A 112,681-nucleotide genomic window follows, 5' to 3' on the forward strand; every position below is an offset into this window, starting at 1 on the left:
GTGGGTTGGCCGCTTCCGACTGCTGACTGAACGCCGTACCCGGTTCAGCGGCTCGGGCTACATTACGGACCCCCCAGGGGAGAGTCAAGTTCGGCGACGGCGGGGGGTGTGGGCCCGATAAGGGCTCACCGTCGGGTCGTTGTCGGCCCAGAAGCGCCACGGGTGGACTCCCCCGTCGCCGGACACACCGGTGCGTGGACCGTTGCGTACCTGGTCGGAGGGCACCGGGGTGCCCGTGAGAAGGCTCAGGGGTGAACCCTCGGTGGCGCACGCGTCCGTACCGTCGAGGGCCCGGTCGATCCCCAGGGCCGTGGCCAGGCGGGCCGGGCCTTTGGCCAGTTCTCTGTCATTTCGGGCCGAAAGTCGACGTTTGCGAGCCAGTTCGGCGCCCTCGGTGATCTCGCCGGCGCGGAGCAGGACCGCGCTCGCCCTGTCCTCCGGGCCGCACACCAGGTTCATGCAGTGCCACATGCCGTAGGTGAAGTAGACGTAGACGTACCCGGGCGGACCGAACATCACGCCGTTGCGGGCCGTGCGGCCGCGATAGGCGTGGGAGCCGGGATCGTTCGGACCGTCGTACGCCTCGACCTCCGTGAGGCGGAGTTCGATCGGACCGTCCGGGGTGGTGCGTACGAGCACGCGCCCCAGAAGGTCGGGGGCGACCTCCAGTACGGGTCGGTCGAAGAACTCCCGGGTGAGGGGCGTACGGTCAGGGGCCGCGATCATGGCGTACGAGCGTAGTACAGAGGTGTGACTGCGTACGGGGTGGTCAGGGAGCGTGCGTCTTGCCAGGGTGAGTGCGCGGAACCGGACACGGCTGGATCGCGTTTGTATGGATCAAGGATCCGATCCGGACAGAACAACAACGGGGCGTTGCCCGAGGAGGAAAAGACATGGGGTTCAAGCGGCTGCTCGCGAGCCTGGGGGCCGGTGGGGCTTCGGTCGAGACGGTGCTGACCGAGGTCAACGTCGTACCCGGCGGCGTCGTCCAGGGTGAGGTGCGGATCCAGGGCGGGTCCGTGAACCAGGCGATCGAGGGTCTGTCGGTCGGTCTCCAGGCCCGGGTCGAGGTCGAGGGCCATGACGACCAGGAGTACAAGCAGGACGTCGAGTTCACGAAGCTGCGGCTCGGTGGTGCCTTCGAGCTGCAGGCGGGCGGAGTGCACGCGGTGCCGTTCGGGCTCGAGATCCCGTGGGAGACGCCGATCACGACCATCTCCGGGCAGCCGCTGCGCGGGATGAACGTCGGTGTGACCACGGAGCTGGAGATCGCGCGCGCGGTGGACTCCGGTGACCTGGACCCGATCAGCGTGCACCCGCTGCCGGCGCAGCAGGCGCTGCTGGACGCGTTCATCCAGCTGGGCTTCCGCTTCAAGAACGCGGACCTGGAGCGCGGCCACATCCGGGGTACGCGGCAGAAGCTGCCCTTCTACCAGGAGATCGAGTTCTTCCCGCCGCAGCAGTACCGCGGTCTCAACCAGGTCGAGCTCAGCTTCGTCGCGGACGACCGTGAGATGGACGTCGTACTGGAGATGGACAAGAAGCCGGGTCTCTTCAGTGAGGGCAGCGACACGTTCCGCTCCTTCAAGGTGGGGCTCAACGACTTCCAGGGGACCGACTGGACCGCCTATCTCAACCAGTGGCTGTCCGAGGTCGGTAGCAAGCGGAACTGGTTCTAGGCTCGGGGCGAGAGTTTCCAAGGATCAGGAACCGATCAGGAGGTGCCGAGGTGACCGAGCCCAAGAGGGCGCCGCTTCCCCATGACTTCCATCCCGTCGTGCCGTCGTTCACGGTCACGAGTGAGGACGTCGAGCCGGGCGCGACGCTGAAGGACGCTCAGGTCTACGCGGCCGGGAACATTTCGCCGCAGCTGCGCTGGGACGGCTTCCCGCCGGAGACCAAGAGTTTCGCCGTGACGTGCTTCGACCCGGACGCCCCTACGGGGAGCGGCTTCTGGCACTGGGTCGTGTTCGACATTCCGGCCTCGGTGGCGGAACTGCCGACGGGCGCCGGCACGGGGAAGTTCGAGGGTCTGCCCGAGGGCGCCGTGCAGGCGCGCAACGACTACGGGTCGAAGGACTTCGGCGGCGCCGCGCCGCCTGCCGGGGACCCGGCGCACCGGTACGTGTTCACGGTGTACGCGGTGGACCAGGAGAAGCTCGGTCCCGACTCGGACGCCTCCCCGGCTGTCGTGGGCTTCAATCTCCGGTTCCACACGCTGGCGAGGGCGCAGGTCATCGCCGAGTACGCGGCTCCCGCGGACAGCTGAGCGTTCACTGAACGTTTGCCCGCCCCTGGTCATGGAATTGATCAGGGGCGGGCAGTTTTTATTGCGTTGTCCATCTCGGCGTGCCCGGCCAGAGTTGATCCAAGCCCGCCAGGCGGTGGGCCGGTGCGCATGGGAGGTGGGCTTGATGCGGGACACGCTGGTGCTGAATGCGAGCTTTGAGCCGCTGTCGACGGTGACGTTGAATCGGGCCGTCGTTCTGGTGCTGCAGGACAAGGCCGTTGTCGAGCAGGCCCACCCCGAACTGCGTATGCGCGGAGCCGCGCTCGATATACCGGCGCCCCGGGTGATCAGGCTGTGCCGCTATGTACGGGTGCCGTTCCGAAGACAAGCGCCGTGGTCGAGGCGGGGTGTGCTGGTGCGTGACCGGCACAGGTGCGCGTACTGCGGTCGTCGGGCGACGACCGTGGACCATGTCGTGCCTCGGGCGCAGGGTGGTCAGGACTCCTGGCTGAACACGGTTGCCTCGTGCGCGGAGGACAACCACCGCAAGGCCGCGCGTACGCCGGATCAGGCGGGGATGCCGCTGTTGCGGCAGCCGTTCGAGCCGACGCCTGCCGATGCGATGTTGCTCGCGCTGGGGCGCGATGATCTTGAGGCTTTGCCTGAGTGGCTTGCGCAGCCGGCGGCGTAGGCGCTTCGCCCTGGCCGGGGTGTGCGGGTTCGTTGGTGGGTGCGGGTGGGTCGTGGCTCGGTGCGCAGTTCCCCGCGCCCCTTAAAAGATTGCGCAGTTCCCCGCGCCCCTAAAAGATGCGCCGTTCCCCGCGCCCCAGCAGGCCGTTCCTCGCGCCTCAAGGAAGACTGGCTGCTCCCGCGGCCCGGAACAAGAAAGGGGGCTCGCGTCCTGTGACGCGAGCCCCCTCTTGTGTGCTGGTCAGTCGGTGACCGACGGCTTTTCTCGGCGTTCTGTGGGCTGGTTGCCCTGGCCGCCGCCTCCGCCCATGCCGCCCATCGGGCCGAAGTTGCCCATGGCGCCGCTGAGGCCCTTGAGGGCGTCGCCGATCTCGCTGGGGACGATCCAGAGCTTGTTGGCGTCGCCTTCGGCGATCTTCGGGAGCATCTGGAGGTACTGGTAGGCGAGGAGCTTCTGGTCCGCGTCTCCGGCGTGGATGGACTCGAAGACCGTACGGATGGCCTGGGCCTCGCCCTCGGCGCGCAGTGCGGCGGCCCTTGCCTCACCTTCGGCGCGCAGGATCGCGGACTGCTTCTCACCCTCGGCGGTGAGGATCTGCGACTGGCGGATACCTTCGGCGGTCAGGATCGCGGCGCGCTTGTCACGGTCGGCGCGCATCTGCTTCTCCATCGAGTCCTGGATGGAGGTGGGCGGCTCGATGGCCTTGAGCTCGACGCGGTTGACGCGGATGCCCCACTTGCCGGTGGCCTCGTCGAGGACGCCGCGCAGGGCCGCGTTGATCTCCTCGCGGGAGGTCAGGGTCCGCTCCAGGTCCATGCCACCGATGATGTTGCGGAGCGTGGTGACGGTGAGCTGCTCGATCGCCTGGATGTAGCTGGCGACCTCGTACGTGGCGGCGCGGGCGTCGGTCACCTGGTAGTAGATGACGGTGTCGATGTTCACGACCAGGTTGTCCTGGGTGATCACCGGCTGGGGCGGGAACGGAACGACCTGTTCACGGAGGTCGATGCGGTTGCGGATGGAGTCGATGAACGGGACGACGATGTTGAGGCCGGCGTTGAGCGTGCGCGTGTAGCGGCCGAACCGCTCGACGATGGCCGCGCTGGCCTGTGGGATCACCTGGATGGTCTTGATCAATGCGATGAAGACCAACACCACCAGAATGATCAGGACGATGATGATCGGTTCCATCGTGGTCCCCGTACCCTTCTCCGCCTAGGTGCTTCCGGAAGATCTTGTGATTGTCGAAGATCTTGCTGGACGAGTGTGTCAGACCACAACTCGCCACGTGCGACGTTCCGTTCACTGGACGCCACGGAGTCACATGACGATGGCCGTGGCCCCTTCGATCTCCACGACGTCCACCTCTTGGCCTACTTCGTAGGCGCGTCCGGTGTCGAGGGCGCGCGCGGACCAGACCTCTCCGGCGAGCTTGATCCGGCCACCCGAACCGTCGACTCTCTCCAGGACGACGGCCTGTTTGCCCTTCAAGGCGTCGATTCCTGTGGCGAGTTGGGGCCGTTGGGAGCGATGTCGGGCGGCGACGGGGCGTACGACCGCGATGAGCGCCACCGAGACGGCGGCGAAGACCACTACCTGGAGGACCACACCGCCTCCGAGCCCCGCGGTCACGGCGCCCGCGACGGCGCCGACGGCGAGCATTCCGAACTCCGGCATCGCGGTCACGACGAGCGGGATTCCGAGCCCGACCGCGGCGATCAGCCACCACACCCATGCGTCGATGTCGTCCACGTGGTCATGGTAGGTCCGCGGGTCCTGTCCCCGACAGGGCGCCGATCAAGTTGGGGCAGGTGTTCCTGGGTGTCAGGACATCGGCAGGCCCTGCGCGGTCCAGCGCTCACCGATCTGTTCGACGACGAGCGGGAGGCCGAAGCACAACGACAGGTTGCGCGAGGTGAGTTCGAGCTCCAGGGGGCCGGCGGCGAGCACCTTGCCCTGACGGATCATCAGGACATGGGTGAAGCCCGGGGCGATCTCCTCGACGTGGTGCGTGACCATGAGCATGGAGGGGGCGATCGGGTCGCGGGCGAGGCGGCCGAGGCGGCGTACGAGGTCCTCGCGGCCACCGAGGTCGAGACCGGCGGCGGGCTCGTCGAGGAGGAGGAGCTCGGGGTCGGTCATCAGCGCGCGGGCGATGAGGGTGCGCTTGCGCTCGCCCTCGGAGAGCGTGCCGAACTTGCGGTCGACGAACTCGGTCATGCCGAGGCGGTCGAGGAAGGCGCGGGCGCGCTGCTCGTCGACGTCCTCGTAGTCCTCGTGCCAGCCGGCCGTCATGCCGTAGGCGGCGGTGAGGACCGTCTGCAGGACGGTCTGGCGCTTGGGGAGCTTCTCCGCCATGGCGATGCCGGCCATGCCGATGCGCGGGCGCAGCTCGAAGACGTCGACCTTGCCGAGGGTCTCGCCGAGGATGGTGGCGGTGCCCTGGCTGGGGTAGAGGTAGCTGGAGGCGAGGTTCAGAAGGGTCGTTTTTCCGGCGCCGTTGGGACCGAGGATGACCCAGCGCTCGCCTTCCTTGACCGACCAGGAGACCTGGTCCACCAGAGCCCGGCCCTCTCGGACCACGGATACGTCCTCAAGCTCCAGAACATCGCTCATGAGCGCGCTGTCTCCCATTGCAGTCTCGGCCGTCGCTGACGTCTGTGGACGCAGCCCCCAGGGAAAACCTACGCCACCGGTCGACCCGTCCAATCCATCGGCCGGTCCTTAGGGTGGGAGCCATGCATTCGGAACCACGCTCAGGACGGCTGGCGGCATGGGGAAATGCCCTGTTGGCCGGTTTTGCCTCTCCGGACGACGCGGTCGTCGCCATCGTCGGCGAGGACGCGGTGCACCGGGTCGAGGGGCTGCCCGGTGAGACCGCGCCCGTCGGACTCACCCTCGCCCTCGGGCGGCTGCGCACGCTCGGGGTGACCGGTCTGCGGGTCGCGCTGCCCGCGCCCGGGCATCCGCTCGGGTTGAGCGGACCGCCCGACTTCAATGCCCGCGCCCTCGATGCCGAGGAGGCGGTGGTCTGTCACGGGGCCGCGCTGGGGCTCGTACCGGAGGTGTACGAGGCCGGGCCCGAGGGTGATGTTCATGTGGAGGTCGTCTGGCACTGTCTGCCCGTGCGGGAGGCGCCGCCGGCCGATGTGCCGTCCCTCGGCGAGGCGGAGCGGGAGCTCGCGGAGGCGCTGCGCGATGCCACGGAGCTGTTGTCGCGGCTCGATGTCGCCGGGTCCGGTCCGGTCGCCGAGGCGGCGATCGACGCGTACCGGGCTCGGGCCGAGCGGGGGCGTGAGGTGCTCGCCCCCGGGTATCCGCCGCGTGCGGTACGGGTGTTGGAGCTGGCCCAGCGGGTCGGGCTGCTCATCTCCGTCGCCGTCGAGAACGGGCACGGTGGGGCTGTGAGCGCGTCCGAGATGGCCGCGCGCTCCGAGGCGCTGCGGCCGGTCGAGCGGACGGCTCGGCGGGCTCAGGTGGCGGCGTTCAACGCGTTTGTGGAGGAGCGGGAACGCGGGGCTCGCTGAGCTGCGCCCACTGACTCCGCGGGGAGTGTTGTTCGGCGGCTGCGGGTGAGTCGTGGCTGAGTGCGCAGTTCCCCGCGCCCCTAAAAGACCGGGCCCGCCTTTAGGAGTGCGGGGAACCTCGCGCTCGGCCACCGGCGAACCATGGGATCGGGTGGGCCGGAAAGCGGACCGGCCCCCCAGGCTTGCCTGGAAGGCCGGTGGTCAGTGGTGACCCGAGGTGCGAACGTCAGCCGTTGAAGCCGTCGTTGCCGAACGCCGGGTTCAGGATGCCGACAACGTTCACGGTGTTGCCGACCGCGTTCACCGGGACGTGGACCGGGACCTGGACGAGGTTGCCCGAGGCGACGCCCGGCGAGCCGATGGCCTTGCCGTCGGCGTGCGCATCGGTGGCGGAGGCGAAACCGGCACCGGCGGCAACCAGGCCACCGGCCACCATCGTGACGGCTGCGGCCTTCTTCAGGTTCTTCACTTCTTTGAGCCCTCTCCTTGTGAACCACTGCGGCAAAGCGCCGCAGCACGCACTGGAGAACGGCGGAGATCCCGGAAGGATGCGCCATCCGGGGGACATTCCCACGACGGTATGAATCTCAGTCCGGAACGGAACCCTCCGTGTTGCCGTCCGTAGTGCTGTCCGGAAGGCCGCCATTGGGCGGATCAGCAGGTCATCAGCCGGCCACACCATGGCGTACGGCCCACAGGGCGGCCTGTGTTCGGTCGGCGAGGTCGAGTTTCATCAGGATGTTCGAGACGTGCGTCTTGACGGTCTTCTCGGAGAGGACGAGGGCGCGGGCGATCTCGCGGTTGGAGCGGCCGTCGGCGATCAGGCCGAGCACCTCGCGCTCCCGCTCGGTGAGTGAACTGCCTCTCCCCTGTCCGTAGTTGGTCTCCTCCTGGGACAGCAGCGCGCCGGCCACCTCGGGCTGGAGCAGGATGTGTCCGGCGTGGACCGAGCGGATGGCTCCGGCGAGGGCGTCGGGATCCACGTCCTTGTAGACGTACCCGGCGGCGCCCGCGCGCAGGGCCGGGATCACCGTGCGCTGCTCGGTGAAGCTGGTGACGATGAGCACGCGCGCGGGGTTGTCGAGTCCGCGGAGCCTGCGCAGGGCCTCCACGCCGTCCATGCCCGGCATCTTGACGTCCATGAGGACGACGTCGGGCTTCAACTCCTCGGCGCGGGCGACTCCTTCGGCGCCGTCGGACGCCTCTCCCACGACCTCGATGTCGTCCTGTACTTCGAGGAAGGTGCGCAGGCCCCGGCGGACCACTTGGTGGTCGTCGACGAGCAGCACCTTGATTGCGTCAGCCACCAGGGACCTCCATTTCGATCGTGGTGCCCTTTCCGGGCGCCGATTCCACGGTGAGCGTGCCTGCGACGCCGTTGGTCCGGTCGCGCATGGACACCAGGCCGAGGTGGCGTCCCGCGCGGCGCGTCGCCCTGGGTTCGAATCCGCTGCCGTCGTCGGTGACGCGCAGGACTGCGCCAGGTCCGTGCCGCTCCAGGGTGACGTCGACGCGGGCGGCGCCGGAGTGCCGCAGCGCGTTGTGCAGCGCCTCCTGGGCGACGCGCAGCATGGCCTCCTCCTGGGCCGCGGGCAGTGCGCGGACACCGCAGCTGTCGAAGGTCACGCGTGCGGAGTGGGCGCGGTCGAGGACCTGTATCTGGGTGCGCAGCGTGGCGACCAGTCCGTCCTCGTCGAGTGCCGCGGGGCGCAACTCGACGACGGCAGCGCGCAGTTCGTCGGCGGCCTCGGCGGCGAGGGCGGCCACCTGCTGGAGTTCGCCCTTGGCGCGGGCCGGGTCGCGGTCGACCAGGGCGGCGGCGGCCTGGGCGGTGAGGCGCAGGGAGAACAGCTTCTGGCTGACGGCGTCATGCAGTTCGTGGGCGAGGCGGGAGCGCTCCTCGGCGATGGTGAGCTCGCGGCTGCGCTCGTACAGCCGGGCGTTCGTGAGGGCGATCGCGGCGTGCTGGGCGAGGATGGTGAGGAGTTCCTCGTCGTCCTTGGTGAAGCCGCAACCGCCTTCCGCCTCGGGGCTCTGGGAGTGTGGAGGGTTTCCCTCCGCAGGGCGCAGCTTGTTCGCCAGGAACAGGGCGCCCATGATCTCGTCGCCGTCCCGGATGGGCAGGCCCAGGAAGTCGGACATGTCGGGGTGGGCGGAGGGCCAGCCCTCGAAGCGGGGGTCCTCGCGCACGTCGGCGAGGCGCTCGGGGCGGGCCTCGTGCAGCATCGCGGCGAGGATGCCGTGCTGGCGCGGGAGCGGGCCGATGGCCTTCCACTGGGCGTCGCTGACGCCGTCGACGACGAACTGGGCGAAGCCTCCGTGGTCGTCCGGGACCCCCAGAGCCGCGTACTCCGCGTCGAGCAGTTCGCGGGCCGAGGCGACGATCGTCTTGAGGACGTCGCGCACCTCCAGGTGGCGGCTCATGGCCAGCAGCGCGGTGCTCACCGCGGACAGGCCCGACCGGGGTCCTTTGCTCATGACCTCACGGTACCGGCGGGGTGTGACAGCGCGTATCCGACCTGTGGCGCCCCTCTCTAGGCCGCTGGGCCTAGGGCGAAGGGCCCCTGCGCATTGCGGCCCGCGCACGAGGCGGCGGGGGCGGTCCGGTTCCTACGTTGGAGGCAGTCGCCGGGAGCGGCGGCCAAGGGACGAGGGGACGGACGTCATGCCGGTAGCGATCATCACGGGGGCTTCGAAGGGGCTGGGCCGCGCGCTCGCCGAGGCCCTGGCGGAGCGCGGCTGGGATCTGGTGCTCGACGCCAGAACGGCGGGAGTCCTCCAGGAGACGGCAGCCGCCCTCGCCAAGTACGGGACACGGGTCGAGGCGCTGCCCGGGGATGTCACGGACGGTGCTCACCGGGCCGGTCTGGTGGCGGCGGCGCGGGAGCTCGGTGGTGTCGATCTCCTGGTGAACAACGCGAGCGCACTGGGCGCCGAACCGCTCGTACGTCTCGACGCACTGGCCCTGGACGGGCTGCGGCGGGCCCTGGAGGTCAACGTGGTCGCGCCGCTCGGTCTGATCCAGGAGGCGCTGCCGCTGCTGCGGGAGTCCCCCGCGGGCGCGGTGATCGATGTCAGCTCGGACGCCGCGGCCGAGGCGTACGAGACCTGGGGCGGCTACGGGGCCTCGAAGGCGGCGCTGGACCATCTGTCGGCGGTGCTCGGGGAGGAGGAGCCCGGGCTGCGGGTCTGGGCGGTCGACCCGGGCGACATGGGCACCGATCTGTACGCGGCGGCCGTGCCGGACGACGAGGATCCACGGCCGGAGCCGGCCCGTGTCGTGCCCGCCTTTCTGCGGCTGATCGACCGGCGTCCGGCCAGCGGGCGTTTCGGGGCGCCGGCGCTGCTGGAGCAGCGATGACGACGGCCCTTCGGGTGCCGGAGGAGCTGTCGGCCCGGGTGCCCGCCGAGCAGCGGGGCAAGGGGCTCGACCGTGACGCGGTGCGGTTGCTCGTCTCGCGCGGTACGGAAGTGTCGCATCACGGGTTCTCGGAGCTGCCGTCTCTGCTGAGAGCCGGGGACCTGCTCATCGTGAACACGTCACCGACGCTGGCTGCCGCGGTGGACGGGAGGATCGGGCACGCGCGCGTGGTGGTGCATTTCTCCACGCGGGGCGACGACGGGCGCTGGGCCGTGGAGGTACGGGATCCCGACGGGAGGGGCACCACGCGCGCGCGTGCGGGTGGGCCCGCGGGGACAGAGGTGCGTCTCCCCGGGGGCGTACGGCTCGTCCTGGAGGAACCCCTCACGGGGCGGAGCCCGCGGCTGTGGTGGGGACGGGTGTCGGAACCGGGCGGACGGGTGTCAGAACCAGGCGGGCAGCTCTCGGAATCGGGCGGGCGGGTGTCGCAACCGGATGGCCCGGGGCCGGGGGCTGACGTCCCCAGCGCGGAGGCCGACGTCCTGGGGTTGCTGAGTCGGCATGGGAGGCCCATTCGGTACTCCTATACGGAGCGGGACCAGCCGCTGTCCGCGTACCAGACGGTGTTCGCGCTGCCGGCCGCCGACGGGGCGGGCAGCGCGGAGATGCCGAGCGCGGCTCGGCCCTTCACCGCGCGGCTGGTGGCGGCGCTGGTGAGCCGGGGTGTGCAGTTCGCGCCCGTCACGCTGCACACCGGGGTCGCTTCGGCCGAGGCGCACGAGCCGCCGTATCCGGAGCGCTTCGCGGTGCCGGAGACCTCGGCGCGGCTGATCAACGCGGCCAGGGCCGGAGACGGGAGGGTCGTCGCGGTGGGGACCACGGCCGTACGGGCGGTGGAGTCGGCGACCGGTGCCGACGGGGTGGTGCGGGCCGCCGAGGGCTGGACCGACCTCGTGGTGACCCCGGAGCGCGGGGTGCGGGTCGTCGACGGGCTGCTCACCGGGCTGCACGAGCCCGAGGCCTCGCATCTGCTGATGCTGGAGGCGGTCGCGGGGCGGGCCGCCATCGACCGTGGGTACGACGCGGCACTGCGGGGGCGCTACCTGTGGCACGAGTTCGGCGACGTGCACCTCATCCTCCCGGAGGAGGCCCCTCACACAGAGCATTGCTCAAGCAACTGCCGGTGAGAGCGGACCGAGGTCGGTGTGAGCCCGCACATAGGACGCACATCACGTACGAAGGGACTTAGGAGACAAAGGGACTCCTGGTGAGCGGGGCAGACGTGTCAGTCTGCCCCGATTTGCCCTTCCTGGCTCCACTACCCGGCTTCGTACGTCACACCTTTGCCACGGAAAATTGCGACCGCTAAGAATGGCCATCGGTCGCTCGGCGGCGCGGGTTCTTACCCACGGCGCTTGTCCCGGAAACACCTTGTCCCCATCGGGCCGAGAGCGACCTCCGCGCTATTCGAAGAGGTCCATCAGCCATGCCCAAGCAGCAGAACACTCCTGGTCATAGCCGCGCGCTGACCAAGACCCACAAGCTCTCCATCGCCGGTGTCGCCACGCTGGGCGCCGCCGCACTCGCCTTCTCGGTCGTGCCGGGGAACACCCAGCAGGCCAGCGCCGACTCGGTCGCCGCCGCTCCGGTCGCCTTCTCCGCCGAGCAGCTCAAGCCCGCCACGGCCGGTCTCAGCGGACAGCTGGCCGACGCCCAGGCCGCCGCCGCGAAGAAGAAGGCCGCCGACGCCGCGGCCGCCAAGAAGGCCGCGGAGGCCGCCGCGAAGAAGAAGGCCGAGGACGCCCGCAAGGCGAAGGAGGCCGCGAGCCGGTCCGCCAAGCGTGCCGCCGTCAAGCCCGCCGCGAAGACCTACGCGAACAACCTGGACGGCTGGATACGCCAGTCGCTGGACATCATGAAGAAGCACGGCATCCCGGGCACGTACGACGGCCTGCACCGCAACATCATCCGGGAGTCCGCGGGCGACCCGAACGCCATCAACAACTGGGACATCAACGCCATCAACGGTGTCCCGTCCATCGGCCTGCTGCAGGTCATCAAGCCGACCTTCGACGCGTACCACGTCGCCGGCACGGCCAAGAGCCAGTACAACCCGGTCGCCAACATCACCGCCGCCGCCAACTACGCGGCCGACAAGTACGGCTCGATCGACAACGTCAACAGCGCGTACTGAGGTTTGCGCGGACCTCTGACGAGTACGCCGAAAAGGGCGGCCCCCCGACGGGGAGCCGCCCTTCGCGTGTGTTCGTCGAACGGTCCGGCTACTTGCGCATGACCTCGGGCTCGTGGCGGCGCAGGAAGCGCGCCACGAGGAAGGCGCAGACGGCGGCGAGCGCGAACAGCGCGGCCATGTCCAGTGCCCAGGTCAGCGCCTCGTGGTCCCAGAGCGGGTCCGAGTCGGTCGTGTTGTGCGGGTTGATCTTGTTGAAGTCGAGCGTGGTGCCGGCGGCGCCGACCGCCCAGCGCGACGGCATCAGATACGAGAACTCGTTGACGCCCAGGGCCCCGGCCAGGGGGAACAGGCAGCCGGTGAAGACGACCTGGATGATCGCGAACATGACCAGCAGCGGCATGGTCTTCTCGGCGGTCTTCACCAGCGAGGAGATGACCAGGCCGAACATCATCGAGGTGAAGCCCAGCGCCATGATCGGCAGGGAGAGCTCCACCGCGACCGCGCCACCGAGGATCAGGCCCTCGTCGGGGATCGTCCGGCTCATGAAGCCGATCGCGCCGACCAGCGCACCCTGGAGCATGGTGATCACGCCCAGGACGATCACCTTGGACATCAGATACGCGGAGCGCGACAGACCGGTCGCGCGCTCCCGCTCGTAGATGACCCGTTCCTTGATCAGCTCACGGACCGAGTTGGCCGCACCCGCGAAGCAGGCGCCGACCGCGAGGATCAGCAGCACCGTGGCGGCCGTGCTGTTCGGGATGGGCAGGCCGTTCGGACCCAGCTGCTTGTTGACCAGCAGCGTCTTGTCGGGCTCGATGAGCAGGCTCACCGCGCCGAGCACCGCCGGCAGGATCACCGTCAGCGCCAGGAAGCCCTTGTCGGACGCGATCACCGACGTGTAGCGGCGGATCAGGGTCATCAGCTGTGAGCCCCAGCCCTGCGGCTTGGGCGGGCGCATCGCCTGGGCGGACGGCATGTCTACGGACTGCGGAGCCACCGCGTCGATGTCCGCGGCGTACATCTGGTAGTGCTGCGAGCCCTTCCAGCGGCCCGCCCAGTCGTAGTCGCGGTAGTTCTCGAAGGCGGAGAAGACATCGGCCCAGGTGTCGTAGCCGAAGAAGTTCAGAGCCTCCTCGGGCGGACCGAAATAGGCCACCGAGCCGCCGGGCGCCATGACCAGAAGCTTGTCGCAGATGGCCAGCTCGGCCACCGAGTGCGTGACGACGAGGACCGTACGGCCGTCGTCGGCGAGGCCGCGCAGCAGCTGCATGACATCGCGGTCCATGCCCGGGTCGAGGCCGGAGGTCGGCTCGTCCAGGAAGATCAGCGACGGCTTGGTCAGCAGCTCCAGGGCCACCGAGACGCGCTTGCGCTGGCCACCGGAGAGGGAGGTGACCTTCTTCTCCTTGTGGATGTCGAGCTTGAGCTCGCGCAGCACCTCGTCGATACGGGCGTCGCGCTCCTGCGTCGTGGTGTCCGCGGGGAAGCGCAGCTTGGCCGCGTACTTGAGGGCCTTCTTGACGGTCAGTTCCTTGTGCAGGATGTCGTCCTGCGGGACCAGACCGATGCGCTGACGCAGCTCGGCGAACTGCTTGTACAGGTTTCGGTTGTCGTAGAGGACGTCGCCCTCGTTGGCGGGGCGGTAGCCCGTGAGCGCCTTCAGGAGCGTCGACTTGCCGGATCCGGACGGGCCGATGACCGCGATGAGCGACTTCTCCGGGACGCCGAAGGAGACGTCCTTGAGGATCTGCTTGCCGCCGTCGACCGTCACCGTCAGATGGCGGGCCGAGAACGAGACCTCACCGGTGTCGACGAACTCTTCCAGCCGGTCGCCGACCAGCCGGAACGTCGAGTGGCCGACGCCGACGATGTCGTTCGGGCCGAGCAGCGCGGAGCCACCCTTGGCGATCGGCATACCGTTGACGTACGTGCCGTTGTGCGAGCCGAGGTCACGGATCTCGTAGCGGCCGTCCGGCGTCGCGTGGAACTCCGCGTGGTGACGCGAGACCTGCAGGTCGGAGACGACCAGCTCGTTCTCCAGGGCACGGCCGATGCGCATCACACGGCCGAGCGAGAACTGGTGGAACGTGGTGGGGCTGCGGTCGCCGTAGACCGGCGGCGCCCCCGCGCCCCCACCGGATCCCTGCTGCGGCGGAATGTGCGCGCCCTGCTGCGGCTGCCAGCCCTGCTCCGGCGCGTGCTGCTGCGCCTGCGGGGCCTGTTGGGCCCAGCCGGCCGCGGGCGCGCCCTGCGCGGCGTACGGCTGCTGCTGGGGCTGTGCCTGCGGTGCGGCGGCGGCCCCGTTGCCCCCCAGGCTCAGCCGCGGGCCGTCGGTCGCGTTGCCCAGGTGCACGGCCGAGCCGGGGCCGATCTCCATCTGATGGATCCGCTGCCCCTGCACGAATGTGCCGTTGGTGCTGCCGTGGTCCTCGATGACCCAACTGCGGCCGCTCCAGCTGATCGTGGCGTGACGCCAGGAGACCCTGGCGTCCTCGAGCACGATGTCCCCCTGCGGATCACGTCCGAGGGTGTATGGCCTGGACACATCGAGCGTCCAGGTCCGTCCATTCAATTCCAGTACGAGTTCCGGCACTCCATGCCCCACTGAGTTGTCCCCCGAAGTTCCCCCATCACAGGGAGTCTAGGGATGTCGAACATCGTGGGGAACTATTTCAGTAGGACCCCCTTGACCGAAAGTCGGGCCTTGTGAAGACCGCGTACGGGCGGCTTGTCCGTTTCCGTTGACTGGGTTGAAACCGGCCCGGAGAGTGGTAATCCCACGCGAGGGGGACACCGCGGTGGAACCATCGCGGCGCGGAGTCGGGGGGCTGACGATGAGCGACGGAACCGTGGGACACGGCAGGCGTGTGCCGTGGGGTGATGTGCTGCTGGCCTCGATCGCCGCCGTGAGCTGGGCCTTGATCGGCATGGCCGGCGTCGCGGCGCTGGGGCTGCATCTGCTCGGCGCGGACGCGTCCGGCTCGCTCGGGACGATGACCGCGGCGGTCGTGGCGCTCGGGGCGGGTGGTTCGGTGAAACCGTCCGGCGATGTGTCGGCCTTCGGTCTTGAGGGCGCGCAGGCCGACACCGCCCTCCAGATCACGCCACTGGGCGTGAGCCTGGTGGGCGCGCTGCTGCTGTCCTGGTTCTTCTTACGGTCCCTGCGCGGGGCCGGGGTCGTGATCGCGCCGGCCGAACTGTTCGCGCGCGCGGGCGCCGTGGCGGCACTCTTCGTGGCGATGCTCGGCGGTCTGGCCTGGGCGGGGCACGACGTCATCACCATCGACGGCGGCTCGCTGGGGCTGGATTCGCTGCCGGGCGGCGGGCTGCCGGACGAGGTGGACGTGCCCGGGCTCGGTGACATCGGCGGACTGCTGCCCGACCGGCTCGGGGATCTCGCGGACGCGAACGCCAAGGTGGGCTTCACCGTCGAGACCGTGCCGACGCTGCTGGGCGGCCTGGGCTGGGTGCTCGGCGTCCTGGCGATCGCGCTGCTGGCCTCGCGCCGGACACCGCTGCCGCGCGGCCTGACCGCGATGCACCGCCTGGTGCGTCCTGCCGCGTCCGCGCTGGTCACGGTGTTGCTGGTGGCGGTCCTCGCCGGGCTCGCGGCGGCTGCGTACGCGGCCATCGGCGACGACAATCCGAAGCGCATCGCGGGTGCCGCGCTGGTCGGGGCGCCCAACGGGGTGTGGCTGGGCATCCCGATCGGGCTCTTCGTGCCGTGGGACGGCAGCGCGTCGGGACCGCTCGTCCAGTTCCTGCCCGACCCCCTGGACAAGTTGCTGAGCGCTTCCGACGACCAGTCCGTCTCGCTGGGGCGGTTGGCCGAACTGGACAGCCGGGTCTGGCTGTTGGGGGTCGCGGCGGCGCTGATGATGCTCTACGCGGGCGTACTGACCGCGGTGCGCACTCCGTTCGTACGGGAGCGGGGTGTCCTCGGTTTCGCCGGGCGCTGCGCGCTGCGGCTGGGGATCGTGACCGCGCTCGCGATGCCCCTGCTCGCCTGGCTGACGGACGTGTCCGTGGACGCGTCGATGGCGGTGCTGGGCATCGACGCGTTCGACGCGGGGATAGAGCTGCACGGGCAGCTGGGCATGGCGCTGCTGCTCGGGGCGCTGTGGGGCGCGGGCGCGGGGACGGTGGGTGCGCTGCTCGCGTGCGCCACCGGGGCCGCCGGGCGGCGCGCGGCACCGCTGGCACTGGGTGACGTGGGCGCCGACGGCGTGGGCGCTCCCGGCGCCCCGGCCTCCGCTCCGCCGTTCGCGGAGGTCGGCGGGGAGAGCGGGCCCTACAACCCCGGTATGCCGTACCGGCCGGCGAACCCCGACACGAACCCGTATCTGCGGCTGCCCGACGAGCTGCGGGAGCCCGGGCCCGGACGGCGGCCAAGTGTCCCACCGCCGGGACCCCAGTCCCCCGGCAACCGGTCCTCGGGGCCGCCGCCTGCTGGGCCCCGGGCTCCGGGCGCGCAGCCCCCTGGCCGGAGGTCGCCCGGGGCCCAGCCCCGCGGCGGGCAACCTCCCGGGGGGCGGGATCCGGACGGACGCGATCCGGGCGGGCAGGATCGGGGCGGGTGGCCACCAGGTGCGCGGCCACCCGGTGCCCGGCCGCCGAACGACGTGTACGGCGCCCCCACGGTGGCCGGGCCGTTCACACCGCCGCCCGCTCCGGGGCAGCGGCGCCGGCCCCGGTCGTCGCAGGACGGGCCGCCGCCTCCCCCGCCCGACGAGCCGCCGCCTCCGTCCGGGAGGCCGCCCGGACGGCGCTGACCGGCGGTCCGGACGATGCCGACCGGCGGCTCGGGCGGCGCTGACCTGGGCCGTGGCGTGCGGGCGCCACGGCTCGTGAAGACCGCGGACACCTCGACGACACCCACTGTTCCCTGTCCGTCAGGCGGACCTCAGCGGCGTGCGGCACGGGGTGCCGGATACGGTGGAAGCACCATGAGCGCATCACAAACGTCTGATGTCCCCACTCTCCTCGTCAAAATCTTCGGCAAGGACCGGCCAGGAATCACGGCCGGGCTCTTCGACACCCTCGCCGCCTACTCGGTCGACGTGGTCGACATCGAGCAGGTCGTCACCCGTGGCCGGATAGTGCTGTGCGCGCTCGTGACGCACCCGCCGGCCGGCCTGGAGGGCGACCTGCGTGCCACGGTGCACAGCTGGGCGGACTCGATGAGGCTGCAGGCCGAGATCATCTCCGGCCTCGGCGACAACCGGCCCCGCGGGCACGGCAGGTCGCTGGTGACCGTGCTCGGACACCCGCTCACCGCCGAGTCCGCGGCCGCGATCGCCGCCCGGATCACCGGGACCGGCGGCAACATCGACCGTATCTTCCGGCTGGCCAAGTACCCCGTGACGGCCGTCGAGTTCGCCGTGTCCGGTACGGAGCCGGAGGCGCTGCGGACCGCCCTGGTGACCGAGGCGGCGGCCCTGGGCGTCGACATCGCGGTGGTCGCCGCGGGGCTGCACCGGCGGGCCCAGCGTCTGGTGGTCATGGACGTGGACTCCACGCTCATCCAGGACGAGGTCATCGAGCTCTTCGCCGCGCACGCCGGCTGCGAGGACGAGGTCGCCGAGGTGACGGCTGCCGCGATGCGCGGGGAGCTGGACTTCGAGCAGTCGCTGCACGCGCGCGTGGCCCTGCTCAAGGGGCTGGACGCCTCCGTGGTGGACAAGGTGCGCAGCGAGGTGCGGCTCACGCCGGGGGCGCGCACGCTGATCCGTACGCTGAAGCGGCTCGGCTTCCAAGTCGGTGTCGTCTCGGGCGGGTTCACGCAGGTCACGGACGACCTCAAGGAGCGTCTCGGGCTGGACTTCGCCCAGGCCAACACCCTGGAGATCGTCGACGGGAAGCTGACGGGCAAGGTCACCGGCGAGATCGTGGACCGGGCGGGCAAGGCGCGGCTGCTGCGCCGGTTCGCCGCGGAGGCGGGGGTGCCGCTCGGCCAGACGGTGGCGATCGGCGACGGCGCCAACGACCTGGACATGCTCAACGCGGCCGGTCTCGGGGTCGCCTTCAACGCCAAGCCGGTGGTGCGCCAGGCCGCGCACACCGCGGTGAACTTCCCCTTCCTGGACACGGTCCTGTATCTGCTGGGCGTGACACGCGAAGAGGTCGAGGCGGCGGACATGCACGTGGACTGACTTCTCGCACGTCCACGACAGGGACGGGGCCCGGCACCGCGAAGGTGCCGGGCCCCGTCCTCGTGAGAAGGGAACGACCGGGTCTACTCGGACGGCGCCCAGTAGTCGAGCAGCGTGGCCACGCCCGGCTCCAGGGCCTTCCAGGAACCGGTGAAGGAGAGCACGGCGAAGGCGGCGGCGGGGAAGCCCAGGCGGCTCATCCGCTCCTGCGCGTCGCCCTCGGACTGGCCGGCCAGGATGTCGGCGAGGCCCTGCACGCCGGGGTTGTGGCCGATCAGGAGCGCGTTCTGCACATCGTCGGGGGTTTCGTTCAGCACGGCGATCAGCTCGCCGGGAGAGACCTCGTAGAGCCGCTCCTCATAGACCGTTTTCGGCCGATGGGGGAGCTCGTGGACGGCGAGTTTCCATGTCTCGCGGGTCCGGGTCGCGGTGGAGCAGAGGGCCAGATCGAAGGGGATGCCGGTGTCGGCCAGCCTGCGTCCGGCGACGGCGGCGTCCTTGCGGCCCCGCTCAGCGAGCGGCCGCTCATGATCGGAGACCTCGGGCCAGTCGGCTTTCGCATGCCGGAAAAGGACAATCCTGCGGGGTTCTGCGACGCTCATGGTTCCCAGCTTCGCACGAAACACGCCATGGGGCGCAGGGAGTTGACTCGCAGCCTCGACGTGGTGTGCCGGGAGCTCAGGAGCCCTGGTGCAGCACCATCTGCTGGACCTGCTCGAAGAGCCGGCCGACCGCCGGGTCGCCGCTCGTCGCCTGGGCGTCGGCGGGGTTCAGTATCACCAGGAGCAGTGCGGCGAAGGCGAGCGCGGGGAGGACGAGGGCCCACCAGGGGAGCCGGGTCTCGACGCCACGCCTGGTCGCCGGGTGGGGCGGGATGTGCGTTGGGGCCGACATGCCGCCTCCGTGGGGCTTCGAGTGGTCCGTGGTCCGCGTCCTCGCGGTCACATCTCGAAGTTACGGAATCCGGAGCCCTCAACCCATCCGGAGATCCACCCACTTGACCCTGACACTCACCCCCTAGGGGATGGTGGGGCTACCCCCACCATCCCCTCGCGGAGGCGTCACGCAGGAGGGCCCAGGGCGGGCTTCCGGTGGGTCAGGGCGAGTGTCGGGTGGGTCAGGGCGAGGCGATCGACGCGATGACGCCGATGATCACGAAGATGAGGAGGAACGCGCCGAAGACGAGCAGCATCTTCTTCTGGCCGTTCTGGGGATTCGGGTCGAGCACGGGCATGGGCCCAGTCTCCCACCCCTCGGGCGCCCGCTCGCGGGTGGGGTCTGGTCCATGGGGGCCCAGTCACCGCGCGCGGGTGGCGTAGACGCGCCGGTGGGTCCGCGCGCGGGTGATGGCGCGGCGAGGTCACAGGCAGGGTCTCCGGGCCGCCGCACCGCTCGTCCCCGACGGTCACCGCCGGCGCGCGGCCTCGTCCTCCACCGTGCGGTCGCGGCCGGCCAGTATGCCCACCACGATCTGCGGGATCATCAGGCCCGCCATGAGCGCGATGGGCAGCCCCCAGCCTCCGCTGTGCTGGTAGAGCACGCCCACCAGGAGCGGGCCGGGGATCGAGATGAGGTACCCGGTGCTCTGCGCGAAGGCGGAGAGCTGCGCGACCCCCGCTCCCGTCCTGGCCCGCATGCCGACCATGGTGAGGGCCAGCGGGAACGCGCAGTTGGCGATGCCGAGCAGCAGGGCCCACGCCCAGGCGCCGCCCGCGGGGGCGAGGTAGAGGCCCGCGTAGCCGACGAGGCCGCAGACCCCGAGGGCGACCACGATCGGCCCCTGGTGGGGCAGGCGGGTGGCAAGGCGCGGGATGACGAAGGCCAGCGGCACGCCCATCACCATCGTGACGGCGAGCAGCAGTCCGGCCGTGCCCGCCGGGACACCCGCGTCCCGGAAGATCTGCGCCATCCAGCCCATCGTGATGTACGCGGCGGTGGCCTGGAGCCCGAAGAAGACGGCCAGTGCCCAGGCGGTACGGCTCCGGGTGATCCGCAGTGGGGAGGGTTCCTGACCAGCCCCGGAAGGCGACGGCACACCATGAGCCGAAGCCGGAGCCGAGACAGCGTCCCTTGAGAGGGCCGTGCCCCGGGCCCGTACGAGTGGGATCCACGGCAGTACGGCGACGGCCGCGAGCCCCGCCCAGACGGCGAGCCCCGCATGCCAACTGCCGCCCAGGGCCCGGGTCATGGGCACGGTGACGGCGGCAGCCGCGGCGGTGCCGAGTGCGAGGGCCATGGAGTAGAGGCCGGTCATGGAGCCGACCCGGTCCGGGAACCAGCGCTTGACGATCACCGGCATCAGGACGTTGCTGACCGCGATGCCCATGAGGGCGAGGGCGCTGGCGACCAGGAAGCCGGCCGTGTTCCCGGCGAAGGGCCGGATCGCCAGTCCCGCGGCGATCGCGACCATGCCGGCGCAGACCACCGCGGCGGGTCCGAAGCGGCGGGCGAGGCGCGGTGCCATGACACCGAAGACGGCGAAGCACAGCGGCGGTACGGAGGTGAGGAGCCCGGCGAAGCTGCCGCTCATGCCGAGTCCGTCGCGCACCTCTTCGAGGAGGGCGCCGAGGCTGGTGATGGCGGGGCGCAGGTTGAGGGCGGTGAGGACGATGCCGATGATCACCACACGCGTCATCCACGCGCGCGTGGCGGGCGGTTGGAGTTCCGCGTCCTGTGCGGAGCTGCGTATCGGTGGGGACATCGCCGTCCGGGTTTCCTCGCCAGTCATGCCAGCCATCATAGAATCATGGGATGATTGGTTGTCCAATCCCCTGGTGCACACCTGGGGCACAATCCCCTGACACGCATTCCGGTGCGTCCTCCCGGTGCACCCCCTGGCGCGAAGGACCGTCATGCCGCTGAGCCACCCCCGCCGATCGGCACTGTCCGAGCAGGTCATCGCCGAGCTGCGGAACCAGATCACCTCGGGCGAGTGGCCGGTGGGTTCCCGCATCCCCACCGAGCCCGAGCTGGTCGAGCAGCTGGGGGTCGCCCGGAACACGGTCCGCGAGGCCGTCCGCGCGCTCGCGCACAACGGCCTGCTGGACATCCGCCAGGGCTCGGGCACCTACGTCGTGGCGACCAGCGAGCTGGCGGGCGTGATGCACCGCCGCTTCGCGGACGCCGATCCGCGGCACATCGCCGAGCTGCGCTCCACGCTGGAGTCGAGCGCCGCGAAGCTGGCCGCCGAGCGCCGCACGGAGCGCGATCTGAAGCAGCTGGACGCCCTCCTCGTACGCCGGGAGGAGGCCTGGGAGTCGGGCGACGCGGAGGCCTTCGTGAGCGCCGACACGACCTTCCACCTGGCCGTGGTCGCCGCGTCCCACAACGACGTCATGACGGCGATGTACGCGGACCTGGGCGAGGTCGTGCGCGACTGGCTGCGCGAGGACGTGGGCGAGGAGCTGACGCCCGAGACGTACATGGACCACACGCGTCTCGTCGACGCCATCCGCGCGGGCGACGCGGAGACCGCCACCACGGAGGCCGCGGGCTATCCCTTCCTGTGCCGCCCGAGCCGACCCGCCGGCGTCACCTCCGCGTGAACGGGCCCGTCGTCAGCGCTGGTGGCTGACCCAGGCCGAGCGGACTTCCTTCCAGCAGCGGCCGGTCAGCCGTACGGTCTGCGCGGGTCCGGCCTCGACCGAGGCGCCGTCGGAGTCGATGTCCCACCACGGGTCGCACTCGATGTGCAGACGGACGTGATCGGGCTCCGGGTACGGGTTGTGGCAGTACGCCGTCACATACGAACCCTCGACGGCGGTCCGGCACGCCGCTCCGAAAGGCCTCTCCTCGACGGGCACGCGCGCGTGGGGGGCTGTATTCGTGGTGGGCGAGGCAGCGCCACCGGACACCACGAGCAGGAGGGTCAAGGCAGCGAGCAGCGGGGCGAAGCGCTGGGACAGGCGCACAAGGGGACCTCCTCGGCAGGGCTCGGGAGGACATCTCGGGAGGGGGAACTCCTACTCCAGAGTGCGCTGTTACCGGCCCGCACCGCCCGGCCGGTAGGGCCGAACGGGTGACGCCCCGCTCCCCGCACGCTGCGGGAAACGGGGCGTCGAAGCCGTACGAAGGCGGATACGCAAACGTTCGCGTAAACGCTTACGCGCCGATCGCGTGCAGACCGCCGTCGACGTGGATGATCTCGCCGGTGGTCTTCGGGAACCAGTCGCTGAGCAGGGCGACGATGCCGCGGCCGGCCGGGTCGGGGTCCTTGAGGTCCCACTCCAGGGGCGAACGGCTGTCCCAGACGGCGGCCAGGTCACTGAAGCCCGGGATGGACTTGGCGGCCATGGAGCCGATGGGGCCCGCGGAGATGAGGTTGCAGCGGATGTTCTGCTTGCCCAGGTCACGCGCCATGTAGCGGCTGGTGGCCTCCAGGGCGGCCTTGGCCGGGCCCATCCAGTCGTACTGCGGCCAGGCGTACTGCGCGTCGAAGGTGAGGCCGACGACCGAGCCGCCGTTCTGCATCAGCGGCAGACAGGCCATGGTCAGCGACTTCAGGGAGAACGCGGAGACGTGCATGGCCGTGGCGACCGACTCGAACGGCGTGTTGAGGAAGTTGCCGCCGAGGGCGTCCTGCGGGGCGAAACCGATGGAGTGCACGACGCCGTCCAGGCCGCCCAGCTCCTCGGCGACCAGGTCGGCCAGCCGCGCCAGGTGCTCGTCGTTGCTGACGTCGAGCTCGATGACCTTGGTGGGCTTGGGGAGCTTCTTGGCGATGCGCTCGGTCAGTGTGGGCCGCGGGAACGCGGTCAGGATGATCTCGGCGCCCTGCTCCTGGGCCAGCTTCGCGGCGTGGAAGGCGATGGAGGACTCCATCAGCACACCGGTGATCAGGACGCGCTTGCCCTCGAGAATTCCACTCATGGTGATCAGTGACCCATTCCCAGTCCGCCGTCTACGGGGATGACGGCTCCAGTGATGTACGAGGCGTCGTCCGAGGCGAGGAACCGCACCGTCGCGGCGATCTCCTCGGGCTTCGCGTACCTGCCGAGCGGCACCTGCTTCACGATGCCCTCGCGCTGTTCGTCGGTGAGCACCTTGGTCATGTCGGTGTCGACGAAGCCGGGCGCGACGACGTTGAAGGTGATGTTGCGCGAGCCCAGCTCACGCGCGAGCGAGCGCGCGAAGCCGACGAGGCCGGCCTTGGAGGCGGCGTAGTTCGCCTGGCCCGCCGAGCCGAGCAGCCCGACGACCGAGGAGAGCAGCACGACACGGCCCTTCTTGGCCCGCAGCATGGCGCGGTTGGCGCGCTTCACGACCCGGAAGGCGCCCGTCAGGTTGGTGTCGAGGACGGAGGTGAAGTCGTCCTCGGACATCCGCATCAGCAGCTGGTCCTTGGTGATGCCGGCGTTGGCCACGAGCACCTCGACCGGGCCGTGCTCGGCCTCGATCTCCTTGTAGGCCTGATCCACCTGCTCGCTGTCGGTGATGTCGCACTTGACGGCGAGGAAGCCCTCCGGGGGCTCGCCCGAGCGGTACGTGATCGCGACCTTGTCGCCCGCGTCGGCGAAAGCGCGGGCGATGGCGAGGCCGATGCCCCGGTTTCCTCCGGTGACGAGAACCGAGCGGCTCAACGGATCACCCTTTCGATAGCCGGTCTGGTACCTCGAAAACCTATCGGCACCGTCCCCCGTACGGAGAATCGGGCGCCGACAGTGACGTACCGGACTCGCTGTCGGATCCCTACAGAAAGTTGTGGCCCCCGGCGCGCCCGCGCGACATGATCGGACCGACAGGCGACGACAGCAGGGAGACCTCCGTGCCTCATTCCATCGACGAAGCCTTCACGGCACTGCCGCTGAGGGCTCTGGCCGACGCGGCGCTCGCGCGGGCCAGGGCGCTGGGCGCCGACCACGCCGACTTCCGGTTCGAGCGGGTGCGCAGCGCGGCCTGGCGGTTGCGGGACGCGAAGCCCGCCGGGTCCTCGGACACCACGGACCTGGGATACGCGGTGCGTGTGGTGCACGGCGGGACCTGGGGGTTCGCGTCGGGTGTGGACCTGACGATGGACTCCGCCGCGAAGGTGGCGTCGCAGGCCGTGGCGATGGCGAAGCTGTCGGCCCAGGTGATCAAGGCGGCGGGTTCGGACGAGCGCGTGGAGCTCGCGGACGAGCCGGTGCACGCCGAGAAGACCTGGATCTCCTCGTACGAGATCGACCCCTTCTCCGTACCGGACGAGGAGAAGTCCGGGCTGCTCGCCGAGTGGAGCGCGCGGCTGCTCGCGGCCAACGGCGTCAGCCATGTGGACGCCTCGCTGCTGACGGTGCACGAGAACAAGTTCTACGCGGACACGGCGGGGACGGTGACCACGCAGCAGCGGGTCCGGCTGCACCCCCAGTTGACCGCCGTCGCCGTCGACGAGTCGAGCGGCGAGTTCGACTCGATGCGCACGATCGCACCGCCCGTCGGGCGCGGCTGGGAGTACCTCACGGGCACCGGCTGGGACTGGGAGTCGGAGCTCGCGCAGATCCCCGAGCTGCTCGCCGAGAAAATGCGGGCGCCGAGCGTCGAGGCGGGCGTGTACGACCTGGTCGTCGACCCGTCCAACCTGTGGCTGACCATCCACGAGTCCATCGGCCACGCCACCGAACTGGACCGCGCGCTCGGCTACGAGGCTGCGTACGCCGGGACCTCCTTCGCCACCTTCGACCAGCTGGGCAAGCTGCGGTACGGCTCCGACCTGATGAACGTCACCGGGGACCGCACCGCCGAGCACGGGCTCGCGACCATCGGGTACGACGACGAGGGCGTGGCCGGGCAGTCCTGGGACCTGGTGAAGGACGGGACGTTGGTGGGCTACCAACTGGACCGGCGCATCGCGAAGCTGACCGGCTTCGAGCGGTCCAACGGGTGCGCGTACGCCGACTCCCCCGGCCATGTCCCCGTACAGCGCATGGCGAACGTGTCGCTGCAGCCCGATCCCGCCGGGATGTCCACCGAGGATCTGATCGGGAGCGTCGACCGCGGCATCTACGTCGTCGGCGACCGGTCGTGGTCGATCGACATGCAGCGCTACAACTTCCAGTTCACCGGCCAGCGGTTCTTCAGGATCGAGAACGGGCGGATCACCGGCCAGCTGCGGGACGTGGCCTACCAGGCGACGACCACGGACTTCTGGGGCTCGATGGCCTCGGTCGGCGGCCCGCAGACCTACGTCCTGGGCGGCGCCTTCAACTGCGGCAAGGCCCAGCCGGGCCAGGTCGCGGCGGTCTCGCACGGCTGCCCGTCGGCCCTCTTCAAGGGCGTCAACATCCTCAACACCACGCAGGAGGCCGGGCGATGAGTCCTCGTACGAACAAGCCGCACGAGATCGTCGAGCGCGCCCTCGAGCTGTCCCGGGCGGACGGGTGTGTCGTCATCGCCGACGAGCAGTCGACCGCCAACCTGCGCTGGGCGGGCAACGCGCTGACCACGAACGGCGTCACGCGCGGGCGCACGCTGACCGTCATCGCGACCGTGGACGGCAGCGAAGGCACCGCGTCCGGGGTCGTCTCGCGTGCGGCCGTGACCGCGGACGAGCTGGAGCCGCTGGTGCGGGCCGCCGAGGCGGCGGCGCGCGGCGCGGGTCCGGCGGAGGACGCGCAGCCGCTCGTCGAGGGCGTGCCCGCCTCCCCCGACTTCACGGACGCGCCCGCCGAGACCTCGTCGGCGGTCTTCGCCGACTTCGCCCCGGCCCTCGGCGAATCGTTCGCACGCGCGCGTGCGGGCGGACGCGAGCTGTACGGCTTCGCCAACCACGAGCTCGTCTCCAGCTATCTCGGTACGTCCACGGGTCTGCGCCTGCGTCACGACCAGCCCAACGGGACGCTGGAGTTGAACGCCAAGTCGCCGGACCGTACGCGCTCGGCGTGGGCCGGCCGGTCGACGCGGGACTTCAAGGACGTGGACCCGGCGGCGCTCGACGCGGAGCTCGCCACGCGGCTGGGCTGGGCCGAGCGGCGCGTCGAGCTGCCCGCGGGCCGGTACGAGACGCTGCTGCCGCCGACCGCGGTCGCGGACCTGCTGATCTACCAGATGTGGTCGGCGGCGGCCCGGGACGCGGCCGAGGGCCGGACGGTGTTCAGCAAGCCCGGCGGCGGGACGCGCGTCGGCGAGAAGCTCACCGGCCTGCCGCTGACCCTGCGCAGCGACCCGAACGAGCCGGGCCTGGAGTCCGCGCCCTTCGTGCTCACGCACTCCTCGGGCGACGACGCCTCCGTCTTCGACAACGGACTGCCGCTCCGGCCCACGGAGTGGGTCAGTGAGGGCGAGCTGAGGCATCTGACGAGCACCCGGCACAGCGCCGGCCTGACCGGTCTCCCGGTGGCCCCCGGCATCGGCAACATCATCCTGGACGGCGGCGAGGACAAGTCCCTGGAGGACATGGTCGCCGCGACCGAGCGGGGTCTGCTGCTGACCTGCCTCTGGTACATCCGCGAGGTCGACCCGGCGACGCTGCTGCTGACCGGGCTGACCCGGGACGGTGTCTACCTCGTCGAGAACGGCCAGGTCGTCGGCGAGGTGAACAACTTCCGGTTCAACGAGTCGCCGGTGGACCTGCTGGGGCGGGCGACCGAGGCCGGGCGCACGGAGAAGACGCTGCCGCGCGAGTGGAGCGACTGGTTCACCAGGGCCGCGATGCCCGCCCTGAGGGTGCCGGACTTCAATATGAGCTCTGTCAGTCAGGGCGTATAACCTCGATAGCCTCGCAGTCGGCTGCCATCCAGGCCGCCCGAAGACCATCCCCGGCTGCCTGAAGATCATCCAAGGAGACACGAGAACCGTGACGGACATCGTCGACGAGCTGAAGTGGCGCGGGCTGCTGGCCCTCTCCACTGACGAGGACGCATTGCGCAAGGCGTTCGCGGACGGTCCCGTCACGTTCTATTGCGGCTTCGACCCGACCGCGCCCAGCCTGCACCTCGGCAACCTCGTGCAGATCCTCACGATGCGCCGGATCCAGCAGGCGGGCAACCGCCCGCTGGGCCTGGTCGGGGGCGCCACGGGCCTGATCGGCGACCCGAAGCCGAACTCGGAGCGCACGCTGAACGCGCCGGACGTCGTGGCCCTGTGGGTCGAGCGGCTGCGCGCCCAGATCCAGCCGCTGCTGGACTTCGAGGGTCCGAACGCCGCGGTGATGGTCAACAACCTGGACTGGACCCAGGGCCTGTCGGCCATCGAGTTCCTGCGTGACGTGGGCAAGCACTTCCGGGTCAACAAGATGATCGCGAAGGAGGCCGTCTCCCGGCGGCTCAACTCCGACGCGGGCATCAGCTACACGGAGTTCAGCTACCAGATCCTCCAGGGCATGGACTTCCTGGAGCTCTACCGGAGGTACGGCTGCACGCTGCAGACCGGCGGCAGCGACCAGTGGGGCAACCTCACCTCGGGCACCGACCTGATCCACCGGGTCGACCCCGAGGCCGTGGTGCACGCGCTGGGCACACCGCTGATCACCAAGGCGGACGGCACGAAGTTCGGCAAGACGGAGTCCGGCACCATCTGGCTGGACCCGGAGATGACGACACCGTACGCGTTCTACCAGTTCTGGCTGAACGCGGACGACCGGGACGTCTCCAAGTTCCTGCGGATCTTCAGCTTCAAGTCCCACGAGGAGATCGAGGAGCTGGAGAAGCTCACCGAGGAGCGTCCGCAGGCCCGGGCCGCGCAGCGCGCCCTCGCCGAGGAGCTGACGACGCTGGTGCACGGCGGCGAGCAGACGGCCGCAGTGGTCGCCGCGTCGCGGGCGCTGTTCGGTCAGGGCGAGCTCGGTGACCTCGACGCGGCGACGCTGGGCGCGGCGCTCTCCGAGGTGCCGCACATCCAGGTCGCCGAACTCGGTCCGGTGGTGGACCTCTTCGCCGAGGTGGGCCTGGTGGCCAGCAAGTCCGCCGCGCGGCGGACGGTGAAGGAGGGGGGTGCCTACGTGAACAACGTGAAGGTGGCCTCCGAGGATGCCGTTCCCGGCAAGGAGGACCTGTTGCACGGGCGGTGGCTGGTGCTGCGGCGGGGCAAGAAGAACCTTGCCGCCGTTGAGCTCAGCTAGGAGCGGGGAAGCGGCGGGCTCGGTTCGTATGGTGCGGGTGGGTGGTTGTCGCGCCCACGCGGCGGAGCCGCAAAATGTCACAGCCCCGCGCCCCTGAAAGCCGAAAAGTGGGGCGGGGATCCCGGTGGATCCCCGCCCCACTCCCCGTACGTTCAGGCTCTCTGTTTGTTGCCCCGCATCGCCGTGTACATCATGTCGCCGAGGAAGACGATGACGATCGCGGCGCCGAGCTGGAGGGCGTGGCGGCCCCAGTCGATGCCGCGGGTCTCGTCGATGCCGAAGCCACGGGCGATCGCGTTGCCGACGATCGCGCCGATGATCCCGAAGATCGTGGTGAGCCAGAGCGGGCTGTGCTGCTTGCCCGGAATGATCGCCTTGGCCAGCAGGCCCAGCACGAATCCCACGATGATCGCCCACAACCAGCCCATGGCTGCCTCCTATACGGCTCTACGTGAGCATTACGCCCAGTCTCGGCCTGTCCGCCATACGGCGCATGTCGGGCACGGCCATACGCGGTACGACGCAGCCCTCCCCCGCCCAAACCGGACCCGCCCCGGTCTCGTAGGCGACGCAGCCGCGGCGTAACGTGGAGGCTGTACGGGCCAGGGGAGCGTCCGACACAGGCGGGTGGTGGAACGTGATGCGGAAGCAGAGCGAGGTCGAGGTCTTCCGGATCACCGGAGCCAGGCAGGGCCTCGCCGACGATGTACGCGGCAGGCAGCGCCGTTACATCATCTCGATGTCCGTCCGCACGCTCTCGGTGATCCTCGCGGCCACCCTCTGGAACGTCGAACGGCACGTCGCCGTCGTTGCCCTGGCGCTCGGCATCCTGCTCCCGTACGTCGCCGTGGTGATCGCCAACGCGGGCCGGGAGAACGCGCCCTCGCTGCCGTCCACGTTCGTGACCGCGCCGACCCGTCCGATGCTCGCGGCACCCCGTGCGGGCGACGCCGCGGAATCCGTCCCGGAAGACCTCGTGACCGATCCGGGCGCCCGCCTGCGGGACGAGCCGCACGAGCGGACCTGACCACGAACGATCGCCTGTGACCGGAATTCAGGACCGTACCAAGCTCAAGAAAAGCTCAGATCAATCATGTTGTTCCGGTGCCGGGCAGCGGGTTACCCGTGACATACTTCGTACGCGCTCCGCATCCCCCGTCGGAGCGACAGACCGACGCCGGGCAGCTCCCCCCGTGGCTGCTCGGCGTCGCCTTTTGTGGAGCCGGGTTCGTGGCCCCCTCGACAGCACCCCGAGCGGCCGGCCGACACCCCTGACGTAGGGTCGAGACGTGATTCTGAACGTCCCCGGTTCCGACCCGTCCTCGCCCTCCACCCCCATCTGTTCGGCGAAGGCCTGCCGAGCAGACGCGGTCTGGGTCCTCGCCTGGAACAACCCCAAACTGCACACGCCGGAGCGCCGCAAAACGTGGCTCGCGTGCGAGGAACACCGGGAGCACCTGTCCCAGTTCCTGGGCGTTCGGGGCTTCCTGAAGGACGTCGTACTCCTGGAGGACTGGGAGTCCCCAGAGCCCCCGGAGTCCCCCGAGTCCTCTTAGAGCAGAGTCCCTCTAGAGCCTTAAAGCAGAGTCCCCTGGAGGGCCGGCGCGATCAGCCGCCGATGGCCGACATCGGCCGGTCCGGCTGGACGAACGTCGGGTCGTCCAGGCCCGCCCCAGCCTTCTTGCCCCACATGGCGAGCCGCCAGATACGGGCTATCTCCTCGTCCGGCGCGTCCGAGCGCAGGGCAGCCCGCAGGTCGGTCTCCTCGCGCGCGAAGAGGCAGGTGCGGACCTGGCCGTCGGCCGTCAGCCTCGTACGGTCGCAGGCCGAGCAGAAGGGGCGCGTCACGGAGGCGATCACACCGACCCGGTGCGGACCCCCGTCCACGATCCACCGCTCGGCGGGTGCCGAGCCACGCTCGTCGGACCCCTCTTCGGTGAGCTCGAAGCGCGTACGCAGTGAGGCAAGGATGTCACCGGCGGTGACCATGCCGTCGCGCTTCCAGCCGTGCTGCGCGTCCAGGGGCATCTGCTCGATGAACCGCAGTTCGTAGTCGTGCTCCACGGCCCAGGCGAGCAGGTCGGGCGCCTCGTTCTCGTTCAGTCCCGGCATCAGTACGGAATTGACCTTGACCGGGGTCAGCTCCGCGGCGCGGGCGGCTTCGAGGCCCTCGATAACGTCCTTGTGGCGGTCACGGCGGGTGAGGGTCTTGAAGACGTCTGGGCGGAGGGTGTCCAGCGAGACGTTGACCCGGTCCAGGCCCGCCGCCTTCAGGGCGGTCGCGGTGCGCTTGAGGCCGATGCCGTTCGTCGTCAGGGACATCTGGGGGCGGGGCTCAAGGGCGGCCACCCGCTCCACTATGCCGACGAGGCCGGGGCGCAGCAGGGGCTCGCCGCCGGTGAAGCGGACCTCGGTGATGCCCAGCCGGGTGACGGCGATGTCGATGAGACGGACTATCTCGTCGTCCGAGAGCAGGTCCGGCTTTGCCAGCCACTGCAGGCCCTCCTCGGGCATGCAGTACGTGCACCGGAGGTTGCACCGGTCGGTCAGCGAGACACGCAGATCGGTGGCAACTCGGCCGTAGGTGTCGATGAGCACGTGGGCCCCCTCCCTCTAGCTCTTTCCGTACGGACCTCGGCAGAGACATCCGGTCGATCAGTCGATCCGATACCAGCGAGCCTACGTGACGGGACCGACAACGAGACGGGCCCTGATCCCACGAGACGCACCGCGGCCGCGTCGTAGGGATCTACGACGCGGCCACTGGGCGGGACGGTCAGTGCGCTCCGGTACCGGTGAGGGAGCGGACCTCCAGTTCGGCGTACTTGCCGGTGTCCGGCTCCTCCTTGGACAGGATCGTGCCGAGCCAGCCGAGCAGGAAGCCGGCCGGGATCGAGATGATGCCCGGGTTCTCCAGGGGGAACCAGTGGAAGTCGACGTCCGGGAACATCGAGGTGGCCTTGCCGGAGACGACCGGCGAGAACAGCACCAGGCCGACCGCCGTGGTGAGGCCTCCGTAGATCGACCACAGCGCGCCCTGGGTGGTGAACCGCTTCCAGAAGAGGCTGTAGAGGATCGTCGGCAGGTTGGCGGAGGCCGCGACCGCGAAGGCGAGGGCGACCAGACCGGCGACGTTGAGGTCGCGGGCCAGGGCGCCGAGGCCGATGGAGACGACACCGATGCCGATGGTGGCGTACCGGGCGGCGTTGATCTCCTCCTTCTCGGTGGCCTTGCCCTTCCTGATGACGTTCGCGTAGATGTCGTGCGCGAACGACGAGGACGAGGCCAGGGTCAGACCGGCGACCACCGCGAGGATCGTGGCGAAGGCCACCGCGGAGATCGTGGCGAGCAGGATCGCGCCCCAGGCCGAGTCGACGCCGCCCAGATGCAGGGCGAGCAGCGGCGCGGCCGTGTTGCCCGCGGGGTTGGACTCGACGATCTCTTCCTTCGAGATGAGGGCCGCCGCGCCGAAGCCGAGCGCGATGGTCATCAGGTAGAAGCCGCCGATGATGCCGATCGCCCAGTTCACGGACTTACGCGCGGCCTTGGCGTTGGGCACCGTGTAGAAGCGGATCAGGATGTGCGGCAGGCCCGCGGTGCCCAGCACCAGGGCGATGCCCAGCGAGATGAAGTCGATGCTGGACGTGGTGGTGAGGCCGTACTTCAGGCCCGGCTCCAGGAAGGCCGCGCCGCCGCCGCTGTTCTCGGCGGCCTTGCCGAGCAGGTCGGAGATGTTGAAGTCGAACTTGAGCAGTACCAGGAAGGTGATGAGCAGGGTGCCGCTGATGAGCAGCACGGCCTTGACCATCTGGACCCAGGTGGTGCCCTTCATGCCGCCGATGGTCACGTACACGATCATCAGGACGCCGACCAGGGCGACGATGCCGACCTTCCCGGCGTCGCTGGTGATGCCGAGCAGCAGCGAGACCAGAACGCCCGCGCCCGCCATCTGCGCCAGCAGGTAGAAGATCGAGACGACGATCGTGGAGGTGCCGGCCGCCGTACGCACCGGGCGCTGGCGCATGCGGTACGCGAGGACGTCGCCCATCGTGTACCGGCCGGAGTTGCGCAGTGGCTCGGCGACCAGGAGCAGGGCCACCAGCCAGGCGACCAGGAAGCCGATGGAGTACAGGAAGCCGTCGTACCCGAAGAGGGCGATGGCGCCGGCGATGCCGAGGAACGAGGCGGCGGACATGTAGTCGCCGGAGACCGCGAGGCCGTTCTGGAAGGCGCTGAACTGACGGCCGCCCGCGTAGAAGTCGGCGGCGTCCTTGGTCTGCCGGCCCGCCCAGACGGTGATGACGAGGGTGGCGACGACGAAGACCGCGAACAGGGAGATGATCAGCGGCCGGTGCTCGCTGGCCTCCCCCGCCGCGAGCTGCGCCTGCGCGAGCTGGACCTGAGTGATCGCGGGGCTCATGCGCCGCCCTCCATCCGGGACTTGATCGCTTCGGCCTTGGGGTCGAGCTGGCGGGAGGAGTGCCGCTCGTACCACCAGGCGATGAGGAACGTGGTGAGGAACTGGGCGAGGCCCAGGACGAAGGCGACGTTGATGTTGCCGAAGAGCTTGGTGCCCATGAAGTCGTCCGCGTAGATCGACAGCAGGACGTACAGCAGGTACCAGCTGATGAAGCCGATGGTCAGCGGGAAGGCGAAGGAGCGGTGGGCGCGGCGCAGTTCACCGAACTCGGCGCTCTCCTGTACCTCTACGAACTCCTCGGTGGTGGGGAGATGAGGTTCGGCCTTCGAGGGGGGCGGTGCGTCGGTGGCCACGGAGTCTCCTCGCGTTGCGGGTGCGGTTGCGACGTTGGACGGGGGTCTTTGGGGATCGGGGGACGGGCTGGGTACGGACATGGCTGATTTCTGACCTCACGGTGATGTGGATCACGTGGGCCGGGTGGCGATGCTAGGTGCCCCGGGCGTGATCCGACAGGGGGCTCGATCGTGCTCGTGCTCCCTGCTCAACGTCACGGAGCCGCGTGAGGAGCGGTTCAACTCCGGTCACTTATTTCGGAAGTGGTGGCCGACGTTTCGGAAGACATCCCCGTAAGTCATTGCTGGCCAGGGACGGCGAGAGATAGCTTCGGGCCTGCACCACCCCGTCATGTACCTGCCCGGGCACCACCTGTGTTCGGGCCGGTTCCGTTTCCGGATGATGTGGAGATCCCATGGCTCATCTGCGTTCCAGACGCCGTCTCGCCCTCGCCGTGCCCGTTGTTCTGTCGCTCACCGCCTCGCTCGGTTTCATTCCGGGCGTCGCCACGGCGGCCGCCCCGCAGTCGGCTCCCGCCGTCACGGCGGCGGACGGCCCGAACCTCGCCTACGTGGTCAACACGAAGACCGACCGCCGCACCATCGAGTCGGTGAAGAAGGCGATAGCCAAGGCCGGCGGCACGGTCGTCACCACCTACGCCAAGATCGGCGTCATAGTCGTCCACTCCGCCAATCCGGAGTTCGGCCCGCAGATACGCACCGCGCGCGGGGTGCAGTCCGCCGGTGCCACGCGCACGACGCCGCTGACCGCGGCGGGGACGACGGACGAGGGCGCCGCCGACTATCTGTCGGCCGCCGAGGCCGCCAAGGTGAAGGCCGCGGCCACCCCGGAGAGCGAGCCCCTCGAGGCCGACCAGTGGGACCTGCGCGCGATAGGCGCCGACAAGGCAGCCAAGATCAACCCGGGCAGCAAGAAGGTCACCGTCGCGGTGATCGACACGGGTGTCGACGACACCCACCCGGACCTGGCCCCGAACTTCTCCGCCAAGCAGTCCGCCAACTGCGTGGGCGGCGTGGCCGACACGAGTGAGGGCGCCTGGCGCCCGTACACCGCCGAGGACTACCACGGCACGCATGTCGCCGGTGAGATCGCCGCCGCCCGCAACGGCATCGGTGTGGCCGGTGTCGCGCCCGGCGTGAAGGTCTCCGGCATCAAGGTCAGCGACCCGGACAACGGACTCTTCTACCCGGAGAGCGTCGTCTGTGCCTTCGTGTTCGCCGCCGACCACGGCGTGGAGATCACGAACAACAGCTACTACGTGGACCCGTGGCTCTACAACTGCATGAACGACCCGGACCAGAAGGCGATCGTCGACGCGGTCAACCGGGCCCAGCAGTACGCCACGAAGAAGGGCACCCTGCACCTCGCGTCGGCCGGCAACTCCAACCACGACCTGGACTCGGACGCGATCGTCGACGACACGAGCCCCGACGACTCGACCCCGGTCAGCCGCACGATCGACCCGCACGAGTGCTTCGACGTACCGACCCAGCTCCCGGGCATCGTCACGGTGAGCGCGACGGGCGTGCAGAACCTCAAGTCGTACTACTCGACGTACGGCAAGGGCGTCATCGACATCGCCGCGCCCGGTGGTGACCGGCTGTACCAGATCCCGGACACCCCGTCGAAGAACGGCCGCATCCTCTCCACGATGCCGAACAACCAGTACGGGTTCCTCCAGGGCACGTCGATGGCCTCGCCGCACGCCGCGGGCGTCGCCGCGCTGCTGAAGTCCGAGCACCCGTGGGCGAGCCCCGCCCAGCTGCAGGCGCTGCTGAAGGCGCAGGCGGACAACCCGGGCTGCCCGGACTCGTACGACCAGGACGGCAACGGCACGCAGGACGCCAACTGTGAGGGCGGCAAGCGTGTCAACGGCTTCTACGGCTTCGGCATCGTGAACGCGCTGAAGGCGGTCAAGTAGCCCGCGTTTCCCGGGACTTCCCGCACGGCCCGCACGTATTCGCGAAACGAACTGGAGACAGCATGACAGCGCCTCAGACGCGCTCCCGCCGCGTCATAGCCATCCCGCTGGGAATGGCCCTGGCGACGGCTCTCGCCTTCCTGCCGAACGTCAACGCCTCGGCTGCCCCGGCGCCCGACACGGCCGGTGTCGCCGACGCGGCGGCGAAGATCTCAGCGGAGGCCACCCCGCTGAGCTACGTCGTCAACGTCCGCGCCGGGCACGGTCCTTCCTCCCAGGTGAAGAAGGCCATCGCCCGGGCCGGCGGCACGATCGTGACGTCGTACGACAAGATCGGCGTCATCGTCGTCCACTCGTCGAACGCCGACTTCGCCAAGACGATCCGCAAGGTGCGCGGGGTGGAATCGGCGGGCTCGACGCGCACGGCGCCGCTGCCCGCGCAGTCCACGACCGACGTCGGCACCCCCAAGGTGCTCACCTCGGAGCAGGTCGCGGACGTCGAGGCGGCGGCCGGGCAGGACCCGTTGGAGCCGCTGCAGTGGGATCTGCCCGCCATCAAGGCGGACAAGGCGCACGAGAAGACGCTCGGCAGCAAGAAGGTCACCGTCGCCGTGATCGACACCGGCGTCGACGACACGCACCCCGACATCGCGCCGAACTTCGACCGCGACGCGTCGGTCAACTGCGTGTCGGGCAAGCCGGACACGACCGACGGGGCCTGGCGGCCGAGCGCCGCCGAGAGCCCGCACGGCACGCATGTCGCGGGCGAGATCGCGGCCGCCAAGAACGGCGTCGGGGTCACGGGTGTCGCGCCGGGCGTGAAGGTCTCCGGCATCAAGGTCTCCACGACGGCCGGGTTCTTCTACACGGAGGCCGTCGTCTGCGGCTTCATGTGGGCGGCGACGCACGGCGTGGACGTCACGAACAACAGCTATTACACCGACCCGTGGTACTTCAACTGCAAGAACGACCCGGACCAGAAGGCGCTCGTCGAGGCCATCAGCCGGGCGACGAAGTACGCGGAGAAGAAGGGCACGGTCAACGTCGCGGCGGCGGGCAACGAGAACTACGACCTCTCCGCCGACGAGATCACCGACCCGGTCTCGCCGAACGACTCGACTCCTTCGGAGCGCGTCATCGACCCGTCGGAATGCCTCGACATCCCGACCCAGTTGCCGGGTGTCGTCACGGTCGCGGCGACCGGTGCCAAGGGCATCAAGTCGTCCTTCTCCAACCACGGCCTGGGCGTCATCGACATCGCCGCCCCCGGCGGCGACTCGACGCGCTTCCAGACCCCGGCCCCGCCGGCCACCAGCGGCCTGATCCTCGGCCCGCTGCCCGGCGGCACCTGGGGCTACATGGCCGGTACGTCGATGGCGTCCCCGCACGTCGCGGGCGTCGCCGCGCTCATCAAGTCGACGCACCCGCACGCCTCGGCGGCCAAGGTGAAGGCCCTGCTGTACGCGGAGGCCGACGCCACGCCGTGCACCAAGCCGTACGACATCGACGGCGACGGCAAGGTCGACGCGGTCTGCGAGGGGCCGAAGAACTACAACGGCTTCTACGGCTGGGGCACCGCCGACGCGCTGGACGCGGTGACGAAGTAGCACCTTCCTGAGGGAAGTAACGCCTCTCTGACCGGAGTTGAGCTTCCCTCAGGAGTCGAGCCGGGTGGCCCACGGGCCGCCCGGCTCTCGCGCGCCCGGGGGGGGGGAGGGGGGACCGCATCCCATGTTGATCGCGTACACCCTGCATAGTGCCTGTATGACGCATTCCGATGCACCGACCACGGAGTTCGCGTGGACCGCGCTCGGCGGGGATCCCGGGCTGCTCCCACGATTGTCGGCCGTCGTACGGTCCGGCGCGCTCGAAGCACGGCTGCCCGTACGGGAGTTGGCGCGGGCCTGTGTGGGGGCGTGCGCGCTGGCCGCCGCCGAACTGGGCGCGCGGCGGGCGGGGCTCGCCGAGGTGCCCGAGGTGCGGGTCGACGACGGGGCCGTCGCCACGGCGTTCGTGAGCGAGCGGCATCTCCTCGTCGACGGGCGGGCGCCGGTCACCTTCGCGCCCCTGTCGCGGTTCTGGCGGACGGCGGACGGGTGGGTGCGCACGCACGCGAACTACCCGCATCACCGGGCGCGGCTGCTGGGCGCCCTGGGTCTGCCCGACGACGCCTCGGTGGAGACCGTGGCCGGGTGCCTGGCGGAGCGGTCGGCCGTGGAGATTGAGGACGCGGTGTACGCGGCCGGGGGCCTCGCCGTCGCGCTGCGCACCCCGGAGGAATGGGCGCGGCACGAGCAGGGGGTGGCGGTCGCCGGGCAGCCGCTCGTCGAGCGCGGAACGCTGGGCTCCGCCGCCCCGAGGAGGCTCCCGCCGCTCGCCGGTGATCCGCTGTCGCCGGCCGCCGGCCTGCGCGTACTCGACCTCACCCGGGTCATCGCCGGGCCCGTCGCGACCCGGACCCTGGCACTGCTCGGCGCGGACGTCCTGCGCGTCGACCCGCCGGGGCTGCCCGAACTCGGGGACCAGCACGCGGACACCGGCTTCGGAAAGCGGTCCGCCACCCTGGACCTGACGGCCGGCCGCCACGACCGGCAGGTCTTCGAGGAGCTGCTCGCCTCGGCGGACGTGGTCGTGACGGGTTACCGCCCGGGCGCCCTGGACCGGTTCGGGCTCTCCGCGGAGGCGCTGGCCGAGCGGCGGCCCGGGATCGTGGTGGGGCAGTTGTCGGCGTGGGGTGCGTACGGACCGTGGGGCGGGCGGCGGGGCTTCGACAGCCTGGTGCAGGTGGCCACGGGCATCGCGGCCATCGAGGGGTCCGAGGAGAAGCCCGGCGCGCTGCCCGCACAGGCCCTCGACCACGGCACGGGGTATCTGCTGGCGGCCGGGGTGCTCCGCGCGGTCACGGAGGGGCTGGACGAGGGCGGGACACGGTTCGTACGGCCGACGTTGGCGCGGACGGCGGCCTGGCTGATGGCCGGGGCCGGGGCCGGGCGGGGTGGCGCAACGGAGGAGGCCTCGTACGGCGATCCGGCGCCCTGGCTCTCGGAGGCGGACAGTGCTCTGGGACGGCTGCGGTACGCCCTGCCGCCGGTCTCCTTCGCGGGCGGGCCGAAAGACTGGTCGCGGCCTCCCGGGCCCTGGGGTGCGGATTCACCGCGCTGGGTCTGAGTCGGAGGGCGGCCGGGCGGGGTGTCGCAACGCAGGAGGCCTCATACGGCGGCGATCCGGCGCCCTGGCTCGCGGAGGCGGACAGTGCTCTGGGACGGCTGCGGTACGCCCTGCCGCCGGTGTCCTTCGCGGGCGGGCCGGGCGACTGGTCGCGGCCTCCCGGGCCATGGGGTGCGGATTCGCCGCGCTGGGGCTGAGTCGGAGGGCGGCCGGGCGCGTATGGGTGGGCGGAATGTCGTGTGCGTGAGCGGAATACCGTTCCGCCAGTTGTTTGCCAGGACTTGCCCGGACCTGGACGACTGGTGAAGATCTTGAGGTGAGTTCGATAAGACCGACTGCCGACGCGGGTGGCGATGCGGGCGCGCCCCGGGTGAGCGCGGCCGTCGTGCGGCGTTCCGTCGCCGTCCTCGTCCTGGTGGCCCTGGCCGCGCTGATCCCCTTCCTCGGGCCGCCCACCGCACTGCGCGGCACGGGAGAGGCCACCCCTCCGGGCGTGGGCGGGATAGCGCTGCTTCGGACGGTCCTGTTCGCCGCGGTGTGCGTCTCGGCGGGTGAGCTGTTCGTCGCGTGGCTGGCCCGCAGGGTGCCGGGCGCGCCGATGGACGACGCGCCCCGCAGCTGGGCCCCGGCCGCGGCAGCCGCCGGTTTCGTCGCCGCGCTCGGTCTCGCCTCGGTGGTGGCCACCGGCAACCTGGTGCCGCGCAGCCTCTCCGACATGGACATCGGCGGCCTCTACCAGACCCGGGACGGCGCGCTCGCGCTGCTGGAGGTCAACGCGTTCGTCGTGATGGGCCTGTGCGCCCTGTCGCGCCGCCCGGGCAACCAGGTGTGGCCGCTGGCCGCGGTGGCCGTCGCGGAGGCGCTGCGCGCCCACCCCACCACGGAGCAGAGCCCGCTGATCGGCTCGGGCCTGACACTCGTTCATGTGACGTGCGCGGCCCTGTGGGCGGGCGGGCTGCTGTACGTCCTGCGCACGCTCCACCGGTGGCGGAACACCGCCCCCGGGGAGGGCGTCGCGTTGTTGGGCCTCTACGCGCGCGTGGCGGCCGTTCTGCTCGCCGCGATCACCGCGACGGGGGTGTGGAGCACCTTGCGCCGGATGCCGCCCGGCACGGTGCTTGAACAGCTGACGACGACGGCGTACGGGCGCACCCTGCTCGCGAAGGTGCTCCTCGTGGCCGCCGTCGCCGTCCTCGCCCTGTGGGCCCGCCACCGGCTGCACCGGGCGGCCGACCCGCTGACCGCCTACTCCCCCGCGCGTGCGGAGGTCGTGGTCCTGGGCGTGGTGGTCGCGGTCTCGGCGGTGCTCACGGCCGTGCCGGTGCCGATCCGCTGGTGACCTCCGCGGCCGGCCGGCCGGCCGGGTGGGTCGGTCGGTCGGTCGGTCGGCGGTCAGTTGGCGACCATGACCTTGAGCGCGGTGCGCTCGTCCATCGCCTTGTAGCCGTCCGGTACGCCTTCCAGACCGACGGTCAGGTCGAAGACGGGCGACGGGTCGATGGTCCCGTCGAGGACGTCGGGCAGCAGCTCCGGGATGTACGTGCGGACGGGCGCGACACCGCCGCGCAGGGCGATGTTCCGGTCGAACATGACACTCAGGTCGAGACCGGTGCCGCTGCCGTGCGGAACGCCGACGAAGCCGATCGCACCGCCGTCACGGGTGATGCTCACGGCCGTGCGCATGGACTGCTCGGTCCCGACGGCCTCGACGACGGCGTGCGCGCCCTGGCCTCGGGTGAGTTCGCGTACCGCCTCGACGGCCGCGTCCCCGCGCTCGGCGACGACGTCGGTGGCTCCGAAACGCCGTGCGATGTCCGTACGGGCCTCGTGGCGCCCCAGCGCGATGATCCGGTCGGCGCCGAGCCGCTTGGCCGCGAGAACGCCGCACAGGCCGACGGCGCCGTCACCTACGACGGCGACCGTGGCCCCGGCGCGGGCGCCCGCGCCCAGTGCCGCGTGGTGACCGGTCCCCATGACGTCGGAGAGCGTCAGGAGGGCGGCCAGCAGACGGTCGTCGGAGGCGGCCTCCGCGGGCAGCGCGACGAGCGTGGCGTCGGCGAACGGGACGCGCACGGCCTCGCCCTGCCCGCCGTCGGACCCGACCGAGCCCCAGAACCCGCCGTGCTCGCAGGACGTGGTGAGCCCTTCGCGGCAGTAGTCGCACACCCCGTCGGACCACATGAAGGGCGCGACCACGAGGTCACCTCGCCCGACCCCGGTCACCTCCGCACCGGTCTCCTGGACGATCCCGAGGAACTCGTGCCCGATCCGCTGGCCCGGCTGCCGGGCCGACTCACCCCGGTAGGCCCACAGGTCGCTGCCGCAGATGCAGGAGCGCAGCACACGGACCACGGCGTCACCCGGATTCCGCACCACCGGGTCGGGAACGTCCTCCACCCGCATGTCGAACGGGGCGTGGATGGTGGTGGCGCGCATGGCTTGATCCTGCTTCCTGCTCAGGTGGTGAGGGTGCGCCTCTCACGGTACGTCGACGGGGGCACGGGCTGCGCGCCGACTGCTCCCAGCACCCCTCTGGCCAGCAGATACTGCGCCGCGATGTACGTGATCATGATGCAGAGGTCGGGCCGCGGGAGCTGCGGCCAGTCGGCGACGCCGGTCGCGATGAGGGTGTCCGAAAGCATGAACAGGGCACCGCCGACGCCCGCGAGGAGCCCGAGCCTTGTGGCCCCGTACGCCATCGCGGTCAGCAGCAGGCTGTAGCCCGCGACGGGGACGCGCAGGTCGGCGGGGAGACCGGGCCACAGGAGGGCGACGGTGGTGACGAGGGCGAGGGCGTACGCGGCTGCCGTCAGCCAGGTGCCACGCGCGTGTGGAGGCCGTTTCCCGGCGAGTGCGGTGGTCCGCCGGAAGAGCAGCAGGTAGCAGACATGGCCCGCCGCGAAGGACGCCATCCCGGCGAGGAAGGCCGGCTCGGCGTCGAAGAGGAGCAGGACGTCTCCGCCCCAGCCGAAGAGCAGCGCGGCGACGAGGAGCCGGGGTCCGCCGCACACGCGCGCGTAGAGGGCGAGCAGGGGCATCAGGAGGGGCTTGGCCGCCGTATGGCCGGTCCCGTAGCCGGCGGCCAGGGAGACGAGATCCACGACCGTCACCAGGCCGAGGGCGACGAGCAGCACGCGCGCGTGGCGCGCGTTCACTTGGCGGGCTCCGGCTCCGTGACGGACTTCCCGTGGGACGTGGCGGGCTCCTCGTGGGGCATGAGGGGCTTCTCCTGGGACGCAGGCGGCTTCTCCGGAGAGGCGGCCCGCTCCGAGGCGGCCGCGGGCGACGACACCGGCTGCCACCCCGGCCCCCGGAACATCCGCCCGGCCCGCTCCCGCCAACTCCCCGCGGCCCGCAGATCCCTGGCGATGGCGGCGTACTCGTGGGTGGCGACCCGGATCGGGTTGTACGTGTCGATGTTCTTGGTCAGCCCGTACACCGGCCGCTCGGTCTCCCGGACGAACGACCCGAAGAGCCGGTCCCAGACGATCAGGATCCCGCCGAAGTTACGGTCCAGATAGCCGCCCTGGGAGGCGTGGTGGACGCGGTGGTGCGAGGGCGTGTTGAGGACGAACTCGAAGGCCCGGGGCAGCTTGTCGATGCGCTCGGTGTGGATCCAGAACTGGTACACGAGGTTCACCGACGAGCAGAACGCGAGCGCGGCCGGATGGACGCCGAGCGCGATGAGCGGCACGTAGAACGGCCACACGGTCCACGTCGTCCAGGGCTGGCGCAGCGCGGTGGTGAGGTTGAACTTCCGGCTGGAGTGGTGCACGACGTGACAGGCCCAGAGGATCCGGATCACGTGGTGCCCGCGGTGCGACCAGTAGTAGAAGAAGTCCTGCGCCAGCAACATCAGTGGCACGGTCCACCACAGGACGGGCACCCGCAGTGGTGTCAGCTCATATATCGCCGTGTAGACGGCGACGATCGGGATCTTCCACAGAAGGTCGAAGGCCAGACTGCCCAGACCCATGCCGACACTCGTGGCGGCGTCCTTCGTCTCGTACCCCGCGGCATCGTCGTCCGGATGGATCCGGACGCTCACCACCTCGATCACGGTGAGCAGCACAAACGCGGGTATCGACCACAGCACGACATCGGGCAGGTTCGGCATGCAAGCACCGTAGAACCGCTGGTGGACCGCGGCTAGACGTTGTTACCCACAAGTATTACCGGCGGTATGCGCTTGCTTCTTGGCGATCTCCGCCAAGGGGCCGTGCGGCCCGGCCCACTGAGCGGGCGCCTCGGCCCCAGGTCGGGCCCGTCACACGCCGGCCGCGCCCAGCAACGCCCCCGCCCCGTAGGTGACCGCCATGGCCAGCGCCCCGCCCGCCATGTTCCGCAGCACCGCCCGGCCCGGGGCCGCGGCGCCCAGGCGGGCGCTGGTCCAGCCGGTCAGGACGAGGGCGGCGAGGACCGAGACCACGGTGACGGCCAGGCGCCAGCCGGCGGGAGGCAGCACCATCGCCAGCAGCGGGAGCAGCGCCCCGGCGGTGAACGCCAGGAAGCTCGCCCAGGCCGCGTGCCACGGGTTCGCGAGCTGGTCCGGGTCGATGCCGAGCTCCACGCGCGCGTGGGCCCTCAGCGCGTCCCGTTCCGTGAGCTGCTGCGCCGCCTCCATGGCCACGTCCCGCGAGAGTCCCCGGTCCTCCAGCAGCTCGGTGAGTTCCTCCAGTTCCGCCTCCGGCTGGTCCCGCAGTTCCCGCCTCTCCTCGGCGATGGCGGCCTTCTCCGAGTCCCGCTGGGTGGAGACGGACACGTACTCCCCCGCGGCCATCGACATGGAGCCGGCGAGCAGACCGGCCAGCCCGGCTGTCAGGAGGGCCGAGCGGGCATCTGTCGCGCCGGCCACGCCGACGACGAGGCCCGCGGTGGACACGATGCCGTCGTTGGCACCGAGCACGGCCGCTCGCAGCCAGTTCAGCCGCTCACCCAGCGCCCCGCCGTGGGCCTCGTCATGCGTCTGTTCCGTCACACGCGGGAGCATCCCACCCGGGACGTCACCAGACCCGTACCGACCCTCCCCGCGCGAACACCGGACTCGTCGCGTCCGCCGGCGGCTCCCCGAGCGGTTCGGCGATCTCCTGCGCCGTCGGGCCCGCCTTCGCCGCGATGGGGTCGAGGAGGTCGAGGTCGAAGCCGTACACGCGGGCCGCGTTGCCGCCGACCATCGCCGCGATCTCTTCGCGCGAGAGGCCCGCGTACGCGATCCGCAGGCCCTCGCGGGAGTACGGGTACGTGCCCTCGTCGTGCGGGTAGTCGCTGCCCCACATGATCTTGTCGAGGCCGATGCGGTCGCGGAGCGGCACCTCGTGCGGACGCATGAAGCTGGCGCCGACGAAGCAGTTGTCCCGCCACACCTCCGAGGGGCCCTTGCCCATCGAAGCGGCAAGCCCGGCACCGAACTTGGACTCGGCCGTGGACGCCTTCGTCGCCGCCGCGACCAGCCGCCCGTGGTAGTAGTCCAGCATGTCGAGCACCCCGGGTATCCAGCCCGAACCCTGCTCGGTCAGCACCAGTTTCAGGCCGGGGTGGCGGCGGAAGGCGCCCCCGAAGATCAGGTGCCAGAGCGCGCGGTGCGAGAACCACGTCGTCTCCACCATGAAGACGGCCCGGGCGGCCGGCTCGTCGCCGAGGGGCGGGGAGGCCGAGCCCGCGTGGTGGTTCACGGGCACGCCCAGTTCCTCGCAGACCGTCCAGATCGGGTCGTACGCCGACGAGTACAGCTCGGGCAGCCCGCTGCCCGGTGGCGTGCCGGGCAGCAGCAGGCCGCCCCGCAGCCCCGCACCGACCGCCCACCTGATCTCCTTCACCGCCTCCTCGACGTCGTTCAGAAGGATCTGGAAGACACCCGCGCGTCGGCCCGGGGCGGCCGAACAGAAGTCCGCCAGCCAGCGGTTGTGGGCCCGCAGCCCCGCCCAGCGCCGCTCGAACTCCTCGGCCGTCGGCGCGGGCGCCATCAGCGAGCCCGAGGGGAAGAACGGCGGGATGGTGTTCGGGAAGACCACCTCGGCGACGATCCCGTCCTGCTCCAGCTCCGCGAGCCGCCGCTCCGAGTTCCAGTTCTTGTCGGCCGTGTCGGCCATCAGGTCCTCGTACGGATTGACGTACGAGGCCGCCCAGGCGTCGAACTCCTCGTGGTACCGACCGGCCAAGTACGGCTTGTAGTCGAGGAGATCGGCGCCCGCGTGGCAGTCGGCCGAGATGACGGTGTACCGGTCGTCGCTCACGATGTTCTCGCCCACGCGGTTCTCGCTCGCGGCGCGCTCGTTGACGTGGTCCTCGCTCATGGAGTCACCCCCAGGACCGGGAAGTCGTGGTCCGTCAGCCAGTGCCGGCCCACCTCGCGGGAGCGGGCCCAGGACGCCTCGACGGCCGACTGGTCCTCGGACTGGCCGAGTTCGGCCGGGGTCGGGCCGATGCGCCGCGCGAGCGGGGCCAGTTTCCCGGTGTCGAAGCCGAAGACCTCCGCCGCCGCCAGGCCCAGCATGCGGCGCGTCTCGGCCACCGGGATGTCGTGGAACGTGCGCGACAGCCACGCACGCGTGTCGGGCCACGTCCCCTCGGGGTGCGGGAAGTCGCTGCCCCAGAGGATGTTGTCGACGCCGATCTCGTACCGCTGGGCGAGTTCGCGCCGCTTGGTGTTGGTCGCGCAGATGAAGACCTGACGGTCCAGGTACTCGTGCGGCGGGCGCGTCAGCTCCGCGAAGGGGGACAGCTTCTTGCCGCCGTGCGCGCCCAGGTACAGGCGGTCCATGAACCACAGGAGGTTCGGCAGCCACCAGCAACCCGACTCCGCCACACCGAACTTGAGCCCGGGGTGGCGCTCGAAGACACCGGACCAGAGCAGGAACCACAGCGGCCTGGCCGGCCACCAGGTCACCTCGCTCACATAGATCCCGAGGTGGTCGCCGTACTCGTGGCGGGGCGCCGCTCCGGAGTGGGTCAGCACCGGCATCCCGCACTCGGCCGCCGCGGCCCACACGGGGTCGTAACGGTGGTCGTGGTACGGCTCCTTGTCGACCCACATGGAGGGGATCATGAGGGCGCCGAGGCCCGACTCCTTGGCGCGGTACACCTCGGCGACGACCCGCTCGGTGGGGGCCGTGACGGGCAACAGGGCGACTCCGCAGTGCCGTTCGGGGTTCTCGCCCACGAATTCGGCCAGCCAGCGGTTGTGGGCCTGCGCGCCCGCCATGCCCAACTCCGGGTCCTGGTCGCCGGATAGGCCGAGGCCCACCCCGAAGGGCGCGGCCGTCTGGCTGTCCACGGCATCGGCGTCCGGGAACACGACCTCAGCCGCCACTCCGTCGCCGTCCAGCTCCTTGAGCCGCTGCGCGGAGTCCCAACCGCCGCGCAGGCCCTCCTCGTTGTCCTGGAACCACTTGTTCGCGAACGCCTCGTTGCGGATGCCGAGCCGTGTCATCTCCTCGCGGCGGCGGTCGCGGCCCGCGAGGAACTCGTCGAAGTCCCGGTGGAATCGGGTGTCCAGATAGGGCCGGTACTCCTCGGTGGGCAGTCCGGCGTGGCAGTCGGAGGAGATGATCAGGTAGGGCTCTGTCGTAGAGGCCATGTTGCGGCTCCTCGGTCCGGTCCTCAGTCCAGAATGAAGTTCTCCAGGTACGCCGGATCGGCGCGGTCGAGCATCGACCGCGAGCGCGCCCGGATCTGCGCGTCGCTGTGCTCGCTGTCGGGCAGCAGCCAGAAGCGGTCCGCCCGGATGCCGTCCGCCACGAAGTCGGCGACCTCCTCGACCGGCGTGAACCGCACGTCCTTCCCCGCCTCCTTCATCGCGGCCTCCCACTGGTCGAGGCTGCGGTACGGGGTCCTGCGGGGCTTCTGTTTCGCGTACCGGTCGGGCCGGTTGCGGTGCGACTCCCACAGGCCCGTACGGAGCATGTGGGGCCCCGGGAAGAGCACGGAGGCCCCCACGCGCGCGTGCTCGGCCCTCAGGTGCGCGTACAGGGACTCGGTCATCGTCACGACGGCCGCCTTGGTGACGGCGTACACGGAGGCGGTGGGCAGCGGTGCGATGCCGCCGTCGCCGGACGAGGTGTTGACGATGTGGCCGGGTTCGCCGCCGGCCAGCATCCGCGGTACGAAGGCCTGGACGCCGTGGAAGACGCCCCAGACGTTGACCGCGAACGCCCACTTCCAGTCGTTCGGGTCGTGCTCCCACATGCGGCCCTCGGCGCCCGAGCCGACTCCGGCGTTGTTGCACAGGACGTGCACGGCGCCGAACCTCTCGTACGTCTCCTCGGCGAGCGCGACGACCTCCTCGCGCTCGCCGACGTCGACCACGCGCGCGTGCACCACGGCCCCGTCCTCGCGCAGCCCCGCGGCGGCCTTCTCCAGGGCGCCCTCCTCGACGTCGGCGAGGACGACCTTCAGCCCGTCGGCCGCGAACCGCCGTGCCATCGCCAGCCCGATGCCGCTCGCGGCTCCGGTGACGACGGCGACCTGTCCCGCCCTCAGTTCCATTCAGGCACTCCCCTCGGGCGGCCCGTCGAGGATCTGCTGCGGGTCGTCGTAGCGCTGGTGGATGTACGGCAACAGGGCCTGCCCGCTGACCCGTTCGACGACCCTGCCCTTCTGGTCCGTCGTCTTCTCGCCGAGGGTGATCCCGACGAGCTCGCGCACCGGAAGGTCGGCGACCGGGTCGTACATGGACTCCCGGAGGACGACGTCACCGGTGATCCGCTCCAGCCTGCGCACCTTCTCGTTGCGCACGCAGTGCACGAGTACGGGGTCGGCGTCGAAGCCCGAACCGTCCACCGCCGGAAGGAACTTGAAGTAGAAGTCGGTCTTCTGCGTCGGCTCCGGCAGGGGCAGTGCCCCGCTGACCGCGCCGCGCACCTCCACGAACTCGATGCCGTGCCGGGCGAGGGCGGCACGTATGACGAGACCGTCGCGCTCGACCGTCACCTCGCCGAGCTTCTTGGGCTCCCCGAAGACCTCGCGGCCGCCGATGAGGGCCCGCTCGTGGGTCATCGGCATGACGAGCGGATACCAGCCCTCGACCCCGTCGTGCGCCGCGGCGACTGCGAACGAGCCTGCGCCCAGGGGGTATCCGGGCAGGTCGACCTTGCTGATGTTCACCCGGACCAGGGGCCGCCCGGTGGGTTTGAGCGGGGGCGGCAGGACCGCCGCGACCGCGTCCGGGTCGCTCTCCCAGACGGCCACCACACCGGTGGACCAGATGTCGGGGAGCCGGGAGCTCGCGGTGCGCGCGGCGCCGATCTCCGCCTCGGTCCGCGCGCCGTACCGTACGCGTGCCATGTCGTACCGCCCTTCTCCGACCGTCTTTCTCTGATGGGCCGTCACCTGTAACACAGTTACAGCAGACCTCGCGAAGGGTAAATACTCGTGCGCGACAGGAACTTGGGGGCGTCATGGCAAGACCGGCACTGACCCGCGAGGAGGTCCTGGCCGCCGCGGCGGACCTGGTGAAGCAGCACGGTCCGGAGACGCTGACGATGCGGAAGCTCGCCGCCGAGCTGGGGACGGCGGTGACCTCGATCTACTGGCACGTCGGCAACCGCGAGTCGCTGCTCGACGCGCTGGTCGAGCGCACCGTCGCCGAGCTGGGCGAGATCCGGCCCGTCGGACGCACCCCGGCCGGGCGCATCCTGTCCGTGGCGCGCGCCCTGCGCCGGCGGCTGCGCGACCATCCGCACCTCGTCGCGATGGTGCACGAACGCGGCCTGACGGAACGGATGTTCCTGCCCGCGCAGCAGGCCCTGGTGCACGAGGTGCACGCGGCGGGACTGCGCGGCGCCCGTGCCGCCGATGTCGTACGGGCCGTGCAGTTCCACGTCGTCGGGCATGTGCTGGTCGAGCGCAATCGTGAGCGCGCTCCGGCGCAGCACCCGGGCGAGGAGGAGCTGTGGGGGGCGCGTACGGCGGAGGAGGACCCGGCGCTCGCCCGCACCCTCGCGCGGACCATCGACACGGAGAAGCTGTTCGCCCTCTCCGTGAAGGCGCTGGTGGCCGGGCTGTTGGCGGGGTCTCGTGACGGGGCGTCGGAGTCCGGATCCGGCCCGGGCGCGGACTCCGGGGACAGGACTGTCAGTCGCGCCCCTTATCCTCAGTGACCATGCTCGAAGACCATCAGACCGCACCGTCCACCACCTCGTGGCCGGCCGCGTATCCGCAGGGATACGCGGTCGTCGACGTGGAGACCACAGGACTGGCCCGCGACGACCGCATAGTGTCGGCCGCGGTCTACCGGCTGGACGCGCGCGGCGAGGTCGAGGACCACTGGTACACGATGGTCAACCCGGAGCGGGACCCGGGGCCGGTGTGGATCCACGGTCTGACGAGTGACGTGCTCGAAGGCGCGCCTCTGTTCCCGGAGATCGCCGAGGAGTTCGCGTCCCGGCTCGACGGCCGCGTCCTCGTCGCGCACAACGCGGTGTTCGACTGGTCGATGATCGCGCGGGAGTACGCGCGCGCGGAGCGCGAGGCGCCGGTCCGTCAGCGGCTGTGCACCATCGCGCTGTCCAAGGAGCTGGGCCTGCCGCTGGCCAACCACAAGCTGGAGTCGCTCGCGGCGCACTTCGGCGTCGTACAGCAGCGTGCGCACCACGCGCTGGACGACGCGCGCGTGCTGGCCGAGGCGTTCCGGCCGAGCCTTCAGGCCGCCGCGCGCGGGGGCGTACGGCTGCCGCTGCTCGAATGCCGGCCGCTGACGGAGTGGACTGACCGGGCGGCGCCGCGGATCGGCCGGCAGTCCGGGGGCTACTCTTCCGGCGGCTACTCGTCGGGGAGCTATCCGTCCGGCAGTTGGCGTCCCTCGCGCAAGCGGCCCGCCTGCCCGTATCCCAACCCGGGGCGGTACGAACCGGGCAAGCAGCTCAAGCAGGGCATGCGCATCGCGTTCTCCGGGGACACCTCGGTCGAGCGCGACCTCCTGGAGGACCGCGCCGTCGAGGCCGGACTGCATGTGGCGACGAGCCTGTCCCGGCTCACCAGCCTCCTCGTGACGAACGACCCGGACTCCGGTACGTCCAAGGTGGTCAAGGCCCGCCAGTTCGGCACCCCGGTCGTCGACGAGGCGGCGTTCGGCCAGCTGCTGCGGGACGTGGAGCCGGCGTCGAAGACGTGACGGAGCGTCTGCCGTGCGGGGCGCACGCCGGGGGCGCGGGCATCCGGTCGTACGGGTGATTGGGGAGCGACTCGCCCGGCAACCGCTCGCCCGTGCCGCTCCGGCGGCCCACCCTGTGGCGCATGGCACGTTGTGAGGTCTGCGGAAACGACTACGGCATGACGTTCGAGGTGCACGCGCAGGGCGCGGTGCACGTCTTCGACTGCTTCGCCTGCGCCATCCACCGCATGGCGCCCATCTGCGAGCACTGCCGGGTCCAGATCATCGGCCAGGGCGTCGAGGTCGAGGGCCAGTGGTACTGCGGGGGTCACTGCGCCCGCGCGGAGGGGAAGGTGGGGATCATCGACAAGGTCTGAACCCTCCTGTCCCAACCACACGCCTCCAAGCCCACCCCTCCCGCTCGACACCCCATGACCGAGTTGTACGGTCGTGGGGTGTACCGCTTCCTGTTGTCCCGGCAGTGGGTGATCCTCACCCTCATCATGCTCGCGCTCATCCCGACGATGATCGAGCTGGGCTTCTGGCAGCTGCACCGGCACGAGCACAAGGTCGCGCTGAACAAGGTGATCTCCGACTCGCTGTCCGCGAAGCCGGTCCCCGCCGAGTCGCTCACCGCGCCGGGCCGGGCGATCAAGCGCGACGACCTGTACCGCCGGGTGACCGCGAAGGGCACCTTCGACACCGCGGACGAGGTCGTCGTCCGGCGCCGCACCAACTCGGACGAAGAGGTCGGCTACCACGTACTGACGCCGTTCGTCCTGGACGACGGCAAGGTCCTCGTGGTCAACCGCGGCTGGATCCCGGCGGACGGCGCGCAGACCCAGTTCCCGAAGATCCCCGCGCCCGCGAAGGGCGAGACGACCGTCACGGGCCGGCTGATGGCCGACGAGACGACCGCCGACAGCGGCATCAAGGACGTCCGCGGCCTCCCCGACCGCATGGTCATGCTGATCAACAGCGAGCAGCAGGCGAAGGCCCTCGGCAAGCAGGTCCTCGGCGGCTACGTCGAGCTCACCGCGCCGGAGCCGAAGGACGACACCCCCGAACTGATCCCGGAGCCCGACCACAGCGGCATCGGCCCCCACATGGCGTACGCGATCCAGTGGTGGCTCTTCGCCGCGGGCGTCCCCGTCGGCTGGGTCGTCCTGGTCCGCCGAGAGCGCCGCGACCTGGCGGAGGCGGCCACCGCGGAATCCGAGCCGGAGACGGAACCGGCGACGGTCTGACAACTGCGGCCCGCGCCCTTAAGGGGCGCGGGGCTGTGACATTTTGCGGCTCCGCCGCGTGGGCGCGACCAGCCACGACCAACCCGCGCTTCTCGAACGACCTGGATTGATCGCTACAAACGCCGGGAACCCGGCACACGTGCACCCAACCATCGAGGACTACGCCCTCATCGGCGACCACCAGACCGCCGCCCTGGTCGGACGGGACGGGTCGATCGACTGGCTCTGTCTCCCCCGGTTCGACTCGGCGGCCTGTTTCGCGAAACTGCTCGGGGACGAGGAGAACGGCCACTGGCGGATCGCACCGAAGGGAGCGGACGTCTGCACCCGCCGCGCCTACCGGACCGACTCCCTCGTGCTCGACACCGAGTGGGAGACGGAGGACGGCACGGTACGCGTCACCGACCTGATGCCACAGCGCGACCGCGCCCCCGACGTCGTACGGCTCGTCGAAGGCCTCAAGGGCCGGGTCACCGTGCGCAGCACGCTGCGACTGCGCTTCGACTACGGCTCGATCGTGCCGTGGATGCGCAAGTCGGACGGACACCGGGTGGCCGTCGCGGGCCCGGACTCGGTGTGGCTGCGCAGCGAGCCCGAGGTGCGCACCTGGGGCAAGGACTTCGGTACGCACTCGGAGTTCGAGATCGCCGAGGGCGAGCAGGTCGCCTTCGTACTGACCTGGCACCCCTCGCACGAGCCGCGCCCCGCGCGCGTCGACCCGTACGAGGCGCTGGCCGAGAGCGTCTCCGACTGGCAGGCGTGGGCGGCCCGCTGCCGCTACGACGGACCGCACCGGGACGCCGTCGTCCGCTCGCTGATCACCCTCAAGGCCCTCACCTACGCGCCGAGCGGCGGCATCGTCGCCGCGCCCACGACCTCGCTCCCCGAGGAGATCGGCGGCGTACGCAACTGGGACTACCGCCACTGCTGGCTGCGCGACTCCACACTCACCCTCGGCGCGCTGCTCGCGTGCGGCTACCAGGAGGAGGCGGCGGCCTGGCGCGACTGGCTGCTGCGCGCGGTGGCGGGCGACCCCGCGGAGCTGCAGATCATGTACAGCCTGGCGGGCGAGCGGCGGATCCCCGAGTTCGAGCTGGCGTGGCTGCCCGGTTTCCGCGGTTCGGCGCCGGTCCGGATCGGCAACGACGCCGTACGGCAGTCGCAGCTCGACGTGTACGGCGAGGTGATCGACTCGCTCTCGCTGGCGCAGCAGGCGGGTCTGCCCGCAAAGCCGCACGTGTGGCGGCTGCGCCAGGCGCTGATGGACTTCCTGTGGTCGGCGTGGCGCGAGCCGGACGAGGGGCTGTGGGAGGTCCGGGGTCCGCGCCGCCACTTCGTGCACTCGAAGGTGATGGCCTGGGTGGCCGCCGACCGCACGGTCCGCACGCTGGAGGAGAACCCGGGCCTGAGCGGCGACGTGGACCGCTGGCGCGCGATGCGCGACGAGGTGCACCGCGAGGTGTGCGAGCGCGGCTACGACCCGGAGCGCAACACCTTCACGCAGTCGTACGGCTCCCGCGAACTGGACGCCGCGCTGTTGCTGATCCCCCGCCTCGGCTTCCTGCCGCCGGACGATCCGCGAGTGGTCGGAACGGTCGACGCGGTCCGGGCGGAGCTCACGCGCGACGGCCTGGTGCGCCGGTACGACTCGGACCCGACGGCCATCGACGGGCTCCCGGGCAACGAGGGCTCCTTCATCGTCTGCTCGTTCTGGCTCGCGGACGCCCTGCACCTGACGGGCCGTACGAAGGAGGCCCTCGACCTGTTCGAGCGGCTCGTCGCGCTTTGCAACGACGTGGGACTGCTGGCCGAGGAGTACGACCCCGTCGCCGGCCACCAGCTCGGCAACTTCCCGCAGGCGTTCAGCCACATCGGCCTGGTGGGCACCGCCCTCGCCCTGTTCGACGGGGAAGGGGACCGGGGAGGGGCTGGAGGGTCCGATGAGGAGGGGGCAGGATAGGGCCATGGATCTTGGACTGAAGGACCGCGTCTACGTCGTCACCGGAGCCACGCGCGGCCTGGGCCACGCCTCCGCGCGTGAGCTCGTCGGCGACGGCGCGAAGGTGATCATCACGGGGCGCGACGAGAAGACGGTGGCCGAGGCCGCGACGGCCCTCGGCCCGAACGCGCACGGCGTCGCCGTGGACAACTCCGACCCGAGTGCCCCGCAGAGCCTGATCGCGGCGGCGCGCGAGCGCTTCGGCGGTTTCGACGGCATCCTGATCAGCGTCGGGGGCCCGCCGCCCGGGTTCGTCGCCGACAACACCGACGAGCAGTGGCAGTCGGCGTTCGAGTCCGTCTTCCTGGGCGCGGTCCGGCTGGCCCGTGCGGCCGCCGCGGAGCTCGGCGAGGGCGGGGTCATCGGGTTCGTGCTCTCCGGTTCGGTGCACGAGCCGATCCCGGGGCTGACCATCTCCAACGGTCTGCGGCCCGGTCTCGCGGGGTTCGCCAAGTCGCTCTCCGACGAGCTGGGGCCGCGGGGGATCCGGGTGGTCGGGGTGCTGCCGGCCCGGATCGACACGGATCGCGTGCGCGAGCTGGACGGGTACGCGGCTGATCCGGAGGCGGCGCGGGCCGCCAATGAGGCGCGGATTCCGCTCCGTCGGTATGGGACGCCTGAGGAGTTCGGCCGGACGGCCGCGTTCCTGCTGTCTCCGGCCGCGTCTTATCTGACGGGGATCATGGTGCCTGTGGATGGTGGGGCTCGGCACGGGTTCTGAGCGGTGGGGTTGGTGTGTGGGTGCGGGTTGGTCGGGGCTGGTCGCGCAGTTCCCCGCGCCCCTAAAAGACAATGGGCGCGCCCTCACGGCGGAGCCGCACAACGTCACAGCCCCGCGCCCCCAAAAAATCAGGGGCGCGCCCTAGTTGACCCTCTCCGCGCCGTGCTTGACCCCCCGTAGGCGGACCTCTGCCGGGAGGGAGGCCAGGCCTGCCGAGTCTCTTGCGTGGGCCAGGGCCTCCGTGGTCAGGCGGTGGAGGGCGTCGCCGGGGTCGGCGTGGGGTTCCAGGAGGAGTTGGACACGGGCCTCGGGGACGGTGCGGCGCCCGGTGAGTGACACCTGGGCCCGCTCGACCCCGTCCAATGCGCCCGCCTCACCGGCCAGTACGCCCTCCAGGGCCCGGCCCCGGAGCAGCGCGCCCTCGCCGTCCCCGGTGTCGACGAGCACCTCGGCGAGCCGGCGCCGCCGCAGTACGGCAGTGAGCCACCACAGGGCGAGCAGCACGGTCACGGCGAGTACGGCGATGACCGTGGGCCACCACCAGCCGTCGTCCCGCCACCGCGTCCGGTCCGCGTCGCTCAGCAGCACGTCGTGCCGTCCGTCGTGGATCCACCACGAGGGCGGGTCCACGCCGAGGCCGATGGCCAGCGCGGAGCCGCCGAACACCACGAGGAGCAGGCCCGCGAGGCCCAGCAGCACCCGGTTCACGATCCTCAGCATCCGGCTCATCCCTTCCGGCCCGGCCGCGCGACATGCACCGACAGCGCGGGACGCCGGGCCAGCCCGAGCCCTCTGATGCCGTCGGCGAGCGTGGCGTCCAGATCGGCGCGTACGTCGTCGAGTTCACGGAAGTGCGACACCGCGCGGACGTCGACCTTCCTGCGCCCCACCCGGACCCGCACCGACCGCACGCCGGACACCTCCATGGCCCGGTCGCGCAGCACCATCGCGGCGGCGCCCCGGTGGAGGCCGGCCCGTACGTCGGTGTGGGCGCGGCGCATCGGCAGGACGTCCCGCAGGCCCGGTGTCGCGGCGAGCACGAGCAGCCAGACACCGAGGGCCGTCGCGATCCCCGCGCCGACGAGGACCCAGGTGTCGTCGAGGGGCCGCTCGGCGAGCTCGTCGGCCAGGGACCTGCGCCAGTGCATGGCGGGCCGGTCGGCGCGGACCGCGGCGACGTCGTACAGCAGGAGTCCCGCGCCGGCCACGACCAGCAGCGCGAGGATGCCCGCGGGGACGCGGCGGGCCGACCAGAAGCGGCCCTCCCCGTCGTCGGCCTCTTCGAGGACGGGCAGGGGTTTGTAGTCCGCCGCGGAGGCCGACTGGCCGAGTTCGCTCTCGGCCGTCTTCTCGATGACGGGCAGGTGCTGGGTGCTCTCGGAGCCGTGGGACTCGCTCATTGCGTCCTCCCCTGTGCCGCGCCGCGCGTCTGCGCCGAGTGGAGCCGCTCCACCTGGACGGCGACCTCGGGCACTTCCATTCCCGCCAACGCCTCTACCCGCTGAACCACTTGGTGACGCACGGCAGTGCACTGGCCACCAATGTCGGAGGGGTAGTCGAGTTCGAGGCTGATCCGGACACGGGCGACCTCGTGGTGGACGATCACGGTGGCGTGCGGGGGCGCGGCCTCGGGCGGCGGCCCGCCGACGCTGAGGGCCTCGCGCGCCGCGTGTGCGGCGATCTTCGCGACGACCCGGTCGGCGATCCGGAGCGCGCCCCGGTCGGCCGCCGCGACGGTTCGGCCGGGGCTGCCGGGCCGGACGACCGCACGGGGCCCGGCGGGCTCACCGGCCTCCGCGGCCGCGGTGGACTCACCGGACACGCGCGTCACCGCCGCCGGTCGTCGCGGGTGCCGCGGGTGCGGAAGAAGTCACCGGGGTCCAGGTCCCCTTCGAAGAACCGGCCCACGACGAAGCCGATGGCGCCCAGCGCCGCCACCAGGAGGAAGGCACCGAACCCGCCGAAGTACCCGGCGAAGCCCAGCGCCATTCCGGCGATCATGCCGATCACGGCCAAGCTCATGGTGCACTCCTCAGCAGGTCACTGACGGACTCGGGCAGGTCGGCGGCGAGCACCGGCGGATCACCGGTACCGCGTCACTGGAGCCTGGTCTCCGGTTCCTCGTCCTCTTCCTCCGGCAGTTTGACGTCACTGACCGCGATGTTGACCTCGACGACCTCGAGGCCCGTCATACGCTCGACGGCCGCGATGACGTTCTCCCGTACGTCACGGGCGACGTCGGCGATGGACACGCCGTAGTCGACGACGATCTCCAGGTCGAGCGCGGTCTGCACCTCGCCGACCTCGGCCTTCACACCGCGTGTCGCGGATTTCGAACCGCCGCCGGGGACCCGGTCGCGTACCGCGCCGAAGGTCCGCGAGATACCGCTGCCCATCGCGTGCACGCCGAGGACGTCGCGGGCGGCGAGCCCGGCGATCTTCTCGACCACGCCATCGGCGATGGTGGTACGCCCCCGGCCTGCCGGGTCGCCTCCGCCTCGCTTGGTCACACTGCTCTTCCGGATCTGTGCGTCCGGCTGCTCGACCTCGGGGGTCTCCGGCCGGTTCCGCTGAGTCGTGTCGCTCATCGCCGTACGTCCCTTTCGGTTGCCCTCTTTCCACACTAAGTGGGGTTGCCCGGTCGCGCGCCGGGGATGCGGCAGGCTGGGGGAATGACGGCGGACCGATGGACCCAGGCGGTCAGAAATCAGCTCGGCCTCGGCAGACTGCTGCCCCTAGGGGGCCCGCACGACGGCGCATGGATCACCGAGGCGGCGGCCACCGCGGTACTGCGCCGCGCGGCCCGCAGTGTGCCGGGCGTACGCCTCACCGCCGTACGCCTCTCCCTCACCGACCCGGACAGCGCACCCGAGCCGGCCGTACCGCCGCCCCCGAGCGCGCTCCCTCCGGGCCCCCTGCGCATCACGGCGGATTTCGCGGCCACCCCGGCAGAACCGCTCCCGGCGACCGCGTCCCGCCTGCGGACGGCTCTCGCCGCGACGGCGACGGACCGACTGGGCCTGACGGTCACAGAGGTGGATCTACGGGTGACGGGCCTGCTGGAGGAGGCTCCGGGCACGGCGGAAAAGGACGAGCCCGAGGGACCCTCTGGAGACCCTGGCCTCCGGCTGGACGCCGACGAGTCCCGCGTGGCCGCCGCCGTGCGGGCCGTCCCTGGTATCACTCGTCTGGGCGCGGTCCACATCGCGGCCCGCTCCGGCACCGCGTCCCTCCCCCGCCGCCATGTCCGCGTGGAGTTCGAGACGGGGGCGTCCACACGCACACTGGACGTGGCAAGAGAAGTCCGTACGAGGGTCACCGAGGCGCTCCCTGATCACCCATCGGTGGCTGCCTTGGTAACTGCGGTGACCCCAGGCTTTTAGGGGCGCGGGGCTGTGACATTGTGCGGCTCCGCCGCGGGGCGCACTCCAGCCCTCACCCACCCGCACCCTCAGAACACCCTCACTCACCCACACCGGCAAGATCCCGAAGCCGCCGCCCCTGCGCAGCCCGCTCGGCAACCCGCTGATCCTCGTACGTACGACCCACGGCCCCCTGCAACAAGGCCTTGGTCTCGATCAGCGCGTCCCGAGGCGCGGCGAGCAGCGCCCCGGCGAGATCACGCGCGGCATCGTCGAGCTGGTCGACGGGCACGGCGATGCTCGCGAGCCCGGTCCGCTGCGCCTCCTCGGCCAGCACGAACCGGCCCGTCGCACAGATCTCCAGCGCCCGCGCGTATCCGACGAGCCCCACCAGCGGATGCGTGCCCGTCAGGTCGGGTACGAGCCCGAGGCTGGTCTCGCGCATGGCGAACTGCACGTCGTCCGCGACGACGCGCAGGTCACAGGCGAGTGCGAGCTGGAAGCCCGCCCCGATGGCATGCCCCTGCACGGCGGCGATGGACACGATGTCGCTCCGTCGCCACCAGGTGAAACCCTCCTGGTATTCGGCGATGGCAGCGTCGAGCTCGGCGTCGGAACGACGTGCGAGATCGATGAACGACGGCTCGCCGTCGAACCCCTCGGGCGTGAACGCCTGCCGGTCGAGCCCCGCGGAGAAGGATTTGCCTTCGGCGCGCAGCAGGACGACACGGACGGTACCCGGCAGCGACTGCCCCGCCTCGGCCAGTGCCCGCCACAGAGCGGGGCTCTGCGCGTTGCGCTTGGCCGGGTTGGTCAGCGTCACCGTGGCGAGCGCATCGTCCACGGTGAGCCGTACGCCGTCCTTGTCGAGCAGCGGGTCGAACGAAGCCATGGGGGGCCTCCGATGTGTGCGGTCAGAGAGGGTGCCGTAGGAGCACACCCTTAAGTGACTGCACAGTAACCACCCGGGCGGTCAATCGACCGACCGGGTGGCCACCATCGGAGAACGAGGAGCCGCCCGGCGTCAGGCCGACGCGGCCTTCTTGCCCCGCGTCGCTCCGCCACGCCCACGGAGCGTGACGCCCGACTCACTGAGCATCCGGTGTACGAAGCCATACGAGCGGCCGGTCTCCTCGGCCAGCGCCCGGATGCTCGCACCGGAGTCGTACTTCTTCTTCAGGTCTGCCGCGAGCTTGTCGCGCGCGGCGCCGGTTACCCGGCTGCCCTTCTTCAGAGTCTCGGCCACCCGTGCCTCCTCATGGGAAGTGCGCTCTGGACTTCTCATGATCACCCCTCAAGAGCTTCCTGGCCACCCATTCGGCAAGGTCCGTGCGACAAGCTTTGGGTCCCGGAAGCCCGTCACCATGAGCGGAATACGAAATTCCGTCCGTGCTCGTCCGTACGGCCGAACGGGTTCATCCACGAAGTGCCAGGTCAGCGACGCGCGACGGCCGGACCCTTGGGAATACAGAGTCCGGCCGGAAAATCCGTGTAGGACACACCTCGGTACGAGGAGATCTCACACAGATGATGGATCACGGATAAGCCGAATGATCCATACGCAGTTGATCAGTGGTTCGATCAAGCACCGATGACCGCTTCGGCGGACCGTGCCGGGCTCAGGCGAGGGCCACCAGATCCGCGTAGTCGGAGCCCCACAGGTCCTCGACGCCGTCGGGCAGCAGGATGATCCGCTCCGGCTGGAGCGCCTCGACGGCGCCCTCGTCGTGGGTGACGAGGACGACGGCGCCCTTGTAGGTGCGCAGGGCGCCGAGGATCTCCTCGCGGCTGGCCGGGTCGAGGTTGTTCGTCGGCTCGTCGAGGAGCAGGACGTTCGCGGACGACACCACGAGGGTGGCGAGCGCGAGGCGGGTCTTCTCGCCGCCGGAGAGGACGCCGGCAGGCTTGTCCACGTCGTCGCCGGAGAACAGGAACGAGCCGAGCGTCTTGCGGACCTCGACCAGGTCCAGGTCGGGGGCCGCGGAGCGCATGTTCTCCAGGACCGTGCGCGCGGGGTCGAGGGTCTCGTGCTCCTGCGCGTAGTAGCCGAGCTTGAGGCCGTGACCCTCTATGACCTGCCCGGTGTCGGGCTTCTCGGCGCCTCCGAGGAGGCGGAGCAGGGTCGTCTTGCCGGCGCCGTTCAGGCCGAGGATGACGACGCGGGAGCCCTTGTCGATGGCCAGGTCGACGTCGGTGAAGATCTCCAGCGAGCCGTACGACTTCGACAGACCCTCGGCCATCAGCGGGGTCTTGCCGCAGGGGGACGGCTCGGGGAAGCGCAGCTTGGCGACCTTGTCGGACTTCCGCTCGGCCTCCAGGCCCGCGAGGAGCTTGTCCGCGCGCTTGGCCATGTTCTGGGCGGCGACGGTCTTGGTGGCCTTGGCGCGCATCTTGTCGGCCTGCGAGTGGAGCGCGGAGGCCTTCTTCTCGGCGTTCTGCCGCTCGCGCTTGCGGCGCTTCTCGTCGGCCTCACGCTGCTGCTGGTAGAGCTTCCAGCCCATGTTGTAGACGTCGATCTGGGCGCGGTTGGCGTCCAGATAGAACACCTTGTTGACGACCGTCTCGACCAGGTCGACATCGTGGGAGATCACGATGAAGCCGCCGCGGTAGGTCTTCAGGTAGTCGCGCAGCCAGACGATCGAGTCGGCGTCGAGGTGGTTCGTGGGCTCGTCGAGGAGCAGGGTGTCCGCGTCCGAGAAGAGGATGCGGGCCAGCTCGATACGGCGGCGCTGACCGCCGGAGAGCGTATGGAGGGGCTGGCCGAGCACCCGGTCGGGCAGGTTGAGCGCGGCGGCGATGGTGGCGGCCTCGGCCTCGGCGGCGTACCCGCCCTTGGTGAGGAACTCCGTCTCCTGGCGCTCGTACTGGCGCATCGCCTTCTCGCGGGTGGCGCCCGAGCCGTTCGCGATGCGCTGTTCGTTCTCGCGCATCTTGCGGATCAGGGTGTCCAGGCCACGCGCGGACAGGACGCGGTCGCTGGCCAGCATGTCGAGATCGCCGGTGCGCGGGTCCTGCGGGAGATAGCCGACCTCGCCGGAGCGGGTGACGGTGCCGCCGGCGGGGGTGCCCTCGCCTGCGAGGACCTTGGTGAGGGTCGTCTTGCCGGCGCCGTTGCGGCCGACCAGACCGATGCGGTCGCCCTTGGTGATGCGGAAGGTGGCGGACTCGATGAGGACGCGGGCGCCGGCACGCAGTTCGACACCGGAGGCGGAAATCACGGACATACTCCTGGGCAGGGTTGATGACGGGGTGGGCGGCTGAGATCGGTCACGCCGTCTAGTGCGCGAGGAGAATGGCCATGGGCCAAGTCTAACGGGGCCGTGCAACCACTTTTTCTGCGTGCGGGTGTTCGGGAGTGTGACGCTCATTGCCCGGCGGGACGGCGGCGAGGTGTCCCCCGTTCGGCCCTCCGCCCGGCGCCGCGCCCCGGGAGCCCGGCGAGGATGACGCCAGAGGGACGACGTCCGTAGAGGTCCGCAGAGGGTGGTGCGCCCATGCAGTTCGACGACGACGCCGATCTGGACACCTCCGAGGTGCAGGACGTGCGAGGCAGTCGGATCCCGGGCGGCAGGGCGACCGTCGGTGGTGGCGCCGCCGCTCTGATCGCCCTCCTGTTGGGGCTCTTCTTCGGTGTCGGTCCCGACCAGCTGGGCCTGTCCTCCGGCGACGAGGAGCCCGCGGCGACCGCCTCGTCCCTCGCCCAGGTCCAGCAGACGTGCCGCACGGGACGGGACGCGAACACCAAGGAGGACTGCCGCATCGTGGCGGTGGTCAACAGCGTCCAGGACTTCTGGGCACAGGAGTTCGAGCGCCGCGGCGGTACGTACACGCGGTCGCCGACCGTCCTCTTCGGCAACCAGGTCGGCACGGCCTGCGGTGCGGCGACGTCGGCGGTCGGGCCCTTCTACTGCCCCGCCGACCGGAAGGTCTATCTGGACCTGGGCTTCTTCGAGGAGCTGCGGACGAGGTTCGGCGCGAGCGGCGGTCCGTTCGCGCAGGCGTATGTGGTCGCGCACGAGTACGGGCACCACGTGCAGGACCTGATGGGGACGCTGAGCCGCTCCCAGGACGGGCGGACGGGCGCGACCAGCAACGCGGTGCGGGTGGAGCTGCAGGCCGACTGCTACGCGGGTGTGTGGGCGCACCACGCGACGACCACGAAGGACGAGTCGACGGGCAGGCCGCTGATCACCAGCCTCACGGACGCCGACATCCGCGACGGGCTGGACGCGGCGGCGGCCGTGGGCGACGACCGGATCCAGGAGCGGTACCAGGGCCGGGTGACCCCCGAGTCCTGGACCCACGGGTCGGCGAAGCAGCGGCAGCAGTGGTTCTACGAGGGCTACCGCACGGGCGACATGGCGCGGTGCAACACCTTCCGCTGAGCGGTGGAACTCTGCCGGATCCGGCTCGGGAGGGCGTTGTCGGTGCCGGGTGCAAGACTGTGGAGCAGGTCACATTCAGGCGATGTTCCGGCACCGGGACCAGAGGGAGTGATCGGCATGGCAGGCACGGACGGCGGGCGCCCGAGCATCTACCCGACACTGCTGTACACGGACGCGAAGGCGGCGATCAAACAGCTCACGGAGGCCTTCGGCTTCAGCGAGGCCTCGGTGTACGAGGGCGAGGACGGCAAGGTCCTGCACGCCGAGCTGGTGCAGGGCAACGGCGCGGTGATGCTCGGCTCCCGGGGCACCGGCGGCCGTTTCGACGAGGCGATGAAGGGCTCGACGCACACCGGGGTGTACGTCGTCGTGGACGACATCGACGCCCACCACCAGCAGGCCGTCGCCCACGGCGCCGAGATCCTGATGCCCCCGACGGACCAGGACTACGGCTCCCGGGACTACATGGCCCGCGACATCGAGGGCAACATCTGGAGCTTCGGCACGTACGCACCGGAGATAACGGCCTGACGCGATTGGCCCCGCCCGCGCCCTGCGCCCCGTTAGGGGCGCGGGGCTGTGCCGATATGCGGCTCCGCCGCGTGGGCGCGAGCAACCACAGCGGACCCGCACCCGAACACGCACCCCCTGAAGCCCCCCGCGGAGCGCCTAGCTCCCCCCGGTGTGCACCTGGAACGCAGCCCGCCGCACGGCCTTCGCGAGCGCCGGATCGGGATGGGCGGCGGCAAGCGCGACCAGCACCTGCACGGTGCGCGGATGCCCCACCGCCCGTACCTCGTCGAGCAGCGCCGGCACGGTCGGCTGCACGGCGGACTCCAAGTGCCGTACGAGGAGCGGGGCTTCGCCGTGGTCGGCGACGGCCGCGGCCGTGTCGACCCACAGCCAGGTGGCCTCCTCGCGGGTCAGCACCTCGTGGGCGTCCTCGGGGTCGTGCCCGTCGTGCTCGGCGAGCCACAGCAGGGCGTAGGGCCGCAGATGGGTCTCGTCGGACACGGAGCGGACATCGGGCTCGGCGGGGGCTCCGACGACGCGCAGGGCCTCGAAGGCGAGTCCGCGCAGCAGGGCGTCCTCGCCGCGGGCGGCGTCGAGGAGTTCGGTGACGGCGCTGCCGACGGTCCGGGCGGCGAGCCAGGCTCGGTACTCGGCGCGGGCCGCGTTCGGGCGGAGCTGGGCGCAGCCGCGGAGCATGTCCTCGGCACCCTGCTCGATGTTCCCGGCGGGGCTCTGCGCGGCGACGCAGATCTGCTCCAGCTTCACCCAGACCGCCCAGCTGCCGAGCGGGGTGAGGGTGGCCTGGCCGTCGGCGCAGGTGAGGGCGCCCACGTCGGCGATCGCGTGCAGCGCCCAGTCGAGGAGGGGGGCCAGCGGGGTGTCCTCGGCGGGGCTCTCGACGGGCTCGGGCTGCGGGCCGTAGGGGATCTCGCAGCGCTCGGTGCGCAGTTCCGTGACGCGCTGTTCGAGCAGGTCGAGGAGTTGCGGTACGGGGACGGGACCCGCGGACAGCTGGAGGAAGGAGAGGACCTGGGGCATCGCGGAGACGACCTCGGCGACGGCGGCGGGCTCGCGTCCGTCGGGGCCGGGGTGGGCGATCGACCAGGCGTCGAAGAGGGCGACCCAGCCGCGCAGCACGGCGCTGTCGTCGCGGTTCCAGGCGCGCAGCCGCCAGCCGGGGCGCGCGATGCCGCCGTGCACCTCGACCAGGCCCGCGAGACGTGCGGTGTCCCAGTCCGCGCGGACCTGAGCCGGGGTCAGGGCCAGATCGCCGGCGGCCCGTTGGGCGGTCGCGTCGGAGAGCGTGCCCGCGCCCTCGGGGGTGCCGCCGGAAGCGGTGCCCTCGCGGGCCTTGGCCGGGCTCAGGACGGCATCGGCCCAGCGGGCGACGCGGGCCGCGCCGGCGAGTACGGAGCGCGCCATGCGGGCGAGTTCCGCGGGTGCCGGTGTGCCTTCCGGCGGGCGGGGGGCGGGTCGGCGCGTGGGCCTCTGGGTCATCGCTCGGGGGGCGGCGGCCAGGGTTCGCGGGCGGACGAGTCGGAGCCTGGAGTCGCGCGGGATACGGGACGTCACGGGGGCAGTCTTCCGGTTGACGGTCCGAAAACCCAAACGGAATGCCACAAGGGGCCACAGGGATGGTCTGCGCACCGGTCCCCGCGGGCACTCCTGGGGCGTGAACGGGTAGGTGGTACGGAGTTAAACGGAACCTCCGGGACCGGGCGGAACGGACACCCCGGTGGCGGACGGGGAGAGGCGGGGAGGAGGCCGCGTCAGGAGATGAGGCGCCGGACGAGGGCGCTGGAGGAGGTCGGCGGACGAGGCCCCCTGGACGAGGTCGTTACATCAGGGGGGTGAGGAAGCGGCGGAGGGCCTCTTCGTAGCCGGCCGGGTCGGCGTTCCACATGGCGCCGTGCGGGGCGCCCGGGACCGTGTGCAGGGTGACGAGGTCGGGGCGGCGCTCGGCGAGGCGGCGTGAAGGGCCCCAGGGGGCGACCGTGTCGTCCGGGCCGTGCAGGACGAGGGTCGGCACCTTGAGCCGTTCGGGGTCGGCGGCGCCCTCGATGCGGTCGCCGTGCAGTCCTGTGCGGCCCTGGGCGGCGCGGACGGCCAGCGGCAGCAGCGCGCCGGGGGTGCGGCGGGCCCTGGCGAGGGCGCGCAGCGTGGTCTCCCAGCTGAGGACGGGCGAGTCCAGGACAAGGCCGGAGATCTTCTCGCGCATGGCCGAGTGGGCCGCGGCGCGCAGGGCCATGGTGGCGCCGGTGGACCAGCCGTGCAGGACGACCCGTTCGGCGCCGTAGCGCACGGCGTAGCGGATGGCCGCGTCCAGGTCCCGCCACTCGGTCTCGCCGAGGTGGTTCAGGCCGTCGGGAGGGCGGGGCGCGCCGAGGTCCCCCCGGTAGGCGAGGTCCAGGACGGGGAACTGGTGGCGGTGCAGGAACTCCATGACGTTCATGGGGTGTTCGCGGGTGGCGCCGAGGCCGTGCACGGTGATCACCCAGGTGTCGCGGGCGGCGGGCACGAACCAGGCGGGCAGGGATCCGAGTTCGCCGGGGACGTCCACGTCGGCGTGGTCGAGGCCGAGGGCGGCGCTCGGGTTGCCGATGTGCACGCCCGGGGTGAACCACACCTTGTCCCCGGCTTCCAGGGTGCCGTGCGTGACCCGTTCCAGTCGGCGTACGACCGTGTCGGCGCTGTGCGGGGCGGCGTTCAGGAGCGGGCCGACGACCGCGTGGCTGCCGTCGCCGCCGAGGCCGTACACGCCAGGGCGCTGTGAGGCCAGGGCGCGGGTCAGGGTGATCTGTCCCGCCGCCGTGGAGTGCACGGTGAGGCGGGGTTCGGTGGGCAGCGGTTTGCCCGGCGGCGCCTTGAGAGCGGCGTCGCTGGCGAAGCGGCCCGCCGCCACCGTGGCGGCGACGGTGGCTGCGCCGGCTATGGCGACGGTGACGGCTGCTGCCGTCGGATTCACGGTGCGCACGGGTCCAGTCTCCTGACGGAGCCCGTTGTCGGCCAGTGGAGCGGGGCATGAGTGTTCCGGTGCGGCGTGGTGGGGTGCGGGGTGGAAGGGGGCCCCGCCACCGTCACTGCCACCGCGCCTCACCGCCCCACGGCCGCCGCAGCCGGCGACCCGCCCCGTCACCGCCAGTGGGCGTGCCCCGTCACCGTCCCTGGCCGTACCCCTCAAGGCGTTCCGCCACCTCCGTCACCTGCTCCCGGGTCAGCAGCGTGGGCGTGCGCCCGGGGAGGGAGGAGGCGGTCAGCCAGAGGCGGCACATCCACTCCAGTTGGGCCGTGCGGTCGTAGGCCTGGGGGAGAGTGGCTCCGTATGTGAGGGTGCCGTGGTTCTGAAGGAGACAGGCGGTGCGGTCCCGGAGGGCCCGGAGCATGTTCTCGGCCAACTTTGCCGTGCCGTAGGTGGCGTAGGGGGCCACGCGGACGGGACCGCCGAGCGCGGCGGCCATGTAGTGGATGAGCGGCAGCTCGGTGACGAGGGTCGAGACGGCCGTGGCGTGCACCGCGTGGGTGTGGACGACGGCCCGCGCGTCGGTGGCGCGGTAGACCGCCAGATGCATGGGCAGTTCGCTTGTCGGAACGAGTGAACCGAGCACCTGCCGGCCGTCGAGGGAGACCCCGCAGAGGTCCTCGGGGGCCAGCCGGTCGTACGGGACTCCGCTCGGCGTGACCAGGACGGTGTCCCCCACGCGCACCGACACGTTGCCCGAGGTGCCGACGACCAGACCCTCGGCCGCCGTCCGGCGGGCCGTCGTCACGAGGTCGTCCCACGCCCGCTCCAGCGCCTCCCGCGCCGGGGGCGCGTCCCGCTCCCCCGCGCCCCGTCCGTCCCCTGTGTCCCGCCGCTCTTCAGCCATGCCGCGATCCTGCCAGCCGTGCAGCTCAACGCCGGGGCGGGCGGGGCACTTTAGGGCGCGACCGACGCATCCGAAAGGTCGCGCAAGGGCATGAATCGCCTGCCGGGAACGAATGACCGGCATGCGACGGGCTTACAGGGATCTTCCAGTAGCCTCTGGGAGATTTTTCGTGCACGTCGCCATTCCGGGGGGAAACATGGCTCGTGATCGCAAACCGTCCCGTCAACGCGCCCGATTCGTCGCGGCCTCCGTGGCGACGCTGGCGCTCGGCGGCACCGCTCTCGCCGAGGTACCGGCCTCGGCGGCCGCCAAGCCCAAGGGCCACGACGTGTCCTCGCACCAGAAGAACGTCAACTGGTCGAGCGCGAAGAGCAAAGGCGCCGAATTCGTCTATGTGAAGGCCACCGAATCGCACACGTACCGCAATCCGTACTACAACCAGCAGTACAACGGAGCACGCGGCGCGGGCATCATCCGCGGGGCGTACCACTTCGCCCTGCCGCACAAGTCCTCCGGGACGACGCAGGCCGCGTACTTCGTGCGCAACGGCGGCGGCTGGCGGGCGGACGGCTGGACGCTGCCGCCCGCGCTGGACATCGAATACAACCCGTACGGCAAGAAGAAGTGCTACGGCCTGAGCAAGACCAGGATGGTCAACTGGATCAGGGCCTTCAGCAACGAGGTGAAGCGGCAGACCGGCCGGCGGCCGGTGATCTACACCAACTACAACTGGTGGAAGATGTGCACGGGCAACAGCGCCGCGTTCGCCGCGAACCATCCGCTGTGGCTGGCCCGGTACAGCTCGACGGCGGGGTCGCTGCCGTCCGGCTGGAACTTCTGGACCTTCTGGCAGTACGACAACGGCGGCAGCCTGCCGGGTGACCAGAATCTCTTCAACGGATCCCTGAATCAGCTCAGGGCGTTCGCGAGGGGATAGATGGGGTAGCGGACCCCTGAATTCCGCCTCTGTTCGAGACCCCCTGCCGCCACTCCGACACAAGCGGAATGGCGGCACCTCTATCGCGCCACCCCACTGCCCCCCTCAGTTCATCTTCCGTTCACCCAGGTTGCCTACGGTCCCTGTGCCACTGACGTCCAAGAGAAGCCTGGGTAAATGGAACACATCACGCTCCTCCTCGGAATCGTGATCGTTACCGCTCTCGTGTTCGATTTCACGAACGGTTTCCACGACACAGCCAACGCGATGGCGACGACCATCTCGACCGGTGCCCTGAAGCCCAAGACGGCGGTGGCCATGTCCGCCGTGCTGAACCTCGTCGGTGCGTTCCTCTCCGTGGAGGTCGCCAAGACGATCTCCGGCGGCATCATCAACGAAGAGGGCATCCGCACCGAAGTGATCTTCGCGGCGCTCGTCGGCGCCATCCTGTGGAATCTGCTGACCTGGCTCCTGGGTCTGCCCTCCAGCTCCTCCCACGCACTGTTCGGCGGCCTGATCGGCGCCGCCGTCATGTCGGCCGGCTGGTCGTCGGTGAACGGTTCGACCGTCGTCACCAAGGTGCTGCTCCCCGCGATCGCCGCGCCGCTGGTGGCCGGCCTCGCCGCGATGCTCGCCACCCGGCTGACCTACCGGATCAGCAGGAAGGCCGGTGAGCAGGCGACCTCCAAGGGCTACCGCGCCGGTCAGATCACCTCCGCGGGCCTGGTCTCGCTGGCCCACGGCACGAACGACGCGCAGAAGACCATGGGCATCATCACGCTCGCCCTGGTCACCGGCGGTGTGATCGCGCCCGGGTCGAACCCTCCCCTGTGGGTCATCGTCTCCGCCGGTATCGCCATCGCGCTCGGCACCTACCTGGGCGGCTGGCGCATCATCCGCACCATGGGCAAGGGCCTCACCGACCTCGCGCCGCCGCAGGGCTTCGCCGCCCAGACCAGTGCCGCGACGGTCATCCTGGCCTCCTCGCACCTCGGCTTCTCGCTCTCCACCACCCAGTCCTGCTCCGGCGCCGTGATGGGTTCGGGCCTCGGCCGCAAGGGCGGCGTCGTCCGCTGGTCGACCGCGACCCGCATGTTCGTCGCCTGGGGCCTCACGCTTCCCGCCGCCGGTCTGGTCGGCGCGGGCGCCGAGTTCCTCACCAAGCAGGGCACCTGGGGCATCGTCCTCACCGGCGCGCTGCTGATCGCGGGCTCGGCGGTCATCTGGACGCTCTCCCGCCGCCAGCCCGTCACCGTCGACAACGTGAACGACGTCAACGGCGAGCCCGCCGGCGTCGTGACCACCGCCATCGCGGCCGTCACCCCGCCGCCGGCGGGCACGGTCGCCGCGGCCGACGACCTCAAGACCACCATCCCGGGCCCGGACGCCACCGAGCCCGCCCGCCCGGCCACGGTGTAAGGAACCCACAGCATGAAGATCGACTGGGCAGCCCTCGGCTCCGTCTTCGGAGTCAGCCTCATCGTCACCGTCGCCCTCGTGGGCCTCTTCACCCTCGGCATCGTCGGCCTCTCCAAGCGCGAGTCCGCCTCCGCCCAGGGCAACACCGCGACCCTCGCGGTCACGGGCGCGTACGCCTGCTTCGCCGCATGCGCGGCAGCGGTGACGTACGGGATCTATCTGATCGTCGCCTGACGCGTACGGCACCTCCGTCACGCACGACTCCGCCCCGTCGACCCTCCGGTCGGCGGGGCGGAGTCGTGTCCGTGTGTGGGCCTCAGCACACTCTCCCGTCGCAGGTCAACGGCAAGTTGACGGGTGTTCGTGGGCGTGGTGGACTGCCGGAGCCATGTACGGCGGCAGGAGAGGAAGCCGGTGCGAATCCGGCGCGGTCCCGCCACTGTTACCGGGGAATCGATACCCCGGGAGCCAGGAACTCTCGCCGTCGGTCTCGTCGAACCAGGGCGCGGACACCCTGAGTGAGGACAAATCGCCATGCGCGGCTGCCCAAGTGCCTTTCCAGCGACGGTTGTGCCCGACCTGACGGTCGGCTGAACCGATGCGTGCCGATCGCGTCTTCGCGTACGGCGCCGCCGCCGGCCTTCTCGGTGACCTGCTGCTCGGCGATCCCCGCCGGAGGCATCCGGTCGCCGCGTTCGGGCGGGCCGCGGGTGCCGTGGAGCGGGTGCTGTGGCGGGACCACCGGGGGTGGGGCGCGCTGCACACCGCCGTGTGTGTGGGTGGCGCTGTGTCCCTCGCCGCCGTCGCCGACCGTTCCGTACGGACCTCTCGCATCGCGTCCGTCGCGTTGACCGCCGCCGCCACCTGGTCCGTCGTCGGCGGGACTTCGCTCGGGCGGGAGGCCCGGGCCATCGGCGGGGCGCTCGCCGCCGGGGACATCGAGGTGGCCCGGGAGCGGCTGCCCCACCTGTGCGGGCGGGATCCGCAGGCGCTGGACGCCGACGGGATCGCCCGGGCCGTCGTGGAGTCCGTCGCCGAGAACACCTCCGACGCCGTCGTGGGCGCCCTCGTGTGGGGTGCAGCGGCCGGTGTGCCGGGGCTCATCGGGTTCCGTGCCGTGAACACGCTCGACGCCATGGTCGGGCACAGATCCGCCAAGTACCGGCGGTACGGGTGGGCTTCCGCACGGCTCGACGACGTCGCGGGCTGGCCGGGGGCGCGGCTCACCGCCGTCCTCGCGGCCGTCGCGGGAAGCGATCCGCGCGGGGCCGTACGCGCCTGGCGTGCCGACGCCGTCAAGCACCCGAGCCCCAACGCCGGGCCCGTCGAGGCCTCGTTCGCGGGGGCGCTCGGCGTGCGGCTCGGCGGGACGCTCTCGTACGCCGGAAGGGTCGAGCACCGGCCCGTACTCAATGGTGGAGGGCGGGCCGTGGAGGTCGCGGACATCGAGCGGGCCGTACGGCTCTCGCGGCGCGTGGGCTGGCTCGCGCTCGGCGTGAGTGTCGCCGGACGGCTCCTCGTCAACGGCCTTCGCACGAAGGGGCGTACGTCATGAGTCGGGGAACGAGCGGGGGAACGGGCGGCGGGCTGCTCGTCGCCGGTACCACCTCCGACGCGGGCAAGAGCGTCGTGACCGCCGGGATCTGCCGGTGGCTGGTGCGGCAGGGCGTGAAGGTCGCGCCCTTCAAGGCGCAGAACATGTCGCTCAATTCGTTCGTCACGCGGGAGGGCGCCGAGATCGGGCGGGCGCAGGCCATGCAGGCGCAGGCCGCGCGCGTGGAGCCCACCGCGCTCATGAATCCCGTGCTGCTCAAGCCCGGCAGCGACCGCAGCAGCCAGGTCGTCCTGATGGGCAAGCCCGTCGGGGAGATGAGCGCCCGCGGCTATCACGGCGGGCGGCAGGAACAGCTCCTCGGGACCGTGCTGGAGTGCCTCGCCGAGTTGCGGGGCACGTATGACGCGGTGATCTGTGAGGGGGCGGGCAGTCCCGCCGAGATCAATCTGCGGCGGACGGACATCGTGAACATGGGCATCGCGCGCAACGCGCGGCTGCCCGTGCTCGTCGTCGGCGACATCGACCGCGGGGGTGTCTTCGCCTCCTTCTTCGGGACCGTCGCGCTGCTCTCGCCCGAGGACCAGGCGTGCGTCGCCGGGTTCCTCGTCAACAAGTTCCGCGGGGACGTGTCCCTGCTGGAGCCCGGCCTCGACATGCTCAAGAACCTCACCGGACGTCGTACGTACGGGGTTCTGCCCTTCCAGCACGGTCTGGGCATCGACGAGGAAGACGGGCTCCGGGTCTCGCTGAGGGGCTCGGTCCGGGAGTCCGAGGTCTCCTCCCCCGTCGGCGAGGACATCCTGCGGGTCGCCGTCTGCGCGATCCCGCTGATGTCCAACTTCACGGACGTGGACGCGCTGGCCGCCGAACCGGGCGTCGTCGTGCGGTTCGTGGACCGGGCGGAGGAACTCGTCGACGCGGACCTGGTCGTCGTGCCCGGCACCCGGGGCACGGTCAGGGCCCTGGAGTGGCTGCGGGAGCGCGGCCTCGCGGACGCCCTCGCCAGAAGAGCCGCGCAGGGGCGTCCCGTCCTCGGAATCTGCGGCGGCTTCCAGATCCTCGGCGAGCACATCGAGGACGAGGTCGAGTCGCGCGCCGGCCGGGTGGACGGGCTCGGACTCCTGCCCGTGCGCGTCCGGTTCGCGCGGGAGAAGACCCTCACCCGGCCCGTCGGCGAGGCGCTCGGCGAGCCCGTCGAGGGGTACGAGATCCACCACGGGGTCGCCCAGGTCACCGGCGGCACACCCTTCCTCGACGGCTGCCGGGTCGGCGAGGTCTGGGGCACCCACTGGCACGGCTCGCTGGAGTCGGACGGCTTCCGCCGGGCCTTCCTTCGCGAGGTGGCGGCCGCCGCGGGGCGCCGCTTCGTACCGGCCGCCGACACGTCGTTCGGGTCGCTGCGCGAGGAGCAGCTGGACCGGCTCGGCGATCTGATCGAGGAACACGCGGACACGGACGCGCTGTGGCGGCTCATCGAGTCCGGCGCGCCGACAGGACTGCCCTTCATTCCACCGGGAGCACCCGCATGAGCACAGTGTTGTTGTTGTCGACCGCCGACACGGATCTGCTGGCGGCGCGCGCCGCCGGCGCCGCGTACCGGATCGGCAATCCCACCCGCGTGGATGTCGCGGAGGAGCTTCCCGCGCTGGTCCGGGGCGCGGACGTCGCCGTCGTACGACTGCTCGGCGGCAAGCGTGCCTGGGAGGACGGGCTCGCCGCGCTCAAGGCGTCCGGCATCCCGACCGTGCTGCTCGGCGGGGAGTCCGTCCCCGACGCGGAGTTGATGGCCGAGTCGTCCGTGCCCGCCGGTGTGGTCGCGGAGGCGCTGCGCTACCTCGTCGAGGGCGGCCCGGAGAACCTGGCCGAGCTGGCCCGCTTCCTCTCCGACACCGTGCTGCTGACGGGCGAGGGCTTCGAAGAGCCGCGGAAGATGCCCGAGTTCGGGGTCCACGGCGAGCGCGCGTACGTCGAGGGCCGTCCGACCGTGGGCGTGCTCTTCTACCGGGCCCACCAACTGAGCGGCAACACCGCTTTCGTGGACACCCTGTGCGACGCGATCGAGGCCCGGGGCGCCAACGCCCTTGCCGTGTACTGCGGTTCGCTGCGCGACGCCGACGCGGGCCTGTACGAGATCCTCGGCAAGGCCGACGCGCTGGTCGCGACGGTCCTCGCCGCCGGTGGCACGCACGCCTCGCAGGCGTCCGCGGGCGGTGACGAGGAGGCGTGGGACATCGGCGCGCTCGCCGACCTCAACGTCCCTGTCCTGCAAGGGCTCTGCCTGACCTCGTCGCGGGCGGCCTGGGCCGGGTCCGACGCCGCCCTCTCCCCCATGGACGCGGCGATGCAGGTCGCGATCCCCGAGTTCGACGGACGCCTCATCACGGTCCCGTTCTCCTTCAAGGAGCAGGGTCCCGACGACGTTCCGGTGTACGTCGCCGACCCCGAGCGGGCCGCGCGGGTCGCCGGAATCGCCGTGCGCCACGCCCGGTTGAAGCACAAGCCCAACGCGGAGAAGAAGCTCGCGCTCGTCTTCACCGCCTATCCGACCAAGCACTCCCGGGTCGGCAACGCGGTCGGTCTCGACACCCCCGCCTCGGCGGTACAGGTCCTCGACGCGCTGCGGGACTCCGGGTACTCCCTGACCGAATACCCGGACAACGGCGACGAGTTGATCCACCGGCTCATCGCGGCCGGCGGCCACGACGTCGAGTGGCTGACCGAGGAGCAGCTCGCCTCGGCCCCCGCGCGCGTGCCGCTCGCCGACTACCGGGCCTGGTTCGACAAGCTCGACCCCGACCTGCGCGACGGGATGCTGGAAGCCTGGGGCGAGCCGCCGGGCAACCTGTACGTGGACGGCGACGACATCGTGCTGGCCTCCCTCCAGTTCGGGAACGTCGTCGTGATGATCCAGCCGCCGCGCGGTTTCGGCGAGAACCCGATCGCGATCTACCACGACCCGGACATGCCGCCGTCGCACCACTACATGGCCGCGTACCGCTGGCTGGACAACAGCTTCGGCGCCGACGCCGTCGTACACATGGGCAAGCACGGCACGATGGAATGGCTGCCGGGCAAGGGACTTGGGCTCAGCGGCGGCTGCGCGCCGGACGCCGTCCTCGGCGAACTGCCCCTGGTCTACCCCTTCATCGTCAACGACCCCGGCGAGGGCACCCAGGCCAAGCGCCGCGGCCACGCCACGGTCGTCGACCACCTCGTACCGCCGATGGCGCGCGCGGACACGTACGGCGATCTGGCGAAGCTGGAGCAACTCCTCGACGAGTACGCGCTCGTGTCGGACCTGGACCCGACGAAGGCCCCGGCCGTGCGGGCCCAGATCTGGACGCTGGTCAAGGCGGCCGAGCTGCACCACGACCTGCATGTGGACGACCAGCCGGACGACGAGGCCTTCGACGAGTTCGTCATGCACATCGACGGCTATCTGTGCGAGATCAAGGACGTGCAGATCCGCGACGGCCTGCACATTCTCGGCGGCGGCCCGGAGGCCGAGCCGCGGGTGAACCTCGTACTGGCCGTGCTGCGGGCCTCTCAGGTGTGGGGCGGGACAGCGAACGCACTGCCGGGTCTGCGGGCCTGTCTCGCCGAGCACTTCGGGCTGGTCGAGAAGGAGTTGCTGGGCGAGCCCGGTGCGCCGCTGAAGGTGCCGGTCGAGCTGAGCGACCTGGTCTCCGGCCCCTCGCGGTCGGCGGCCGACGCGATCGACCTCCTTGAGCAGCTGTGCCGGCGGTTCGCGGAGGGCATGGAGGAGCGCACCTGGGACGCGGCGGCCGTGCCCGCTCTCGTGCGCGAGGTCCTGGGCACCGAACTCCCGGACGCCGTCGCGGTGTTGGAGTTCGCGTGCCGTGAGGTGGTGCCGCGTCTCGCGCGCACGACGGACGAGATCGACCACATCCTCCTTGCCCTGAACGGCGGTTACGTCCCGGCGGGCCCCTCGGGTTCACCGACCCGCGGACTCGTGAACGTCCTGCCGACCGGCCGCAACTTCTACTCGGTCGACCCCAAGGCGATCCCGTCCAGGCTGAGTTGGGAAGTCGGGCAGGCGCTCGCCGACTCGCTCGTGCAGCGGTATCTGCAGGACACCGGCGACTACCCGAAGTCCGTCGGTCTGACGGTCTGGGGCACCTCCGCGATGCGCACCCAGGGCGACGACATCGCGGAGATCCTGGCGCTGCTGGGCTGCCGGCCGGTGTGGGACGACGCCTCGCGGCGCGTCACCGGCTTCGAGGTCGTCGGCCTGGAGGAGCTGGGCCGCCCGCGCATCGACATCACGGTCCGCATCTCCGGCTTCTTCCGGGACGCCTTCCCGCATGTGGTCGGGCTGATCGACGACGCGGTACGGGCGGTGGCCGACCTGGACGAGCCCGCCGACCGCAACTACGTCCGCGCGCACGCCGACGAGGACACCGCCGAGCACGGCGACCGACGGCGCGCGACCTCCCGCATCTTCGGCTCGAAGCCCGGCGCGTACGGGGCCGGCCTCCTCCCCCTCATCGACGCGCGCAACTGGCGCTCCGACGCCGACCTCGCCGAGGTGTACGCGGTGTGGGGCGGCTACGCGTATGGGCGCGGGCTCGACGGGCGGGCGGCGCGCGGGGACATGGAGACCGCGTTCAAGCGCATCGCCGTGGCCGCCAAGAACGTCGACACCCGCGAGCACGACCTCGTCGACGCGGACGACTACTTCCAGTACCACGGCGGCATGGTCGCCATGGTCAGGCACCTGACGGGCGCGAGCCCCGAGGCGTACGTCGGCGACTCCGCCACCCCCGACCAGGTCAAGACCCGCACCCTCGGCGAGGAGACCCACCGGGTCTTCCGCGCCCGCGTGGTCAACCCGCGCTGGATGGCGGCCATGCGGCGCCACGGCTACAAGGGGGCCTTCGAGATGGCGGCGACCGTCGACTACCTCTTCGGGTACGACGCCACGGCCGGGGTCGTGGACGACTGGATGTACGAGAAGCTCAGCGCGGAGTACGTCTTCGACGCGGAGAACCGGGACTTCATGAAGAAGTCCAACCCCTGGGCCCTGCGCGGCATCACGGAGCGGCTCCTGGAGGCGGCGGACCGCGGGCTGTGGGCCGAGCCGGACGCGGAGACGCTGGAGCGGCTGCGCGCCACGTACCTGGAGCTCGAAGGCGACTTGGAGGGCGACGACCAGTGAGTACCCCCTTTCCGTTCACGGCTGTCGTCGGGCAGGACGACCTGCGGCTCGCGCTGCTCCTGAACGCCGTGTCACCCGCGGTCGGCGGTGTGCTCGTCCGCGGCGAGAAGGGCACCGCCAAGTCGACGGCTGTGCGCGCGCTTTCGGCGCTCATGCCCGAGGTGGACGTCGTCGCCGGGTGCCGGTTCTCGTGCGCCCCCGCCGCTCCCGACCCGGCGTGCCCGGACGGGCCGCACGAGGTGGGCGCGGGGGTCCAACGGCCCGCGCGCATGGTCGAGTTGCCCGTCGGCGCCTCCGAGGACCGGCTCGTCGGCGCGCTGGACATCGAGCGGGCGCTCGCCGAGGGCGTGAAGGCCTTCGAGCCGGGCCTGCTGGCCGACGCGCACCGCGGAATCCTGTACGTGGACGAGGTCAACCTCCTCCACGACCACCTGGTCGACCTGCTGTTGGACGCGGCCGCGATGGGTGCCTCGTACGTGGAGCGCGAAGGTGTCTCCGTACGGCATGCCGCGCGGTTCCTGCTGGTGGGGACCATGAACCCCGAAGAGGGCGAACTGCGGCCTCAGTTGCTCGACCGGTTCGGGCTGACGGTCGAGGTGGCCGCCTCTCGCGAGCCCGACCAGCGGGTCGAGGTCGTGCGGCGACGGCTCGCGTACGACGACGATCCGGACGGCTTCGCGGGGCGCTGGGCCGACGAGGAGACGTCGGTACGGGCGCGGATCGTGGCCGCGCGGAAGCTGTTGCCGTCGGTCGTGCTCGGCGACGGGCCGCTGCGGCAGATCGCGGCGACCTGTGCGGCCTTCGAGGTGGACGGCATGCGGGCCGACATCGTGATGGCCCGGACCGCCACCACGCTGGCCGCGTGGGCCGGGCGCACGGAAGTGATCGCCGAGGACGTACGGCAGGCCGCGCTGCTCGCGCTGCCGCACCGGCGGCGGCGAAACCCCTTTGACGCGCCGGGACTTGACGAGGACAAGCTCGACGAGACGCTGGAGGAGTTCGGGGGCGGGGACGGCTCCAACGGCTCGGGGGGATCGGATGATTCCGGCGACTCCGGCGACGAGGATCCGGATCCGGACGGGCCCGACGGGGGCGGCGCGCAGCCGCCTCAGGAAGGGCCCGACGGCGGCAACGACGACGGCAGCGGCGAGAGTTCCGGTGAGGTGCCCGCGCAGGGCGAGCCCTCCGAGAGCGGGCAGGCGCCGTCGCCCGGCGCGGGCGAGCAGGCTCCCGTACGGGCCGCCGAACCCTTCCGTACGAAGGTGCTGAGCGTGCCGGGCCTCGGCGAGGGCGCTGCCGGTCGGCGGTCGCGGGCGCGGACCGAGCACGGGCGGACCACCGGGGCGCGCCGCCCCCAAGGGGCCCTCACCAAGCTGCACTTGGCGGCCACCGTGCAGGCCGCGGCCCCGCATCAGCGGGCGCGCGGCCGGTCGGGGCCGGGTCTCGTGGTCCGGCGCGACGATCTGCGGCAGGCCACGCGTGAGGGGCGCGAGGGGAACCTCGTGCTGTTCGTCGTGGACGCCTCCGGGTCCATGGCGGCCCGGCAGCGGATGAGCGCGGTCAAGGGCGCGGTGCTGTCGCTGCTCCTCGACGCCTATCAGCGGCGGGACAAGGTGGGGCTCGTGACCTTCCGCGGGTCGACGGGCGAGGTCGCGCTGCCGCCCACCTCTTCGGTGGACGCCGCCGCGGTACGGCTGGAGTCGCTGCCCACCGGCGGGCGTACGCCGCTCGCCGCCGGGTTGCTGCGGGCGCACGACGTGCTGCGGGTGGAGCGGTTGCGGGATCCGGCCCGACGGGCGCTGATGGTCGTGGTGACGGACGGGAGGGCGACCGGCGGGCCCGAGCCGGTGAACCTGGCGGGACGGGCCGCTCGGCTGTTCGCCGCCGACGGCGTCGCGTCCGTGGTCGTCGACTGCGAGTCCGGGCCCGTACGGCTCGGACTCGCCGGGCAGCTCGCGGATGAACTCGGCGGTACGGCCGTCACGTTGGACGAGCTGCGGGCCGACTCGATCGCCGGGCTCGTCAGGGATGTTCAGGGCAACAGCAGGAGGGCCGCGTAATGCCGCAGGGACAGCCGAGTGTGGTGCCCGACGACGGGCTGACGACTCGTCAGCGGCGGAACCGGCCGCTCGTGGTCGTGCACACCGGGATCGGCAAGGGCAAGTCCACCGCCGCCTTCGGGCTCGCACTGCGGGCCTGGAATCAGGGCTGGCCCATCGGGGTCTTCCAGTTCGTCAAGTCCGCGAAATGGAAGGTCGGCGAGGAGAACGCGCTCCGGGTGCTGGGTGCTTCCGACGAGGGCGGGGCCGTCGACTGGCACAAGATGGGCGAGGGGTGGTCCTGGGTTCAGCGGGATGCCCAGATGGACAACGAGGAGAAGGCCAGGGAGGGCTGGGAGCAGGTCAAGCGGGATCTGGCTGCCGAGACCTACAAGCTGTACGTGCTCGACGAGTTCGCGTACCCCATGCACTGGGGGTGGATCGACGTCGACGAGGTCGTCTCCGTGCTGCGGGACCGGCCCGGGACCCAGCATGTCGTGATCACCGGGCGCAACGCCCCCGAGAAGCTCGTCGAACTCGCCGACCTCGTGACGGACATGTCCAAGGTCAAGCACCCCATGGACGCCGGTCAGAAGGGGCAGAGGGGCATCGAGTGGTGAGTTCTTCCGTCCCCCGGCTGGTCATTGCCGCGCCCTCCTCGGGCAGCGGCAAGACCACCGTCGCCACGGGGTTGATGGCCGCGTTCGCCTCGCGGGGGCTTGCCGTGTCCCCGCACAAGGTGGGGCCCGACTACATCGATCCCGGGTATCACGCGCTCGCCACCGGGCGGGTGGGGCGGAATCTCGACGCGTATCTGTGCGGGGCGGAGTTGGTCGCGCCGCTGTTCGCCCATGGGGCGCGGGGGTGTGATCTCGCTGTCGTCGAAGGCGTGATGGGGCTGTTCGACGGGGCCGCCGGGGAAGGGGAGCTGGCCTCCACCGCTCATGTGGCGAAGTTGCTGCGGGCGCCTGTGGTGTTGGTCGTGGACGCCTCTTCTCAGTCGCGGTCCGTGGCCGCGCTGGTGCATGGGTTCGCCTCGTGGGATCCGGAGGTGCGGATCGGTGGGGTGATCCTCAACAAGGTGGGGTCCGAGCGGCATGAGGGGATGCTGCGGGAGGCGTTGGACGCGTCCGGGGTGCCTGTGCTGGGTGTTCTGCGACGGGTTGAGCAGGTGGGGACGCCTTCTCGGCATCTGGGGCTGGTGCCGGTCGCCGAGCGGCGGGCTGAAGCGGTGGGGGCTGTTGCCGCGATGGCTGCTCAGGTGCGGGCTGGGTGTGATCTGGATGCGTTGTTCGCGTTGGCGCGTGGGGCCGGGGCGTTGGCTGGTGACACGTGGGATGCGGGTGAAGCCTTGGCTCTTTCGCCCCCGCCGCCCCTTCCCGTTCCCGTCCCTGGGGGCTCTGCCCCCAGACCCCCGGATCGCGCTGAACGCGCTCGTCCTCAAACGCCGGACGGGCTGAATAGGCCGAGGGTTGCCGTTGCGGGTGGGGCCGCCTTCACTTTTTCCTACGCCGAGCATGCCGAGTTGCTTGCCGCCGCCGGGGCCGAGGTCGTCACCTTCGATCCGCTTCGGGATGAGGAACTGCCCGAGGGGACGCGGGGGTTGGTCATCGGGGGCGGGTTTCCCGAGGTGTACGCGCCTGATCTGTCGGCCAATCAGCCGCTGCGCGAGGCCGTTGCCTCGCTCGCCCGGAGCGGGGCTCCCGTCGCGGCCGAGTGTGCGGGGCTGCTGTATCTCTCGCGTGAGCTCAACGGCCTGCCGATGTGTGGGGTGATCGACGCGAAGGCGCGGATGGACGAGCGGCTGACGCTGGGGTATCGGGATGCCGTCGCCGTGTCCGACAGTGTGCTGGCCGAGGCCGGCAGCCGGATGCGCGGGCACGAGTTTCACCGGACCGTCGTGGAGCCCGGGGCGGGGGTCGCTCCGGCCTGGGGCGTGCGCGTTCCGGTGCGGCGGGTCGAAGGTTTCGTACAGCAGGGCGTGCATGCGAGTTATCTGCATACGCACTGGGCGTCGGCGCCCGGTGTCGCCCGTCGGTTCGTGGAGAGGTGTGTCGGGTCATGGGCAACAGCAGGCTGATCGGGGTCGGGGTCGGGCCCGGGGATCCCGAGCTCGTGACCGTCAAGGGGGTCAACTGCCTTCGGGCGGCCGACGTTGTCGTCGTGCCCGTCATGGCCGCGTCCGATGGGACGGATGGCGGGGAGCGGGGGCGCGCCGAAGCCACCGTGCTGCACTACGTGTCCGAGGACAAGGTCGTACGCGTCGTCTTCGCGCTCAACGAGCGGTCCGACCGGGGGCGCCGCGAGGCCGCCTGGGACGCCGCCGGGGCGCGGGTGGCCGAGCTGCTGCGTACGCACGGAACCGTGGCCTTCGCGACCATCGGCGACCCGAACGTGTACTCCACGTTCACCTATCTCGCGCAGACCATCACGCACGCCGTACCGGGGACCGTCGTCGAGACCGTGCCCGGTATCACCGCCATGCAGGATCTCGCCGCCCGGTCCGGGGCCGTGCTGACGGAGGGCACCGAGCCGTTGACGCTCGTGCCCGTCACCGCCGGGGCCGGTGCGCTCAAGGACGCGCTCAACGGGCCCGGGACCGTCGTCGCGTACAAGTTCGGGCGGCTGGCGCAGGAGGTCGCCGCGGCGCTGCGGGAGACCGGGCGGCTCGACGACGCCGTGTGGGGGTCGGCGTTGGGGCTGCCGGAGGAGTCCATCCGGCCCGCGGCCGAACTGGACGGGGCGACGCTGCCGTATCTCTCGACGCTCATCGCGCCCGCGCGGCGCGACGGCGGACGCGGCGGCAAGCTGTGACTCCCGTCAGAGCGGTGACTTTCGTCGGAGGGCTGTATCCGCTCGCCTCACTCCGCGATGCCCACCACCAGCCAGATGAAGGCCGCACCCGCGATCGTGCACAGGAGCGTGGAGCGGGCCGGGTGTTCGTGGTGGGCCTCCGGGAGGATCTCGGCCGCGGCGAGATAGAGCAGCGCGCCGCCGAAGAAGCCCAGATAGCCGCCGAGCAGATGTTCGGGGATCGTGAACAGGAGCGTCGAGGCGGCGCCCACGACCGGGGCCGCCGCGTCCGCGAACAGCATCGCGACCGCCTTGCGGCGGGCGTTCCCGTACAGGGTCGTGATCGTGTACGTGTTGAAGCCGTCCGCGAAGTCGTGGGCGATCACGGCGACGGCCACGGCCGCTCCCATGCCGCCGCCGACCTGGAAGGCCGCACCGATCGCCACACCGTCCATCGCGCTGTGACCGACCATCGCGGCGGCGGCCGTCAGGCCCACCTCGGGCGCGCGGCCGTTGTGTTCCTCCCCGCCGTGCGCCGCCTGGCGGACGGCCAGCAGGCGTTCCACCAGGTGGGCCAGCAGGAAGCCCGCCACGAAGAGCAGCAGCGCGGCCGGTACGCCGAAGATCTCGTCGCCGGCCGCGTCGAGCGCCTCCGGCAGCAGGTCCAGGCCGACAACGCCCAGCATCAGGCCGCCTGCCAGACCGAGTACGAGGTGGCGGCGGTCGGTGACGCGTTGCGCCGTCCAGCCGCCGGCCAGCGTCATGAGGAACGCGCCGAGCGCGACGAACACCGCCATACGCCCTTGCTATCCGATCGACCCGCGTTCACGCACGTTCGCCGCACGCCCGAGACCGCATGGCTTCCGGAATACGTGCGATGACGTCCCGAAGCGCCCCCGAAAACCCCCGCATTACCCGCAGCACTACCCGCAGTATCCGTAGGAGAGGACCCCATCCCATGGCCGATGCCCCCACCGGCAAGGTGACCTTCGTCGGGGCCGGGCCCGGTGCCGCCGACCTGTTGACGTTCCGTGCCGCGCGCGCCATCGCCGAGGCCGACGTCGTGATCTGGGCGGCCAGCCTGGTGCAGGCCGAGGTCCTCGAACACGCACGCGCGGGGGCGGAGATCCTGGACTCGGCGACGATGTCGCTGGAGGACGTCGTCGCCGTCTACGAGCGGGCCGCCGGGGCCGGGCTGAAGGTCGCCCGCATCCACTCCGGCGACCCCGCGCTCTGGGGCGGCACGCAGGAGCAGGTCGACCGGTGCGCGGAGATCGGCATCGAGACCGAGATCGTGCCCGGTGTCTCCTCCTTCTCCGCCGTCGCCGCGCTCGCCCAGCGGGAGCTGACCATCCCCGAGGTCGCGCAGTCCGTGATCCTCACCCGGCTCGGCGGCGGCAAGACGCCCATGCCGCCCGGCGAGGAAGTACGGGAGTTCGCGCGGCACGGGACCACGATGGCGCTGTTCCTGTCGGCCGCCCGCAGCGGGCAGCTCGTACGGGAGCTGCTGGAGGGCGGCTATCCGACGTCGACGCCGGTCGTGGTCGCGTACCAGGCGACCTGGCCGGAGGAGCTGATCGTGAAGTGCACGATCGGCACACTGGAGGAGACCGTCAAGGAGCACAAGCTCTGGAAGCACACCCTGTTCCTGGTCGGCCCGGCCCTCGACGCGCACGGCACTCGCTCGCACCTCTACCACCCCGGCCACTTCCACGGCTTCCGCAAGGCGGACCCCGAGGCCCGCAGGGCGCTGCGGACGCAGGGCGCGCGGGGTACGCAGAGTCCCCAGGATGCGCAGGGTCCACGGGACGCGCAGGGCGTGACGCCGTGATCACCGTCGTCGGTACGGGCACGGGGGCGCCCCTGCCTCCGGACGCCGGGGCCGCGTTGGCCGGGGCGGGGCTCGTCGTGGGTGGCCGGCGCCATCTGGCCGCCGCGACGACGATCCCGGACACCGCCGAGCGGGTCGTCCTCGGTCCGCTCGCGCCCGCCCTCGACGCGATCGAGCAGTTCCTGGAGAAGCCCGCGGACCAGGGGCGGGCCGTCGTGCTGGCCTCCGGAGACCCCGGGTTCTTCGGGATCGTCAGGGCCCTCGCCGAGCGTTTCGGGGCCGAGCGGCTTGAGGTCCATCCGGGGGTCTCGTCCGTCGCCACCGCCTTCGCGCGGATCGGGCTGACCTGGGACGACGCGGTGGTCGTGAGCGCGCACGGGCGCGATCTGCGCACCGCCGTGAACGTCTGCCGGGCCCATCCCAAGGTGGCGGTACTGACCGGCCCGGGCTCCGGACCCGCGGAACTCGGGGCCGCGCTGCGGTCCAGCGGGCGGGTGCTGGTGGTGGCTTCGGCGCTGGGGGCGGGCGCCGACTCGGGAGCGGCCTCAGCCTTGAACGCAGGCGCCGCCTCGGGCTCGGGTGCCTCCTCGGGCTCGGGCGCTGGCACCGGCACCGGATCCGCCCCGGCCGCGGGCTCCGTCACTCACTCCGGGGAGCGAGAGCGCGTCGAGCGGGTCACGCCCGCCGAGGCCGCCGCCCGGGACTGGGGACCGGCGGTGAGCGTCGTGCTCTGTCTCGACGAGACTCGCGTCCTCTCCCCCATGCGTGCGATCGCGGGACCGCCGCCCGGGCCCGCCCAATGGGCTCTGGAGGAAAGCGAGTTCACCCACCGAGACTCGATGATCACCAAGTTCGAGGTGCGGGCGCTGGCGCTGGCCCGGCTCGGGCCGCGGCTCGGTGAGCATGTGTGGGACATCGGCGCGGGCTCCGGCTCGGTCGCCGTGGAGTGCGCACGGCTCGGGGCCGCCGTGACCGCGGTGGAGAAGACCCTGGACGGGGTGGAGCGGGTCCGCGCCAACGCCGCCGCGCACGGGGTCGACGTGACCGCCGTGCACGGCGCCGCGCCGACCGTGCTGTCCGACCTGCCCGACCCCGACGCCGTGTTCATCGGCGGGGGCGGCCGGGAACTGCCCGCCATCGTGACCGCCTGTGCCCGGCGGGCTCGGCGGTCGGTCGTCGTGGCGATGGCCGCCCTCGACCGGGTTCCGGCGGTCCGGGACGCGCTCGTCGCGGCCGGGCTCGACTGTGACGGCGTACTGCTGCAGTCGTCCCGGCTGGCGCCGCTGCCTGGGGATGTCACCCGGCTCGCGGCCACCAATCCCGTTTTCCTGCTGTGGGGCGTCCGGCCTCCGGCACGCAGCGAAGGAGTTGCTCAGTGATCGGCCTGATTTCCGCGACGGCCGCCGGTTCGGCGGGCTGTCGGCGGGTGGCCTCGGCCTGGCCGGGCCGTACCCGCGTGTACGAGGGCCCCGTGGGGGATGCCGTGCGGCGGGCCTTCGCGGAGTGTGAGCAGCTCGTGTGCTTTCTCGCCACGGGGGCCGTGGTGCGGCTCGTCGCGCCGCTGCTCATCGACAAGGCGTCCGATCCGGGGATCGTGTGCGTCGACGAGGGCGGCCGGTTCGCGGTGTCCCTGGTCGGGGGCCACGGCGGCGGAGCGAATGAACTCGCCCGCGAGGTGGGCGAGTTGCTCGGTGCGGAGCCTGTCGTGACGACGGCGACCGACTCCGTGGGTGTGCCGGGGCTCGACACGCTCGGCCTGCCGGTCGAAGGGGATGTGGCGGGGGTGTCCCGGGCCATGCTGGACGGGGAACCGGTCGCGCTGAACGCCGAGTTGGCCTGGCCGCTGCCGCCGCTGCGGGTCGCCGAGACCGGGGCTTACTCAATTCGCGTCAGCGACAAGGCTGTTGAGCCGAACGAGCGCGAGGTCGTGCTCCGGCCGCCCTCCCTCGTCGTCGGCGTCGGCGCCTCCAAGGGTGCCCCCGTCGACGAAGTGCTCGGGCTCATCGAGGACGCGCTGCGGGACGCCGGTCTTTCGGTGAAGTCCGTCGCCGAGCTCGCCACCGTGGACGCCAAGGCCGAGGAGCCCGGCATTCTCGGGGCGGCCGAGCGGCTCGGGGTGCCCGTGGTGACGTACGGCGCCGAGGAGTTGGCGGCGGTCGACGTGCCGAACCCCTCGGACGCGCCCCTCGCCGCCGTCGGCACCCCGTCGGTCGCGGAGGCGGCTGCCCTCCTGCGCGGCGGCGAACTCCTCGTCCCCAAGCGCAAGTCGGCCGCGAGTCCCGCGATGGCGACCTGCGCGGTCGTACGCAGGCCGGGGCGCGGGCGGCTCGCGGTGGTCGGCCTCGGTCCGGGCGCCCGGGACCTGCTGACGCCCCGCGCGAAGGACGAGCTGCGCCGCGCCTCGGTGCTCGTCGGGCTCGACCAGTACGTCGACCAGATCCGCGACCTGCTCCTGCCGGGCACCCGGATCCTGGAGTCGGGGCTCGGGGCCGAGGAGGAGCGGGCCAGGACCGCCGTGACCGAGGCCCGGCTCGGGCAGGCGGTCGCGCTGATCGGCAGCGGTGACGCGGGGGTGTACGCGATGGCGTCGCCCGCGCTCGCGGAGGCGTCCGACGACATCGACGTGGTCGGGGTGCCCGGGGTGACCGCCGCGCTCGCGGCCGGGGCGATCCTGGGCGCGCCGCTGGGCCACGACCATGTGTCGATCAGCCTCTCCGACCTGCACACACCGTGGGAGGTCATCGAGCGCCGGGTGCGCGCGGCGGCCGAGGCCGACCTGGTCGTCACCTTCTACAACCCGCGCAGCCGGGGCCGCGACTGGCAGCTCCCCAAGGCGCTCACCATTCTCGCCGGGCACCGGAAGCCGACGACGCCTGTGGGAGTCGTGCGCAACGCCTCGCGGCCGGACGAATCCAGCCGTGTCACCACCCTCGCGGGACTCGACCCGGCGACGGTGGACATGATGACGGTGGTGACCGTGGGCAACACGGCGACCCGTGAGATCGCCGGCCGCATGGTGACGCCCCGCGGCTACCGCTGGCAGGAGGAGCCCAAGTGAGCGCAGTGAGCCGGGTGTTCCCGGAGAGCGGGGTCGCGGACCCCGGGACCCGCATCACGGACCCCGAAACCCGGGTCGTGCACCCCATCGAGCAGGAGTCCTTCCGGCGGCTGCGGGCCCGCCTGGACACCTCGCACTTCCCGCCGCTGACCCGGGCCGTCGTGGAGCGGGTGATCCACTCCGCGGCCGACCTCGACTACGCGAGCGATCTGGTGACCGACGAGGCCGCCCTTGAGAAGGCACACCGGGCGCTGCACGACGGGGCGCCCGTCGTCGTGGACGTGGAGATGGTCGCCGCGGGCATCACCCGGCGCGACACCGTGTGCCGTCTCAAGGACGCCGTGTCCGGTCCGGGGCTGACCCGTTCGGCCCACGCCATCCGGCTCGCGTACGAGCAGGTCGGGCCAGGCGCGCTCTGGGTGATCGGCTGCGCCCCGACCGCGCTGGAGGAGCTCCTCACCCTGGACGCCGCCCCGGCGCTCGTCATCGGGCTGCCCGTCGGTTTCGTCGGCGCGGCGGAGTCCAAGGCCGCGCTGCGCGAGAGCGGGCTGCCCGCCGTGAGCAACGTGTCCGAGAAGGGCGGTTCGGCGGTCGCCGCCGCCGCGCTCAACGCCCTGCTGTACCACCCCGTGTCCCATCCCGCGTCCCCTTCCGTGGCCCCTGTGCCCCGGGCCGAGTCCCACCCCGCGCCCGAGGCCGAGTCCCGGGCCGGTTCCCCGTCCAAGTCCAAGGAGAAATCGTGACCACCCCCGCCCCCGCCCTGCTCATCGCCGGACACGGCACCCGGGACGACGCGGGTGCCGAGGCCTTCCGCGACTTCGTACGGGAACTGGGCCGCCGCAACCCCGGACTGCCCGTCGCGGGCGGCTTCATCGAGCTCTCCCCGCCGCCGCTCGGCGACGCCGTGACCGAACTGGTCGAGCAGGGCGTGCGCCGGTTCGCGGCCGTCCCGCTGATGCTGGTGTCCGCCGGGCACGCCAAGGGCGACATCCCGGCCGCGCTGACCCGCGAGAAGGAGCGGCACCCCGGGATCTCGTACACGTACGGGCGTCCGCTGGGCCCCCACCCGGCGCTGCTGACGGTGCTGGAGCGGAGGCTCGACGAGGCGCTCGGCGGTTCGGCGCGGACCCCCGCGGACCGTGCCGAGGTGACCGTGCTGCTCGTCGGGCGCGGCTCGACCGACCCGGACGCCAACGCCGAAGTGCTCAAGGCGGCACGGCTGTTGTGGGAGGGGCGGGGGTACGCGGGCGTGGAGACGGCGTTCGTGTCGCTGGCCGCGCCGGACGTGCCGTCGGGCCTGGACCGCTGTGTGAAGCTGGGCGCACGCCGGATCGTGGTGCTCCCCTACTTCCTGTTCACGGGTATCCTCCCGGACCGGGTGCGGCAGCAGACCGAGGGGTGGGCCGCCGCGCATCCGGAGGTCGACGTGGTCTCCGCCGATGTCATCGGGCCGGAGCCGGAGTTGCTCGACCTGGTCATGGAGCGCTATCGGGAGGCGGTCGAGGGTGATCTGCGGATGAACTGCGACTCGTGCGTCTACCGCATCGCGCTGCCCGGGTTCGAGGACAAGGTGGGGCTCCCCCAGCAGCCGCACTTCCACCCGGACGACGACGATCACCACCACGACGGGCACCACCACGGGCATCACCACCACGACGGCCACGCACCCTCCCATGCACACTGAGAGGGACGACAGAGACGGCCCGGGCGGACGCTACGGCCCCGGCGACGGCGGACAGGGCGTCGGGGCACGGGCCACCGGCGGACCAGGCTCCGGCGGACACGGTGACGGGCACGACCTCCGGCACCACGGCGACGCCGAGGTGCGCGACGACGGCTCGGCGCTCGTCGACCTCGCGGTGAACGTCCGCGCGGACACTCCGCCGGCCTGGCTGCGCGAGCGGATCGCCGGGTCGCTGACCGGGCTCGCCGCCTACCCGGACGGGCGGGCCGCGCGGGCCGCGGTGGCGGCGCGGCACGGGCTGCCCGTGGAGCGGGTGCTGCTCACGGCGGGCGCGGCCGAGGCCTTCGTACTGCTGGCCCGCGCTCTGAAGGTCCGTCAACCCGTCGTCGTGCACCCGCAGTTCACCGAGCCGGAGGCGGCTCTGCGGGACGCGGGGCACACCGTGGACCGGGTGCTCCTGCGGGCCGAGGACGGCTTCCGGCTCGACCCGTCGGCCGTCCCCGAGGACGCGGACCTGGTCGTGATCGGCAACCCGACCAACCCGACGTCCGTCCTCCACCCGGCCGCCCTGATCGCCGAACTCGCCCGTCCAGGGCGGACGTTGGTGGTCGACGAGGCGTTCATGGACGCGGTACCGGACGAGCGGGAAACCCTCGCGGGTCGTACGGACGTGCCGGGTCTGGTGGTGCTGCGCAGCCTCACCAAGACGTGGGGCCTCGCGGGGCTGCGCATCGGGTACGTCCTGGCCTCCCCCGAGACGATCACCGAGCTCGAACGGGCCCAGCCGCTCTGGCCGGTGTCCACGCCCGCGCTCGCCGCCGCCGAGGCCTGTATGACCCCGCGGGCACTGGCAGAACAGGAGCACGCGGCCCGTCACGTCGCGATCGACCGGGCCCATCTGGTCGCCGGGCTGAGGGAGTTCGCCTCCGACGGCGTCCTGGTAGCGGAGCCCGCGGAGGCGCCGTTCGTCCTCATCGGGCTCCCCGGGGCGGCGGCCGTCCGTGCCCGGCTGCGCCGACTGGGCTTCGCCGTGCGGCGCGGCGACACCTTCCCGGGCCTCGACGACACCTGGCTGCGCCTGGCGGTGCGCGACCGCGCGACGGTCAACCGCTTCCTCCAGGCCCTGGACCAGGCCCTCAGCCTGCGGGACCGCTGACGCGGACACCACCGCGCCTGACGGGACTCCTGAGCCGGCGCGGGTGGCGTGTTGCCCGGGCGAATCCCGTGCTGCGGCGCGGGTGGCACATTGCCCCGCAGCGCGGGAGTCGCCCGGGCTATGCGCCTCCGGGCCCTCGTGGCACCGACGACGGATGCGGGCGCGGTGCGCGGTGCGCCGCCGGATGCCGGCGCGGTGGGCGCGTTCGCCTGTACGGGCGCCGGGCGCGCGAACTTCCCTCTGCCACCGAGGAGTTCGCGCGCCTGGGCCGCCTAGCCCGTCCAGGCCGCCTAGCCCGTCCGGGCCGACGGGCCGTCCAGGCCGCCGGGCCGCCTGGGCCGTCCGGGCCGTCGAGGGTGTGCTCAGCCCCTCTTGCGGCGGGCCAGTACGACCGCTCCGCCGCCCGCCGCCAGCAGGGCGACCGCGCCCGCGGCAACGTACGGTGTCGCCGAACTGCCGCCGGTCTCGGCGAGGTTGGCCTCCTCGGCGGGCGCGCCCTGCGGCTTCACCTCGGTCGCGGGCTCGACGGGGTCGGCGGACGCGGGTGCGGCCGGTGCCTCGCAGGTGGCCTCGGCGAGGGTGATCGTGCCCTCGACCTCGGCGACGTTCAGCTTCAACGGGTTGATGGAGACCTTGAGTTGGAGCGCGGTGGCCGCGGCCGTACGCGAGGTGGTGCGGGTCGACGCCAGGTCCAGGCGCACCTCGCCGACGCCGGGCACCTTCACCTCGGTCGGGCCACCGGCGGTCACCGTGGTCTTCTTGCCGAGGACCGTCACCGCGCCCAGCGGATTGGCGGTGGCGACCGGCTTCTCGCCCGCCGCGCAGACCGCCTTCGCGCTGACCTGCTCGATCTCGATGAGGGACAGCAGGGGCAGCCCCGGCACATGCACCTTGGCATGGGCGAGGGTCACCGAGCCCTCGGCCTTCTTCGCGGAGACCTTCGCGCTCGACCGGGCGACCTCCGCGCCCAGCACGGTGAACGGCTGCCCGCCGTCGACTCCGTCCAACTTGGCGGTGAGCGCGGTCTTTTCGGCGCTGTCCGGCGCCTGTACGTCGTTGAGCGAGACCGTGAGCGGGACGTTCACGGACTTGTTAAGCAGGGAGACGTCGAGCCCGGTGCGCAGGACCACGGCACTGGCGCGGCCGTGGTCGTCGGTCGCGTGGGCCGGGCCCGCGCCGGCCAGGGCCGCGGGACCTGCGGCCAGGACGGTGGCCGCCGCGGTGGCGGCGAACCTGCGTGCGGGCATGCGCGCGGGCATGCGTGCGGGCATGCGGAAAGCGTTGCTGTTCAAGGTGGTGGGACCCCCACGGGAGACAGAACTGGAGACGCGACGCCGCCGGACGCTCCACGCACGGGGACCTGTGGGGAGCAGCACCGACGGCGTCGATGCGGGAATCCTTACGCACGGAGAGTGAACAGTCAGCAAGCTGACGGGAGTTCACTCATACGTGGAGTTTCCGTGCGCTTCTTCGAATCACTCGGCACGTGCGTTCCTCATCTCCACCCGGATGCCCGAACCGGCTCGAACGCGCCGGAGCATGCGCGGAAGTGCATAACGAGCGGGCCGGGCGGATGGTTACGTTCTGTCAACGCAGGTCCTAGCCGACGACCTTGCCGTTCAGCACCACCCGTCGGGGCGCCGCCAGCACCCGTACGTCCGCCCGCGGGTCTCCCTCGTACACGACGAGGTCGGCCGGTGCTCCCTCGTCCAGGCCGGGCCGTCCCAGCCAGGCCCGGGCGCCCCACGCCGTCGCCGACAGCGCCTCGACGGGCGGGATTCCGGCGGTCACCAGCTCGGCGACCTCGCCCGCCACCAGTCCGTGCGCGAGCGTGCCGCCCGCGTCGGTGCCGACGAACACGGGGACACCGGCGTCGTACGCGGCGCGCACGGTGTCGTAGCGACGCTCGTGCAGCCGCCGCATGTGCGCCGACCACTGGGGGAACTTGGCCTCGCCACCGGCCGCGAGCTGCGGGAAGGTGGCGATGTTGACGAGGGTCGGGACGATGGCGACGCCGCGTTCGGCGAAGAGCGGGATGGTGTCATCGGTCAGGCCCGTGGCGTGCTCGATGCAGTCGATGCCCGCCTCCACCAGGTCCCGCAGGGAGTCCTCGGCGAAGCAGTGCGCGGTGACCCGGGCGCCCAGCCGGTGTGCCTCGGCGATCGCCGCCTCGACCTCGGCGCGGGGCCAGCAGGCGCCGAGGTCGCCCGTCTCACGGTTGAGCCAGTCCCCCACGAGCTTTACCCAGCCGTCGCCCCGGCGGGCTTCCTGGGCGACGTACGCGACGAGGTCGTCCGGCTCGATCTCGTGGGCGAAGCCGCGGATGTAGCGGCGGGTGCGGGCGATGTGGCGGCCCGCCCTGATGATCTTCGGGAGGTCCGCGCGGTCGTCGATCCAGCGGGTGTCGGTCGGCGAGCCCGCGTCGCGGATGAGCAGGGTGCCGGCCTCGCGGTCGGTCAGGGCCTGCTTCTCCGCGATGTCGTCTGCGACTGGGCCGCCGGGGCCGAGGCCCACGTGGCAGTGGGCGTCCACCAGTCCGGGCAGGGCCCAGCCGTTGACTGTGCGGATGTCACGGGCGCCTGGTGGGCGCTCGTAGGTGATTCTGCCGCCGACGATCCAGAGCTCGTCCCGGATGTCGTCGGGGCCGATGAGTACACGGCCCTTTACGTGCAGTACCGCCGCCTGATCACTCATGAGTGCACTTTAGTTCGGCGACCACGGGTTGGCTGTGGCTGGTTGCGCCCAGGCGGCGGAGCCGCAAATCGATACAGCCCCGCGCCCCTACGGGGCGCTGTCCTCCTCCACGTCCGCCATCGCCGGGTCCAGAAGGCGGGACAGGAAGTGGCGGGTCCGCTCGTGGGTCGGGTTGCCGATCACCTGGGCCGGGGTGCCGTCCTCGACGATCACGCCGGCGTCCATGAAGACGACGCGGTCGGCGACCTCGCGGGCGAAGGTCATCTCGTGGGTGACGACCATCATCGTCATGCCCTCGCGCGCGAGCATGCGCATGACGGCGAGTACGTCTCCCACCAGCTCCGGGTCGAGGGCGGAGGTGGGCTCGTCGAAGAGCATCACCTCGGGGCCCATGGCGAGCGCGCGGGCGATGGCGACGCGCTGCTGCTGGCCGCCGGAGAGGGAGGCGGGGTACGCGTCCGCCTTCTCGGAGAGGCCGACGCGCCGGAGGTTCTCGGCGGCGACCTTCGAGGCCGCCTCCTTGTCGCGGCCGAGCACCCGGCGCTGCGGCAGCGTGAGGTTCTCGGTCACCGTCAGGTGCGGGAAGAGGTTGAACTGCTGGAACACCATGCCGATCCGGCGGCGTACGGCGTCGATGTCCACGTCCGGGTGGGTCACTTCGGTGCCGCCGACGAAGACCTGGCCCTTGGTGGGCTCTTCGAGGAGGTTCACGCAGCGCAGGAGCGTGGACTTGCCGGAGCCGGAGGGGCCGATGACGCACACGACCTCGCCGGAGCGGACCTCCAGGTCGATGCCGCGCAGCACTTCGTTGTCGCCGAACGACTTGTGCAGGCCGCGGACCTGGATCTCCGGCGTGCCGCTCGCGTCCTTCGTGAGGTCCGGACTGCTCGTAGTGCTCACTTGGTGGCCTCCCCGGCCTTCGCCTCAAGGCGGCGTACGACGAAACCGAGCGGGATCGTGACCAGCAGATAGCACAGGCCCGCCACCAGGATGGGTGTCGAGTTGGCGGTCTCGCTGGCCAGGTCGCGGCCGAACTTGGAGAGTTCGCGCTCCTCCAGCGTGACCCCGAGGAACAGCACCAGCGAGGAGTCCTTGAAGAGGAGCACCAACTCGTTGGTGAGCGGCGGGATCACGATCCGGAACGCCTGCGGAATGATGATCGAGACCATGGCCCGGGCATGCGAGAAGCCCAGCGAACGGGCCGCCTCCATCTGCCCCTTGGGCACGGCCTGGATGCCCGCGCGGATCGTCTCCGCCATGTACGCGGCGGCGACGAGGCCGAGCGCGAGCGCGACCTTTCCGTACGTGCCGCCGGGGATCTCCGTGCCGGGGAACGCCAACGGCACGGCGACGCCCACGAAGATGAAGATCAGCAGGGCGGGCAGCCCGCGGAAGATCTCGATGTAGATACCGGCCAGCCAGCGGTACGGCCCCACGGAGGAGAGCCGCATCAGGGCGACGACCACGCCGAGGGCGAGGCCGAAGACGAAGCCGGACACCGTGTAGAGGACGGTGTTCTTCAGCGCCAGCGTGATGATGTCCGGGAACATCCGCTCGGCCAGGTCGACCTGGGCGAACTGGTTCTGCAGCTGCTCCCAGTCGGCCGTGACCGCGAAGGCGACCAGCGCGGCGACGAACACCGCGTACTGGACGCCCCGCGACACGGCCCGCTTCTGACGTCTGGTCAGACCGCTTCTGCGTGGCTGGACCTTGGTGTCCGTCTCACTCATGAGGCGGCGGACGGGGAAGCGGAGGCGGCGTCCTCGTCGTACGGGCCGATCCACTTCTCGTACAGCTTCTTGTACGTGCCGTCCGCCTTCGCGTCCGCCAGCGCCTTGTTGATGGCGTCGGCGAGCTTGGTGTTGCCCTTCTTCACCGTGACGCCGTACTCCTCACCGGTGTTGATGTTGTCGGCGACCTCGAAGGCGTCCGCGTTGGCCTTGTCCTTCAGCCAGCCCTGGACGACCGGGTAGTCGATGACGACGGCCTTGACCTGGCCGGTGCGCAGGCCGTTGAGGAGCGCGTCGGAGGACTCGAAGGAGACCGGGTCGAGCCCCTTGCTCTTCGCGAACTCCTCGCCGGTGGTCTGCGCCTGGGCGCCGACCTTCTTGCCCTTGAGGTCCGCGAGGGAGGAGATGCCGCTCTTCTTGTCGGCCAGGACGGCCTGGGTGGCCTCGAAGTACGGGTCGGAGAAGTCGACGTTCTTCTTGCGCTCGTCGGTGATCGTCATGCCGGCCGCGGCGAGGTCGCACTGGCCGGCGTTGAGGGACCCGCCGGTCTTGAAGTTCTCGAAGGGCTGGTCGAGGATCACCTGCTTCACGCCCAGGTCCTTGGCGACCAGGTCGATGATCGAGACGTCGAAGCCCTGCACCTTGCCGTCGATCTCCGACTGGAACGGCGGGTACGGCAGGTGCGTGCAGGTGGTGAGCTGTCCGCCCTTCACCAGCTCGACCCCGTTCGCGGTGGTCTTCTTGCCCCCGTCGTCGTCCGAAGAACAGCCTGCGACGAGCAGCAGCCCGGCCGTCGCGGTGGTGGCGGCCAGGATGCGGGACCGGCGCCCGAGGACCATCTTCACGGGGGTTGACCTCCTGTGGGGGAACTGTGGCTTCTGATTATAAGGAAAGGTTTGAGGCTCTCAAACCATTCCCATGGCGGTTGAGCCGTCCGGCCTCAGAAGTCGTCGGTGGGGCGGGCGGGGACCCGCCCGTTACGCTCGTGTGCGTCTACCCCGTGAGCGCCATCCGTGAACAGCGCTATCCGTAAACGAAGAGAGCACTGCTGTGACCCATCCCCTCCTGGACCTGGCGCCGCTGAGCGCCGCGCACTTCGCGTCGATCGAGGACCGCGTGGCGCGGCTGCTCTCCACCGAACAGGACGTCCTGATCACCCAGGGCGAGGCGCTGCTGCCGCTGGAGGGAGCCATTCGCGGCGCCGCGGGGCCCGGCACGACGGCTCTCAACGTGATCACCGGTCCGTACGGGCAGACGTTCGGCGACTGGCTGAGGGACTGCGGCGCGACGGTGTACGACCTGGCCGTCCCCTTCCACACGGCGGTCACGGCCGCGCAGATCCAGGAGGCCTTCGCCGAGCACCCCGAGATCGACTTCGTCTCCCTCGTCCACGCGGAGGCGGCCACCGGCAACACCAACCCGGTCGCGGAGATCGGCGAGGTCGTACGGGCGCACGGTGCGCTGTTCTACCTGGACGCGGTGGCGTCGATCGGCGCGGAGCCGGTGCTGCCGGACGCGTGGGGCGTGGACCTGTGTGTGATCGGCGCCCAGAAGGCGATGGGCGGGCCGGCCGGGGTCTCCGCGGTCTCGGTGAGCTCGCGCGCCTGGGCCCGGATGGCCGCCAACCCGCAGGCTCCGCGCCGCTCCTACCTCTCCCTCCTGGACTGGAAGGAGCGCTGGATCGACGGCGGTCGGCGGGCACTTCTGCACGCTCCGGCCCAGTTGGAGATGCTCGCGCTGGAGGCGTGTGTGCTCCGTATCGAGGAGGAGGGGCTCGACACGGTGATGTCCCGCCACGCGGCGGCTGCCGCCGCGACCCGGGAGGGGGTGCGCGCGCTGGGCACCGGGTTCGAGCCCTACGTGTACGAGGCCTCTGCGGCGGCTCCGGTCGCTACGACGTTGCGGACCCCGGAGGGGGTCGACGCCTCCGGGTTGGTGGCCAGGGCGTTGGCCGCCGACCCCTCGCTGCCGCTCGCCGCGGGTGGCGGCGCCCTGGCCAAGGAGATGATCCGGGTCAACCACTACGGCCCCGCGGCAACCCTGGACGCCGTCCAGTCCTCCCTTTCGGCACTGCGTACGGCGCTGACCGAGGCCTGATTTCACCTGCGGGCGGGCTAAGGGCTGGGTGCGCGGTTCCTCGCGCCCCTAAAAGACAAAGGCCAGGGGCGCAGGCCCACTTTTCCAGAGGCGCAGGCCCACTTTTCAGGGGCGCGAGGAACCGCGCACCCAGCTGAAACGAACCCGCACCGAACAAACCACGCCAACCCCCACCCACCCAGGGGCGCGAGGAACCGCGCACCCCAACCCAATACGAACCCGCACCCCCAAGGAACCACGCCGGAGGCACCCCGCGTCCTTCGCGGCATGACCGGCATGATCAGAAACCGTGTGACCGGCCGCCGAGTGACGAGAACCGTGCTGTCGGCAGAGGCGGAGACCATCGCCGACCTGCACTCCCGCGCACGGGCGACGTACTACCCGGCCGGGACGCCCCAGGACGGCACGGACTGGGTCGAGGCCTGGCGCCGCGCCATCGAGCGCCCCGACGGACACGTGCTCTGCACGGTCCACGAGGGTCGCATCGTGGCCATCGCCTCGTTCCGCACCGCGGAAGGCGCGCCCTCCGACACCGTCCAGCTGTTCCAGTTGCACGTCGACCCCGCCCACTGGCGCACGGGCCTCGGAACCGCCCTGCACGCCGAGTGCGTGGAGCAGTGGCGGGCCGACGGCAGGCGGACCGCGACGCTCGACGTGCACGTGGACAACGAGCGGGCCCGGGACTTCTACACCCGCCGCGGCTGGGTGCCGGACCCGGATAGTCCACCGCTCGCGGGCGATCACCATCTCGCCCTGCGCTACGCCGTGGGCACGGCCTCCGCCCGGGAATGAACCGAGGCAATTGAACGTTCACGGACTGAGCGGAGGGTGCCTCCGTGTCCGTACGAGCCGAAAGAGCCGAAGACATGCGCGTCGAGATCTGGAGCGACATCGCCTGCCCGTGGTGCTACGTGGGCAAGGCCCGCTTCGAGAAGGCGCTCGACGCCTTCCCGCACCGCGACGACATCGAGGTGGTGCACCGCTCCTTCGAGCTCGACCCGGGGCGCGGCAAGACCGACATCCAGCCGGTGATCAAGATGCTCACCAAGAAGTACGGGATGAGCGAGGCACAGGCGCGGGCGGGCGAGGAGAACCTCGGCACGCAGGCCGCCGCCGAGGGTCTGGAGTACCGAACCCAGGGCCGCGACCACGGCAACACCTTCGACATGCACCGGTTGCTGCACCTCGCCAAGGAGCGGGGCCGGCAGGACGAGCTGATCCAGCTCTTCTACAAGGCGAACTTCGCCGAGGAGCGGTCCGTCTTCGGCGACGACGAGCGGCTGGTGGAGCTGGCCGTCTCCGCCGGGCTCGACGCCGACGAGGCCCGCAAGGTGCTCGCCGACCCGGCCGCGTACGCCGACGAGGTCCGCGCCGACGAGCGCGAGGCGGCCGAGCTGGGCGCGAACGGCGTGCCGTTCTTCGTCCTGGACCGGAAGTACGGCGTCTCCGGCGCCCAGCCCGCCGAGGTCTTCGCGCAGGCCCTGGAGCAGGCGTGGGGCAGCCACTCGCCGCTCAAGCTGATCCAGCAGGACGACGCCGAGGCGTGCGGCCCCGACGGATGCGCGGTCCCGCAGAACTGACCGGGACGGCAAAAGCGCAGGTCGGGGCGGATCCATAAGCGTTGCTTGGCGAAACCACGTAGAAGTCGGCAATGGACGGGGAGATCCCCGGGCCGCAGAGTGGTCCCATGGAGACCTTCGAGACCCTCGTCCGAGCCGAGTTCGCCGCGAAGAGCACCTATCTCAACACCGCGAGCACCGGGCTGCTCCCGGCCCGCGCGGTCGACGCCATGCGGGCCGGCGTCGAGTCCGTGGCGGCCGGGCAGTCGCAGGACATGTTCGCCGACGTGGAGGCGGCCCGTGCCTCCTTCGCCCGTCTCGTCGGAGTCCCGGACCGCCGTGTCGCGGCCGGGGCCTCCGTCGCCGTGTACAGCGGACTGATCGCCGCCTCGCTGCCCGAGGGCGCCGAAGTCCTCACCGCCGAGGCCGACTTCACCTCCGTGGTGAACCCCTTCCACGTGCGCAGCGACCTCAAGGTGCGCACCGTGCCGCTGGAGCGGATCTCTGAATCGGTGCGCCCCGGCACCGCGCTCGTCGCGGTCAGCGCCGCGCAGTCCGCGGACGGCCGGATCGTCGATCTGCCGGCACTGCGCGAGGCCGCGAGCGAACACGGGGCCCGTACGTACATCGACGCGTCCCAGGCCACCGGATGGCTGCCCGTCGACGCGGACGCGTACGACTATGTGTCCTCCGTCGCCTTCAAGTGGCTCGTCTGCCCGCGGGGCGTGGCTTTCCTGGTCGTTCCGGAGGACCTGGGAGGACTGAACCCGATCTTCGCGGGCTGGGTCGCGGGAGAGCACCCCTGGGACAGCTGTTACGGGCCGGTCGAGGAACTCGCCCACTCCGCACGGCGGTTCGACGAGAGCCCGAGCCTGTTCTCGTACGCGGGCGCCCGCCACTCGCTGGAGCTGATCGAGGAGTTGGGTGTGGACACCGTGCACGCCCATGACCTCGCTCTCGCCGACCGCTTCCGCGCGGGCTTGGCCGAACTGGGGCAGGAGCCCGTTCCGGCGCCGGGCTCGGCGATCGTCTCCGTGCCCGGACTCGGCCACAGGCAGCCGGAGTTGAGCCGGGCGGGCATCGAAGTCTCGGACCGTGCGGGCAACTTGAGGGCCGCGTTCCACCTGTACAACACGGCCGCGGATGTCGATCGTCTGCTGGACGTCCTGTCGGGCTGATTGCGCGTCCCACTGGCGCGGGGTCCGCGGGGACGCTAGGAAGGGCATCACGAGGTGGTGGTGCCGGTGGAGCCAACTCTCCACAAGTCCGAACGGCCGCCCGCGGATGCGGAGTTGCATCGGCGGCTGGTGTACGGCGACGAGTCCGCGCTGTCCGAGGCCTACGCGGCGTACGGCGGGCTCGTGCGGCGGATCGCCGGGCGCGTCACGAACAGCCCGGCGGCCGCCGAGGACGTGGCGCAGGAGGTCTTCGCCCAGCTGTGGAGCAGGCCGTACGCGTTCGACGCGCGCCGGGGTTCGCTGCGCACCTGGCTGTCGGTGCTCGCGCACCGGCGGGCCGTGGACTGGGTGCGCAGCGAGGCCCGGCACCGCAAGGCCGCCGGGGCGGACGACTCCGCGCTGCACGCCATCCCCGACACCGGGCCGGGCCCCGACGAGGCCGTCGTCGACCGCGAGCGCTCGCTGCTGCTGCACTCCGCGCTGGCCGAACTCCCGCAGCCGCAGCGGGAGGTGGTCCACCTCGCCTACTTCGCGGGCCGCACCTACCGCCAGGCCGCCGTCGAGCTCGGCATACCGGAGGGCACCGCCAAGACCCGCTTACGGTCCGCGCTGCGCAAGTTGGCCGAGACTTTGGCCGAGCCGCCGGATCCGGTGTGGGAAAGGGGCGCATGATGGCGACAGGGGAAGGAGGCGTCCGGTGACCGACGACCACGACGGTGTGCCCGAGCTGCTGGCCGCCTGGGCCTTCGGCGCGCTGCAGCCCGCGGACGAGAAGGCCGTACCGCTGCATCTGGCCGGCTGCGAGAGCTGCGCGGCGGAGGCGGAACGGCTCCGCGAGACCGTACGGCTGCTGGACGTGCCACCGGGGACGGCCGCCGCCGGCAACGGATCGCCCGCCGCGCGCAACGGTTCGGCCGCGGTCTCGCAGAACGGTTCGGCCGCCGCGGTGACGGGCGCCGGATCCGCTGAAGCGTCCGTCGGCGGGGGTGGCGGTACGGCCGGAGCGGACGGTGTGCTCGCCCTCGCTCTGCGGTCCCGGCCCGCGCTGCCGCAGGTCGCCGCGCACGCGGCCCCGTACGCGGCAGCCGTCGCCGGACTGCGCGCGCTGCTGCGGGAGGTGGACGGCCATGGGCCGTGGGGCACGCCCGTCGTGCACGACTGGGACGTCCGCGACACCGTCGGCCACCTGATCGCCGCCGACGAGCAACTGGCCGTGCGCCTGGGCCTTCAGACCCACACACCGCCCTCACGGATCACCGAGGACACACCGTGGGAGGAGGCCTGGAACACGCGGACCGCCGACGTCATCGCGTACGAGCGGACACGCGACCCCCAGGAGACGGTGACCGCGTGGGCCGAGCGGGCTGCGGCGCTGCTGGCCACGCCCGAGGCCCGGGATCCCGAACGGGCCGCGCACGCAACGACGTTGATGGGTGTACGGCTGCCGGTCTCCGACCACTTCGTCGTGCGCGGTTTCGAGGCGTGGATCCACACCGACGACATCGGCCGCGCCCTCGGTCTCGCCGTGCCGCCGCCCCCGGACGCCCATCTGTGGCAGCTGGTCCGGCTCGCCGTCCGCATCCTCGGCATGGCGCTGGGGCCGACGGCACCGCCGGTGCTGTTCGCGGTGACCGCGGGCGAGAGCTCCACCGAGTGGGTGCTCGGCTCCAAGGACGAGGCGGTCCGGGGTGAACTCGTCCTGGACGCCGTGGACTTCTGCCTGCTCGTGGGCGGCCGGTACACACCCGACGAGGTGCCGAAGGGCGTGGCGGGCGACGAGGGTGTCGTACGCGACGTACTGGAGCGGGCTGCCGCTCTGTCCTGGCTGTAGCTCAGCTCCTACGGGCCCGGCGGCGCCCCTTGCCGTACGGGCTACGAGCCCTGGGCCGGGCAGCCACCCGTCTCCGTGCAGAGGTTCGCCTCGACCCGGGAGAGGAGTGCGGCGAGCTGGGTCCGCTCGGCCGGGCTCAGGCCCGCGAGGGCGTGCTCCTCAAGGCCGGCCCAGGCGAGTGTGACCTCGTCGAGCAGTCCGCAGCTCTTCTCGGTCGCCTCGACGAGCACCGCGCGCCGGTCCTTCGGATCCGGGCTGCGGGTCACGTGCCCGGACTGCTCCAGGCGCTGGAGCATCTTCGTGATCGTGGACGGATCGAGTTCGACCGCCTTGATGAGGTCCGACTGACGCACCGGGCCCTGGTCCCACAGGTGCATCATCACGAACTCCTGCCCGGGGTAGAGCCCGGCCCCGCGCAGCAGCTTGGCCGCGGTGGTGCGGTGCAGCCGGGCGACCCGTGAGATGGCGTGGCTGACCGGGCCGCCGCGCGCGGCGGAGGGCAGCTTGTCGGTACAGACGGGGTCGGCCTGCGGGGCCGCGACCTCCTGGCTGGCGCTCATCTCGACTCCCGGGTTCGTGCGGACTTGCTGTCCACCGTACGTCCCAGCACCTCCCCCGCCTTGTCGCTCCTTCGCGCGCCGCCTCCCGACCGTCTTCCGGGCTTCGGCCACCGAGATTAACTTGGCTAGCCAAGGAATAGTTTAGGGTGGCTCTCGGTTCGGATGATTGGCCGACCACATATAACTTTTCCGGGAGCTGTTTTGACCACTGCCTATGACCCGATCGACCTGTCCGGCACACCCCTCGCCAACCGCATCGCCATGGCACCGATGACCCGCAGCAGGGCGGGCGAGGGCGGTACCCCCACCGACCTCACCGTCGAGTACTACGCCCAGCGCGCCTCCGCGGGGCTGATCATCACCGAGGGCATCCAGCCGTCCGCGATCGGCCAGGGCTACCCGGACACCCCGGGCCTGCACAGCGCCGAGCAGATCGCCGCCTGGCGGAAGGTGACCGACGCCGTGCACGCCGCCGGCGGCCGGATCTTCGCGCAGCTCATGCACGCGGGCCGGATCGGCCACCCCACCCTGCTGCCCGACGGACTCGTCAACGTCGGCGCGTCACCCGTACCGGCCCAGGGGCAGGTCTACACGCACGAGGGCCCCCTCGACTTCATCGCCCCGCGCGAGCTCACGGGCGACGAGGTCCGCGCCACCATCGACGAGTTCGTGACCGCCGCGCGGGGCGCCGTCGAGGCGGGCTTCGACGGGGTCGAACTGCACGGCGCCAACGGCTACTTGATCCACCAGTTCCTCGCCCCCGGCTCCAACCACCGCACCGACGAGTGGGGCGGCTCCGTCGAGAACCGCATACGGTTCGCCGTCGAGACCGTGAAGGCCGTCGCCGCCGAGATCGGTGCCGGACGCACCGGCATCCGGCTCTCGCCCGGCAACCCGTACAACGACATCCAGGAGCCCGAGCCGGAGCCCACGTACACCGCTCTGGTGGCCGAGCTGGAGCCGCTGGGCCTCGCGTATCTGCACGTCACCGAGGCGGTCGAGATGCGTGAGCTGACCCTCGCGCTGCGCAAGCGGTTCAGCGGGGCCCTCGTCCTGAACCCGGCCACCGAGGGGCCGACCGGGCCGGAGTCCCTGGCCCTCGTCGAGGACGGCGTCGCCGATCTCGTCGCGTACGGCCAGCTGTTCCTGGCCAACCCGGACCTGCCCGCCCGTCTGCGGACCGGCGGCCCGTTCAACGAGCCCGACGGGGCGACGTTCTTCGGCGGGGACGCGAAGGGCTACACGGACTACCCGGCGCTGTAAGGCAGTTGGCCCGGTTCCCGTCTCGTACGAGACGGGAACCGGGCCAATCACCCATGGGGGTACGTCACTTCACCGGAGTGAAGTCCCTCGCTCCGATGAACTCGGGCCGGCGTACCGGTGCCGAGAACGGCTCCACCGCCGCGTTCTCCACGCTGTTGAACACGATGAAGACGTTCGAGCGCGGGAACGGCGTGATGTTGTCGCCCGAACCGTGCATGCAGTTGCAGTCGAACCAGGTCGCGGAGCCGGCCTTGCCCGTGAAGAGCTTGATGCCGTGCTTGGACGCGAACTTGGTGAGCGCCTCGTCGGAGGGCGTACCCGCGTCCTGCATCTGCAGCGACTTCTTGTAGTTGTCCTTCGGCGTGGCTCCGGAACAGCCGAGGAACGTGTGGTGCGACCCCGGCATGATCATGAGACCGCCGTTGGTGTCGTGGTTCTCAGTCAGCGCGATCGAGACGGACACGGTCCGCATGTTCGGCAGTCCGTCCTCGGCGTGCCAGGTCTCGAAGTCCGAGTGCCAGTAGAAGCCGCTCGCACCGAAGCCGGGCTTGACGTTGATCCTCGACTGGTGGACGTACACGTCGGAGCCGAGGATCTGCCGGGCGCGGCCGACCACGCGCTCGTCGCGTACGAGCTGGGCGAAGATCTCACTGATCTTGTGGACCTCGAAGACCGAGCGGATCTCCTGCGACTTCGGCTCCACGATCGAGCGCTCGTCGGCGCGGATCGCGGGGTCCGTCACCAGGCGCTCCAACTCCGCGTGGTAGAGCGCGACCTCGTCCTCGCCGATGATCCGGTCGACGGCGAGGAAACCGTCACGCTCGTACGACTGCAGGTCGGCCCCGGGGATCGGTCCCGGCGTTCCGGGCTCGCTCCAGACGACCGGGTCCTGCCGGGGCACGGACACTTCGCTGGTGCCGCGGCTGGGATACAGGTCGGTGATGGTCGCCATCGGTTCAGACCTCCTCGGGCTCGGTCAGCAGGGGGTAGACACCGTTCTCGTCATGGTCCTCCCGTCCGGTCACCGGCGGATTGAAGACACAGATGCAGCGGAAGTCCTGCTTGATCCGCATCGTGTGCTTCTCGTGCCCGTCGAGGAGGTACATGGTTCCCGGCGTGATCGTGTACTTCTCGCCGGTCTCGTCGTCGGTGAGTTCGGCCTCGCCCTCGACGCAGACGACGGCCTCGATGTGGTTCGCGTACCACATCGACGTCTCGGTACCCGCGTAGAGGATCGTCTCGTGCACGGAGAAGCCGACCCTCTCCTTGGCGAGGACGATGCGCTTGCTCTCCCAGGTACCCGACGCCGATTTCACGTGTCGGTCAGTGCCTTCGATCTCCTTGAACGAACGGACTATCACGGTGCTGCGAAGCCTCCTTCAGGCTGATGTGCGGCTGGTCCGGTTGGTGCGGTTGATGTGGCCGCTGTGGTTCAGAGGCGGTCCAGGGGTGGTTCAGGCCGTCTCGCGTACGGCGCGGGCGAGGATGCGCAGGCCCTCGTCCAGTTCCTCGGGGGTGATGGTGAGCGCCGGGAGGAGTTTCACGACCTCGCTCTCCGGGCCCGACGTCTCGATGAGCAGGCCGAGTTCGAAGGCACGCTTGGCGACAAGGCCCGCGCGCGCCTTGTCGTGGAACTCCATGCCCCAGACCAGGCCCCGGCCGCGGTACTCCTTGACGTCGGCGAGGTTCTCCTCGGTGATCGAGATGAACGCCTCCTCGACCTGCTCGCCACGGGTGCGGGTCTGCTTCTCCATGGCGGGGCCGTCGGACCAGTACGTCTCAAGGGCGGCGGCGGCCGTCACGAACGCGGGGTTGTTGCCGCGGAACGTGCCGTTGTGCTCGCCCGGCTCCCAGATGTCCAGCTCGGGCTTGAACAGGCACAGCGACATCGGCAGCCCGTAGCCGCTGATGGACTTGGAGACGGTGACGATGTCGGGGGTGATGCCCGCCTCCTCGAAGGAGAAGAACGCCCCGGTCCGGCCGCAGCCCATCTGGATGTCGTCGACGATCAGCAGCATGTCCTGGCGCTCGCACAGCTCGGCGAGGGCGCGCAGCCACTCCGGGCGGGCGACGTTGATGCCGCCCTCGCCCTGCACGGTCTCGACGATCACCGCGGCGGGCTTGTTGAGGCCGGAGCCCTGGTCCTCCAGGAGCCGCTCGAACCAGAGGAAGTCCTCGACCTGGCCCTCGAAGTAGTTGTCGAAGGGCATCGGCGTGCCGTGCACGAGCGGGATGCCGGCGCCGGCCCGCTTGAAGGCGTTGCCGGTCACGGCGAGCGAGCCGAGCGACATGCCGTGGAAGGCGTTGGTGAAGGAGACGATGGACTCCCGGCCCTTGACCTTGCGGGCCAGCTTCAGCGCGGACTCGACGGCGTTGGTGCCTGTCGGGCCCGGGAACATGACCTTGTACGGCAGGTCGCGGGGCCGCAGCACCAGGTTCTGGAACGACTCCAGGAAGCCGCGCTTCGCGGTCGTCGACATGTCGAGACCGTGCGTGACGCCGTCGCGTTCCAGGTAGTCGATGAGGGCGCGTTTCAGTACGGGGTTGTTGTGGCCGTAGTTGAGTGATCCGGCGCCGGCGAAGAAGTCGAGGTACTCATGGCCGTCCTCGTCGAACATGCGGCTGCCCTGCGCGCGGTCGAAGACGGTGGGCCAGGCGCGGCAGTAGCTGCGCACCTCCGACTCCAGGGTCTCGAAGACGCTCAGGTCGGGCTGGGTGATGCTCACGGTGTTGCTCCTCAAGGCGTGGGGGGTTCGTCAGTGCGACAGGGGGCCGATGCGGTACAGCACCTCTGGGTCGTGCGGTCCGTCGGGGAAGTGCGCTGTGTCGAACAGGACCTCACGCTCGACGGTCGCTCCGTGGCGTCCGGCGTACGACGTGAACAGCCGCTCGGAGGCGGTGTTGCCCGGGGTGATGGTGGTCTCGACGGTGGTCAGCTCGTGTGTGCGGGCGATCCGCAGGGTCAGTCCGTCGAGGAGCGCGGCGGCGAGGCCGCGTCCGCGCTGTTCCGCGTCGACGGCCACCTGCCACACGAGAAGCGTGTGCGGGCGCTCTGGCCGGATGTAGCCGGTGACGAAGGCGACCGGCTCACCGTCGGCCGTGCGCGCCACCGCGGAGGTGCCGGCGAAGTCACGGCACCACAGCAGGTAGCTGTAGGAGGAGTTCAGGTCGAGGTTCCCGGAGTCCTTGGCAATGCGCCAGAGTGCGGCTCCGTCCACCACGTGCGGACGGTCGATCCGCAGCCCTTCCGGCATTTCCAGGAATTCCGCTTGCAGGTCTGCTTGTGCGGCGGTCATGCGGATTGAATTTACCCAGCGAAAGTTCAAATTGCATCGCCGGAGGGGGTTACGTCGAGGCGCCTGCTGTGTTATCACGCGGGCGCGGACGCCGCGTAGCACCGGCCCGAAGCTGCCACTTTGTCCGGAAAATATAGGAGAAACCGGGCGCTCTGTGTGTTCCGTCACAGCCGCGTAATCACCACGAGATCTGCCCGAATTAAGAGGTTGGTGTTCGCGAAATCTTAGCGTTTAGGTTCGGGGAAAGCGGGCAGAAGAATACGGGGAGCTGCACTGAATAAGGCCCCCGAAAACACCTCGGAAATATCCCCGAATAAACCGGTCCGGAATTCCCCGTTCACCCGCCGCCCCGCTGGTCAGGCGCCTGTGACCCCGTCGATCCGCTCCCGGACGATGTCCGCGTGACCGTTGTGCCGCGCGTACTCCTCGATCAGATGGACCAGGATCCAGCGCAGACTGACTTCGAGCCCGGCCATCGGACCCCCGACGATCCGGCCGATGTCGTCCAGCGACCGCCCGGCGCACAGCTCCCGCCCACGCTCGACCTCCCGGCGCCAGTCCGCCAACGCTTCGTCGAGCCCGCGCTCCGGGTCGAGGGCGTAGCCGCCGGCGCCGTCCTCGTACACGCGAGCCAGCTCTCCAGCATGGGCCGCTCCGCGCCGGTCATGAGCGGGAGGGGGCGGCCGTCCGGCAGGGTCTGGTACGTGTCGGTGGTCATGCCCGGCAGCATGGCACCGGGGGCCCGCCGGTACGACCCCGCCGGCCGCGTCTCAGGTGCCGTCTCTGAGGTCCGCCGGCCAGTCCGGGTGGAATTCGATGTGGTCGTAGGTGACCACGCAGCCCTCGCCCATCGGGGACTGGGTCATGAAGCCGATGAGGGCGGCGCCGGTCTCCTTCTCGTCGGCCAGGGTGAAGAGGCGGACGAAGGTCCAGCGCTTGCCGTCCCTGGACGCGTGGAAGGCGAAGGCGCGGCCGGTGCGGCTGATCCTCAGCCAGACCGAACTGCCGTCCACCGTGAAGGAGTTGGCATCGTCGGAGTGGCCCCGGGTGACGACCGTGCAGACGGTGGGCACGTCCGGCGAGTTCTCCAGGCAGAGCTTGGCCCAGGCCCGCTCGCCCACATGCGCGTACAGCACGCCGGCGTCGAAGGCCCCGGCGAAACCGACCGTCACCCGGGCGATGAGCTGGAAGTCCCCCTCCGGCGACCCGAGCAGCCGGGGCGCGTCGGACGCGGGGTCCAGCCCCTCGTCGGTCGGCGGCACGAACCGGTCCTGCCGCGCCCCGGCCCACCCGGTGAGCACCCCGTCCTCGTACGACCAGTGCCCGTCGGGCCCGTACGTCCGAAGAGAAAAGGGAAGTTCAGGAATTTTCACGTCCATTGAGAGATTGTCCCAGGTCGCGCGATCGGGTGGGATGGACTCGCCCCTTCAAGTGGCGTGCCCCATAAGGGGCGCGGGCCTGTATCGATGTGCGGCTACGCCGCGCGGGCGCGATCAGCCACAACGGGCCCGCAGCCGGAAACCGGCCACGGGCCCAACAGCACTCCGAGCGGAGCGCTACCGCTCCAGACGCCCGTCGTACCGCCGCGGCAGCCCCAGCGGATTGTCGTCGCGGAGCTCCGCAGGCAACAGCGCCTCCGGCGTGTTCTGGTACGCCACCGGCCGCAGCCAGCGCTCGATGGCGGTGCCGCCGACCGACGTGGACGTGGAGGTGGTCGCCGGGTACGGCCCCCCGTGGTGCTGGGCGGGCGCGACCGCGACACCGGTCGGCCACGCGTTGACCAGGACCCGTCCCGCGAGCGGCGTCAGCTCGGCGAGGATCTCCGCACCGCGCCCCTCGCCGGCCGTCTCCTCCGTGGAGAGGTGGACGGTCGCGGTGAGGTTGCCGGGCAGCCGCGCGAGCACCGCGTTCGCCTCGGCCTCGTCCTCGTAGCGCGCGACGACGGTGACCGGCCCGAAGCACTCCTCGAGGAGCAGGTCGTACTCGCCCTCGGCGGCGAGCCGCTCGGCCGGAACCGTCAGGAAGCCGGGGCTCACCGTGTGCTCGCTGCCCGCGCCCGGGGTCACCGGGGCGTCCACGTCGGGGAGTTCGGCCCGCTCGGCGACCCCCGCGACGAAGTTGTCGCGCATGCGGTGGTCCAGGAGGACGCCCGCGTCCGTGTCGCTCACCGCGTCCGTGAGGGACTTGATCAGGCGGTCACCGGACGCGCCGGCGGGCGCCAGCACCAGGCCGGGCTTCACGCAGAACTGGCCGACGCCCAGCGTCATGGAGCCCGCGAGCCCCGTACCGATCGCCTCGGCGCGCTCGGCGGCCGCGGCCTCGGTGATGACGACGGGGTTCAGGGAGCCCAGCTCGCCGTGGAAGGGGATCGGCGCGGGCCGGGCGGCGGCCGCGTCGAAGAGGGCGCGTCCACCGCGTACCGAACCGGTGAATCCGGCGGCCGTGACCAGCGGGTGCCTGACCAGCTCGACGCCCGCGTCGAAGCCGTGCACCAGGCCGAGGACGCCGTCCGGGATGTCGTGCTGGGCGGCGGCCCGGCGCAGGACGGACGCGACCAGCTCGGACAGGCCCGGGTGGTCCGGGTGCGCCTTGACGACGACCGGGCAGCCCGCGGCGAGCGCGCTCGCGGTGTCGCCGCCGGGCACGGAGAAGGCGAAGGGGAAGTTCGAGGCCGAGTAGACGGCGACGACGCCCAGCGGCACCTTGTAGCGGCGCAGGTCCGGGATCGGCGGGGTCGCGGTGTCGTCGGGATGGTTGATCACGACCCCGAGGAACTCGCCCTCGTCGACGATGTCCGCGAAGGCCCGCAGCTGATAGCAGGTGCGGGCGAGCTCGCCGGTGAGCCGGACCGGGCCGAGCGCGGTCTCCGCGTCCGCCGCCTCGACCAGGTACTCCTTGGCGCCTTCGAGCTGGTCGGCCGCGGAGCGCAGGAAGGCCGCGCGGACGGTGCGGTCGGCGAGTGCTCCCCGGGCGGCGTGGGCCGCGCGGACGGCCGCGTCCACCTCCTGGGCTGTGGCTTCCACCGCAACCTGCTCGCGCTGCTTCCCGGTTCGGGGGTCGACACTCCAGACTGGTGCTGCTGCCACCGCGGGTCCCTCCAGATGTAATGCCGCAGTACATGTGCCACTCACCAGCGGCGTTCGATATGCTGAACGCTGTCTCTGGTGGTGAATATGCTGTGGAGACTATTTCCCGGCCAACTAGGGGGTCAAGGCGATGTCGGCAGTCGAGACGGGCGGCGGGGCACAAGTCAAGTCCGCGGTGCGGACGGTTGAATTGCTCGAGTACTTCGCCGGACGCCCGGGCATGCACTCCCTGGCCGCCGTGCAGGAGGCCGTCGGGTACCCCAAGTCCAGTCTCTACATGCTGCTGCGCACCCTCGTCGAGCTCGGCTGGGTCGAGACGGACGCGACGGGCACGCGGTACGGCATCGGCGTACGGGCCCTGCTCGTCGGTACGTCGTACATCGACGGCGACGAGGTCGTGGCCGCGGCCCGGCCGACCCTGGACCGGCTCTCCGACGACACCACGGAGACCATCCACCTGGCGCGCCTCGACGGCACGAACGTCGTGTACCTCGCGACCCGCCAGTCCCAGCACTACCTCCGCCCCTTCACCCGCGTCGGCCGCCGGCTGCCCGCGCACTCCACGTCGCTCGGCAAGGCGCTGCTCGCCACGCACACCGACGAGCAGGTACGGAAGCTGCTCCCGGAGACGCTCCCCGCGCTGACCGAGCACACGATCACCGACCGGGAGAAGCTCATCGAGGAGCTGCACCAGGTGCGGGAGCAGGGGTTCGCGGTGGACCGCGAGGAGAACACGCTGGGACTGCGCTGCTTCGGCGTCGCGATCCCCTACCGGACGCCCGCGCGGGACGCGATCAGCTGCTCGGTGCCGGTGGCGCGGCTGACGCCCGCGCACGAACAGATGGTGAAGGACGCGCTGTTCGACGCGCGGGACCGGCTGACCCTCGCCACCCGGAGGCTCTGACATGTCCGACGCCCCTGACGTGGAGATCGTGCTCCGCGAGATCCACGACAGCGATCTGCCCGTCTTCTTCCGGCAGATGATGGATCCCGAGTCGGTGCGGATGGCCGCGTTCACCGCGAAGGACCCGACGGACCGGGACGCCTTCGACGCCCACTGGAAGCGGATCCGCGGCTTGCCCGACGTCGTCAACCGCACGGTCCTCGTCGACGGTGACGTGGTCGGCAGCGCCGCGGTGTACGGCCCGCCGGACGAGCGCGAGGTGACGTACTGGATCGACAGGGCGTACTGGGGGCGGGGGATCGCCACCGGTGCCTTGCGGGCGCTGCTCGATGCCGTGCCCGAGCGTCCGTTGTTCGCTCGGGCGGCGGCCGACAACGTGGGGTCGTTGCGGGTGCTGGAGAAGTGTGGCTTCCGCGTCTCCGGGCGGGACAGGGGCTTCGCGAATGCGCGGGGCGAGGAGATCGACGAGGTTGTGCTGACGCTGGAGGGATGAGCTCCGCCCGGGGCGCGGCCCGACATCGCGTACGCCGCCTCCCCCGTGCGGCGGAGGCGGATCGTCGTCGCGCAGGACGTGGTCCGGTGGGGTGGTGCGGGAGCGTGGGTGGCATGACGCGGACGTTTCGTCGGATGTGGTGTGCCGTCGCGAAGCGGTCGGCGTGAGCGCCCTCGCCCGGACCCTGTTCGGGAGGCGGACGCGTCGCCGGTGGATCCATCTGATCCTCGGCGGCGCGCTCGCGATGCCGTACGTCTTCGTCGGCGAGCTGATCGTCGGTCCGTTCACGAACTCCCAGAACCTGTTCAGTTCGCTGCCCCACCAACTGCTCGCCTTCGGCGCCGGGTTGCCGCTCGCGGCGATCACCGGGGTGTTCCCGCTGACCCGGCCGATGTCGGTGGCCGTGGTCCGGGCCCTGTGCGGGGTCGACGGCGACCGGCTCGCCGACGGGCCCGCGCGCACCCGGCAGGCGAAGGGGCGTACGGCGGTGTGGTTCACGCTGCACCTGGGGTTCGGCGGAGTCATCGCCGGGATGTCCCTCGCGACGCCGCCCTTCGCGGTGGTGCTGATCGTGCTGCCGCTCTACGCGGGGCTGCGCGGTTCACGGCTCGATCTGCCCGAACTCTTCGACCACACCTGGGCGTTGGCGCTCTCCCCGGTCGCGGGCGCGGCGATGCTGGCGGCTCTCGCAGGCTGCGCGGCGGGCGCGGGCGCGCTGCTGGCGCGCTGGGCGCCGGAGTTGCTGGGGCCCACGCCCGAGGACCGGCTCGCCGCCGCGGAGGCCCACGCCGCCGACCTCGCCGTACGCAACCGGCTGGCCCGCGAGCTGCACGACTCCGTCGGCCACGCGCTGAGCGCCGTCACGCTTCAGGCGAGCGCGGCCCGCCGGGTCCTGGACAGCGACCCTGAGTTCGTGCGCGAGGCGCTGGCCGCGATCGAGGACACCACGCGGCGCACGGTGGGCGAACTCGACGCCGTACTGGGCGTGTTGCGCGATGCGGACTCCCCCGGCGGCACGCCCGGCCTCCCGGGCACGGCCCCCGCTCCGGCGCCCACCCTCGCCGCCGACCTCGACGGTCTGCTCCACCGCACCCGCGCGGGCGGCCTCCGCGTGACCGCCGCCGTGGAGGCGGACCCCGAGGCGCTGCCCCCGCTCGTCTCCCGCGAGGCGTACCGCATCGTGCAGGAGGCCCTGAGCAACGCCCTCAAGCACGCCGGGCCCGGGACCTCCGTGGCTCTCCGGATCAGAGTGGTCCCCGACGGCGAGGAGCTGGCCATCACCGCCGAGAATCCCGCGCCGACGGCCGTGGTCCCCCGTCCCGGCGGCGGCCACGGTCTGCGCGGGATCGCCGACCGGGCCCGGCTCCTGGGCGGCACCACGGAGTGCGGCCCGGTGGACGGGGTGTGGCGGCTGCACGTACGACTCCCCCTGGAAGGACCCGCATGACCATCCGGATCGTCCTCGCCGACGACGAGCGCATGGTGCGCACCGCGCTGCGCGCGATCCTGACGGCCGAGCCCGGTCTGGAGGTCGTCGGCGAGGCGGCCACGGGCGCCGAGGCGGTGTCCGTCGTCCGCGAGCTGGCGCCGGACGTCGTCCTCATGGACGTCCGCATGCCCGGGGTCGACGGCATCCGCGCCACCGAGCAGATCCTGGCGACGCTTCCCGATCCCCCACGCATCGTCGTGGTGACGACCTTCGAGAACGACGCGTACGTGTACGAGGCCCTGCGCGCCGGGGCGTCCGGGTTTCTGCTCAAGCGGGCCGACGCCGACGCGCTGGTCCAGGCCGTGCGGCTGGTCGCGCACAGCGACAGCCTGCTGTTCCCGGCGGCGGTGCGAGCGCTCGCCACCGAGTACGGGCGGGCGAAGGCGGCGCCGCCGGCGTGGGTGGCGAGGCTCACAGGCAGGGAGAGCGAGGTCCTGCGGCTGATGGCCGCCGGGCTCACCAACGCCGAGATCGCCGGTCGCATGGGCGTCGGGCCCGCGACGGTGAAGACCCATGTGGCGGCCGTTCTGGCGAAGACGGCGACCCGGGACCGTACACAGGCGGTGATCGCGGCGTACGAGGCGGGCTTCATGAAGGACGGATGAAAAATCCGGGTGGGTGGGAACGATCGGGTCCGTCCTGGTCGTCGTCCATATGGGATGAACAAAACGATCAGGCGCGCCTCCGTCTTCACCCTGCTGCTCGTCCTCGCCCTCCTCGTCCGGGCGACCTGGGTGCAGTTCTACGAAGGCCAGGCGCTCGCGGACAGCAAGGACAACCGACGGAACGCGATCGAGCAGTACGCGTACCCGCTCGGGAACATCATCGTGGCCGGGGACGCGATCACCGGTTCCGCGCAGACGAAGGGCGGCGACCTCAAGTACAAGCGCACGTACACCGACGGCAGCCTCTACTCGGCGGTCACGGGCTACAGCTCGCAGGTGTTCGGGGCGACGCAGCTGGAGGGCATCTACCAGGACCTGCTCGACGGCACGGACAACCGCCTGAAGAACCCCCTCGACACGGTCACCGGCAAGCGCGCCGACCCGGGTGACGTGGTCACCACGATCGACCCGGCCGTGCAGAAGGCGGCGTACGAGGCGCTCGGCGACAAGAAGGGCGCCGCCGTCGCGATCGACCCGAAGACGGGCAAGATCCTCGGCGTCGTGTCCACCCCGTCGTACGACCCCTCGGTGATCAGCGCCGGCGACTCCGACGCCTGGAAGAAGCTGACGAAGGACCCGGAGAAGCCGATGACGAACCGGGCGCTGCGCCAGCCGCTGCCGCCGGGCTCGACGTTCAAGCTGGTCGTCGCGGCCGCCGCGCTGGAGGACGGCCTGTACGCCTCGGTGGACACGAAGACCGACAGCGAGAACCCGTACACACTGCCGGGCACGACGAGGGTCCTGGCGAACGAGAGCAAGTCCGCGCCCTGTGAGAACGCGACGATCCGGGTCGCCCTCCAGTACTCGTGCAACAACGTCTTCGCGAAGATGGCCGTCGATCTGGGCCAGGACAAGGTGAAGGCGATGGCCGAGAAGTTCGGCTTCAACGACAAGTCGCAGGACGTGCCCGTGCGGGCGTACGAGAGCGTGTATCCGTCGGACATGGAGAAGTCGTCCACGGCGCTGACGGGCATCGGCCAGTTCGACGTGACCGCGACGCCGTTGCAGATGGCCATGGTGTCGGCCGCCATCGCCAACGGCGGCAAGCTGGTCTCGCCGCACATGGTGTCGCAGATCAGTGACGCGGACGGCAACGTGCTGGAGAACTACGACGACTCGACGGACTCGACGGAGATCGTCAGCTCGTCCACGGCCGAGCAGCTTCAGTCTGCGATGCAGACGGTCGTCGAGGAGGGCACGGGGACGAACGCGCAGATCTCCGGGGCGACGGTGGGCGGCAAGACCGGTACGGCTCAGCACGGCGAGAACAACAGCAAGACGCCGTATGCGTGGTTCACGTCCTATGCGAAGGACGACTCCAGCGGCAAGGAAGTCGCTGTGGCTGTGCTGGTCGAGCAGTCGGATGCGGCGCGGTCGGAGGTCAGCGGCAATGGGCTGGCCGCGCCTGTTGCGAAGGCGATGATGCGGGCCGCGCTCCAGAACTGACGGTTCCGGTCGGTTGGTCGGCTGCGGGCCGGTGGAGGCCGGCCGCGCCGTTCCCCGCGTCCCTAAAAGATTGCGCAGTTCCCCGCGCCCCTTGTCAGGGGCGCGGGGAACTGCGCAGTCGTTGGGGTGACCGTTACTTCACGCCCAGGATCTGCTCGATCGGGTCGATCGCGAAGTAGATCAGGAACAGCACCGACGTTCCCCACAGCAGCCAGTGGACATCCTTCGCCTTGCCGAGGACCGTCTTGATCAGGACGTAGGCGAGGAAGCCCGCGCCGATGCCGTTGGTGATCGAGTAGGTGAAAGGCATCACGGCGATCGTCAGGAACGCCGGGATGGCGATCTCGTAGCGGTCCCAGTCGATGTGCTTGACCTGGGTCATCATCAGGAAGCCGACCGCGACGAGGGCGGGCGCCGCCGCCTGGAGCGGGACGATCGTCAGCAGCGGGGTCATGAACAGGGCGAGGGCGAAGAGCCCGCCGGTGACCAGGTTCGCGAAGCCCGTGCGCGCACCCTCGCCGACGCCCGCCGCCGACTCGATGTACGAGGTCGAGGAGGAGGCGGAGGCCGCGCCGCCCGCGACCGCCGCGGCGCCGTCGATGAGCAGGACGCGGCCGAGGTTGGGGACCTTGCCCTCCTCGTCCAGGAGTCCGGCCTCGGCGCTGATGCCGACGACCGTGCCCATGGTGTCGAAGAAGTCCGACAGGATCAGCGTGAAGACCAGCAGCACGACGGTGATCACGCTCGCCTCACCGAAGGCGCCGAACAGGCTGAAGTCGCCGAGCAGCCCGAAGTCGGGCGAGGCCACGATGTCGTCGGGGATCTTCGGGGTGGTCAGGCCCCAGCTCTTGATGTCCGCGATCTCGTTGATGATGATCGCGACGATCGTCATGGTCACGATGCTGATCAGGATCGCGCCCTTGACCTTGCGGGCGAGCAGCCCGATGGTCAGCAGCACGCCGAGGCAGAAGACGAGGACCGGCCAGCCGGCCAGCGCGCCGGCGCCCCCGAGCTGCACCGGGACCGTGGTGTTCGCGACGTCGGGTATGCGGGTGACGAACCCGGCGTCGACGAAGCCGATGAAGGCGATGAACAGGCCGATGCCGACGCTGATCGCCTGCTTGAGCGGCTGCGGTATCGCATGCATGACGGCCTCGCGCAGCCCCGTCACCACCAGGACGCAGATCAGCAGGCCCTCGAGGACGATCAGGCCCATCGCGTCGTCCCAGCTCATCAGCGGGGCGATCTGGAAGGCCACGACGGCGTTGAGGCCGAGCCCGGCGGCGAGCGCGAGTGGCAGGTTGCCGCCGACGCCCATGATGATCGTCATGACGGCGGCCACCAGCGCGGTGGCGGTGACCAACTGGACGGTGTCGAGCTGGTCACCGAACTTGTCCTTGGCGCTCCCCAGGATGATGGGGTTCAGGACAAGGATGTAGGCCATCGTGAAGAACGTGGCGAAGCCGCCTCGTACCTCACGGGCGAAGGTGGAACCCCTGGCGGAGA

At 71.1% G+C, this 112,681-nt stretch carries 107 protein-coding genes, 2 pseudogenes and 1 riboswitch (1 of these 110 cut by a window edge); of the genes and pseudogenes, 56 read left to right on the plus strand and 53 right to left on the minus strand.

What is annotated here, in order from left to right; all coding sequences use genetic code 11:
• Nucleotides 1–84: 84 nt before the first annotated feature.
• Nucleotides 85–726, minus strand: coding sequence for a DNA-3-methyladenine glycosylase (locus tag ACN20J_RS12550; protein WP_189840634.1), 642 nt, complete (start codon nt 724–726; stop codon nt 85–87).
• Nucleotides 727–893: 167 nt separating this feature from the next.
• Between ACN20J_RS12550 and ACN20J_RS12555 the strand changes: the two genes are divergently transcribed.
• The 3 genes from ACN20J_RS12555 (at nt 894) to ACN20J_RS12565 (ending at nt 2,921) form a co-directional block, all read left to right on the plus strand.
• Nucleotides 894–1,679: a sporulation protein gene (locus ACN20J_RS12555; protein ID WP_055615426.1), complete on the plus strand. Its 786-nt coding sequence runs from the start codon at nt 894–896 to the stop codon at nt 1,677–1,679.
• A gap of 50 nt (nt 1,680–1,729) precedes the next feature.
• A complete protein-coding gene (locus tag ACN20J_RS12560) occupies nt 1,730–2,269 on the plus strand; it encodes a YbhB/YbcL family Raf kinase inhibitor-like protein (protein WP_361899681.1) in 540 nt (179 codons plus the stop codon).
• 145 nt (nt 2,270–2,414) lie between these two features.
• Nucleotides 2,415–2,921: an HNH endonuclease gene (locus tag ACN20J_RS12565; RefSeq protein WP_055615424.1), complete on the plus strand. Its 507-nt coding sequence runs from the start codon at nt 2,415–2,417 to the stop codon at nt 2,919–2,921.
• A gap of 240 nt (nt 2,922–3,161) precedes the next feature.
• On the opposite strand, the gene ACN20J_RS12570 is transcribed toward ACN20J_RS12565, so the two are convergent.
• The 3 genes and pseudogenes from ACN20J_RS12570 to ACN20J_RS12580 form a co-directional block, all read right to left on the minus strand.
• On the minus strand, nt 3,162–4,112 hold the full coding sequence (locus ACN20J_RS12570) for an SPFH domain-containing protein (protein ID WP_189840632.1): 951 nt from the start codon (nt 4,110–4,112) through the stop codon (nt 3,162–3,164).
• A 129-nt stretch (nt 4,113–4,241) separates the two neighbouring features.
• A complete protein-coding gene (locus ACN20J_RS12575; protein ID WP_361899686.1) occupies nt 4,242–4,673 on the minus strand; it encodes an NfeD family protein in 432 nt (143 codons plus the stop codon).
• 339 nt (nt 4,674–5,012) lie between these two features.
• A pseudogene (locus ACN20J_RS12580) lies at nt 5,013–5,555 on the minus strand (ABC transporter ATP-binding protein); the annotation flags it as partial.
• A 104-nt stretch (nt 5,556–5,659) separates the two neighbouring features.
• Between ACN20J_RS12580 and ACN20J_RS12585 the strand changes: the two are divergent.
• Nucleotides 5,660–6,448 carry a hypothetical protein gene (locus tag ACN20J_RS12585; protein WP_189840629.1) on the plus strand — a complete coding sequence of 263 codons (789 nt, stop codon included), beginning with the start codon at nt 5,660–5,662 and terminating at the stop codon, nt 6,446–6,448.
• A gap of 226 nt (nt 6,449–6,674) precedes the next feature.
• Here the strand turns inward: ACN20J_RS12585 and ACN20J_RS12590 are convergent, their stop codons facing one another.
• The 3 genes from ACN20J_RS12590 to ACN20J_RS12600 all read right to left on the minus strand — a co-directional run bounded on the left by ACN20J_RS12590 (nt 6,675) and on the right by ACN20J_RS12600 (nt 8,926).
• Nucleotides 6,675–6,917: a chaplin gene (locus ACN20J_RS12590; RefSeq protein WP_189840628.1), complete on the minus strand. Its 243-nt coding sequence runs from the start codon at nt 6,915–6,917 to the stop codon at nt 6,675–6,677.
• Nucleotides 6,918–7,113: 196 nt separating this feature from the next.
• Entirely contained in the window at nt 7,114–7,755 is a 642-nt protein-coding gene (locus ACN20J_RS12595) for a response regulator (protein ID WP_189840627.1), read from the minus strand.
• Nucleotides 7,748–8,926: a GAF domain-containing sensor histidine kinase gene (locus tag ACN20J_RS12600; RefSeq protein WP_419665898.1), complete on the minus strand. Its 1,179-nt coding sequence runs from the start codon at nt 8,924–8,926 to the stop codon at nt 7,748–7,750. Before ACN20J_RS12600 ends, ACN20J_RS12595 begins: the two co-directional genes overlap by 8 nt.
• A 187-nt stretch (nt 8,927–9,113) precedes the next feature.
• On the opposite strand from ACN20J_RS12600, the gene ACN20J_RS12605 reads away from it, so the two are divergent.
• The 3 genes from ACN20J_RS12605 to ACN20J_RS12615 all read left to right on the plus strand — a co-directional run bounded on the left by ACN20J_RS12605 (nt 9,114) and on the right by ACN20J_RS12615 (nt 12,003).
• Nucleotides 9,114–9,809 carry an SDR family NAD(P)-dependent oxidoreductase gene (locus tag ACN20J_RS12605; protein WP_189840625.1) on the plus strand — a complete coding sequence of 232 codons (696 nt, stop codon included), beginning with the start codon at nt 9,114–9,116 and terminating at the stop codon, nt 9,807–9,809.
• Nucleotides 9,806–10,996 carry an S-adenosylmethionine:tRNA ribosyltransferase-isomerase gene (locus ACN20J_RS12610; protein ID WP_419665899.1) on the plus strand — a complete coding sequence of 397 codons (1,191 nt, stop codon included), beginning with the start codon at nt 9,806–9,808 and terminating at the stop codon, nt 10,994–10,996. The genes ACN20J_RS12605 and ACN20J_RS12610 overlap by 4 nt, the downstream gene beginning before the upstream one ends.
• Before the next feature lie 299 nt (nt 10,997–11,295).
• Nucleotides 11,296–12,003: a transglycosylase SLT domain-containing protein gene (locus tag ACN20J_RS12615; RefSeq protein ID WP_419665900.1), complete on the plus strand. Its 708-nt coding sequence runs from the start codon at nt 11,296–11,298 to the stop codon at nt 12,001–12,003.
• Nucleotides 12,004–12,091: 88 nt separating this feature from the next.
• Here ACN20J_RS12615 and ACN20J_RS12620 read toward each other — a convergent pair whose 3' ends face one another.
• The gene (locus ACN20J_RS12620; protein WP_190230165.1) at nt 12,092–14,599 is read right to left on the minus strand and encodes an FHA domain-containing protein; all 2,508 of its coding nucleotides are present in this window, start codon (nt 14,597–14,599) and stop codon (nt 12,092–12,094) included.
• A 241-nt stretch (nt 14,600–14,840) separates the two neighbouring features.
• On the opposite strand from ACN20J_RS12620, the gene ACN20J_RS12625 reads away from it, so the two are divergent.
• Nucleotides 14,841–16,778, plus strand: a complete 1,938-nt coding sequence (locus ACN20J_RS12625) for a streptophobe family protein (RefSeq protein ID WP_419665901.1) — start codon at nt 14,841–14,843, stop codon at nt 16,776–16,778.
• Nucleotides 16,779–16,952: 174 nt separating this feature from the next.
• Nucleotides 16,953–18,158 (plus strand): phosphoserine phosphatase SerB, encoded by a 1,206-nt coding sequence (gene serB / locus ACN20J_RS12630; protein ID WP_055615412.1) that lies wholly within the window; start codon nt 16,953–16,955, stop codon nt 18,156–18,158.
• Between the two features lie 83 nt (nt 18,159–18,241).
• Here the strand turns inward: serB and ACN20J_RS12635 are convergent, their stop codons facing one another.
• The 4 genes from ACN20J_RS12635 to ACN20J_RS12650 all read right to left on the minus strand — a co-directional run bounded on the left by ACN20J_RS12635 (nt 18,242) and on the right by ACN20J_RS12650 (nt 20,898).
• The gene (locus ACN20J_RS12635; protein ID WP_055615411.1) at nt 18,242–18,760 is read right to left on the minus strand and encodes a SixA phosphatase family protein; all 519 of its coding nucleotides are present in this window, start codon (nt 18,758–18,760) and stop codon (nt 18,242–18,244) included.
• Between the two features lie 76 nt (nt 18,761–18,836).
• Nucleotides 18,837–19,052 (minus strand): hypothetical protein, encoded by a 216-nt coding sequence (locus tag ACN20J_RS12640; protein WP_190230167.1) that lies wholly within the window; start codon nt 19,050–19,052, stop codon nt 18,837–18,839.
• Between the two features lie 223 nt (nt 19,053–19,275).
• Complete coding sequence (locus tag ACN20J_RS12645) at nt 19,276–19,392, minus strand: SGM_5486 family transporter-associated protein (RefSeq protein WP_107102519.1); 117 nt, start codon at nt 19,390–19,392, stop codon at nt 19,276–19,278.
• Between the two features lie 171 nt (nt 19,393–19,563).
• Nucleotides 19,564–20,898, minus strand: a complete 1,335-nt coding sequence (locus ACN20J_RS12650; RefSeq protein ID WP_419665902.1) for a CynX/NimT family MFS transporter — start codon at nt 20,896–20,898, stop codon at nt 19,564–19,566.
• 112 nt (nt 20,899–21,010) lie between these two features.
• Here ACN20J_RS12650 and ACN20J_RS12655 point away from each other — a divergent pair, with 112 nt between their 5' ends.
• The gene (locus ACN20J_RS12655; RefSeq protein WP_419665903.1) at nt 21,011–21,703 is read left to right on the plus strand and encodes a FadR/GntR family transcriptional regulator; all 693 of its coding nucleotides are present in this window, start codon (nt 21,011–21,013) and stop codon (nt 21,701–21,703) included.
• Nucleotides 21,704–21,715: 12 nt separating this feature from the next.
• Here ACN20J_RS12655 and ACN20J_RS12660 read toward each other — a convergent pair whose 3' ends face one another.
• From ACN20J_RS12660 to fabG, 3 genes are all read right to left on the minus strand, one after another.
• The gene (locus ACN20J_RS12660; protein WP_189840619.1) at nt 21,716–22,069 is read right to left on the minus strand and encodes a hypothetical protein; all 354 of its coding nucleotides are present in this window, start codon (nt 22,067–22,069) and stop codon (nt 21,716–21,718) included.
• A 190-nt stretch (nt 22,070–22,259) separates the two neighbouring features.
• Nucleotides 22,260–23,027 carry an enoyl-ACP reductase FabI gene (gene fabI / locus ACN20J_RS12665; RefSeq protein WP_055615406.1) on the minus strand — a complete coding sequence of 256 codons (768 nt, stop codon included), beginning with the start codon at nt 23,025–23,027 and terminating at the stop codon, nt 22,260–22,262.
• Between the two features lie 5 nt (nt 23,028–23,032).
• Nucleotides 23,033–23,737: a 3-oxoacyl-[acyl-carrier-protein] reductase gene (fabG, locus tag ACN20J_RS12670; protein WP_189840618.1), complete on the minus strand. Its 705-nt coding sequence runs from the start codon at nt 23,735–23,737 to the stop codon at nt 23,033–23,035.
• Between the two features lie 146 nt (nt 23,738–23,883).
• Here fabG and ACN20J_RS12675 point away from each other — a divergent pair, with 146 nt between their 5' ends.
• From ACN20J_RS12675 to tyrS, 3 genes are all read left to right on the plus strand, one after another.
• The gene (locus tag ACN20J_RS12675; protein ID WP_419665904.1) at nt 23,884–25,446 is read left to right on the plus strand and encodes a TldD/PmbA family protein; all 1,563 of its coding nucleotides are present in this window, start codon (nt 23,884–23,886) and stop codon (nt 25,444–25,446) included.
• Nucleotides 25,443–26,837, plus strand: coding sequence for a metallopeptidase TldD-related protein (locus tag ACN20J_RS12680; RefSeq protein WP_189840616.1), 1,395 nt, complete (start codon nt 25,443–25,445; stop codon nt 26,835–26,837). Before ACN20J_RS12675 ends, ACN20J_RS12680 begins: the two co-directional genes overlap by 4 nt.
• Before the next feature lie 88 nt (nt 26,838–26,925).
• A complete protein-coding gene (gene tyrS, locus ACN20J_RS12685; protein ID WP_190230171.1) occupies nt 26,926–28,188 on the plus strand; it encodes a tyrosine--tRNA ligase in 1,263 nt (420 codons plus the stop codon).
• A 152-nt stretch (nt 28,189–28,340) separates the two neighbouring features.
• Here the strand turns inward: tyrS and ACN20J_RS12690 are convergent, their stop codons facing one another.
• Nucleotides 28,341–28,616: a GlsB/YeaQ/YmgE family stress response membrane protein gene (locus ACN20J_RS12690; protein ID WP_189840614.1), complete on the minus strand. Its 276-nt coding sequence runs from the start codon at nt 28,614–28,616 to the stop codon at nt 28,341–28,343.
• A 212-nt stretch (nt 28,617–28,828) separates the two neighbouring features.
• Between ACN20J_RS12690 and ACN20J_RS12695 the strand changes: the two genes are divergently transcribed.
• Both ACN20J_RS12695 and ACN20J_RS12700 read left to right on the plus strand, forming a co-directional pair.
• On the plus strand, nt 28,829–29,215 hold the full coding sequence (locus tag ACN20J_RS12695; protein ID WP_189840613.1) for a DUF3099 domain-containing protein: 387 nt from the start codon (nt 28,829–28,831) through the stop codon (nt 29,213–29,215).
• Nucleotides 29,216–29,477: 262 nt separating this feature from the next.
• The gene (locus tag ACN20J_RS12700; protein ID WP_361919240.1) at nt 29,478–29,744 is read left to right on the plus strand and encodes a hypothetical protein; all 267 of its coding nucleotides are present in this window, start codon (nt 29,478–29,480) and stop codon (nt 29,742–29,744) included.
• A gap of 52 nt (nt 29,745–29,796) precedes the next feature.
• Here the strand turns inward: ACN20J_RS12700 and moaA are convergent, their stop codons facing one another.
• From moaA to ACN20J_RS12715, 3 genes are all read right to left on the minus strand, one after another.
• Nucleotides 29,797–30,786: a GTP 3',8-cyclase MoaA gene (gene moaA / locus ACN20J_RS12705; protein WP_189840611.1), complete on the minus strand. Its 990-nt coding sequence runs from the start codon at nt 30,784–30,786 to the stop codon at nt 29,797–29,799.
• Between the two features lie 178 nt (nt 30,787–30,964).
• The gene (locus tag ACN20J_RS12710; RefSeq protein ID WP_190230174.1) at nt 30,965–32,608 is read right to left on the minus strand and encodes a cation acetate symporter; all 1,644 of its coding nucleotides are present in this window, start codon (nt 32,606–32,608) and stop codon (nt 30,965–30,967) included.
• Entirely contained in the window at nt 32,605–32,961 is a 357-nt protein-coding gene (locus ACN20J_RS12715; RefSeq protein ID WP_189840609.1) for a DUF485 domain-containing protein, read from the minus strand. The genes ACN20J_RS12710 and ACN20J_RS12715 overlap by 4 nt, the downstream gene beginning before the upstream one ends.
• Before the next feature lie 395 nt (nt 32,962–33,356).
• Here ACN20J_RS12715 and ACN20J_RS12720 point away from each other — a divergent pair, with 395 nt between their 5' ends.
• From ACN20J_RS12720 to ACN20J_RS12735, 4 genes are all read left to right on the plus strand, one after another.
• Nucleotides 33,357–34,883, plus strand: a complete 1,527-nt coding sequence (locus ACN20J_RS12720; protein ID WP_189840608.1) for a S8 family peptidase — start codon at nt 33,357–33,359, stop codon at nt 34,881–34,883.
• Between the two features lie 62 nt (nt 34,884–34,945).
• Complete coding sequence (locus tag ACN20J_RS12725) at nt 34,946–36,490, plus strand: S8 family peptidase (protein WP_190230176.1); 1,545 nt, start codon at nt 34,946–34,948, stop codon at nt 36,488–36,490.
• A 157-nt stretch (nt 36,491–36,647) separates the two neighbouring features.
• Nucleotides 36,648–38,051, plus strand: a complete 1,404-nt coding sequence (locus ACN20J_RS12730; protein ID WP_419665905.1) for a CoA transferase — start codon at nt 36,648–36,650, stop codon at nt 38,049–38,051.
• 316 nt (nt 38,052–38,367) lie between these two features.
• Nucleotides 38,368–39,390, plus strand: a complete 1,023-nt coding sequence (locus ACN20J_RS12735) for a CopD family protein (protein WP_373310702.1) — start codon at nt 38,368–38,370, stop codon at nt 39,388–39,390.
• 53 nt (nt 39,391–39,443) lie between these two features.
• On the opposite strand, the gene ACN20J_RS12740 is transcribed toward ACN20J_RS12735, so the two are convergent.
• From ACN20J_RS12740 to ACN20J_RS12775, 8 genes are all read right to left on the minus strand, one after another.
• Nucleotides 39,444–40,487, minus strand: coding sequence for a zinc-dependent alcohol dehydrogenase family protein (locus tag ACN20J_RS12740; RefSeq protein WP_419665906.1), 1,044 nt, complete (start codon nt 40,485–40,487; stop codon nt 39,444–39,446).
• Between the two features lie 20 nt (nt 40,488–40,507).
• A complete protein-coding gene (locus tag ACN20J_RS12745; protein ID WP_419665907.1) occupies nt 40,508–41,206 on the minus strand; it encodes a lysoplasmalogenase in 699 nt (232 codons plus the stop codon).
• On the minus strand, nt 41,203–42,168 hold the full coding sequence (locus tag ACN20J_RS12750) for a sterol desaturase family protein (RefSeq protein WP_419665908.1): 966 nt from the start codon (nt 42,166–42,168) through the stop codon (nt 41,203–41,205). Before ACN20J_RS12750 ends, ACN20J_RS12745 begins: the two co-directional genes overlap by 4 nt.
• Before the next feature lie 150 nt (nt 42,169–42,318).
• Nucleotides 42,319–43,029 (minus strand): VIT1/CCC1 transporter family protein, encoded by a 711-nt coding sequence (locus ACN20J_RS12755; RefSeq protein ID WP_189840603.1) that lies wholly within the window; start codon nt 43,027–43,029, stop codon nt 42,319–42,321.
• Between the two features lie 25 nt (nt 43,030–43,054).
• Nucleotides 43,055–44,344, minus strand: a complete 1,290-nt coding sequence (locus ACN20J_RS12760; RefSeq protein ID WP_419665909.1) for an amidohydrolase family protein — start codon at nt 44,342–44,344, stop codon at nt 43,055–43,057.
• Complete coding sequence (locus ACN20J_RS12765) at nt 44,341–45,627, minus strand: amidohydrolase family protein (protein WP_419665910.1); 1,287 nt, start codon at nt 45,625–45,627, stop codon at nt 44,341–44,343. The genes ACN20J_RS12760 and ACN20J_RS12765 overlap by 4 nt, the downstream gene beginning before the upstream one ends.
• Nucleotides 45,628–45,650: 23 nt before the next feature.
• Nucleotides 45,651–46,535 (minus strand): SDR family NAD(P)-dependent oxidoreductase, encoded by an 885-nt coding sequence (locus ACN20J_RS12770; RefSeq protein WP_361899746.1) that lies wholly within the window; start codon nt 46,533–46,535, stop codon nt 45,651–45,653.
• Entirely contained in the window at nt 46,536–47,333 is a 798-nt protein-coding gene (locus tag ACN20J_RS12775; protein WP_419665911.1) for an acetoacetate decarboxylase family protein, read from the minus strand.
• Between the two features lie 113 nt (nt 47,334–47,446).
• Here ACN20J_RS12775 and ACN20J_RS12780 point away from each other — a divergent pair, with 113 nt between their 5' ends.
• The 6 genes from ACN20J_RS12780 (at nt 47,447) to ACN20J_RS12805 (ending at nt 53,107) form a co-directional block, all read left to right on the plus strand.
• Complete coding sequence (locus ACN20J_RS12780) at nt 47,447–48,148, plus strand: TetR/AcrR family transcriptional regulator (protein ID WP_419665912.1); 702 nt, start codon at nt 47,447–47,449, stop codon at nt 48,146–48,148.
• 2 nt (nt 48,149–48,150) lie between these two features.
• The gene (locus ACN20J_RS12785; RefSeq protein WP_190230182.1) at nt 48,151–49,161 is read left to right on the plus strand and encodes a DEDDh family exonuclease; all 1,011 of its coding nucleotides are present in this window, start codon (nt 48,151–48,153) and stop codon (nt 49,159–49,161) included.
• 122 nt (nt 49,162–49,283) lie between these two features.
• Nucleotides 49,284–49,517 carry a hypothetical protein gene (locus tag ACN20J_RS12790; protein WP_189840597.1) on the plus strand — a complete coding sequence of 78 codons (234 nt, stop codon included), beginning with the start codon at nt 49,284–49,286 and terminating at the stop codon, nt 49,515–49,517.
• Between the two features lie 78 nt (nt 49,518–49,595).
• Nucleotides 49,596–50,387: an SURF1 family protein gene (locus tag ACN20J_RS12795; protein WP_361899936.1), complete on the plus strand. Its 792-nt coding sequence runs from the start codon at nt 49,596–49,598 to the stop codon at nt 50,385–50,387.
• Nucleotides 50,388–50,526: 139 nt separating this feature from the next.
• Nucleotides 50,527–52,347, plus strand: a complete 1,821-nt coding sequence (locus ACN20J_RS12800; protein WP_419665913.1) for a glycoside hydrolase family 15 protein — start codon at nt 50,527–50,529, stop codon at nt 52,345–52,347.
• Nucleotides 52,348–52,351: 4 nt separating this feature from the next.
• Nucleotides 52,352–53,107 carry an SDR family oxidoreductase gene (locus tag ACN20J_RS12805; RefSeq protein WP_361899755.1) on the plus strand — a complete coding sequence of 252 codons (756 nt, stop codon included), beginning with the start codon at nt 52,352–52,354 and terminating at the stop codon, nt 53,105–53,107.
• A gap of 141 nt (nt 53,108–53,248) precedes the next feature.
• On the opposite strand, the gene amaP is transcribed toward ACN20J_RS12805, so the two are convergent.
• The 5 genes from amaP to ACN20J_RS12830 form a co-directional block, all read right to left on the minus strand.
• Complete coding sequence (amaP, locus tag ACN20J_RS12810) at nt 53,249–53,827, minus strand: alkaline shock response membrane anchor protein AmaP (protein WP_190230184.1); 579 nt, start codon at nt 53,825–53,827, stop codon at nt 53,249–53,251.
• 5 nt (nt 53,828–53,832) lie between these two features.
• Nucleotides 53,833–54,507, minus strand: a complete 675-nt coding sequence (locus tag ACN20J_RS12815; RefSeq protein ID WP_189840593.1) for a DUF6286 domain-containing protein — start codon at nt 54,505–54,507, stop codon at nt 53,833–53,835.
• The gene (locus tag ACN20J_RS12820; protein WP_419665914.1) at nt 54,504–54,938 is read right to left on the minus strand and encodes a hypothetical protein; all 435 of its coding nucleotides are present in this window, start codon (nt 54,936–54,938) and stop codon (nt 54,504–54,506) included. The genes ACN20J_RS12815 and ACN20J_RS12820 overlap by 4 nt, the downstream gene beginning before the upstream one ends.
• Nucleotides 54,935–55,129, minus strand: a complete 195-nt coding sequence (locus tag ACN20J_RS12825) for a hypothetical protein (RefSeq protein ID WP_189840591.1) — start codon at nt 55,127–55,129, stop codon at nt 54,935–54,937. Before ACN20J_RS12825 ends, ACN20J_RS12820 begins: the two co-directional genes overlap by 4 nt.
• A gap of 74 nt (nt 55,130–55,203) precedes the next feature.
• The gene (locus tag ACN20J_RS12830) at nt 55,204–55,695 is read right to left on the minus strand and encodes an Asp23/Gls24 family envelope stress response protein (RefSeq protein WP_189840590.1); all 492 of its coding nucleotides are present in this window, start codon (nt 55,693–55,695) and stop codon (nt 55,204–55,206) included.
• A gap of 84 nt (nt 55,696–55,779) precedes the next feature.
• Between ACN20J_RS12830 and ACN20J_RS12835 the strand changes: the two genes are divergently transcribed.
• Nucleotides 55,780–56,490, plus strand: coding sequence for a nucleopolyhedrovirus P10 family protein (locus tag ACN20J_RS12835; protein ID WP_419665915.1), 711 nt, complete (start codon nt 55,780–55,782; stop codon nt 56,488–56,490).
• 79 nt (nt 56,491–56,569) lie between these two features.
• Here the strand turns inward: ACN20J_RS12835 and ACN20J_RS12840 are convergent, their stop codons facing one another.
• The 3 genes from ACN20J_RS12840 to ACN20J_RS12850 all read right to left on the minus strand — a co-directional run bounded on the left by ACN20J_RS12840 (nt 56,570) and on the right by ACN20J_RS12850 (nt 59,687).
• Nucleotides 56,570–57,361 carry an enoyl-CoA hydratase/isomerase family protein gene (locus tag ACN20J_RS12840; RefSeq protein ID WP_190230188.1) on the minus strand — a complete coding sequence of 264 codons (792 nt, stop codon included), beginning with the start codon at nt 57,359–57,361 and terminating at the stop codon, nt 56,570–56,572.
• A gap of 132 nt (nt 57,362–57,493) precedes the next feature.
• Nucleotides 57,494–57,715, minus strand: a complete 222-nt coding sequence (locus ACN20J_RS12845) for a helix-turn-helix domain-containing protein (protein WP_006123601.1) — start codon at nt 57,713–57,715, stop codon at nt 57,494–57,496.
• Nucleotides 57,716–58,088: 373 nt separating this feature from the next.
• The gene (locus ACN20J_RS12850; RefSeq protein ID WP_189840587.1) at nt 58,089–59,687 is read right to left on the minus strand and encodes an ABC-F family ATP-binding cassette domain-containing protein; all 1,599 of its coding nucleotides are present in this window, start codon (nt 59,685–59,687) and stop codon (nt 58,089–58,091) included.
• A gap of 276 nt (nt 59,688–59,963) precedes the next feature.
• Between ACN20J_RS12850 and ACN20J_RS12855 the strand changes: the two genes are divergently transcribed.
• On the plus strand, nt 59,964–60,854 hold the full coding sequence (locus ACN20J_RS12855; RefSeq protein WP_361899776.1) for a neutral zinc metallopeptidase: 891 nt from the start codon (nt 59,964–59,966) through the stop codon (nt 60,852–60,854).
• 117 nt (nt 60,855–60,971) lie between these two features.
• Nucleotides 60,972–61,385, plus strand: coding sequence for a VOC family protein (locus ACN20J_RS12860; protein WP_055616248.1), 414 nt, complete (start codon nt 60,972–60,974; stop codon nt 61,383–61,385).
• A 138-nt stretch (nt 61,386–61,523) separates the two neighbouring features.
• On the opposite strand, the gene ACN20J_RS12865 is transcribed toward ACN20J_RS12860, so the two are convergent.
• The 3 genes from ACN20J_RS12865 to ACN20J_RS12875 form a co-directional block, all read right to left on the minus strand.
• Nucleotides 61,524–62,939, minus strand: coding sequence for a hypothetical protein (locus ACN20J_RS12865; protein WP_189840585.1), 1,416 nt, complete (start codon nt 62,937–62,939; stop codon nt 61,524–61,526).
• Nucleotides 62,940–63,204: 265 nt separating this feature from the next.
• On the minus strand, nt 63,205–64,341 hold the full coding sequence (locus ACN20J_RS12870) for an alpha/beta hydrolase (RefSeq protein WP_419665916.1): 1,137 nt from the start codon (nt 64,339–64,341) through the stop codon (nt 63,205–63,207).
• Between the two features lie 181 nt (nt 64,342–64,522).
• Entirely contained in the window at nt 64,523–65,233 is a 711-nt protein-coding gene (locus ACN20J_RS12875; protein WP_364195094.1) for a class II aldolase/adducin family protein, read from the minus strand.
• 196 nt (nt 65,234–65,429) lie between these two features.
• Between ACN20J_RS12875 and ACN20J_RS12880 the strand changes: the two genes are divergently transcribed.
• The 10 genes from ACN20J_RS12880 to cobI all read left to right on the plus strand — a co-directional run bounded on the left by ACN20J_RS12880 (nt 65,430) and on the right by cobI (nt 79,176).
• Nucleotides 65,430–66,170, plus strand: coding sequence for a lysozyme (locus tag ACN20J_RS12880; RefSeq protein ID WP_190230193.1), 741 nt, complete (start codon nt 65,430–65,432; stop codon nt 66,168–66,170).
• Nucleotides 66,171–66,347: 177 nt separating this feature from the next.
• Nucleotides 66,348–67,589: an inorganic phosphate transporter gene (locus ACN20J_RS12885; protein WP_189840581.1), complete on the plus strand. Its 1,242-nt coding sequence runs from the start codon at nt 66,348–66,350 to the stop codon at nt 67,587–67,589.
• A 12-nt stretch (nt 67,590–67,601) separates the two neighbouring features.
• Nucleotides 67,602–67,823 carry a hypothetical protein gene (locus tag ACN20J_RS12890; protein ID WP_189840580.1) on the plus strand — a complete coding sequence of 74 codons (222 nt, stop codon included), beginning with the start codon at nt 67,602–67,604 and terminating at the stop codon, nt 67,821–67,823.
• Between the two features lie 130 nt (nt 67,824–67,953).
• Nucleotides 67,954–68,090: riboswitch (cobalamin riboswitch) on the plus strand.
• 97 nt (nt 68,091–68,187) lie between these two features.
• Nucleotides 68,188–69,144 (plus strand): cobalamin biosynthesis protein, encoded by a 957-nt coding sequence (locus ACN20J_RS12895; protein ID WP_419665917.1) that lies wholly within the window; start codon nt 68,188–68,190, stop codon nt 69,142–69,144.
• Nucleotides 69,141–70,673 carry a cobyric acid synthase gene (locus ACN20J_RS12900; RefSeq protein WP_419665918.1) on the plus strand — a complete coding sequence of 511 codons (1,533 nt, stop codon included), beginning with the start codon at nt 69,141–69,143 and terminating at the stop codon, nt 70,671–70,673. Before ACN20J_RS12895 ends, ACN20J_RS12900 begins: the two co-directional genes overlap by 4 nt.
• Nucleotides 70,670–74,323, plus strand: coding sequence for a cobaltochelatase subunit CobN (gene cobN, locus ACN20J_RS12905; protein ID WP_419665919.1), 3,654 nt, complete (start codon nt 70,670–70,672; stop codon nt 74,321–74,323). The genes ACN20J_RS12900 and cobN overlap by 4 nt, the downstream gene beginning before the upstream one ends.
• The gene (locus ACN20J_RS12910; protein ID WP_419665920.1) at nt 74,320–76,383 is read left to right on the plus strand and encodes a putative cobaltochelatase; all 2,064 of its coding nucleotides are present in this window, start codon (nt 74,320–74,322) and stop codon (nt 76,381–76,383) included. Before cobN ends, ACN20J_RS12910 begins: the two co-directional genes overlap by 4 nt.
• Nucleotides 76,383–76,982, plus strand: coding sequence for a cob(I)yrinic acid a,c-diamide adenosyltransferase (gene cobO, locus ACN20J_RS12915; protein ID WP_055616201.1), 600 nt, complete (start codon nt 76,383–76,385; stop codon nt 76,980–76,982). The genes ACN20J_RS12910 and cobO overlap by 1 nt, the downstream gene beginning before the upstream one ends.
• Nucleotides 76,979–78,442 carry a cobyrinate a,c-diamide synthase gene (locus ACN20J_RS12920; protein ID WP_189840575.1) on the plus strand — a complete coding sequence of 488 codons (1,464 nt, stop codon included), beginning with the start codon at nt 76,979–76,981 and terminating at the stop codon, nt 78,440–78,442. The genes cobO and ACN20J_RS12920 overlap by 4 nt, the downstream gene beginning before the upstream one ends.
• On the plus strand, nt 78,424–79,176 hold the full coding sequence (gene cobI, locus ACN20J_RS12925; RefSeq protein WP_419665921.1) for a precorrin-2 C(20)-methyltransferase: 753 nt from the start codon (nt 78,424–78,426) through the stop codon (nt 79,174–79,176). Before ACN20J_RS12920 ends, cobI begins: the two co-directional genes overlap by 19 nt.
• A 47-nt stretch (nt 79,177–79,223) precedes the next feature.
• Here the strand turns inward: cobI and ACN20J_RS12930 are convergent, their stop codons facing one another.
• Nucleotides 79,224–79,952 (minus strand): ZIP family metal transporter, encoded by a 729-nt coding sequence (locus tag ACN20J_RS12930; RefSeq protein ID WP_055613083.1) that lies wholly within the window; start codon nt 79,950–79,952, stop codon nt 79,224–79,226.
• A 161-nt stretch (nt 79,953–80,113) separates the two neighbouring features.
• Here ACN20J_RS12930 and cobM point away from each other — a divergent pair, with 161 nt between their 5' ends.
• The 6 genes from cobM to cobC are packed head-to-tail and all read left to right on the plus strand — an operon-like array spanning nt 80,114 to nt 86,884.
• Nucleotides 80,114–80,986, plus strand: a complete 873-nt coding sequence (gene cobM, locus ACN20J_RS12935) for a precorrin-4 C(11)-methyltransferase (RefSeq protein WP_419665922.1) — start codon at nt 80,114–80,116, stop codon at nt 80,984–80,986.
• Nucleotides 80,983–82,365, plus strand: coding sequence for a precorrin-6y C5,15-methyltransferase (decarboxylating) subunit CbiE (cbiE, locus tag ACN20J_RS12940; RefSeq protein WP_419665923.1), 1,383 nt, complete (start codon nt 80,983–80,985; stop codon nt 82,363–82,365). The genes cobM and cbiE overlap by 4 nt, the downstream gene beginning before the upstream one ends.
• Entirely contained in the window at nt 82,362–84,044 is a 1,683-nt protein-coding gene (gene cobJ / locus ACN20J_RS12945; RefSeq protein WP_419665924.1) for a precorrin-3B C(17)-methyltransferase, read from the plus strand. The genes cbiE and cobJ overlap by 4 nt, the downstream gene beginning before the upstream one ends.
• Before the next feature lie 53 nt (nt 84,045–84,097).
• On the plus strand, nt 84,098–84,787 hold the full coding sequence (locus tag ACN20J_RS12950) for a precorrin-8X methylmutase (RefSeq protein WP_419668874.1): 690 nt from the start codon (nt 84,098–84,100) through the stop codon (nt 84,785–84,787).
• The gene (locus ACN20J_RS12955) at nt 84,784–85,728 is read left to right on the plus strand and encodes a sirohydrochlorin chelatase (RefSeq protein WP_419665926.1); all 945 of its coding nucleotides are present in this window, start codon (nt 84,784–84,786) and stop codon (nt 85,726–85,728) included. The genes ACN20J_RS12950 and ACN20J_RS12955 overlap by 4 nt, the downstream gene beginning before the upstream one ends.
• Nucleotides 85,718–86,884 carry an Rv2231c family pyridoxal phosphate-dependent protein CobC gene (gene cobC, locus ACN20J_RS12960; RefSeq protein ID WP_419665927.1) on the plus strand — a complete coding sequence of 389 codons (1,167 nt, stop codon included), beginning with the start codon at nt 85,718–85,720 and terminating at the stop codon, nt 86,882–86,884. The genes ACN20J_RS12955 and cobC overlap by 11 nt, the downstream gene beginning before the upstream one ends.
• Before the next feature lie 362 nt (nt 86,885–87,246).
• On the opposite strand, the gene ACN20J_RS12965 is transcribed toward cobC, so the two are convergent.
• The 5 genes from ACN20J_RS12965 to ACN20J_RS12985 form a co-directional block, all read right to left on the minus strand.
• Complete coding sequence (locus ACN20J_RS12965; RefSeq protein ID WP_419665928.1) at nt 87,247–88,155, minus strand: SCO1860 family LAETG-anchored protein; 909 nt, start codon at nt 88,153–88,155, stop codon at nt 87,247–87,249.
• 328 nt (nt 88,156–88,483) lie between these two features.
• Nucleotides 88,484–89,578 (minus strand): amidohydrolase family protein, encoded by a 1,095-nt coding sequence (locus tag ACN20J_RS12970; protein WP_189840567.1) that lies wholly within the window; start codon nt 89,576–89,578, stop codon nt 88,484–88,486.
• An 87-nt stretch (nt 89,579–89,665) separates the two neighbouring features.
• Nucleotides 89,666–90,478, minus strand: a complete 813-nt coding sequence (locus ACN20J_RS12975) for an amino acid ABC transporter ATP-binding protein (RefSeq protein ID WP_308437150.1) — start codon at nt 90,476–90,478, stop codon at nt 89,666–89,668.
• Nucleotides 90,475–91,308: an amino acid ABC transporter permease gene (locus tag ACN20J_RS12980; protein ID WP_189840566.1), complete on the minus strand. Its 834-nt coding sequence runs from the start codon at nt 91,306–91,308 to the stop codon at nt 90,475–90,477. The genes ACN20J_RS12975 and ACN20J_RS12980 overlap by 4 nt, the downstream gene beginning before the upstream one ends.
• Complete coding sequence (locus ACN20J_RS12985; protein WP_189840565.1) at nt 91,305–92,153, minus strand: transporter substrate-binding domain-containing protein; 849 nt, start codon at nt 92,151–92,153, stop codon at nt 91,305–91,307. Before ACN20J_RS12985 ends, ACN20J_RS12980 begins: the two co-directional genes overlap by 4 nt.
• Nucleotides 92,154–92,358: 205 nt before the next feature.
• On the opposite strand from ACN20J_RS12985, the gene ACN20J_RS12990 reads away from it, so the two are divergent.
• From ACN20J_RS12990 to ACN20J_RS13015, 6 genes are all read left to right on the plus strand, one after another.
• Nucleotides 92,359–93,405, plus strand: a complete 1,047-nt coding sequence (locus ACN20J_RS12990) for a pyridoxal-phosphate-dependent aminotransferase family protein (RefSeq protein WP_419665929.1) — start codon at nt 92,359–92,361, stop codon at nt 93,403–93,405.
• 276 nt (nt 93,406–93,681) lie between these two features.
• Nucleotides 93,682–94,197: a GNAT family N-acetyltransferase gene (locus ACN20J_RS12995; RefSeq protein WP_419665930.1), complete on the plus strand. Its 516-nt coding sequence runs from the start codon at nt 93,682–93,684 to the stop codon at nt 94,195–94,197.
• A 74-nt stretch (nt 94,198–94,271) separates the two neighbouring features.
• The gene (locus tag ACN20J_RS13000) at nt 94,272–94,985 is read left to right on the plus strand and encodes a DsbA family oxidoreductase (protein WP_189840562.1); all 714 of its coding nucleotides are present in this window, start codon (nt 94,272–94,274) and stop codon (nt 94,983–94,985) included.
• A 107-nt stretch (nt 94,986–95,092) separates the two neighbouring features.
• The gene (locus ACN20J_RS13005) at nt 95,093–96,142 is read left to right on the plus strand and encodes an aminotransferase class V-fold PLP-dependent enzyme (RefSeq protein WP_419665931.1); all 1,050 of its coding nucleotides are present in this window, start codon (nt 95,093–95,095) and stop codon (nt 96,140–96,142) included.
• A gap of 54 nt (nt 96,143–96,196) precedes the next feature.
• A complete protein-coding gene (locus ACN20J_RS13010; RefSeq protein WP_189840560.1) occupies nt 96,197–96,814 on the plus strand; it encodes an RNA polymerase sigma factor in 618 nt (205 codons plus the stop codon).
• A gap of 25 nt (nt 96,815–96,839) precedes the next feature.
• Nucleotides 96,840–97,973, plus strand: coding sequence for a maleylpyruvate isomerase family mycothiol-dependent enzyme (locus tag ACN20J_RS13015; RefSeq protein WP_419665932.1), 1,134 nt, complete (start codon nt 96,840–96,842; stop codon nt 97,971–97,973).
• 41 nt (nt 97,974–98,014) lie between these two features.
• On the opposite strand, the gene ACN20J_RS13020 is transcribed toward ACN20J_RS13015, so the two are convergent.
• A complete protein-coding gene (locus ACN20J_RS13020) occupies nt 98,015–98,533 on the minus strand; it encodes a MarR family winged helix-turn-helix transcriptional regulator (RefSeq protein ID WP_190230210.1) in 519 nt (172 codons plus the stop codon).
• A 201-nt stretch (nt 98,534–98,734) separates the two neighbouring features.
• Here ACN20J_RS13020 and ACN20J_RS13025 point away from each other — a divergent pair, with 201 nt between their 5' ends.
• A complete protein-coding gene (locus tag ACN20J_RS13025) occupies nt 98,735–99,796 on the plus strand; it encodes an alkene reductase (protein ID WP_419665933.1) in 1,062 nt (353 codons plus the stop codon).
• A 64-nt stretch (nt 99,797–99,860) separates the two neighbouring features.
• On the opposite strand, the gene thpD is transcribed toward ACN20J_RS13025, so the two are convergent.
• The 7 genes and pseudogenes from thpD to ACN20J_RS13060 all read right to left on the minus strand — a co-directional run bounded on the left by thpD (nt 99,861) and on the right by ACN20J_RS13060 (nt 106,178).
• Nucleotides 99,861–100,748, minus strand: a complete 888-nt coding sequence (gene thpD, locus ACN20J_RS13030; RefSeq protein WP_360063992.1) for an ectoine hydroxylase — start codon at nt 100,746–100,748, stop codon at nt 99,861–99,863.
• 4 nt (nt 100,749–100,752) lie between these two features.
• The gene (locus ACN20J_RS13035) at nt 100,753–101,157 is read right to left on the minus strand and encodes an ectoine synthase (RefSeq protein WP_055616453.1); all 405 of its coding nucleotides are present in this window, start codon (nt 101,155–101,157) and stop codon (nt 100,753–100,755) included.
• Between the two features lie 93 nt (nt 101,158–101,250).
• Nucleotides 101,251–102,522: a diaminobutyrate--2-oxoglutarate transaminase gene (ectB, locus tag ACN20J_RS13040; RefSeq protein ID WP_189840555.1), complete on the minus strand. Its 1,272-nt coding sequence runs from the start codon at nt 102,520–102,522 to the stop codon at nt 101,251–101,253.
• A gap of 30 nt (nt 102,523–102,552) precedes the next feature.
• The gene (gene ectA / locus ACN20J_RS13045; protein WP_190230211.1) at nt 102,553–103,092 is read right to left on the minus strand and encodes a diaminobutyrate acetyltransferase; all 540 of its coding nucleotides are present in this window, start codon (nt 103,090–103,092) and stop codon (nt 102,553–102,555) included.
• Between the two features lie 356 nt (nt 103,093–103,448).
• A pseudogene (locus ACN20J_RS13050) lies at nt 103,449–103,810 on the minus strand (DUF664 domain-containing protein).
• Between the two features lie 52 nt (nt 103,811–103,862).
• A complete protein-coding gene (locus tag ACN20J_RS13055) occupies nt 103,863–104,471 on the minus strand; it encodes a DUF1349 domain-containing protein (RefSeq protein ID WP_189840553.1) in 609 nt (202 codons plus the stop codon).
• A 177-nt stretch (nt 104,472–104,648) separates the two neighbouring features.
• Entirely contained in the window at nt 104,649–106,178 is a 1,530-nt protein-coding gene (locus ACN20J_RS13060; protein WP_189840552.1) for an aldehyde dehydrogenase (NADP(+)), read from the minus strand.
• 130 nt (nt 106,179–106,308) lie between these two features.
• Between ACN20J_RS13060 and ACN20J_RS13065 the strand changes: the two genes are divergently transcribed.
• The 5 genes from ACN20J_RS13065 (at nt 106,309) to ACN20J_RS13085 (ending at nt 111,175) form a co-directional block, all read left to right on the plus strand.
• A complete protein-coding gene (locus ACN20J_RS13065; RefSeq protein WP_055616458.1) occupies nt 106,309–107,082 on the plus strand; it encodes an IclR family transcriptional regulator in 774 nt (257 codons plus the stop codon).
• Between the two features lie 19 nt (nt 107,083–107,101).
• Nucleotides 107,102–107,575: a GNAT family N-acetyltransferase gene (locus ACN20J_RS13070; RefSeq protein WP_419668875.1), complete on the plus strand. Its 474-nt coding sequence runs from the start codon at nt 107,102–107,104 to the stop codon at nt 107,573–107,575.
• Nucleotides 107,576–107,738: 163 nt separating this feature from the next.
• Complete coding sequence (locus tag ACN20J_RS13075; RefSeq protein WP_419665934.1) at nt 107,739–109,022, plus strand: sensor histidine kinase; 1,284 nt, start codon at nt 107,739–107,741, stop codon at nt 109,020–109,022.
• Nucleotides 109,019–109,669 carry a response regulator transcription factor gene (locus ACN20J_RS13080; protein WP_189840548.1) on the plus strand — a complete coding sequence of 217 codons (651 nt, stop codon included), beginning with the start codon at nt 109,019–109,021 and terminating at the stop codon, nt 109,667–109,669. The genes ACN20J_RS13075 and ACN20J_RS13080 overlap by 4 nt, the downstream gene beginning before the upstream one ends.
• Nucleotides 109,670–109,723: 54 nt before the next feature.
• Nucleotides 109,724–111,175 carry a peptidoglycan D,D-transpeptidase FtsI family protein gene (locus ACN20J_RS13085; RefSeq protein ID WP_419665935.1) on the plus strand — a complete coding sequence of 484 codons (1,452 nt, stop codon included), beginning with the start codon at nt 109,724–109,726 and terminating at the stop codon, nt 111,173–111,175.
• A 133-nt stretch (nt 111,176–111,308) separates the two neighbouring features.
• Here ACN20J_RS13085 and ACN20J_RS13090 read toward each other — a convergent pair whose 3' ends face one another.
• Nucleotides 111,309–112,681, minus strand: the 3' portion of a protein-coding gene (locus ACN20J_RS13090) for an NCS2 family permease (RefSeq protein WP_419665936.1). Its footprint extends 79 nt past the window's final position; 1,373 of the gene's 1,452 nt are visible here — the last part of the coding sequence; the start codon falls outside the window, past its right edge; the stop codon is at nt 111,309–111,311.

The organism is Streptomyces sp. 2-1, from assembly GCF_048564895.1.
Classification (GTDB): Bacteria; Actinomycetota; Actinomycetes; order Streptomycetales; family Streptomycetaceae; genus Streptomyces; species Streptomyces phaeochromogenes.

Excerpts from the sequence above, each read along its gene's own strand:
- ACN20J_RS13065 (WP_055616458.1), top strand. The coding sequence starts at position 106,309 with ATGTCGGCAGTCGAGACGGGCGGCGGGGCACAAGTCAAGTCCGCGGTG.
- ACN20J_RS12885 (WP_189840581.1), top strand. The coding sequence starts at position 66,348 with ATGGAACACATCACGCTCCTCCTCGGAATCGTGATCGTTACCGCTCTC.
- thpD (WP_360063992.1), bottom strand. The coding sequence starts at position 100,748 with ATGGCGACCATCACCGACCTGTATCCCAGCCGCGGCACCAGCGAAGTG.
- ACN20J_RS12720 (WP_189840608.1), top strand. The coding sequence starts at position 33,357 with ATGGCTCATCTGCGTTCCAGACGCCGTCTCGCCCTCGCCGTGCCCGTT.
- ACN20J_RS12570 (WP_189840632.1), bottom strand. The coding sequence starts at position 4,112 with ATGGAACCGATCATCATCGTCCTGATCATTCTGGTGGTGTTGGTCTTC.
- ACN20J_RS12860 (WP_055616248.1), top strand. The coding sequence starts at position 60,972 with ATGGCAGGCACGGACGGCGGGCGCCCGAGCATCTACCCGACACTGCTG.
- serB (WP_055615412.1), top strand. The coding sequence starts at position 16,953 with ATGAGCGCATCACAAACGTCTGATGTCCCCACTCTCCTCGTCAAAATC.
- ACN20J_RS13000 (WP_189840562.1), top strand. The coding sequence starts at position 94,272 with ATGCGCGTCGAGATCTGGAGCGACATCGCCTGCCCGTGGTGCTACGTG.
- ACN20J_RS12555 (WP_055615426.1), top strand. The coding sequence starts at position 894 with ATGGGGTTCAAGCGGCTGCTCGCGAGCCTGGGGGCCGGTGGGGCTTCG.
- ACN20J_RS12675 (WP_419665904.1), top strand. The coding sequence starts at position 23,884 with ATGATCGGACCGACAGGCGACGACAGCAGGGAGACCTCCGTGCCTCAT.
- ACN20J_RS13020 (WP_190230210.1), bottom strand. The coding sequence starts at position 98,533 with ATGAGCGCCAGCCAGGAGGTCGCGGCCCCGCAGGCCGACCCCGTCTGT.
- ACN20J_RS12645 (WP_107102519.1), bottom strand. The coding sequence starts at position 19,392 with ATGCCCGTGCTCGACCCGAATCCCCAGAACGGCCAGAAGAAGATGCTG.
- ACN20J_RS12840 (WP_190230188.1), bottom strand. The coding sequence starts at position 57,361 with ATGGCTTCGTTCGACCCGCTGCTCGACAAGGACGGCGTACGGCTCACC.
- ACN20J_RS12710 (WP_190230174.1), bottom strand. The coding sequence starts at position 32,608 with ATGAGCCCCGCGATCACTCAGGTCCAGCTCGCGCAGGCGCAGCTCGCG.
- ACN20J_RS12625 (WP_419665901.1), top strand. The coding sequence starts at position 14,841 with ATGAGCGACGGAACCGTGGGACACGGCAGGCGTGTGCCGTGGGGTGAT.
- ACN20J_RS12765 (WP_419665910.1), bottom strand. The coding sequence starts at position 45,627 with ATGGCCTCTACGACAGAGCCCTACCTGATCATCTCCTCCGACTGCCAC.
- ACN20J_RS12895 (WP_419665917.1), top strand. The coding sequence starts at position 68,188 with ATGCGTGCCGATCGCGTCTTCGCGTACGGCGCCGCCGCCGGCCTTCTC.
- ACN20J_RS12970 (WP_189840567.1), bottom strand. The coding sequence starts at position 89,578 with ATGAGTGATCAGGCGGCGGTACTGCACGTAAAGGGCCGTGTACTCATC.
- ACN20J_RS12655 (WP_419665903.1), top strand. The coding sequence starts at position 21,011 with ATGCCGCTGAGCCACCCCCGCCGATCGGCACTGTCCGAGCAGGTCATC.
- ACN20J_RS13085 (WP_419665935.1), top strand. The coding sequence starts at position 109,724 with ATGAACAAAACGATCAGGCGCGCCTCCGTCTTCACCCTGCTGCTCGTC.
- ACN20J_RS12730 (WP_419665905.1), top strand. The coding sequence starts at position 36,648 with ATGACGCATTCCGATGCACCGACCACGGAGTTCGCGTGGACCGCGCTC.
- ACN20J_RS12565 (WP_055615424.1), top strand. The coding sequence starts at position 2,415 with ATGCGGGACACGCTGGTGCTGAATGCGAGCTTTGAGCCGCTGTCGACG.
- ACN20J_RS12615 (WP_419665900.1), top strand. The coding sequence starts at position 11,296 with ATGCCCAAGCAGCAGAACACTCCTGGTCATAGCCGCGCGCTGACCAAG.
- ACN20J_RS12930 (WP_055613083.1), bottom strand. The coding sequence starts at position 79,952 with ATGGCGGTGTTCGTCGCGCTCGGCGCGTTCCTCATGACGCTGGCCGGC.
- ACN20J_RS12600 (WP_419665898.1), bottom strand. The coding sequence starts at position 8,926 with ATGAGCAAAGGACCCCGGTCGGGCCTGTCCGCGGTGAGCACCGCGCTG.
- cobM (WP_419665922.1), top strand. The coding sequence starts at position 80,114 with ATGGCCGATGCCCCCACCGGCAAGGTGACCTTCGTCGGGGCCGGGCCC.
- ACN20J_RS13055 (WP_189840553.1), bottom strand. The coding sequence starts at position 104,471 with ATGGACGTGAAAATTCCTGAACTTCCCTTTTCTCTTCGGACGTACGGG.
- cobO (WP_055616201.1), top strand. The coding sequence starts at position 76,383 with ATGCCGCAGGGACAGCCGAGTGTGGTGCCCGACGACGGGCTGACGACT.
- ACN20J_RS13005 (WP_419665931.1), top strand. The coding sequence starts at position 95,093 with ATGGAGACCTTCGAGACCCTCGTCCGAGCCGAGTTCGCCGCGAAGAGC.
- ACN20J_RS12605 (WP_189840625.1), top strand. The coding sequence starts at position 9,114 with ATGCCGGTAGCGATCATCACGGGGGCTTCGAAGGGGCTGGGCCGCGCG.
- ACN20J_RS12640 (WP_190230167.1), bottom strand. The coding sequence starts at position 19,052 with ATGTCGGCCCCAACGCACATCCCGCCCCACCCGGCGACCAGGCGTGGC.
- ACN20J_RS12835 (WP_419665915.1), top strand. The coding sequence starts at position 55,780 with ATGACGGCGGACCGATGGACCCAGGCGGTCAGAAATCAGCTCGGCCTC.
- ACN20J_RS12830 (WP_189840590.1), bottom strand. The coding sequence starts at position 55,695 with ATGAGCGACACGACTCAGCGGAACCGGCCGGAGACCCCCGAGGTCGAG.
- ACN20J_RS12855 (WP_361899776.1), top strand. The coding sequence starts at position 59,964 with ATGCAGTTCGACGACGACGCCGATCTGGACACCTCCGAGGTGCAGGAC.
- ACN20J_RS12815 (WP_189840593.1), bottom strand. The coding sequence starts at position 54,507 with ATGAGCGAGTCCCACGGCTCCGAGAGCACCCAGCACCTGCCCGTCATC.
- ACN20J_RS12785 (WP_190230182.1), top strand. The coding sequence starts at position 48,151 with ATGCTCGAAGACCATCAGACCGCACCGTCCACCACCTCGTGGCCGGCC.
- ACN20J_RS12550 (WP_189840634.1), bottom strand. The coding sequence starts at position 726 with ATGATCGCGGCCCCTGACCGTACGCCCCTCACCCGGGAGTTCTTCGAC.
- ACN20J_RS12880 (WP_190230193.1), top strand. The coding sequence starts at position 65,430 with ATGGCTCGTGATCGCAAACCGTCCCGTCAACGCGCCCGATTCGTCGCG.
- amaP (WP_190230184.1), bottom strand. The coding sequence starts at position 53,827 with ATGCTGAGGATCGTGAACCGGGTGCTGCTGGGCCTCGCGGGCCTGCTC.
- ACN20J_RS12650 (WP_419665902.1), bottom strand. The coding sequence starts at position 20,898 with ATGATGGCTGGCATGACTGGCGAGGAAACCCGGACGGCGATGTCCCCA.
- ACN20J_RS12690 (WP_189840614.1), bottom strand. The coding sequence starts at position 28,616 with ATGGGCTGGTTGTGGGCGATCATCGTGGGATTCGTGCTGGGCCTGCTG.
- cobI (WP_419665921.1), top strand. The coding sequence starts at position 78,424 with ATGGGCAACAGCAGGCTGATCGGGGTCGGGGTCGGGCCCGGGGATCCC.
- ACN20J_RS12770 (WP_361899746.1), bottom strand. The coding sequence starts at position 46,535 with ATGGAACTGAGGGCGGGACAGGTCGCCGTCGTCACCGGAGCCGCGAGC.
- ACN20J_RS12585 (WP_189840629.1), top strand. The coding sequence starts at position 5,660 with ATGCATTCGGAACCACGCTCAGGACGGCTGGCGGCATGGGGAAATGCC.
- ACN20J_RS12965 (WP_419665928.1), bottom strand. The coding sequence starts at position 88,155 with ATGCCCGCACGCATGCCCGCGCGCATGCCCGCACGCAGGTTCGCCGCC.
- ACN20J_RS12725 (WP_190230176.1), top strand. The coding sequence starts at position 34,946 with ATGACAGCGCCTCAGACGCGCTCCCGCCGCGTCATAGCCATCCCGCTG.
- cobN (WP_419665919.1), top strand. The coding sequence starts at position 70,670 with ATGAGCACAGTGTTGTTGTTGTCGACCGCCGACACGGATCTGCTGGCG.
- ACN20J_RS12890 (WP_189840580.1), top strand. The coding sequence starts at position 67,602 with ATGAAGATCGACTGGGCAGCCCTCGGCTCCGTCTTCGGAGTCAGCCTC.
- ACN20J_RS12805 (WP_361899755.1), top strand. The coding sequence starts at position 52,352 with ATGGATCTTGGACTGAAGGACCGCGTCTACGTCGTCACCGGAGCCACG.
- ACN20J_RS12780 (WP_419665912.1), top strand. The coding sequence starts at position 47,447 with ATGGCAAGACCGGCACTGACCCGCGAGGAGGTCCTGGCCGCCGCGGCG.
- ACN20J_RS12775 (WP_419665911.1), bottom strand. The coding sequence starts at position 47,333 with ATGGCACGCGTACGGTACGGCGCGCGGACCGAGGCGGAGATCGGCGCC.
- ACN20J_RS12900 (WP_419665918.1), top strand. The coding sequence starts at position 69,141 with ATGAGTCGGGGAACGAGCGGGGGAACGGGCGGCGGGCTGCTCGTCGCC.
- ACN20J_RS12995 (WP_419665930.1), top strand. The coding sequence starts at position 93,682 with ATGATCAGAAACCGTGTGACCGGCCGCCGAGTGACGAGAACCGTGCTG.
- ACN20J_RS12695 (WP_189840613.1), top strand. The coding sequence starts at position 28,829 with ATGCGGAAGCAGAGCGAGGTCGAGGTCTTCCGGATCACCGGAGCCAGG.
- ACN20J_RS12610 (WP_419665899.1), top strand. The coding sequence starts at position 9,806 with ATGACGACGGCCCTTCGGGTGCCGGAGGAGCTGTCGGCCCGGGTGCCC.
- ACN20J_RS12980 (WP_189840566.1), bottom strand. The coding sequence starts at position 91,308 with ATGAGTGAGACGGACACCAAGGTCCAGCCACGCAGAAGCGGTCTGACC.
- ACN20J_RS12760 (WP_419665909.1), bottom strand. The coding sequence starts at position 44,344 with ATGAGCGAGGACCACGTCAACGAGCGCGCCGCGAGCGAGAACCGCGTG.
- ACN20J_RS12680 (WP_189840616.1), top strand. The coding sequence starts at position 25,443 with ATGAGTCCTCGTACGAACAAGCCGCACGAGATCGTCGAGCGCGCCCTC.
- ACN20J_RS12740 (WP_419665906.1), bottom strand. The coding sequence starts at position 40,487 with ATGCGCGCCACCACCATCCACGCCCCGTTCGACATGCGGGTGGAGGAC.
- ACN20J_RS13080 (WP_189840548.1), top strand. The coding sequence starts at position 109,019 with ATGACCATCCGGATCGTCCTCGCCGACGACGAGCGCATGGTGCGCACC.
- cobC (WP_419665927.1), top strand. The coding sequence starts at position 85,718 with ATGCACACTGAGAGGGACGACAGAGACGGCCCGGGCGGACGCTACGGC.
- ectA (WP_190230211.1), bottom strand. The coding sequence starts at position 103,092 with ATGACCGCCGCACAAGCAGACCTGCAAGCGGAATTCCTGGAAATGCCG.
- ACN20J_RS12875 (WP_364195094.1), bottom strand. The coding sequence starts at position 65,233 with ATGGCTGAAGAGCGGCGGGACACAGGGGACGGACGGGGCGCGGGGGAG.
- ACN20J_RS12790 (WP_189840597.1), top strand. The coding sequence starts at position 49,284 with ATGGCACGTTGTGAGGTCTGCGGAAACGACTACGGCATGACGTTCGAG.
- ACN20J_RS12750 (WP_419665908.1), bottom strand. The coding sequence starts at position 42,168 with ATGCCGAACCTGCCCGATGTCGTGCTGTGGTCGATACCCGCGTTTGTG.
- fabI (WP_055615406.1), bottom strand. The coding sequence starts at position 23,027 with ATGAGTGGAATTCTCGAGGGCAAGCGCGTCCTGATCACCGGTGTGCTG.
- ACN20J_RS12825 (WP_189840591.1), bottom strand. The coding sequence starts at position 55,129 with ATGAGCTTGGCCGTGATCGGCATGATCGCCGGAATGGCGCTGGGCTTC.
- ACN20J_RS12635 (WP_055615411.1), bottom strand. The coding sequence starts at position 18,760 with ATGAGCGTCGCAGAACCCCGCAGGATTGTCCTTTTCCGGCATGCGAAA.